The 115343-nt window shown below is 72.9% G+C and carries 81 protein-coding genes, 1 tRNA gene and 1 pseudogene (2 of these 83 running past the window's edge); 36 read left to right on the top strand and 47 right to left on the bottom strand.

Features of this window, described 5'->3' with window-relative positions; translation table 11 throughout:
* Positions 1–429: the 3' end of an L-erythro-3,5-diaminohexanoate dehydrogenase gene (locus WMF33_RS14360; RefSeq protein ID WP_437337664.1), read on the top strand. 636 nt of this gene lie to the left of the window's left edge; 429 of the gene's 1065 nt are visible here — the last part of the coding sequence; its start codon lies beyond the left edge, outside the window; the stop codon is at positions 427–429.
* A gap of 83 nt (positions 430–512) precedes the next feature.
* On the opposite strand, the gene WMF33_RS14355 is transcribed toward WMF33_RS14360, so the two are convergent.
* The 6 genes from WMF33_RS14355 to WMF33_RS14330 form a co-directional block, all read right to left on the bottom strand.
* Entirely contained in the window at positions 513–2735 is a 2223-nt protein-coding gene (locus tag WMF33_RS14355) for an ATP-binding protein (protein ID WP_437337663.1), read from the bottom strand.
* 115 nt (positions 2736–2850) lie between these two features.
* Positions 2851–3228 (bottom strand): hypothetical protein, encoded by a 378-nt coding sequence (locus WMF33_RS14350; protein WP_437337662.1) that lies wholly within the window; start codon positions 3226–3228, stop codon positions 2851–2853.
* A gap of 4 nt (positions 3229–3232) precedes the next feature.
* On the bottom strand, positions 3233–6718 hold the full coding sequence (locus WMF33_RS14345) for a sigma 54-interacting transcriptional regulator (protein WP_437337661.1): 3486 nt from the start codon (positions 6716–6718) through the stop codon (positions 3233–3235).
* Between the two features lie 273 nt (positions 6719–6991).
* Positions 6992–7867 carry a DUF2520 domain-containing protein gene (locus tag WMF33_RS14340; protein WP_437337660.1) on the bottom strand — a complete coding sequence of 292 codons (876 nt, stop codon included), beginning with the start codon at positions 7865–7867 and terminating at the stop codon, positions 6992–6994.
* A complete protein-coding gene (gene nadD, locus WMF33_RS14335; protein WP_437337659.1) occupies positions 7864–8535 on the bottom strand; it encodes a nicotinate (nicotinamide) nucleotide adenylyltransferase in 672 nt (223 codons plus the stop codon). The genes WMF33_RS14340 and nadD overlap by 4 nt, the downstream gene beginning before the upstream one ends.
* Complete coding sequence (locus WMF33_RS14330; protein WP_437337658.1) at positions 8519–9136, bottom strand: hypothetical protein; 618 nt, start codon at positions 9134–9136, stop codon at positions 8519–8521. The genes nadD and WMF33_RS14330 overlap by 17 nt, the downstream gene beginning before the upstream one ends.
* 220 nt (positions 9137–9356) lie before the next feature.
* Here WMF33_RS14330 and WMF33_RS14325 point away from each other — a divergent pair, with 220 nt between their 5' ends.
* Positions 9357–10631 carry a 2Fe-2S iron-sulfur cluster-binding protein gene (locus tag WMF33_RS14325; RefSeq protein WP_437337657.1) on the top strand — a complete coding sequence of 425 codons (1275 nt, stop codon included), beginning with the start codon at positions 9357–9359 and terminating at the stop codon, positions 10629–10631.
* A gap of 42 nt (positions 10632–10673) precedes the next feature.
* Here WMF33_RS14325 and WMF33_RS14320 read toward each other — a convergent pair whose 3' ends face one another.
* From WMF33_RS14320 to WMF33_RS14310, 3 genes are all read right to left on the bottom strand, one after another.
* A complete protein-coding gene (locus WMF33_RS14320; protein ID WP_437337656.1) occupies positions 10674–11405 on the bottom strand; it encodes a heme exporter protein CcmB in 732 nt (243 codons plus the stop codon).
* A gap of 8 nt (positions 11406–11413) precedes the next feature.
* Positions 11414–13345, bottom strand: coding sequence for a biosynthetic arginine decarboxylase (gene speA / locus WMF33_RS14315; RefSeq protein WP_437337655.1), 1932 nt, complete (start codon positions 13343–13345; stop codon positions 11414–11416).
* Between the two features lie 225 nt (positions 13346–13570).
* On the bottom strand, positions 13571–13948 hold the full coding sequence (locus tag WMF33_RS14310; RefSeq protein ID WP_020734915.1) for a hypothetical protein: 378 nt from the start codon (positions 13946–13948) through the stop codon (positions 13571–13573).
* Positions 13949–14198: 250 nt separating this feature from the next.
* Between WMF33_RS14310 and WMF33_RS14305 the strand changes: the two genes are divergently transcribed.
* On the top strand, positions 14199–15209 hold the full coding sequence (locus WMF33_RS14305; RefSeq protein WP_437337654.1) for a CPBP family glutamic-type intramembrane protease: 1011 nt from the start codon (positions 14199–14201) through the stop codon (positions 15207–15209).
* Between the two features lie 39 nt (positions 15210–15248).
* Here WMF33_RS14305 and WMF33_RS14300 read toward each other — a convergent pair whose 3' ends face one another.
* Entirely contained in the window at positions 15249–15734 is a 486-nt protein-coding gene (locus WMF33_RS14300; protein WP_437337653.1) for a hypothetical protein, read from the bottom strand.
* Positions 15735–15956: 222 nt separating this feature from the next.
* Between WMF33_RS14300 and WMF33_RS14295 the strand changes: the two genes are divergently transcribed.
* Positions 15957–16643: a transglycosylase SLT domain-containing protein gene (locus WMF33_RS14295; RefSeq protein WP_437337652.1), complete on the top strand. Its 687-nt coding sequence runs from the start codon at positions 15957–15959 to the stop codon at positions 16641–16643.
* Positions 16644–16857: 214 nt separating this feature from the next.
* Positions 16858–18243, top strand: a complete 1386-nt coding sequence (locus WMF33_RS14290; RefSeq protein ID WP_437337651.1) for a KamA family radical SAM protein — start codon at positions 16858–16860, stop codon at positions 18241–18243.
* A gap of 92 nt (positions 18244–18335) precedes the next feature.
* Here the strand turns inward: WMF33_RS14290 and WMF33_RS14285 are convergent, their stop codons facing one another.
* The 4 genes from WMF33_RS14285 to WMF33_RS14270 form a co-directional block, all read right to left on the bottom strand.
* Positions 18336–19799, bottom strand: a complete 1464-nt coding sequence (locus WMF33_RS14285; protein WP_437337650.1) for a helix-turn-helix transcriptional regulator — start codon at positions 19797–19799, stop codon at positions 18336–18338.
* Positions 19800–20151: 352 nt separating this feature from the next.
* Complete coding sequence (locus WMF33_RS14280; RefSeq protein ID WP_437337649.1) at positions 20152–20802, bottom strand: hypothetical protein; 651 nt, start codon at positions 20800–20802, stop codon at positions 20152–20154.
* 222 nt (positions 20803–21024) lie between these two features.
* Positions 21025–23073, bottom strand: coding sequence for a MopE-related protein (locus WMF33_RS14275; protein ID WP_437337648.1), 2049 nt, complete (start codon positions 23071–23073; stop codon positions 21025–21027).
* Between the two features lie 184 nt (positions 23074–23257).
* The gene (locus WMF33_RS14270) at positions 23258–24904 is read right to left on the bottom strand and encodes a hypothetical protein (RefSeq protein ID WP_437337647.1); all 1647 of its coding nucleotides are present in this window, start codon (positions 24902–24904) and stop codon (positions 23258–23260) included.
* A gap of 222 nt (positions 24905–25126) precedes the next feature.
* On the opposite strand from WMF33_RS14270, the gene WMF33_RS14265 reads away from it, so the two are divergent.
* Both WMF33_RS14265 and WMF33_RS14260 read left to right on the top strand, forming a co-directional pair.
* Positions 25127–26548, top strand: a complete 1422-nt coding sequence (locus WMF33_RS14265; protein WP_437337646.1) for a porin — start codon at positions 25127–25129, stop codon at positions 26546–26548.
* A gap of 11 nt (positions 26549–26559) precedes the next feature.
* Complete coding sequence (locus WMF33_RS14260; RefSeq protein ID WP_437337645.1) at positions 26560–30213, top strand: PHP domain-containing protein; 3654 nt, start codon at positions 26560–26562, stop codon at positions 30211–30213.
* 225 nt (positions 30214–30438) lie between these two features.
* Here the strand turns inward: WMF33_RS14260 and WMF33_RS14255 are convergent, their stop codons facing one another.
* Positions 30439–32175 carry an OmpA family protein gene (locus WMF33_RS14255; RefSeq protein WP_437339482.1) on the bottom strand — a complete coding sequence of 579 codons (1737 nt, stop codon included), beginning with the start codon at positions 32173–32175 and terminating at the stop codon, positions 30439–30441.
* Between the two features lie 1066 nt (positions 32176–33241).
* Between WMF33_RS14255 and WMF33_RS14250 the strand changes: the two genes are divergently transcribed.
* Complete coding sequence (locus WMF33_RS14250) at positions 33242–34042, top strand: formylglycine-generating enzyme family protein (protein ID WP_437339481.1); 801 nt, start codon at positions 33242–33244, stop codon at positions 34040–34042.
* 190 nt (positions 34043–34232) lie between these two features.
* On the opposite strand, the gene WMF33_RS14245 is transcribed toward WMF33_RS14250, so the two are convergent.
* From WMF33_RS14245 to WMF33_RS14235, 3 genes are all read right to left on the bottom strand, one after another.
* The gene (locus tag WMF33_RS14245; RefSeq protein ID WP_437337644.1) at positions 34233–36077 is read right to left on the bottom strand and encodes an IgGFc-binding protein; all 1845 of its coding nucleotides are present in this window, start codon (positions 36075–36077) and stop codon (positions 34233–34235) included.
* A gap of 307 nt (positions 36078–36384) precedes the next feature.
* Entirely contained in the window at positions 36385–37413 is a 1029-nt protein-coding gene (locus WMF33_RS14240) for a cytochrome d ubiquinol oxidase subunit II (protein WP_437337643.1), read from the bottom strand.
* Positions 37403–38887 carry a cytochrome ubiquinol oxidase subunit I gene (locus WMF33_RS14235; RefSeq protein ID WP_437337642.1) on the bottom strand — a complete coding sequence of 495 codons (1485 nt, stop codon included), beginning with the start codon at positions 38885–38887 and terminating at the stop codon, positions 37403–37405. The genes WMF33_RS14240 and WMF33_RS14235 overlap by 11 nt, the downstream gene beginning before the upstream one ends.
* A 146-nt stretch (positions 38888–39033) precedes the next feature.
* Here WMF33_RS14235 and WMF33_RS14230 point away from each other — a divergent pair, with 146 nt between their 5' ends.
* The 3 genes from WMF33_RS14230 to WMF33_RS14220 are packed head-to-tail and all read left to right on the top strand — an operon-like array spanning position 39034 to position 42150.
* The gene (locus tag WMF33_RS14230; RefSeq protein WP_437337641.1) at positions 39034–40344 is read left to right on the top strand and encodes a thymidine phosphorylase; all 1311 of its coding nucleotides are present in this window, start codon (positions 39034–39036) and stop codon (positions 40342–40344) included.
* Between the two features lie 40 nt (positions 40345–40384).
* The gene (locus WMF33_RS14225) at positions 40385–41395 is read left to right on the top strand and encodes a sensor histidine kinase (protein ID WP_437337640.1); all 1011 of its coding nucleotides are present in this window, start codon (positions 40385–40387) and stop codon (positions 41393–41395) included.
* Between the two features lie 50 nt (positions 41396–41445).
* On the top strand, positions 41446–42150 hold the full coding sequence (locus WMF33_RS14220) for a response regulator transcription factor (protein ID WP_044988231.1): 705 nt from the start codon (positions 41446–41448) through the stop codon (positions 42148–42150).
* Between the two features lie 97 nt (positions 42151–42247).
* On the opposite strand, the gene WMF33_RS14215 is transcribed toward WMF33_RS14220, so the two are convergent.
* Entirely contained in the window at positions 42248–42688 is a 441-nt protein-coding gene (locus tag WMF33_RS14215; protein ID WP_020734897.1) for a hypothetical protein, read from the bottom strand.
* A gap of 129 nt (positions 42689–42817) precedes the next feature.
* Complete coding sequence (locus tag WMF33_RS14210) at positions 42818–43285, bottom strand: DUF3293 domain-containing protein (RefSeq protein ID WP_020734896.1); 468 nt, start codon at positions 43283–43285, stop codon at positions 42818–42820.
* Positions 43286–43570: 285 nt separating this feature from the next.
* Between WMF33_RS14210 and WMF33_RS14205 the strand changes: the two genes are divergently transcribed.
* The 7 genes from WMF33_RS14205 (at position 43571) to WMF33_RS14175 (ending at position 51725) form a co-directional block, all read left to right on the top strand.
* A complete protein-coding gene (locus WMF33_RS14205; RefSeq protein ID WP_437337639.1) occupies positions 43571–44629 on the top strand; it encodes an ABC transporter ATP-binding protein in 1059 nt (352 codons plus the stop codon).
* Positions 44626–45372, top strand: a complete 747-nt coding sequence (locus WMF33_RS14200; protein WP_437337638.1) for an ABC transporter permease — start codon at positions 44626–44628, stop codon at positions 45370–45372. The genes WMF33_RS14205 and WMF33_RS14200 overlap by 4 nt, the downstream gene beginning before the upstream one ends.
* Positions 45373–45641: 269 nt before the next feature.
* A complete protein-coding gene (locus tag WMF33_RS14195; protein WP_437337637.1) occupies positions 45642–47237 on the top strand; it encodes a GldG family protein in 1596 nt (531 codons plus the stop codon).
* Positions 47237–49582, top strand: coding sequence for a DUF4340 domain-containing protein (locus WMF33_RS14190; protein WP_437337636.1), 2346 nt, complete (start codon positions 47237–47239; stop codon positions 49580–49582). The genes WMF33_RS14195 and WMF33_RS14190 overlap by 1 nt, the downstream gene beginning before the upstream one ends.
* Positions 49583–49660: 78 nt before the next feature.
* On the top strand, positions 49661–50572 hold the full coding sequence (locus tag WMF33_RS14185; RefSeq protein WP_437337635.1) for an SH3 domain-containing protein: 912 nt from the start codon (positions 49661–49663) through the stop codon (positions 50570–50572).
* 105 nt (positions 50573–50677) lie between these two features.
* Complete coding sequence (locus tag WMF33_RS14180) at positions 50678–51247, top strand: hypothetical protein (protein ID WP_437337634.1); 570 nt, start codon at positions 50678–50680, stop codon at positions 51245–51247.
* A gap of 139 nt (positions 51248–51386) precedes the next feature.
* On the top strand, positions 51387–51725 hold the full coding sequence (locus WMF33_RS14175) for a hypothetical protein (protein ID WP_437337633.1): 339 nt from the start codon (positions 51387–51389) through the stop codon (positions 51723–51725).
* Positions 51726–52007: 282 nt separating this feature from the next.
* On the opposite strand, the gene WMF33_RS14170 is transcribed toward WMF33_RS14175, so the two are convergent.
* From WMF33_RS14170 to WMF33_RS14125, 10 genes are all read right to left on the bottom strand, one after another.
* Positions 52008–52493 (bottom strand): response regulator, encoded by a 486-nt coding sequence (locus WMF33_RS14170; RefSeq protein ID WP_437319877.1) that lies wholly within the window; start codon positions 52491–52493, stop codon positions 52008–52010.
* Between the two features lie 359 nt (positions 52494–52852).
* Positions 52853–52925 (bottom strand) — tRNA-Phe (locus WMF33_RS14165).
* 169 nt (positions 52926–53094) lie between these two features.
* On the bottom strand, positions 53095–54054 hold the full coding sequence (locus WMF33_RS14160; protein ID WP_437337632.1) for a hypothetical protein: 960 nt from the start codon (positions 54052–54054) through the stop codon (positions 53095–53097).
* A complete protein-coding gene (locus tag WMF33_RS14155; protein ID WP_437337631.1) occupies positions 54051–56090 on the bottom strand; it encodes a M1 family metallopeptidase in 2040 nt (679 codons plus the stop codon). Before WMF33_RS14155 ends, WMF33_RS14160 begins: the two co-directional genes overlap by 4 nt.
* 96 nt (positions 56091–56186) lie before the next feature.
* Positions 56187–57518 carry a hypothetical protein gene (locus WMF33_RS14150; RefSeq protein WP_437337630.1) on the bottom strand — a complete coding sequence of 444 codons (1332 nt, stop codon included), beginning with the start codon at positions 57516–57518 and terminating at the stop codon, positions 56187–56189.
* Positions 57519–57552: 34 nt separating this feature from the next.
* The gene (gene dnaK / locus WMF33_RS14145; RefSeq protein WP_012235052.1) at positions 57553–59382 is read right to left on the bottom strand and encodes a molecular chaperone DnaK; all 1830 of its coding nucleotides are present in this window, start codon (positions 59380–59382) and stop codon (positions 57553–57555) included.
* Between the two features lie 168 nt (positions 59383–59550).
* Positions 59551–61329: a J domain-containing protein gene (locus WMF33_RS14140; RefSeq protein ID WP_437337629.1), complete on the bottom strand. Its 1779-nt coding sequence runs from the start codon at positions 61327–61329 to the stop codon at positions 59551–59553.
* An 83-nt stretch (positions 61330–61412) separates the two neighbouring features.
* On the bottom strand, positions 61413–62015 hold the full coding sequence (locus WMF33_RS14135; protein WP_437337628.1) for a hypothetical protein: 603 nt from the start codon (positions 62013–62015) through the stop codon (positions 61413–61415).
* Positions 62015–62893 (bottom strand): hypothetical protein, encoded by an 879-nt coding sequence (locus WMF33_RS14130; RefSeq protein ID WP_437337627.1) that lies wholly within the window; start codon positions 62891–62893, stop codon positions 62015–62017. The genes WMF33_RS14135 and WMF33_RS14130 overlap by 1 nt, the downstream gene beginning before the upstream one ends.
* On the bottom strand, positions 62890–63528 hold the full coding sequence (locus WMF33_RS14125; protein ID WP_437337626.1) for an RNA polymerase sigma factor: 639 nt from the start codon (positions 63526–63528) through the stop codon (positions 62890–62892). Before WMF33_RS14125 ends, WMF33_RS14130 begins: the two co-directional genes overlap by 4 nt.
* Positions 63529–63900: 372 nt before the next feature.
* Here WMF33_RS14125 and WMF33_RS14120 point away from each other — a divergent pair, with 372 nt between their 5' ends.
* The 3 genes from WMF33_RS14120 to WMF33_RS14110 all read left to right on the top strand — a co-directional run bounded on the left by WMF33_RS14120 (position 63901) and on the right by WMF33_RS14110 (position 67116).
* A complete protein-coding gene (locus tag WMF33_RS14120; protein WP_437337625.1) occupies positions 63901–64905 on the top strand; it encodes a rhomboid family intramembrane serine protease in 1005 nt (334 codons plus the stop codon).
* A gap of 93 nt (positions 64906–64998) precedes the next feature.
* Positions 64999–65703, top strand: coding sequence for a PA14 domain-containing protein (locus WMF33_RS14115; RefSeq protein ID WP_437337624.1), 705 nt, complete (start codon positions 64999–65001; stop codon positions 65701–65703).
* A 111-nt stretch (positions 65704–65814) separates the two neighbouring features.
* Positions 65815–67116: a GTP-binding protein gene (locus WMF33_RS14110; protein WP_437337623.1), complete on the top strand. Its 1302-nt coding sequence runs from the start codon at positions 65815–65817 to the stop codon at positions 67114–67116.
* A gap of 33 nt (positions 67117–67149) precedes the next feature.
* Here WMF33_RS14110 and rodA read toward each other — a convergent pair whose 3' ends face one another.
* From rodA to WMF33_RS14070, 8 genes are all read right to left on the bottom strand, one after another.
* Entirely contained in the window at positions 67150–68286 is a 1137-nt protein-coding gene (gene rodA / locus WMF33_RS14105; RefSeq protein WP_437337622.1) for a rod shape-determining protein RodA, read from the bottom strand.
* Positions 68283–70238 carry a penicillin-binding protein 2 gene (mrdA, locus tag WMF33_RS14100; RefSeq protein ID WP_437337621.1) on the bottom strand — a complete coding sequence of 652 codons (1956 nt, stop codon included), beginning with the start codon at positions 70236–70238 and terminating at the stop codon, positions 68283–68285. Before mrdA ends, rodA begins: the two co-directional genes overlap by 4 nt.
* A complete protein-coding gene (locus WMF33_RS14095; RefSeq protein ID WP_020734874.1) occupies positions 70235–70759 on the bottom strand; it encodes a hypothetical protein in 525 nt (174 codons plus the stop codon). Before WMF33_RS14095 ends, mrdA begins: the two co-directional genes overlap by 4 nt.
* A gap of 4 nt (positions 70760–70763) precedes the next feature.
* On the bottom strand, positions 70764–71621 hold the full coding sequence (mreC, locus tag WMF33_RS14090; RefSeq protein ID WP_148313566.1) for a rod shape-determining protein MreC: 858 nt from the start codon (positions 71619–71621) through the stop codon (positions 70764–70766).
* 140 nt (positions 71622–71761) lie between these two features.
* Entirely contained in the window at positions 71762–72796 is a 1035-nt protein-coding gene (locus tag WMF33_RS14085) for a rod shape-determining protein (protein WP_020734872.1), read from the bottom strand.
* Between the two features lie 119 nt (positions 72797–72915).
* The gene (gene rpmG, locus WMF33_RS14080; RefSeq protein ID WP_012235039.1) at positions 72916–73077 is read right to left on the bottom strand and encodes a 50S ribosomal protein L33; all 162 of its coding nucleotides are present in this window, start codon (positions 73075–73077) and stop codon (positions 72916–72918) included.
* Positions 73078–73270: 193 nt separating this feature from the next.
* Entirely contained in the window at positions 73271–74194 is a 924-nt protein-coding gene (locus tag WMF33_RS14075; RefSeq protein ID WP_437337620.1) for an RNA recognition motif domain-containing protein, read from the bottom strand.
* 531 nt (positions 74195–74725) lie between these two features.
* Entirely contained in the window at positions 74726–75694 is a 969-nt protein-coding gene (locus WMF33_RS14070) for a prolipoprotein diacylglyceryl transferase (protein ID WP_437337619.1), read from the bottom strand.
* A 300-nt stretch (positions 75695–75994) separates the two neighbouring features.
* On the opposite strand from WMF33_RS14070, the gene WMF33_RS14065 reads away from it, so the two are divergent.
* From WMF33_RS14065 to carB, 5 genes are all read left to right on the top strand, one after another.
* A complete protein-coding gene (locus WMF33_RS14065; RefSeq protein WP_437337618.1) occupies positions 75995–76543 on the top strand; it encodes a MogA/MoaB family molybdenum cofactor biosynthesis protein in 549 nt (182 codons plus the stop codon).
* On the top strand, positions 76540–77757 hold the full coding sequence (locus WMF33_RS14060; protein ID WP_437337617.1) for a molybdopterin molybdotransferase MoeA: 1218 nt from the start codon (positions 76540–76542) through the stop codon (positions 77755–77757). Before WMF33_RS14065 ends, WMF33_RS14060 begins: the two co-directional genes overlap by 4 nt.
* Positions 77758–77909: 152 nt before the next feature.
* The gene (locus WMF33_RS14055) at positions 77910–79628 is read left to right on the top strand and encodes a carbamoyltransferase family protein (protein WP_437337616.1); all 1719 of its coding nucleotides are present in this window, start codon (positions 77910–77912) and stop codon (positions 79626–79628) included.
* Positions 79629–79982: 354 nt separating this feature from the next.
* Positions 79983–81149 carry a glutamine-hydrolyzing carbamoyl-phosphate synthase small subunit gene (gene carA / locus WMF33_RS14050; RefSeq protein ID WP_437337615.1) on the top strand — a complete coding sequence of 389 codons (1167 nt, stop codon included), beginning with the start codon at positions 79983–79985 and terminating at the stop codon, positions 81147–81149.
* Positions 81150–81152: 3 nt separating this feature from the next.
* Complete coding sequence (gene carB / locus WMF33_RS14045) at positions 81153–84425, top strand: carbamoyl-phosphate synthase (glutamine-hydrolyzing) large subunit (RefSeq protein ID WP_437337614.1); 3273 nt, start codon at positions 81153–81155, stop codon at positions 84423–84425.
* 143 nt (positions 84426–84568) lie between these two features.
* Here carB and WMF33_RS14040 read toward each other — a convergent pair whose 3' ends face one another.
* Both WMF33_RS14040 and WMF33_RS14035 read right to left on the bottom strand, forming a co-directional pair.
* A complete protein-coding gene (locus WMF33_RS14040) occupies positions 84569–85699 on the bottom strand; it encodes a collagen-like protein (RefSeq protein WP_437337613.1) in 1131 nt (376 codons plus the stop codon).
* On the bottom strand, positions 85696–85914 hold the full coding sequence (locus WMF33_RS14035) for a hypothetical protein (protein WP_437319854.1): 219 nt from the start codon (positions 85912–85914) through the stop codon (positions 85696–85698). Before WMF33_RS14035 ends, WMF33_RS14040 begins: the two co-directional genes overlap by 4 nt.
* Before the next feature lie 370 nt (positions 85915–86284).
* Here WMF33_RS14035 and WMF33_RS14030 point away from each other — a divergent pair.
* Positions 86285–86491, top strand: a pseudogene (locus WMF33_RS14030) (TMEM165/GDT1 family protein); the annotation flags it as partial.
* A gap of 80 nt (positions 86492–86571) precedes the next feature.
* Here the strand turns inward: WMF33_RS14030 and WMF33_RS14025 are convergent.
* The 3 genes from WMF33_RS14025 to WMF33_RS14015 are packed head-to-tail and all read right to left on the bottom strand — an operon-like array spanning position 86572 to position 90664.
* On the bottom strand, positions 86572–87189 hold the full coding sequence (locus tag WMF33_RS14025; RefSeq protein ID WP_437337612.1) for an HMA2 domain-containing protein: 618 nt from the start codon (positions 87187–87189) through the stop codon (positions 86572–86574).
* Positions 87186–87470 carry a hypothetical protein gene (locus tag WMF33_RS14020; RefSeq protein ID WP_437337611.1) on the bottom strand — a complete coding sequence of 95 codons (285 nt, stop codon included), beginning with the start codon at positions 87468–87470 and terminating at the stop codon, positions 87186–87188. The genes WMF33_RS14025 and WMF33_RS14020 overlap by 4 nt, the downstream gene beginning before the upstream one ends.
* The gene (locus tag WMF33_RS14015) at positions 87467–90664 is read right to left on the bottom strand and encodes a cation-translocating P-type ATPase (protein ID WP_437337610.1); all 3198 of its coding nucleotides are present in this window, start codon (positions 90662–90664) and stop codon (positions 87467–87469) included. The genes WMF33_RS14020 and WMF33_RS14015 overlap by 4 nt, the downstream gene beginning before the upstream one ends.
* 156 nt (positions 90665–90820) lie before the next feature.
* Here WMF33_RS14015 and WMF33_RS14010 point away from each other — a divergent pair, with 156 nt between their 5' ends.
* The gene (locus tag WMF33_RS14010; protein WP_061626099.1) at positions 90821–91585 is read left to right on the top strand and encodes a glucose 1-dehydrogenase; all 765 of its coding nucleotides are present in this window, start codon (positions 90821–90823) and stop codon (positions 91583–91585) included.
* 33 nt (positions 91586–91618) lie between these two features.
* Here the strand turns inward: WMF33_RS14010 and WMF33_RS14005 are convergent, their stop codons facing one another.
* The 4 genes from WMF33_RS14005 to treY all read right to left on the bottom strand — a co-directional run bounded on the left by WMF33_RS14005 (position 91619) and on the right by treY (position 100898).
* The gene (locus WMF33_RS14005) at positions 91619–94714 is read right to left on the bottom strand and encodes a hybrid sensor histidine kinase/response regulator (protein ID WP_437337609.1); all 3096 of its coding nucleotides are present in this window, start codon (positions 94712–94714) and stop codon (positions 91619–91621) included.
* Positions 94715–95066: 352 nt separating this feature from the next.
* Positions 95067–95864: a tRNA (N6-threonylcarbamoyladenosine(37)-N6)-methyltransferase TrmO gene (gene tsaA, locus WMF33_RS14000; RefSeq protein WP_061626095.1), complete on the bottom strand. Its 798-nt coding sequence runs from the start codon at positions 95862–95864 to the stop codon at positions 95067–95069.
* Complete coding sequence (gene treZ / locus WMF33_RS13995; RefSeq protein WP_437337608.1) at positions 95861–97690, bottom strand: malto-oligosyltrehalose trehalohydrolase; 1830 nt, start codon at positions 97688–97690, stop codon at positions 95861–95863. The genes tsaA and treZ overlap by 4 nt, the downstream gene beginning before the upstream one ends.
* 1 nt (position 97691) lies before the next feature.
* Positions 97692–100898 carry a malto-oligosyltrehalose synthase gene (gene treY, locus WMF33_RS13990; RefSeq protein ID WP_437337607.1) on the bottom strand — a complete coding sequence of 1069 codons (3207 nt, stop codon included), beginning with the start codon at positions 100896–100898 and terminating at the stop codon, positions 97692–97694.
* Between the two features lie 423 nt (positions 100899–101321).
* On the opposite strand from treY, the gene WMF33_RS13985 reads away from it, so the two are divergent.
* The 8 genes from WMF33_RS13985 to WMF33_RS13950 form a co-directional block, all read left to right on the top strand.
* Entirely contained in the window at positions 101322–102866 is a 1545-nt protein-coding gene (locus WMF33_RS13985; RefSeq protein WP_437337606.1) for a RecQ family ATP-dependent DNA helicase, read from the top strand.
* A gap of 330 nt (positions 102867–103196) precedes the next feature.
* Positions 103197–104258: a sigma 54-interacting transcriptional regulator gene (locus tag WMF33_RS13980; protein ID WP_437337605.1), complete on the top strand. Its 1062-nt coding sequence runs from the start codon at positions 103197–103199 to the stop codon at positions 104256–104258.
* A gap of 128 nt (positions 104259–104386) precedes the next feature.
* A complete protein-coding gene (locus WMF33_RS13975; protein ID WP_437337604.1) occupies positions 104387–106360 on the top strand; it encodes a carbamoyltransferase N-terminal domain-containing protein in 1974 nt (657 codons plus the stop codon).
* 79 nt (positions 106361–106439) lie between these two features.
* Positions 106440–107702 carry an acyl-CoA dehydrogenase family protein gene (locus WMF33_RS13970; RefSeq protein WP_437337603.1) on the top strand — a complete coding sequence of 421 codons (1263 nt, stop codon included), beginning with the start codon at positions 106440–106442 and terminating at the stop codon, positions 107700–107702.
* On the top strand, positions 107696–109699 hold the full coding sequence (locus WMF33_RS13965) for a carbamoyltransferase family protein (RefSeq protein WP_437337602.1): 2004 nt from the start codon (positions 107696–107698) through the stop codon (positions 109697–109699). Before WMF33_RS13970 ends, WMF33_RS13965 begins: the two co-directional genes overlap by 7 nt.
* Positions 109700–109742: 43 nt before the next feature.
* Positions 109743–110708 carry a 2,3-diaminopropionate biosynthesis protein SbnA gene (sbnA, locus tag WMF33_RS13960; protein WP_437337601.1) on the top strand — a complete coding sequence of 322 codons (966 nt, stop codon included), beginning with the start codon at positions 109743–109745 and terminating at the stop codon, positions 110706–110708.
* Positions 110709–110711: 3 nt separating this feature from the next.
* Complete coding sequence (sbnB, locus tag WMF33_RS13955) at positions 110712–111713, top strand: 2,3-diaminopropionate biosynthesis protein SbnB (RefSeq protein ID WP_437337600.1); 1002 nt, start codon at positions 110712–110714, stop codon at positions 111711–111713.
* Positions 111714–111759: 46 nt separating this feature from the next.
* A protein-coding gene (locus tag WMF33_RS13950; RefSeq protein WP_437337599.1) for an amino acid adenylation domain-containing protein crosses the window boundary here: on the top strand, positions 111760–115343 show its beginning. 8932 nt of this gene lie beyond the right edge of the window; only the first 3584 of its 12516 coding nucleotides appear in the window; its start codon is at positions 111760–111762; its stop codon lies off the right edge, out of view.

Here is a 115343-nt window from a genome sequence, read left to right as displayed (position 1 = left end):
GAGGCGCGGCGGCGCGTCGGCCCCGGCGGGCGCGTGATCGGGATCGAGGCATCGGCCGAGTTCGCCGCCGACCTGCGCGCGCTCGGGCTCTGCGACCACGTCGCGGTCGCCGACGCGCGCGATCCCATCGCGGTGCGCGACGCCGTGCTCCCGCTCACGGGCGGCGCGGGCGCCGACCTCACGCTCTCGTGCGTGAACGTCCCCGGGGTGGAGCTCAGCGCGATCGTCGCCACGCGCGACCGCGGCAAGGCGTACTTCTTCGCGATGAGCACGAGCTTCACCGCCGCCGCCCTCGGGGCCGAGGGGATCGGCAAGGACGTGGACCTCTACATCGGCAACGGCTACGCGCACGGCCACGCCGACCACACGCTCGCGCTCGTGCGCGAGCGCCCCGCGCTCGCGGCGCTCATGACGTCGCGCTACGGCTGATCGCGCGGCGCGGCGCGGCGAGCGCGCGCGCCGAAGCGGCGCTCGTCGGGAGCGCCGCTGCGCCGCCGGCAGTCGCGGAGGCTTCAGCCAGGCCGATCCTGAGGCGCCGGCTCGGCCGCCGGGAGCGCCGCCGGCGACGGCGCGGACGGCGCCGCGCCCAGCTTGTCGACGGCGGCCGGGAGGATCACGGCGAAGGTGCTCCCCTTCCCTTCGTACGAGCGGACCTCGATGCGGCCGCCGGCGCTCTGCGCGATGCGCTGGCTGATCGACAGCCCGAGCCCCGTCCCCTTGTCCTTCGTGGTGAAGAACGGCAGGAAGATGTTCGCGAGCACCTTCTGCGAGATCCCCGGGCCGTTGTCGGTGACGTTGAGCTCGACGAACGGCTCGTCCGAGCCGGAGCCCGGCCGCGTGCCGCGGCCGAAGCGGACGCGCGTGGAGATCACCACCTTGCCCCGGCCTTTCATGGCCTGGACCGCGTTGCGGAACAGGTTCATCAGCACCTGCCGCAGCTGCTCGGGATCGATGGCGACCCGGGGTAAATCGGGGTCGAGCGTGACCTCGACCTCGAGCTGGTCGTTCCTGCGCTCGATCGAGAGCACCTGCAGCGTGCGGCGCACGATCGCGTTCACGTCGGTCGGGACCACCGAGCCCTGCGCCGGCCGCGCGAGATCGAGCACCGAGCCCACGACGCGGTCGAGCCGATCGACCTCCTCGAGGATGATCCCGATGAACTCGCGCGACGCCGGATCGAGCTGCGCCTCCGGCACGGGATCGGCGAGCAGCTGTGCCGCCCCCTTGATCGCGCCGAGCGGGTTCCGGATCTCGTGCGCGAGGCCGGCCGCCATCTGGCCGAGGAGCGCGAGCCGGTCTCGCTCCTTCATCTGCGCGTAGAGGCGCGAGTTCTCCAGGACGACGCCGATCTGCGCGGCGAGCGTCTCGAGCAGGGTGAGCTCCTCGGGCGAGAACGCGTCGCGCACGCGCGTGTCCGCCACGACGAGCAGCCCGATCGGCTCGCCTTGCTCGTCCCGCGCGCACAGCACCACGCCCGAGCAGAGGCTGCCGAGCACCTCGGCCGCCGCGAGCACCGCGTCCTCGGGGACCTGCGGCCGCACCTCCGTCCGCCGCGCGAAGTTGCCGTCGTCGCCCGCGTCGCTGCGGCTCCGGCGCGCCCGCCGCTCGCGCGCCTCGCGCTCGAGCTCCTCCATCGCGAGCGGCCCGCGATCGAGGCGATCGAGCAGCGCCCGCGCCGTCGCCACCTCGATCCGCTCGGGGACGCGCGGCCCGAGCGACGCGAGCCGATCGAAGCCGGTCCCGTCCTGATCGCGCAGGTAGAGCGCCGCTGCGGTGACCCGGCGCGACTGCTCGAGCGCGCTCATCACGATCGAGCCCATCTCCTCCACCTCGAGCGTGTGCACGAGGCGCCGCCGGGCGTCCGCGAGCGAGCGATCGAGATCGAACCGCTCCCGCAAGAAGAGGCGCTGGAGCTGCTCCTCGACGCGCTCCCGCAGCGGATCGAAGAGCACCAGGATCACGATCGCGGCGAGCACGGCGTTCAGGTACATCGTGTTGAAGCCGCCGATGAACGTGAGCAGGAGATAGAAGATCAGCGCGATGAGGAACGCGACCGCCGTGGCGACGAGCAGGCGCGCGAGCATCTCGTAGGCGTCGAGGAGGCGCTCGTGCCGCAGCGCCTGGGCGAGCACGAACAGGAACACGATCGAGAGCGCCGCGCCGACGGGCGGCGGCTCCGCGCCGAGGAACCAGGCGAAGTCGGCGACGCTGGCGAGCGCGGCGAGCGCGCCGATCACCACGAGGAACCGCACGCGCCGCTGCGTCGCGCGCGAGGAGCTCTGCTTGCCGCGCTGGCCGAGCGTGAACAGCCCCGCGGTGAGCAGCGCGAAGACGTAGAGGAAGATGCAGCCGCGCGTGAGCCAATCGAGCCACGAGCCCGGCTCCCGGCTCACCAGCACGAGGACGAACAGCGGGATGGCGAGCACCCCCGCGAACCGGAGCAGGCGCGAGCGGCGATCCCCGTCGTGGGGGATCATCGCCTCGAAGAGGTGCAGCGCGAACTGCGGGAGCAGCACGGCGAGGATGGCCGTGAAGCGCTCCCAGATGGAGGCCTGGAAGAAGCCGAAGAGCGACTGGGAGAGGTACCAGAGCCCGACGTCGGCGGCGAAGGCGGCGAAGAAGAGGTGCACGCGCCGGACGCGCCCCCGCAGCAGCGTCGAGGCCGCGATGGCGAGGGCCAGGGCCCCGCAGACCAGGGTCGTCCGTGTGCGGAGATCGATCCCGAGCGGCGCCACGCGCGAAGGCTACCGCAGCGAGCCGCGCGGCAACCCCAAAACGAGCCGGGGCGCTCGTGGACGAGCGCGCTAGGGCGCCGGGCGCGGCCGCACAGGGCCGGCGGTGGCCTGCAGCTCAGCGCGTCCCGTCGCCGTCGCTGCTGCCCTTAGGGTGCCACGGGAGCGGCTCCGGCATCTGCGTGTCCCGCGATCGCACGTACGTCCGCGTCCTCGATCCCTCGTCGCCGGCGGCCGGAGGCGAGGCCTCGCGCAGCCGGAGCCGCGGCAGCTCCGCGCGGTCGGCGGCGGGGGCGGCGACGTCGCGCTCGACGTCCTCGCCGCCTGTATCCGAGACGAGCGCCTCGTCGGAGCTCGTCGGCTCGAGCTCGCTCCACGCGTCGTCTGCCTGCTCGTCGCGCTCCCCGGGCGCGAACGCGCACCCCGTGAGCAGCGCAGGGACCGACAGCGCAAGCGCGAGGCCCCCGGACAGCCAACCCCTCCTGCAAGGTCGCATCACTTCAATCCTCCGACGTCCCGCCAAAGCCATACTGTTTCACAAGCTGCGAAAGACGTGGTCTCTTCATACCCAAGAGCACCGCGGCGCGCGTGATATTCCCGCGACTTTCGTCGAGCGCCCGGGCGATGCACTCGCGCTCGATCTCGCGCTTCATGTCGCTCAGGCTGACCCCTCCTCGGACATGCGCGTACGCGAGCTCCAGCGGCGTGCGGTCCACGGGCGCCGACGGGATCACGGGCGCCGACGGGGGGTGAGACTCAGGCTCCGCCCGCTCGGGCGCGGAGGAGCGAGGGCCGCTCGACGGCTCGACGGCAGGGATAGCAGGCAGCATGCCAGCCCTCGGTGTCATCGGAGCGCTCGCCGGTTCCAGGGCCTCGAGGTCCCGCAGCCCCTCGACGTTCGCCGTGAAGTCCTCGAGCTCGATCACCTCGCCGTCCGCGAAGATCGCCGCGGCGCGCAAGGCGTTCTCGAGCTCGCGCACGTTGCCCGGCCAGGCGTGCCGCGAGAGGGCCGAGATGGCCCTGCCGGAGAGGCGCTTCGGCGCCGTGCCGCGCTCGGCGGCGATCCTCTCCAGGATCGCGGCAGCGATCGCCGGCACGTCGCGCGGCCGCTGGCGGAGCGCCGGGACCTCCAGGACGACCTGCCGGAGGCGATAGTAGAGATCTTCCCGGAACTCGCCGCGCGCGACCATCGCGCGCAGATCGCGGTGGGTGGCGCAGAGGATCCGGACGTTGGCGCGCAGCGGGGTGACACCCCCGACCCGCTCGAAGGTCCTGTCCTGGAGGACGCGGAGCAGCGCGACCTGCGTGCGCGGCGAGATGTCGCCGATCTCGTCGAGGAAGAGCGTCCCCCCCTCGGCAAGCTCGAACCGCCCGCGACGGCGCGCCGCCGCCCCGGTGAACGCCCCCTTCTCGTGCCCGAACAGCTCCGAGAGCAGCAGCGTCTCGACCAGGGCGGCGCAGTTCACCTTGATCAGCGGCCCGCCCCGCCCGCTCGCCTCGTGGATCGCCTCGGCGACGAGCTCCTTCCCCGTGCCGCTCTCGCCGTGGATCAGCACGGTCGCGTCGCTCGCGCCGACCTTCTCGACCTGGTGGAGGAGGCTGAGCAGCGCCGGCGCCGTCCCCACCAGCCGCTTGATCGCGGGCACCACGGTGGACGGCCGGTGCGCGCGCGCCGCGATCCGGGCGCACCCGGCGCACGCGCTCGATCCGCACAGCTCGCAGCCCCTCGGCTCCGCCTCGGCGGCGACGCGCGCCGACGCCTCGAGCCGGCCGAGCGCCGCGAAGAGCCGGCGCGCGAGGAACCTGCGCGCGATGTCGGGAGGCAGCGACGCGGTGATGCGATCGCGGAGGTGGATCGCCGCCTCGAGGTGCGACCGCGTGGCCGCGGCGTCGTCGTCGGGCGCGCGCGGCGGCCGATCCCCGGACGCCGAGGCGTGGTGGAGCAGCACGTGCGCCTCCAGGGCGCGCTCGCGGCCGTGGTCCTTCCGCGAGAGCGCGAGCGCCTCGACGGCGAGCTGCCCGAACGGCTCGCCGGCGGCGCGCGCGCGGAGCGCCTCGAGGAGCGCGACCTCGGCGAGGTGCCGATCGGACCTCGCCTCGGCGCGCGCCGCCTTGATCATCTGCGCGGCGAGCAGGAGGTCGCCGTCGTCGAGCGCGATGCGCGCGGCCACGGCGTAGCACTCGCCGAGCTTCGGGCCGGCGCCGTACGTGAAGGCGGCGCGGAGCTCGTCCCCGGCCTCCTGGGTGCGGCCGCGCTCCAGGTGGATCTGCGCCGCGACGTAGGCCACGTGCGTGATCCACACGCCGGGGATGCCCGGGCCGGAGACCTTGCGCGCGAACGCGAGCGCCTGCTCGGCCTCCTCGAGGAGCCCGAGCTGGAGCCGGAGCTCCGCGAGGTTCGCGATGAGGTTCACGAGCGCGACCTTGTCGCCGATCTTGCGGAAGATGCCGATCGCGCGCTCGAAGAGGCGCAAGGCCTCCGGGTACTCGTGCTTCAGGTGGGCGATGACCGCGAGGTTCGTGAGCGCGTAGCCGGTCGCCGCGCGCTCGCCGCGCCGCTCGCCGTCGTCGAGCACCGCCGAGAGCATCGCGCGCGCCTCGTCGAGCCGGCCGCTGGAGAGCTGCGCGATGGCGCGGTTCAGCCGGGCGCGCAGCTCGCTCACGTGCTCGCCGGCGCGCGCCGCCTCCCACGCGTCGGCCGCGAAGTGCCGCTCCGCCTCGGACCAGGCCTGCTGCGTGAGGAGCAGCTTGCCGAGGATGTTGCGCGCCTGGAGGCGCGTCGCGATCTCGCCCGCGCCGGCGAGCCCCTCCTCCGCGTGCGCCTTGGCCGCCGCGAGGTCGCCCGTCTTGCAGCAGAGCTCCGCCACCTCCACGGCGCCGCGCGCCCGCTCCGCGGGCGTGGCCGCGGCGGCCGCCGCGCGCGAGAGCACCATCGCGGCGGTCGTCAGGTCGCCGCGCGCGCTCGTCGCGCGGCCGTGCACGAGCAGCGCCGCGAACGACTCCCCCTCCCCCAGGGCCGCCGAGGAGAAGTCGAGCGCGAACTCGACGTCGCCGAGCCGGAGCGCGAGCTCCGCGGCCCGGAGCAGCCGCTCGCCGGGCGGCGAGCCGGAGAGCGCGCGCATCGATCGCGCCCAGCGCTGCCAGAAATCGGCGCGCGCCGACGGCTCGCCGACCGAGCAGATGGCGAGCGTCGCCGCGGCCTCGGCGCGGTCGGCCCGGCCCAGCGAGGCGAGGAGCTCGCTCGCGCGCGAGAGGCTCCACGGGTCGGACGGCTGCTCCTCGAGCGCCTCCGCGACCGCGAGCACGTCCTCGGGATCGGCGCCGGCCGGATCGGCGGCCGCGCGCCGCGCCGTCACCCACCCGCGCTCGTCGGCCTCGATCAGCCCGAGGCCCGCGAGCTCGTCGCCGGCGAGGGGGCACGCGGCGGCCCCGGGCCCCGGCTCCGCGCGCCGGGGCGCGAGCCGGACGAGCTGCGCGGACGGCCAGGGCCGCTGGCTCAGCGCGAGCCGATCGAGCAGCCGCCTGGCCTCGAGGCTCGGCTGCTGCGGCAGGGGGCGCGGCTCGGCCGGCGCGGCCAGCACCGCGGAGCACCAGCCCTCGAGCGCGTCCAGCCGGTCGAGCTTCGCGACGACCCGGCGCTCCGCCTCCGCCGCGAACGCCTCCCAGAACCGGTGCAGGTCGTCGGGCGACGCGACGCCGTCGATCGCGATCGCGCTCGTCCACGGCCGCCTCGCCGCGTCGCTGCACACGATGACCAGCGCGGAGCTCGATCCTTCCGCGATGAGGCGGGAGACCTCCTCCAGCACGAGGCTCCCCCAGCTCGTGGGCTCCCCCTCGGAGACGAGGAGGATCGCGCCCTCCGCGGCGGCGCTGATGCCCTGCGCGACCGCGACCGGATCCGCGGAGGCGACGCCGCAGCGCAGCGCGAGATCGCGCCAGGGATCCCGACCCGCGGCGTGCGCGGCCGAGATCAGCGAGCGCCCCACGCCTCGAGCGCGACGCGCGAGGTGGGAGCAAACCGCATCCAGGATCGGCCGCTGTCCATGGACGTGGAGCACCCCACGCGACGCGGCTTCACGGACGCGCTCATCGAGCGCCCGGAAACCCCCGGCATCGCTCGTGGTGGCAGAAGGAACGCAGGCTGCGGCGACAGATCCCAAGGCAATGGAAGCGTACCTCTCGGCTGGAGCACGCATCAACGGATCCTGCCGTCGAGCATCAATAAGTAATTGCCGCACCAATAGAAAATTTCAGTGCGACTACCGGGTTCCGTCCAGGACCTGCTGGATCGCGTCGAACGCGTCCGGAGGCGCTTCGCCCAGGGCGCGGGCCAGCGGGAGCTGCGTGGCCGCGGCGGCGACGTAGAACGGGACGAGGTGCGGCGCGAGCCGGCGGAGCGTCTCGAGGTGCCGCGCGACGCCGGGCGCGTCGCCGCGCCGGACCGGCCCCGTGAGCGCCTCGGGTACGCCGAGCACCTCGACGTTGTCCGCGACCGTGCGGAGCAGCGGGCCGAGCATCTCGGCGGCGGTCTTTCGCTCGACGCCGGCGCGCTCGAGCAGGTCGACCCCGGCGGCGGCGAGCGCCGCGGCGCCGTTGGCCACGAGGCCCGCGGCGGCGTGGTAGGCGACACGGTCGAGGTCGGAGAACGTGCGCGGCGTCATCCCGAGGCGCACGCCGAGCGCGCGCGCGGCGCGCACGGCGGCGGGATCGCCGTCGATGTGGAGGTGGCCGCGCTCGAGGAAGGGCACGAACGCGGGCGAGGCGAACGAGATCATCGGGTGCATCTGCGCGACCGAGACGCGGCGGCCTCGCACCGCGGCGAGCGCCTCCGGGCCGAGCGCGCCGGCGCAGTGCACCACCGCGACGTCCCGGTGGCCGACGAGCCGCAGGTCGCGCATCGCCTCGGCCGCGGGCGCGATGGCCCCATCGCGCACGGCGAGGATCACGAGGTCCGCCTCGATGCGCTCCATCGGAAGCCCGTCCCGCGCGGGCCGCAGCGTGACCGACAGCCCCGCGTCGCGGCTCGCGCGCGCGAGCCCGCGGCCCACCTTGCCGGCGCCGTAGATGAACACCTCCGGGAGGGCGCTGTCGTCCCGGTGCATCGGCGACGGGCGTGTGCTGTCCATCTCGTTCATGCGCCGCTCCCGTATAGGCCGTGCGCGAGCGCGTAGTCGAGCACGGCGCGCGGCACGCGCTGGCGGACGGCCTCCAGATCGCCCGCGGCGAACGCCCGGCGGATCTCGCTGCTCGAGATCTGCGGGAGGAGCACGTCCGCGGGGCGCAGGAGCGGGCGCGGGTCCGCCGCCGCGTCGAGGGGCTCCGCGGCGGTCGCGGCGAAGCCGGAGCGGCCGAGGACGATCGGCGGGGCGAGCTGCTCGATGCGATCGAAGCGGTGCCAGCGCGGGAGATCCGGGAGCACGTCGGCCCCGACGAGCAGGCGCATCGCCCAGCCGGGGTGCGCCGCGGCGAGGTGCTCGAGCGTGCGCAGCGTGAGGCTCTCGCCGCCGAGATCGCGCTCGACCGCCGAGACCGACACGCGCGGGAGCCAGCCGAGCGCGAGCTGGCACATGGCCAGGCGATGCTCGAACGGCGCGAGCTCCTTGGAGAAGGGGTGGCGGTAGACGGGGACGACGAGCACCTCGTCGATCGGCGCGACGGAGATCGCGTAGGTCGCCGCGAGCACGTGCGCCACGTGGGGCGGGTTGAAGCTGCCGCCGAAGATCGCGACGCGGCGCGCTTCTGACGCTGACCCGCGCGCGCGCCCGCCCGTCGCGCCCGCTGCGCCCTCAGCCGTGCGAGCCACCTTGAACCCTCAGCTTGGGGCCGGCCGCGGGCGGGCCGACGATCTCGCGCGCGGTCACCGCGCCGCTCGCGTTGATCACCTCGATCCGCACCCCGCCCTGCCCGTCGTCGAGGAGCGCCCGGCCGCCCTCGGAGCCGATCGGCCCGGGAGAGAAGAACGTCCGCGGGCCGACCCTCTTGATGAGCGGCTCGGAGCTCTTGCCGAAGACGAGGAGCGACGCCGCGACGATGTCCTCCTCGTCGAGCGCCGCCTTGTCGAACACGAACAGCGCGACGCGCCCGTCCAGGATCTCGATCGTGCGCTGGCCCGGCGGGAGGCTCATCAGCACCTTGAGGCGCAGCCGCGCCCGCTCGGACGCCACGAACGCGTCGATCTGCTCCGGCGTCGCGGCGGCGCAGCGCGCGGCCCGATCGAAGAGGGCGCCCTCGGTCGGGTTCACGCCGACCAGGCTCTGCGCCCAGCCCTCGACGACCCGGTCGAGCGCGTCGTCCTCGGCGACGTAGATGACCCGCTCGGCGTGGCCTTCGTCGAGCAGGTGCTGCGCACCGCGAGCGAGCGCGGGCAGATCACCCTGTGCAGGGCCGAGGACGCCGAGGCGCATCGGCCACAGCATAGATCAGCGCGCGAAGCGGGGGGCACCTTCTCCGCGCCGCGCGCTCGCGCCGGCGACGCCGCGCGCTTTCCGTGCCGCTTCCCTGCCGCTTCCCTGCCGTTGCTTACCGTCTGCTTGCCGCTTCCCTGCCGCTCGCTTGCCGCTTCGTTCCCGCGTTTTCCCTGGCCCGCGGCGCGCGCGCCCGGCGCGCGTCTGCTAGCGTCCGCCCATGTTTCGGCGAGGTCGCGCGCTCCGGGATCCGGTCACCATCACCCTCGACGGAGCGGGCGTCCCGGCGGAGCGGGGAGAGCCCCTGGCCGTGGCGCTGCTCGCCTCCGGGCGCGTGACGCTCGCGCGGAGCCCGAAGCTGCACCGCCCGCGCGCGCCGACCTGCCTGCGCGGCGGCTGCGACGGCTGCCTGGCGCGGGTCGACGGGGTGCCGAACGTGATGACCTGCCTGCGGCCCGCCGCCGGCGGCGAGCGCATCGAGGTGCAGAACGTGGTCGGCTCGCGGGAGGCGGATCTGCTCCGGGTGACCGACTGGTTCTTCCCGCAGGGGATCGACCACCACCACCTGATGGCCGGCGTCCCCGGGCTGTCCGGGGTCATGCAGTCGATCGCGCGCAAGCTGGCGGGGCTCGGCCGGCTGCCGAGCGCGCCGCTCCCGCCGGAGCCCGCCGCGCGGCTCGAGCTGGACGCGGCGGTGATCGGCGCCGGGCCCGCCGGCGTCTCGGCGGCCTCGGCGCTCGCGGCGCGCGGCCTGCGCGTCGCGCTGATCGACGACGGCCTCGCCCCCGCCGGGTCGCTCGCCGGGGCGCCGCGCCGAGCGGCGGAGCTCCTCGCGCGGCACCCGCTCGACGGGGTGCGCGTGCTCTGCGAGCACGTGGCCGCCGGCGTCTACCTCGGCGAGCTCCTGGTCGCCGGCGACGCGGGCGCGACCGTGATCGAGGCGCCCGCGCTGGTCTTCGCCACCGGGGCGCACGACGGCGTCGCGGCGTTCCCGAACAACGATCTGCCCGGGGTCTTCTCGGCGCGCGCGCTCTGCCGGCTGCTCGCCTGCGGCGTCGAGCCGACCGGCCCCGTCGCGATCGCGGGCGAGGGCTTCTGGGCCGACGAGCTCGCGAGCGCCCTCGGCGACCGGATCGCGGCGCGGATCCCGCTCGCCGCGCTCGCCGCGGTGAACGGGATCTCGCAGGTGAAGAGCGTGACCGTGCGCGGCGCGCCCTCCGCCCAGGGCAGCCCGACGCGCGATCTCAAGGTGGTGGCGCTCGCCGTCGAGGCGCCGGCCGCGCCGTCGTTCGAGGTCGCCGCGCAGGCGGGCGCGCGCGTCGAGGTCGACCCGCGCGCGGGGTACGCCGTGCGGGTCGACGCGCGCGGCCGGGCCGGCGACGGCGTGTGGGCGATCGGCGAGTGCACCGGCGCCGCGCTCGATCTCGACGGCCTCGCGCGGGCGGCGGCGCTGCTCGCCGACGACGTGGTCGCGGCGCGCGGCGCGGCCGCGTGAGCCTGCGATCGCCGGCGCGCCGCGGCCCAGCTGCGCGGCGGGTCAGCCGTCGATGATCAGATCGAAGAGGCCGATCCCGCCCGCGATGAACACGACGTCGAACACGCCCATGAGCGCCACGTAATCGGTGAGCTCGCCGAGCGTCGCGCCGCCGAAGAGCTCCCGCGTCCCCGCGACGGCGGCGAGCAGGGTGGGCGCGAGCAGCGGGAAGAGGACGCTCGCGAGCACGAGGTCGCGGGCGCGCGTGCGCACGGTCATGGCCCCGAAGAGGGTGCCGCTCGCGGCGATGCCCGGCGTCGCCGCGAGGCAGAAGAGCGCGAGCCCCGCGCCCGTCTTCGCGAGATCCACCGCGAAGAGGAGCGCCGCGGCCGGGATGATGATCACCTCGACCGCGATCACGAAGACGCACAGCCCGAGCGCCTTGCCGGCGAACAGGGCGCTCCTCGCGATCGGCAGGACGAGCAGGCCCGAGAGCGCGCCGTCCTCGCGTTCCCGCTGCCACGTGCGGCTCAGCGCGAGCACCGACGCGAACGCCACGCTCACCCAGATCACGCCGGGCGCGACCCGCTCGGCCGCGTCCTGCCCGGCGTAGAACGCGAGCGACGCGATCACGGCGACGAGCACCGCGAAGAACCCGCTCGTCGTGACGATCTCGCCGGTGGCGAGCTCGATCGCGAGATCCTTCCGCGCGACGAGCATCGCCTGGCGCACCCACCCGGGCCGGCGCCTCGACAGGGACGCCGGGCCCGCAGGCGCCGTGGTCTCGGAGAGCACGGCGCCGCTCAGAGGCTCAGGTACGTCTGATCCTTGAGCCCCCGCTCGTAGTCGGCGAGCAGCCGCATGCCCTCGGTCGGCTTGAGGAGGTCCTGCTTGATCGCGCCGTCCACCTGGGCCTTCACCTTCCCGACGAGATCGCGGTTGTCGTACTGGGTCAGCGCCAGGACCTCGTGGATCTTGTTCCCGGCGATCGTCTCCTCGATGTAGTACCCGCTCTCCTCGTCGTCATCGAGGAAGACGTGCACCTCGTTGACCCGGCCGAAGAGGTTGTGGATGTCGCCCATGATGTCCTGGTACGCGCCGGTCAGGAAGATGCCGACGTAGTACGGCTGGTCGCCCACGATCGGGTGCAGCGGGAGCGTGTCCTTCACGTCGTTGAGATCGATGAACTTGCTCACCTTGCCGTCGGAGTCGCAGGTGATGTCGACGAGCGTGCTGTCCGCCGCGGGGCGCTCGTTCAGCCGGTGGATCGGCACGATCGGGAAGAGCGCGCCGAGCGCCCAGTGATCGAGCAGCGACTGGAACACCGAGAAGTTGCAGATGTACTGGTCGGCGAGCTGCTTGCGGAGCTCGCCGAGATCGTCCGGCACCTCCTCGGGGTCGAGCTCCGACGCGATCTTCTCCATCGCCTCGGCGATCTCCCAGAAGAGGATCTCGACCCGGGCCTTCACGTCGAGGTTGAGCAGGCCGAGTTCGAACATCTTCTGCGCCTCCTCCTTGATCTGGAGCAGGTCGTGCCACGACTCGCCGAGGTTCGGCCCGGAGAGGTTGTCCTTGATGTAGAGGAGGTTCTGGATGAGCTTGTGCTCCTCGGTCTGGATGTCGATCGGCGACATCGGCGTCTTCTCGATCGAGCCGAACGCCTGGACGACCAGCACCGAGTGGTGCGCGACGATCGCGCGGCCGGACTCCGAGACGATGTTCGGGTGAGGCACCCGCTCCTCGTCGCAGATGTCCGCGATGTTGTGCACGATGTCGCGCGCGTACTCCTCGACCGAGTAGTTCATCGAGGAGTGGAAGGTCGAGCGCGAGCCGTCGTAGTCGATGGCGAGTCCGCCGCCGACGTCGATGTACTCGATGCGCTGCCCCATCTTGCGGAGCTTCGCGTAGTAGCGCGTCGCCTCGCGCACGGCGCGCTTGATGATCAGGATGTCCGGCACCTGCGAGCCGATGTGGAAATGGAGGAGCTTGAACGAGGCGCTCATCCCGGCCTCGTCCATGATCCGGATCGCCGCGAGGATCTCGGCGGTGGAGAGCCCGAACTTCGCGTTCTCGCCGCCGGACGTCTTCCACTTGCCCGCGCCCTCGGTGAGCAGCCGCACCCGGAGGCCGATCATCGGCTCGACGTTCATGTCCTTGGCGACGCGGGTGATCATCCGCACCTCGGAGAGCTTCTCCGCGATGAGGATCACCTTCTTGCCGAGCTTGCGCCCGATCAGCGCCGTCCGGATGAAGTTCTCGTCCTTGTAGCCGTTGCAGACGATCAGCGACTCGGGGTCGTGGTGGACCGACAGGCCCGCGAAGACCTCGGGCTTGGAGCCGACCTCGACGCCGTAATGGTAGGTCTTGCCCGCGTCGAGGATCTCCTCCACGACCTCCCGGAGCTGGTTCACCTTGATCGGGAACACGCCGCGGTACGTCCCGCGGAACTTGCTCTCGGCGATCGCCTTGTTGAACGCCTCGTTGAGCGCGCGCACCCGGTGGTGGAGCAGGTCCTGAAAGCGGATCAGGAGCGGCGTGCGGAGCCCCTGCTCGAGCGCCGCGTCCACGACGTCGCGGATCGCGATCTTGCTGCCGCGCTCCTGGAGCGGGGCGACGGTGAGGTTGCCGTCCGGGCTCACGTCGAAATAGCCGCGACCCCAGCGGTCGATCATGTAGAGCGACTTGGCGTCTTCCGTCGTCCAGACGCCGGTCTCGGTCTCGTGCGCGCTGCTCACAGTCGTTCTCCTTGGCGGGGCTCGCGGCGGGCGACACCCACCTTTCTGGGAGGGCCCACGGGGGGCTTCAGGCTCATCAGGGGACGTCAGATCGTCGGTCCGACGCTGGACGGCTGGACGCCGCGCGCTGGCGACGCGGCTCAATTACGATAGGAACGCCGGACCTTCAAGGGCGGGCAGCCCGGTCCGGTCCGGCATGGACGGCGCGCTCGACGAGCGGGCGGCTCAGGCCTGAGCCTTCGGGGTGGCCGAGGCGGCCTTCGCCCGCTTCGAGGCCGACTGGTAGAGGTCGTAGAGGCGCGGCACCGGGTACGCCTCGAGGCGCTTCCTGTAGCCCTGGTCCTTCGACCGGTTCAGGACCGCCAGCGTCTCGTCGATGAGCTTCGCGCGCGTCCCGAACTTCTCCTTCACCGTGCTGAACGTCGCGTGCAGGCGGAGGAGCTTGGCGTTCGACACGTGCTCCAGGCCCTTGGAACCGCCCCGATCCGTGCTGACGCGCCCGAGCCAGAGGTCCTCGTTCGCGAGCCCTTTCAGGGCCTCGACGAGCTTCGCCTTGTCGCCGAAGCGCTCCTTCACGATCGCAAGCGGATTTTTGCTGGCCATTCTGAGACTCCCACGGGCAGGCGGGGCCTGCGCCGGAAATGCGCGAGATGACTCGCGCGGCATTGAAGAGGGAGCGCGATCTAGCAGAGCGGCCGGGGTCACCGCAAGGGCGCGCCGCGGAGGATCGCGCCGGCGGCGGAGGGACCGCGCCGGCGGCGGAGGGACCGCGCCGGCGGCGGAGGGCGCGAACGCGGCGGAGCCCGCGCGTCGGCGCTGTGCTGGGCCGCGGATCATGGTACAGGGCGCGCCGATGCTCAACCTGGGGAGCTGGCTCGTGGCGCACGTCGACCGGCTCCGGCCGCTCCGGCCCCCCTCGGACGCGAGCGCCCGCCTCGCCGAGCCCTCGTCGGCGCTGGCGAGCACCCTGCTGAAGGCGCTGTTCCCGGTCGCCGCGTTCATCGCGCTCGCGCCCCTCCTCTGGCTCTTCTTCCGGCGCACCTGGCGGGAGCTCGACGTCGAGGCCCACGAGCACCAGCGGCGCACCCTCGCCGCCGGGGGCTACGACCGCCGGCCCGCGGTCCTGTTCACGATCACCGCGGTCGTGCTCATGCTGCAGCAGTACTACGGCGGCCGGGCGGTCTACGACGAGCACATCCGGCCGTGGCTGCGCGAGCTCGAGCTCGCCCAGACGCTCTCGCCGGCCGGGGTGATCGTGCCGATCTCGCTCCGCCGCTACGACGAGCTCTACAGCTACGTGTGGTGGTCGTTCACCCGCGTCTTCGGCTACGTCGCCATCCCCATGGTCGGGTGGAAGCTCTGCTTCCCCAGGGACAGCCTGCTCGACATGGGGCTGCGCGTCCGGGGGCTCGCGCAGCACGCGTGGATTTACCTGCTCTGCCTCGCCGTCGTGGTCCCGGCGGTGTTCATCGTCGCGAGCGCGCCCGACTTCGGGAGCTACTACCCCTTCTACAAGCAGTCCTCCCGCTCCTGGTTCGACCTCATCGCCTGGGAGGCGATGTACTTCGCCCAGTTCTTCGCGCTGGAGATCTTCTTCCGCGGCTTCTGGCTCGCCGGCCTGCGCCACACCCTGGGCTCCGGCGCGATCTTCGCGATGGTCGTCCCCTACTGCATGATCCATTTCGGCAAGCCGTACCTGGAGGCGGCCGGCGCCGTGGTCGCCGGGATCGCGCTCGGCTCGCTGGCGATGCGCACGAAGAGCATCTACTCGGGCTTCCTGGTCCACGTCACGATCGCGCTGCTCATGGACCTCGTCGCGCTGTCGAACCGCGGCGCGCTGCCGCGATCGTTCTGGGGGACGTGACGCCGGCGAGGCCGGCGCCGCCGGCCCTCGCGCGGCGGCTCAGCCGAGCGTCCGGGTCAGCTTGCGCATGATCTCGGCGCGGCTCCGGTCCCGGATCTCGCGCCGGTACAGCGCCTCCAGCCCGACGGCGGCCGCGCGCGCCGCGTCGCGGTGCTCGCCTTCCCAGGGGAGCACCGCGAGCCGCCGCCAGAGGATCTTCTCCAGGAGCCGGGGCCTGCGCCTGGCCAGCGCGCCGCTCGCGAGCTCGATGACCCGGGCGGAGGCGGGGTCGGCCCGCATCGCGCGCACGAAGAAGCCCACGGCGGCCGTGACGCGGCGGCCGCCGCGCATCGCCTGCACGCCCGCGTCGCACAGCGCCTCGGCCCGCTCGCGCGGGGTCGCGGCGCGCCGCGCGCGCTCCCGCGCGGCCTGGACCTCGGCGCTCAGCGCGTCCCGGCGCCGCCGGGCAGGGCGCATCTTGATGACGAGGAACAGGACGAAGAGGGCCGCAACCCCCGCGAGCACGTGTCGCCAGCCGATCTCCATGGCGCCCGCCTTAGTACAGCGCCCGGGGCGTGCTCACCAGAGCGAGCTTCCGCGCGGACGCCCCCGCGGTGGACGGCCTCGCGCGGCCGTCCTCGGAATGGCGCCGCCCGCCGCGGCGTTCCACGACGTTCCTTTCCGCGACGTCCTTTCCACGACGTTCCTTTCCGCCGCCACGGTGCGGTTTGCGCGAGCAGGCGATCCCAACCTATGCTGAGCCGAGAAATGCCCGTCCCGTCGACCTCCGGCTCCTCCGTTCGCGTGCCCCTGCGGGCCCTCGTCGCCGCGCTCGGGCTGGCCGCCCTCGCGCTGCACCCGGGCAGCGCGCTCGCCGATATCTTCACGTACACCGACGCGGATGGAACGGTGCACTTCTCGAACCGCGCCGCCGGCGACGCGCGGTTCAAGGTGTACATCAAGGGCGACGGGCGCCGCCCCGGGGCCCGCCCCGGCGTGGCCCCGGTCGCCCCGAGCGACAAATCCCTCGAGCGCTTCAGCCGCTACGACACGTGGATCCGTCAGGCCGCGACGCTCTACCAGATCCCCGAGGAGCTCGTCCGCGCGGTCATCAAGTGCGAGAGCGACTACGATCCGCGCGCGGTCTCGCCGGTCGGCGCCCAGGGGCTGATGCAGCTGATGCCCGAGACCGCCCTCCGCATGCAGGTGCGCGACCCGTTCGACGCGCGGGAGAACATCTTCGGAGGAACGCGGTACCTGCGCATCCTGGCCAACCTCTTCAACGGAGATCTCGATCTCACCATCGCCGGGTACAACGCCGGCGAAGGGGCGGTGATGCGGTACGGCGGCATCCCGCCCTACGAGGAGACCCAGGCATACGTGACGCGCGTGCGGACCTACTACGCGCGCTACCGCACCACCCGGGACACCACGGTGGCCTCCATCGAGCCCTGATCGGCTCGCCCGCCGCGCCGCCCCTCCGCTCGCCAGCCGGAGGCGCGCTCGACCGCACGGCGTAGCGCACACCGCCCCCGACGGGGGTACCGCGATGCTACGATCCCAGGAACGGCTGCCGCAGCCGCCCCCGGGCAGGCCCCGGGAAGCGCAGGTGCGGACAGGCGGCCATCCATCACGCTCTCTTTGCTCCGCGCGGGCAAGGGTCCACGACATGACGACCACCTCGAGCCTCATCGAACTCACCAAGCGAAGCCCCGACATCGCGCCCCTCAAGCCGCCGGTGGATCCGGCGTCGCTCCAGCACACGAAGCTGCCCGAGGTGCCCGACTTCCGGAGGATCCCGGCCTACGCCGAGGTGACCGACGAGCAGTTCATGGATCACCGGTGGCAGGCGAAGAAGTCGATCACCCGCCCGGACAAGCTGCTCGACACGCTGCGCGGGATCGTGTCGGACGACTTCATCCGCGACGCGACCGAGGGCTTCGCGCACGCGCCCATGAGCGTCCGCGTCTCGCCGTACATGCTCTCGCTGATCGACTGGAACGATCCGTACGGCGATCCGCTCCGGACGCAGTTCATCCCGCTGGCCTCGCGCTTCCTGCCGGATCACCCGAAGCTCGGGCTCGACTCGCTGCACGAGCGCGCCGACGCGCCGGTCCCCGGGCTGACGCACCGGTACGCCGACAAGGCGCTGTTCCTCCCGCTCGACACCTGCCCCGTGTACTGCCGCTTCTGCACGCGCAGCTACGCGGTGGGCATCGACACGGAGGAGGTCGAGAAGACCCACTTCAAGGTCGACGAGGAGCGGTGGAAGCGCGCGTACGCGTACATCGCGTCGCGCCCGGAGCTGGAGGACATCGTCGTCTCCGGCGGCGACGCGTACAACCTGCGGCCGGAGCAGATCAGCGCGATCGGCGAGACGCTCCTCAGGATGCCGAACATCCAGCGCATCCGCCTCGCCACGAAGGGCCCGGCCGTGATGCCGCAGAAGATCCTCACCGACGACGAGTGGATCGACGCGGTGACGCGCACGGTGGAGCTCGGGCGGAAGCTGCACAAGGAGGTCGTGATCCACACGCACTTCAACCACCCGAACGAGATCACCGGCATCACCCGCGACGCGATGAACAAGCTGTTCGAGCGCGGGATCACGGTGAGGAACCAGTCGGTGCTGCAGCGCGGGGTGAACGACACGCCCGAGACGATGAAGCTGCTCGTGAAGCGCCTGGGGCACCTGCACGTGCACCCCTACTACGTCTACATCCACGATCTCGTCCGCGGCGTGGAGGACCTCCGGACCACGCTCGCGACCGGGCTCATGATCGAGAAGCACGTGCGCGGCTCGACCGCCGGGTTCAACACGCCGACGTTCGTCGTCGACGCGCCCGGCGGCGGCGGCAAGCGCGACGCGCACTCGTTCGAGCACTACGACCGCACGACCGGGATCTCGGTGTTCGAGGCGCCGAGCGTCAAGCCGGGGCAGCGGTACACGTACTTCGATCCGATCGATCAGCTCCCGGCCGAGGGGCGCGCCCGCTGGGCGGACCCGGCGGAGCACCAGAAGATGATCGACGAGGCGCTCCGCGCGTCGCGCTGAGGCGGCCCGCGCGCGGGCGGTCGAGGGGCCGCTCGCGGCGGCGGGCGAGCGCCCGCGCGTGAGCTCGCGGCGGCAGGCGCGCCCGCGAGGTCCTACTGGCCCTCGGCCTGCCCCGAGCCCTCGGCCGGCGGCGGCTCCGCGTAGCGGGCGAGCGCGCCGGCGAGCTCGCGCTTCACGCGGTCCACGAGGTCGGGCGGCTCGACCACGCGGGCGGTCTCGCCGAAGCCGAGCACCCACGTCGCGAGCTCGGTCATGTCGCCGATGTGCATCGTGAGCCGCACGCCGCCGCCGGGCAGCTGCGTGATCTCCTGGGAGGGGTGCACCTTGCGCGTCCGCACGAACTCGGTCACGCGCTCGTCGAAGTCGATCACGACGCGCCGGGGCTCACCGCCGCGCCAGATGCCGAACTGGCCCTGGAAGTAGTCGTCGATGGAGAAATCAGGGGGCAGCTCGAACCGCTCGGTGACCGCGCACTCCGTGTCGCGCATGCGATCGAGCAGGAACGTGCGCACCTCGCCGCGGCTCACGTGGAGGCCCACGCAGTAGATCGCGTCCTTGTAGAGGACGAGCGCGTACGGATGGATGAGCACCCGCTCCTCGCGCCCGTCCCGCGAGCGGCGGTAACGACACCGGAGCGGGCGCAGATCGGCGACGGACTGGAACAGGTCGTCGAGCTCCTCGGTCCGCGCGGCGTAGTCCTTCGGGGCGAACGGGAGGTAGAGGAAGCGCTCCTCCAGCCGCGCGTCGGCGACGCCAGCGTTCGGGCCGCGCCCTGGCCTGCGCGCGACGCCGAGCAGCCGCTGCGCGGCGAGGTCGATCTCCTCGAAGAGCGTCGAGCCGCGCATCGGCTCGAAGAGACGGCGGGCGGCGAGCAGGGCGTACGCCTGCGTCCGCCGCACCTCGACGCGCCGGGGCGCCTCGCTCGGCGAGAGGCGCCAGAGGCGAGGGCCGCCGGGGCGCGTGGCGACCGACACGAGATCGAGCTCGCGCTTGACCTCGACGAGGTAGCGCCGGAGCGAGCGCGGCGTGACGTTGAGCTCACGCGCGAGGTCGTAGATCGTCAGGCCGGCAGGGTGCTTCTGCAGCAGGCTGCGCAGCGAGTCGAGCCGCCGGTGCTGCGTGAACGGGCCACGCGGCCGGCCGCGCCGCGGGCCGCCCTTGGCGTCGTCCTCATCGTCCTCGTCCTCGTCGTCCTCCGGCGCAGGAGGCCTCCTCGAGGCGGCCGCCGGAGGGGGCGCGTCCGTCCGCGCCGGGGCCGCTGGAGGGCGCACGCTCGGCGGAGGGCGCACGCTCGGCGGAGGGCGCACGCTCGGCGGAGGCGGGGCCGCCGTGCTCGGCCTGACGTCGGGCGCCGCGTCCCCCGTGAGCCGCGGCGTCGCGCCGGCGCGCGGCTTCGAGGGCGGCAGCGCGCTGCTGGAGAACGGGTCGGCGGCCTGGCCGACGCGCCCGCGGGGCGCGCTCCCGGCCCCGCTCGAGCCGGCGGCCCCCCGCGCGCGACCGGGCGAGGTGGCCGGCGCGGGGGCGCCCCCAGGGCCTGTGCGAGCAGCGCGCGCCATCAGCTCAGCGCTCTATCGCATCACCCCTCCCCATCCAAGATGTTTGTCCCGCGCTCCTCCGGCCGGACGGCGACCGCGGCGCGGGCGCACGAGGACACGCGCGCCGCACGTCGTGCTCTGGCGCGGCTGCGCTCTGGCTGCGGCTGCGCTCTGGCTGCGGCTGCGGCGGCGCGGGCACACGAGGACACGCACATCGCGCGCCGCACGCCGGGCTCCGGCCACGGCGTGGGGGGCGCGCGCGGGCGCAGCGCGCCAGCAAATCCGTTAGTTAACCTAACTTATCGACACGTGAGCCGCAGAGACGCAGCGGCGCCGGCGCACGGGGGCGCCCCCGCCAGGCGCCGCGGGCGGCTCACCAGGGACGATCGCGCATCGTCTTCTTGTACTGCTCCTTGTAGAGGTCGTGGCACTGCTTGCAGCTCGCCTTCGCGGCGTCGATGTCGCCGGCCTTCGCCTTGGCGGCGCCGGCCTTGGAGATCGCCCCCCAGCTGCCCATGCCCGGCGGCGGCTTGCCGGCCACGTACAGGAGCGCCGCCGCGATCTTCTCGCCGTCGCCGCTCGAGGTCGCCGACGCCATCGTGCTCTTCATCCAGGCCTGCATCGGACAGAGCTTCTGGCCCTTCGATCCGCACTCGAACTTCTTCTCGCCCGCCTGGGCAGCGCCGGTCGCCGCCGGCGCTGCGGCCGCAGCGGCCGACGCCGCCGCGGTCGCCTTCGCGGCGGCCGCGGCCGTCTCCGCCTTCGCGTCCGCCGCGGCCGTCTCCGCCGGCGCGGCCGCCGCCGCAGCCGTCTCCGCCGGCGCGGCCGCCGAAGGCTCGGCCGTGGCCGCGGCCGGCGTCGCCGCCGGCGCGGCCGTCGTCGCCGCCGGGGCCGCGCTCTCGGTCGGCTTGCCCTCGGCCACCGCCCCCGGGGTCGTCGCGTCGTTCCCCTTGCTGTCGCAGCCGAGCGTGGCGAAGGACAGGCTCGCGAGCAACAGCGCGAGCGGGGTGATCGTTCTCCTCATGCAGTCTCCTTGGTGATGAACAGAAGCGCTCCTTCGAGCGCGACCGAGGGATGCGTGCCGCGGTCCCCGGCTCGACGCGCAGTGTAAACGGGTCGCCGTCCGTCCGCTGCGTTCGCGCGCCCCCTGGACGCCGCCACCCGAGGGCCCGACGCGAGGTGCCGCCTCCAGAGGCGACATCCGACGACATGGACCTCTCCGCCGGTCAGACCGCGCTCGCCCCCGTCAATCGCGCGTCCCCGGCGTCGCGGCGAACGCCGACCACCGGAAGTTGTCGAGGAGGGCGACGGAGTCGTTCCAGGGATCGTTGGTGTCCCAGATCACAAATCGCAGCTCCATGATCTCTCCGGGGACGACGTTGCCGTTCATGACCAGCCAGCCGGTCCCGCCGCCGGCGCGCTCGCTCGTGCCGCACCAGCCAGGTTCGCCCTCGATCTGCGCGGGCGGCCTCGTGATGTCGAACCCCGTGCCGAGGAGCTGGCCGACGCCCGTGCAGGTGGTCGTCGAGCCGGGCTTGGCGCCGCCGCCGCACCCGGTCGGCCCGTTGACGCACTGGGTGAAGAGCCCGGTATCGCCAAATGCGAGGTTCACGCCCAGCGGGTAGACCGAGCCGCCGGCGGGCGGGGGATCGTAGAACGCGAGGTTCTTGTCGTCGGGGTTCGCCGCCTCGCCCGGGAAGGGCTCGAACGTGGAGTCGAGGAGCGCGAGGAAGAAGTCGTTGAACCGACTGCACACCCACTCCGGGTATTCGGACGAGAGGAAGAACGTCGAGACGCTGAACGAGCTCGCGTTCGTCGGCACGCGCACGCGCAGCCGCAACATCACGGGATCGTGGGCCGTCGTGCCGCCCAGCGGCTCCGGACAGCCGGGCGTGTTCGGGAGGCGCTCGCCGTTCGCCTCGAGCCAGTCTGCGGGCATGCCGCTCGACGTCCCCATGTTCTGGCCGCCCTGGAACGGGGCGAAGCTCGGCCGCGTGTTGTTCGGCGACGCCTGGGCCGCGGCCACGCCCGTCGAGAGCACCGCGAGCCGCGCGCCCCGGAGCGGCAGGATGCCGGAGCCGAAGCCCCGGCGGATCGACCGCTGGGCCGCCACGGGCGTGCCGGCGCCGTCGGCGAGGCGGAAGCTCGCCGAGATGACGCCCCACGTGCGCCGCGACGCCGTCGTGGTGGCGCAGAGATCCATCGCCTTCGCGTAGTCGAGCGCGGTCGCCGAGTCGCTCGCGAGCCCCTCGTCGCAAGGCGAGGCGTTGTCGACCGCGCCGTCGCAGTCGTCGTCGATCCCGTTGTCCGCCACCTCGAAGGCGCCAGGGTTCATGAGGGACGCGGGGCCGCACGCGTCCAGCGAGGAGTCGCAGCAATCGCCCTCGCAGATCGTCCACCCGTCGCCGTCCTCATCGGGCGGGTTGTCGACCGTGCCGTCGCAGTCGTTGTCGATGCCGTCGGCGCACGCGTCGAGCTCCGGCAGCACCTGGCCGAGGCACGGCCCCCAACCGAGGCCGCTCGGCCTGCACGTGGAGACCCCGGGGGCGCAGGGGCCGGCGCCCTCGGTGCCAGGCGCCCCCTGGTAACACGCCCTCGCCTCGCCCGGCGTGCACGAGCAGGGCCCGCGCGCCCCCTCGTCGTGCTCGCACCCGTCCGCCGGGTCCTCGTTGCAGTCGAGGAAGCCGCCGTCGCAGGCGCTGAGCACGCAGCCGCCCGCGACGCAGGCGCTCTCGCCGTGCGCCAGATCCGGACACGCCCGACCGCACAGGCCGCAGCTCAGCGCGTCGGTCTGGAGATCCCGGCAGAGCCCGTCGCAGCACGAGGCGCCGCCGTCGCACGGGCGCGTCGGCGAGCAGCCCTGAGCGCACTCGCCCTCTCCGGTGCACAGCGTGCCAGGAGGGCAGTCGCCGTCCGCGACACAGGCAACACAGGTGTGCTCGGCGGGATCGCAGTGGAGCGGAGCAGGGCAGTCGGACTCGGATTCACATCCGGCCACGCAGCGCTTCGCCTCGGGATCGCACACCTGGCCGGCCGGACACGCGTCCGGGCCGGGGAGGCACGCGACGCAGCTGCCCGTCGCCCGGTCGCAGAGCGGAGCGCCCGGATCCGCGGAGCAGTCGGTCGGGCAATCGCCCCCGCCCTCCCCTCCGCCGCCCAGGGGAACGCCGGGAGATCCGGCGCCGGCGGCGCAGGACGGCGCCGCCGCGGACGCGAGCGCGAGCCCCGCCAGGGCGACGAGCCCTCCGGTCCAGGCCAGCGGGCGGCGACGGACAGCGCGGGTTCTGATCGACATCGGCGAGCTGCTCCCCTCCGCGGAGGCGGCGCACCCGAGCGGCGCCCGACCGCAAGGATCGTAGGATACCCCGCCGGCGCCGTGGACGACGGCGGATCCGCGGAGATCGGCTGCGCCCCTCGACGGGCGATGACGCGCGCGGCGCGATCGGCCGAGCTCGCCGGAGGTGCGACCGAGACGGCGATCAGCGCGTGCGCTCGTACAGCGTGAAGGCGCCCTCGCGCTCGATCCGGCGAAACGAGGTGTGCGCCGCGGTGAATACCGGCCTCTCCGGCCGCTCGTTGCGGAGGATCACGTAGTCGTACGCGACGCCGTGGACATCCGGCTTGAACCACTCACCGCGGTTCGACGGCGGCGCGGGGAGCCGGCGCTTCAGCTTGAAGGGGAAACCCACGTTGTGCCAGCCATCCGCGCTGAAGCCCCCGCGCATGACCTGCACCCACGAGGAGAAGTGGTTCGTGCCCTCGATGATCAAGGCCTCGTCGGTCCGCGGGGGCAGCGACACGAAGAGGACCTCGGCGCCCGGCGGGATGCGCGCCACCATGCGGGCAAACGGCTCGAGCCGCTCGTCGAAGCTCGCGTATTTCTCCGAGAGGTGGAGCGGCAGCACGAGCGCGACCGCCGCGGCAGGGGCCATCAGCAGGCGAGAGCGGCCCCGGAGCGGCGCCGGGATGGCCAGGAATCCGAAGAAGCAGATGAGCGGCGAGAAGCGCCCGCTCACGAACCACCAGTCGAACGGGCGAGCGAGGTGCAGCGGCACGAGGAAATAACAGGCCACCATCGCGGCGCAGAGGACGAGGGAGCGGTGGTGGTGCAGCCGGCCGAGCGGCGAGCTGGCGGGCGGGGCCGCGTCCCGCGCGGGGAGGAGCAGGCCGAAGCGCCGGGCCAAGCTCCAGAGCGAGAGCAGCGACGCCACCGCGAGCAGCACCCAGAAGAGCCGGGTGTCGAGCTCGCCAGACACCGAGTTGAGCGTGTACTCGGGGAACGAGCGGAGCATCTCGTGCCAGGGCACCCAGGCGCCCTGGAACCGCGGGCCGCTCCGCAGGTCGACCATGGGGCTCTCGAAGGCGACGAGCTGCCAGGCGAGGAGCGCGACGGCGGGCGCGAAGAGCGGCAGCGCGCGGGCGATGCGCGACCACCGGGGCAGATAGCAGAGCATCAGCGCGGCGACGCAGACGTAATAGCCAAAGAGGATGAGCGGATGGCTGAGGCCGCAACCGACGCTGAGCAGCGCGACGGCGGCGGCGCGCCCGGGGCTCGGCCGCTCGAGATGGGCGTCGAGCGCGACGACGCCGGCGAGCAGCAGCGAGATGCCGACGAGGAACGGCAGGAAGCCGCACGCCCACGAGAGGCTGAACGCCAGCGGGAAGGTGAGCAGCGAGAGCCAGGGGCTGCGCCGCGTCCGGTGCGCCCAGCCGAGCGCCGCCGCGGGGATCCCGAGCACGTACCCGGAGAGGACGATCCGGTTCGCGTCCTCGAGGTCGACGGCGTAGGCGAGGAGGTGCGTCAGGATGTGATAGGCGCCGTACGGGGCCGGACGGAGGCTGAGCTCGTAGAAGTCCCGGTAGCGAGTCCACGGCTCGTCGAAGTGGTGCCAGATATGAACGGCCGCGAGGTGGTTCGGCAGATCGAGCAGCGGCAGGAACCGCACGCGCCATATCGGTACGATGGCCGCGACGGCGAGGAGCGCGAAGGTCGCGACGAAGACGCGATCGCTCGCCCAGCCAGGCCACCGCCGCGACGCGGGGGGCTCGGCCGCGACGTCGCGCCGGGGTGGCGCCGCGGCGGGCGTGAGGGCGCTGTCGGGCGGGCTCGAACCGGGCATTTCCATGAGAACGGTGGCCCTCCCCTTCCCTGCGCGCGCGGCGCGAGGTGCGGAAAGGCCCGCGACGGGCTGCGAGCCTTAGCACAGGAGGCGGCGCCGATTGCAGCGCCGCGTGTCTTCCTCTAGTTTCCCGGCCACCTCGCAGGCAGACACGGCACGCGATGACACCCACCGGCCATCCGGAGCGGCACGGGGCGCTCCACGCAGCCCTCCAGGAGACCTGAAGCCATGAGGCACCTTGCTTGCGTCGCAGGCGGCGCCGCCGTCCTGCTCGCCCTCTCCTCGCCGCGCGCGCAGGAGCCCGCGGCCGGGGCGCCCGCGGCCGGGGCGCCCGCGGCCGGGGCGCCCGCGGCCGGGGCGCCCGCGGCCGGGGCGCCCGCGGCCGGGGCGCCCGCGGCCGGGGCGCCCGCGGCCGGGGCGCCCGCGGCCGAGGCGCCCGCCGAGGCGCAGGCGCCGAGCGGAGAGCCGGACGGTGAGCCGGAGCCCGCCGCGCCGCCCGCCGCCCGCCCGAGCGCGCCGGTGGGCCAGCCGCCGCGGCGGGAGGCGCCGGCGCAAGGCTCGCCGGCGCCCGCGCGCGGCGACCTCCTCTCGCCGGGCTTCCGGGAGCGGATGCGCGTCGCGCTCGGACCGCTGGAGGTCGCGCCGATCGCGCTGCTCGCGCTGCAGGCCGCGCCCTACGTGGGCGACGACGCGCTGAACCAGGCCGGGGACAGCGCCGAGCAGCCCGGCTTCCGGCTGCGCCGCGCCCGCGTCGGGCTTCGCGGCGACGTCGCGGGGCTCGTCCGGTTCGCCGTCTCGACGGAGCTCGCCGGGGGCGACGAGGGGACGGCGCGCATCCACGAGGCGTGGGCCGGCGTCACGGCGGAGCGCGCGCTCGAGGTCTACGCGGGCGCGCGGACCGTGCCCTTCTCGCGCTCGGCGATGCTCGGCGCCGGCGACGGCGCGCTCACCGAACGGCCGCTCGCCGTCCGCGCGATGGCGCCGTTCACGCAGGTCGGGATCCAGGCCGAGGGGCACTTCCAGGACCGCGCCTTCAGCTACCACGCGGGCGTCTACAACGCCTTCCAGCGCGCCGATCAGTTCTACGCAGGCCACTCCGAGAGCCTCGCCCCCCTCGGCAACCGCTTCGAGGGGATCGCCTTCGCCGGCAGGCTCGCCACCGAGCCGCGAGGCCCGCTCGGCCGCACCCTCCAGGACGTCGCCCACTCGCCCTTTCGATTCGGGGTCGGCGCCGACGGCTTCTTCAGCAACGGCGGCGCGCGCACGCTGTACGGCGCGAGCGCCGACGTCCTGCTTCACGCCGCGGGGCTGCACGCGCTCGGCGAGGTGCTCTGGACCGGGGCGAGCCCCAAATCGGTGCCCACCCAGCCGATCTCGCAGGTCACGTCGGTGTCGTCGCTCGCGCTCGTCTTCGAGGCAGGCACCATGATCGTCGCCCGGAAGCTCGGCGTCTCGGGGCGGGTCGAGTGGATCGACCCCAACATCGATGTCGACGACGAGGGGGACAACCTCGCGCTCACGGGCGGCGTGAGCTACCACGCGTACGACGATCTGCTGAGAGCGCAGCTCGATTACACGCATCGTGAAGAGCTCGGCGGGCTCTCGCTGGCGAACGACGCCGTCATCCTGCAACTCCAGCTCTCGCTGTAGGAGAGATCGCTGTGCGGCGAACACACCGCTGGTTCACGAGGGTCGCGCTCCTCCCGCTCGCCGCCGCCGCGCTCGCGGCCCCGGCGCTGCCGAGCTGCGGGGGCGACCGGCTGCTCCGCGCCAAGCGGATCGAGCACCGGGCCGAGCTCGTCGGCGGCCCGGTGGCGATGGCGGACGTCGGCGACTTCCTGCTCGAAAACGACCAGATCCGCGTGGCCATCCTGGGCGGGCGGGACTCGCCCGGGCCGGGGATCTTCGGCGGCGCCATCGTCGACGTCGATCGGCGCCGCGGCCGGATCGGCGAGGAGGGCGGACAGGGGCGAGATCGGTTCGCGGAGATGTTCTCGCTCGCCAACCTGATCGTGCCCGACCCGACGGCGACCGACGTCTCGGTGCTCGCCGACGGCTCGGACGGCGCCGAGGCCGGGATCCGCGTCGAGGGAGACGGGGAGTTCCTGTTCGAGGCGATAGGCCTGCTCCGGGCGCAGGAGGACCTGCTCGGCCTCTTCTTCCCCAACGTCCGCTCCAGGATCCGCTTCCGGACAGACTACCTCCTTCACCCGGGCGATCGGTTCGTGACGGTGCGCACGGTGCTCCTGCTCGACGACAAGCCGCCGCCCGGCTGCGAGGCCCCGAGGAGCTGCGAGCCGTGCCCGGACGGGTACCAGCAGGACCCGGGCGGCTGCCTGACCTGCGCGTGCAGCGACGTCCTGCCGCTCGACAACGCCACGGCCCCCGTCTCGGTGCTCGGCGGCGTCCTCGGGGATCCCGCGGACCAGGCGCAGGAGGAGGCGGCGCGCCGCGCCGGCATCGTCGCCGGAGACTTCGTGTTCTTCGGCAACCAGAACGACGTCTTCGCGCCCGGCGCCGGCTTCGACGAGGACACGGCGGTCCAGGACGCCTGGAACGCCGGGCGGAACTCGTTCTCGGAGCCGCTCACGTTCGATTTCGTGGCCGCGGCGGGCGGGGACGTCAGCTACGGCTACTTCACCAGGGCGCAGGAGGGCGCGGCGCCGTCCGTGGTCAACGTGCCCCTCTTCGCGAGCGCGGCGACGGCGTTCGTGTCCGCCAGCCGATCGTGCCTGTTCAGCGAGGGGGACGACGCGGCGTGCGACGCGCACCGCGCGTTCAGCTACGAGCGCTACCTCGCCGTGGGCGACGGCGACATCGCGAGCGTGACCGACGTGATGCACCGGCTCCGCGGGACCGAGACGGGCACGGTCCACGGCCACGTGCTGTGGGAGAGCACGCTGGAGGCCGCGCCGAACGCGCGGGTGTTCGTCTTCTCCGACCCGGATCCGTCGCGGCCCTTCGGCTCGCTCGACGAGCTCGTGGCGGCCAACCGGGAGGCGCGCGGCGACGTGGGCCTCATCAACGAGATCGACGCGGACGTCGGCCTCGATCCGTCCGAGGACGGCGATTTCCGCGGCGCCTTGCCGCCCGGCAGCTACGTGCTCGTCGCGCGGAACGCCGCGGGGACGGCGACGTCGGCGCCGGTCCGGGTGCGCCTCGGGGCCGGAGAGCAGGTCGCGGTGTCGCCGCGCCTGCCCACGCCGGCGACGGTGCGCTACCGCGTCGCGGACGAGGCCGGCCAGCGGATACCGGCCAAGCTCGCCTTCATCTCGCTCGACGACGCGGGGCGGCGGCTCCCGGGCGACGGCCGGCGCAGGGTCTACCTCGGCGACGGCCGGCTCGGGAACGGCAACCGCGCCATCGAGGTCACGGCCACGGGCGAAGGAGAGGTCGAGATCGAGCCGGGGCGATACCAGATCACGGTGTCGCGAGGCATCGAGTACGGGATCTACGTGGAGCGCGACGTGACGCTCGCGCCGGGGCGCGCGTTCCAGCTCGACGCCACGCTGGTGCGCGAGGTCGACACGAGCGGGTGGATGTCGGCCGACATGCACCTCCACTCCAGGCCGAGCTTCGACAGCGGCATGCCCGTGCCGCGGCGGGTCGCCATGGTGGCGGCCGAGGGCGTGGAGCTCGCGGTGTCGACCGACCACGACGTCGAGACGGACTACCAGCCGACCGCGCGCGCGCTCGGGCTCGCGCCCCACCTCGCCACCGCGATCGGGGCGGAGATCACGACGCTGGAGCAGGGGCATTTCATCGGCTTCCCGCTCAAGTACGACGAGCTCGACGTCCCGACCCACGGCGCGCACGACTGGACGTGCGAGCCCGGCGGGACGATCCTCGACGCCATCCGCGCCTCGGGCGACGGCACCGTGGAGCCGCTGACGATCGTCGCCCACCCGCGCGACGGCTTCTTCGGCTACATCGAGCAGCTCGGCGTCGACACCTACACGATGGACCGGACGCCGACGTTCCTCGAGGAGAACAACCCGGTGTTCCGGACGGCGAGCTGCGCGTTCGACGCGATGGAGGTCATCAACGGCAAGCGGTTCGATCTGGTGCGCACGCCGAGCGTGGCCGAGGTCGTCGACTGGAATCGCTGCCTCGCGCGGCTGAACGCCGCCCAGGGCGAAGGCGAGATCGAGGCGGCGTGCCCCGAGGTGGCGGGCTGGCTGCGCGCGCCTTGCGCGGCCCCCGGCGGGTCGGCGCCGGCGGCGGGCGGCGCCTCCGGCTCGCCCTCGGGCGCCGCGGTCGCGCTGGCCATCGCCGACTGCAAGCGCCGCGCGCGCACCGAGCTCGCGTGGGCGCTCACGAAGCGGATCCTCGCGCGAACGCCCGACGAGCAGGAGAAGAACTGGGGCTTCCCCGGCACGAGCCCCGACAGCCAGGAGCTCTGCGGGCCCGCCGCGCTCGGCGACGCGCCCGTCGCCGCGGAGGCGCGCGACGAGCCCTGCACGTTCCGGGCGGGCCAGGTGGACGACTACTTCCGTTACCTCGAGCGGGGGTTCTTGCCGGCGCAGATCGCCAGCAGCGACGGCCACGACGCCTCGAAGGAGCCGGGCTTCCCGCGGACCTATTTCCGCAGCGCGACCGACTCCCCGGCGGCGCTCGAGACGCCGGCCGCGGTCGAGAGCCTGCGGGGCGCGCACGCCTTCGCGACGTACGGCCCCTTCGTCCGGGCGACGATCGGCGGCAAGACCTACGGCGAGGTGGCGGGGGCGAGCGCCGGCAAGCCGCTCGAGCTCCTCTTCGATGTCCAGACGGCGAGCTGGTTCGGCGTCGATCGGGTGGAGATCTACCTGAACGGCAGGATGATCCGCCTGCTGGAGCCGGAGATGCCGCCGAGCGCGCTCGTGGACGTGCGCGGCAAGGTCACCTTCACGGTGCCGGAGCGCGACTCCTGGGTGGTGATCATCGCCATGGGCCTCGAGGACAGGAACCTCATGAGCCCTGTCTCCCTCGACGTCCCGTTCGGGGAGATCCAGCTCTCGCGGCTGGCGAGCGACGGGTTCGGGAGGATCCCCGCGATCAGCGCCCTGTTCGCGCCCACGCCGACGGTGCCCGACTGGTCGCCGGTCCCGCCTTATGCGGTGACCAACCCGATCTACATCGATGTCGACGGCAACGGCCGCTACGACGCTCCGCTGCCGAGGCCCGACTTCTGCTCTCGCCCGTGCGATCCGGCGGTCCTCGATCCGGAGCAGTGCCCGGCGGCGCAGGATTGCCTGCTCGAAGAGCAGGTCTGCGGCTTCCCGATCCCCGGCAAGTGCGACCATCGCCGCCCGGCGCTCGGGCATCACGACGACTGAGCGCCGCGGCGGGCTGCGCTCACCGCGCGCGAGCACAGCCGTCACGCGAGCGCGGCCGTCGCGCGAGCGCGGCCGGCCCGCGAGCGCAGCGCCCGGCGCGCGAACGCGCGGCCGGCGAGGCCCTTCGGATCGCGGAGAGGGCGCCGGCGCGCACGTGGCGAGGCACGCGCGCGCCGGCGGCGGCGGATCCCGGCGTCGATCCGGCCCGCCGCTCCAGGCGGGAGCCTACCGGCCCTCGATCGACTGTGACTTGATGTGGAACTCGACGCGCCGGTTGCGCTGCCGGCCTTCCGGCGTGTCGTTGGCCACGAGCGGCCGGCGGGAGCCGTAGCCCACGGAGGTGAGCCGCTCCGCCTGGATGCCCTTGTTGATCAGGTAGACCCTGACCGCGATGGCCCGGTTGTGCGCGAGCCGGTCGTTGTAGTCGATCGTGCCCTGGTTGTCGGTGTGCCCTTCGATGCTGAGCAGCTTGATCTCCGGGTTCGCCTTGAGCAGCCGCACGACCTCGTCGAGGATCGGATAGCTCTGCGGGAGGATCCTGGAGCTGTCGAACTCGAACTCGACCTGCTTCATGATCTCGATCTCGGCGGAGCCGGTGATCCTGCGGATGTAGTACGGGCAGCCGTTCTTCTCGGGCTCGTCGACGACGACCTGCCCCGGCTCCTTCGGGCACTTGTCCTCGGCGTCGGGGATGCCGTCCTGGTCCGCGTCCTCCTCGGGGCAGCCGTCGCGGTCGTCGATGCCGTCCTTGTCCTCGGGATCGTCGGGGCACTTGTCGACGACGTCGGGGATGCCGTCGCCGTCGCGATCGGGCATGTCCGGGCAGCCGTCGGCCGGCTTCGGCTGCTTGCCGTCCTCGGGGTCCTCCGGGCAGAGGTCGATGACGTCGGGGTAGCCGTCGCCGTCGGTGTCCTTCTCCTGCTCGATGACGTAGTTGAAGCCGGGCGACCGGGTGCCCGAGTCGGCGATGCTGAACGAGTAGCCGACGACGGCGACCCCCCGGAAATCCGGGGCGTAGCCGCCGCTCATCCGGGTGCCCACGCCGGCGCCCGCGTAGAGCGCCTTGTCCTTGGTGAGGGCCATCCGGCCGTTCAGCTGCCACTCGATGGGGGAAGCGTCGAGCTCGCCGAGCGTCTCCTCGCGGAGGCCGAACGAGCCGAAGATCTCGGCCCCGACGCGGACCGTGTCGTCGACCAGCGGGACGTAGCCGCCGACGCCGTAGGTGAGCTCGGTGCCGACGCGGAGCTCGTGGAGCCGCACGGGCGGCCGGATCGCGACGCCGGTGTTGAGGGTGACGAAGAAGTCCTTGAAGTCGTATTCGGCGCCGAGGCCGAACGCGCTGCTCACAGTCCGGTCGCCGCCGAAGGAGTAGACGTTGCCGACGGGCACGAAGACCGCGGCCGTGAGTCCCAGACGGAAGCGCCGCTCGTCGAGCTCCAGCGCGACGAGGCGTGCGTCGAGCCGGAGGTCCATCGGGGTGGCGGTCTTCAGGTTGACGCACTGGTCCAGGCCGAGGGTCCGGTCGGGGTGGCAGGTCTGGTTGCCGTCCTGGAACACGACGATCGGGAACGAGGCCTGGAGGGCGCCGCGGCCGAGGATCTCGACGCCGGCGCTCAGGTAGGTGATGAGCTGCGAGGTGACGGGCCCCTCGCCTTCGAGCTGCTCCTCGACGGCGAGGTCGTCAACGTAGTTGTCGTTGCGGAGCGGGTGGACCGAGGCGCCGAGCCCGAGCTGCCCGAAGAGGCGCGTCTTTTCCCCCATGTGGGGGCGCCAGACCCCGATCCCGTCGTCGGGGGCGCCGGCCATCCTGAGGCGATCGAGGTAGAAGGTCCGGTCCTGCGCGCGCGCGGTGGAGGGCGCAAGCGCGACGAGGGCCGGTGCGGCCAGGGCGGCTGCGGTCAGCGCGCAGCGAAGGCGCGACGGGCGTCGCGGCTTACCGCCCGGCAGGTTTCTTCGATCCATCACGGTGAGCTGTCCTCCAAGCAACGCTCGAAAAACGAGGTTGACGCGGGCGTTCCGCCGCATGCGGGCCGGCGTCCGGGCGGGAGATTACTCGGCCCGGAGGAGGATGTCTCCTGGGTCGAACCAGGAGGTGCGAGGAGCGCGGCGGGGGGCCGGGCGGCTGTGTCCGGGGCGCGTCCGGCGGGAGGCCGGGGCTTCCAGGCGTGTGGCTCCGGGCGTAGCGTGGTGATGGTGGCAAGGCTGAAAGCACGAGGCGCCGTCGCGCACAGCGTTCCTGACCGCGCTGCTGCGGGGGTGAGCTGCGGCGGGCCGGCGCCACTTGACGGGGTTCAGCGATGCGGCCGAGGTGGGCGGCGGAGGCGAACGGCGCGGCGCGGCGACGGCTGCAGGGTGCGCGCAGCGGCGTATGGTCCCCGCGCCGGTGCCGGCCGAAGCTGGCCGCCGAGGCGGAGCCGCCTGGCTCGAACGGGAACCGAAGCGCGGCGACCGCGCGGCACGGCGGGCCGCCGGTGAACGAGTATTCCACCACAGCGAGTCATCACCCGAACAGGCTGCACCAAGAGCGATGTTCACACGAGCACACACAAAGAACAGCGCACGCACGCGACTGCTGATTATTTTTGCATCAAGCCTGGCCACTGCGGGATGTGGCCTCGTCCTGGGGCTTGACGAGTTCGCCGACGCTCCCGCCTCCGGGGGCGGCGGCCCGAGCGCGAGCTCCGCGACCGGAGAAGCGCCGTGCAGCGATGGCGAGCGAGACTGCGTTGGCGACGCACCGCGGCAGTGCGCCTCGGGAGAATGGGTCACCCAGCGACTGTGCAGCGCAGAGCGGCCGGTATGTTCGCGAGGGCACTGCGTGGAGTGCCGCGAGGGAGAGCGAGATTGCAGCGGCCGTACGCCGCGCCAGTGCATCGACGGCGTCTGGGAAGACGAGACGCCGTGCCGGACGCCGTTCCCTGGATGCCGGCTCGGCACCTGCGTCGCGCCGAGCTGCCAGGGAGCGGGACCAGGTGCGGGAAGGGACTGTGGACCCAGTCCGGGCGCCGACTGCTGCGGCACGGCGAGCATCCCCGGAGGGACATTTGATCGGATCAACGCTCCGGAATACCCCGCGACCATCAGCGGGGTCCGCCTGGATATCTACGAGATCACCGTGGGGCGGTTCCGCGCGTTCGTGGAAGCGGGGAAAGGCACGCAAGCCGATCCGCCTCTCCGTGACGCAGGCGCGCATCCCAAGATTCGAGAAAGTGGATGGAATTCTGACTGGAACAGCGAGCTGACAGCCGACAAAGCGGCCATGAAGGTCGCGCTCCGCTGCCCCGATGCGTTCTGGACCGATTTTCCGGAGCAGAACGAGAACCATCCCATGACCTGCATGACATGGTTCGAAGCGTTCGCCTTTTGCATATGGGATGGTGGCCGCTTACCTACCGAGGCGGAGTGGAACTACGCGGCCGCAGGGGGCGCCGAGCAGAGGCTGTACCCGTGGGGAACGTCGATCGATCCTTCGAAAGCAGCTTACAGCTGTCATGGCAACGGGGACGGTGCGGAGAAGTGCGGGATGGACGACTTTCTACCGGTAGGATCAAAATCTCCGGACGGCGACGCCAGGTGGGGGATGGCTGACATGGCAGGGAATGCAGGAGAGTTGGTACTGGACGTCTTCGAACTCGGGTTCCCTACCCCGTGCCACGATTGTGCTCGGCTTGAAGCGAACACCGAGCGTCGTGTAGTTCGTGGAGGCACGGCATGGACCGATGCTCTTTATGTTGCCACCGATGCCCAGTCAGCGGAAAGCCCGCGCAACAGGAACTCCTTCGTCGGCGCTCGCTGCGCGAGGGACCTCGCGGCCAGCGTTGAACCATAGCACGTTACCGCCCATCCCATCCGGCGAGATCGACCGCGGGGCCGGGACAAGCTGAGCGCACACTCAGCCTGTTCGGTGCTCTGACTGACCGATGGCGATGTGTCCTAGGCGATGAAGGGCAATGAGGCCGGCGCTCGGCCTCCGGCCTCAATGAGACGGCAATCCAGCTCGGCGACTCGCCGGACAGAGCTCAATTGGCCGTAGGAGGGATCTCGACATCATTGATCGGCAGGAATCCAGCACCGGCAGGGTACGCGTAGGATACACGGTAGTTCTGCTGGATCGCTCCCCAACCCCAGACCGTGACACCGAACGGGAGATCGCTCCTCATCTCGTGTCGTCCGTTCGCGCAATCGCCCACCGACTCGAAATTCCCCGTGGTGAGGTCGACGATCGTGTACTCGTAATTACCGTCGCCGATAGGCTCCCACCCGTCGAGCTTGCCTGCACAATCCAGCTGCACGTCGGCGAACTCGTTGTTCAGCTTCGAGCGCGTGCGAACGACGACAAGGCTCGTCTCGGGGTATGTCGGATCCGTGAAGAACACGTAGTAATCGAGATACTGAGACGGAGGGATCACATTGACCCAATCCGGGTCTCCGATGGTGCTGTACTGATTGCCACCCGTCATATACTGGCCAACATAGAACGGATGACTACCATCTTGGCTCTTGACGACGAAAGGCCCCTCGGCCTCGAACTCGTACACCTTGCCCTGCTCGATGCTCTCCGGGGCGCCATCGGGCTTGGACGGCTCCCAGGTGAGCGACGTTCCGTCGACCATGCCCACGATGCGCCAGGGCGGTGATTCGTTGCTTCCCTCGATGCGGTCACGGTAGCGGACCGCCGCGTACTCGCTGCCGGTAGCCCTCACAGGCGCAATCTGCTGCTGACCCGAGTCGCAATCACCAACACCGCTCGGCACGAGCATGCAGGCATGGGCGCCAAAAACACCGACAGGCTTGGTCGACTGTATCGGGCTTCCAGTCAGCTCCGCCGGCTGCGTGATCTGCAGGAACTCGCCCGCGTTCAGCGTGTACGTCTTCGCCATGCCGCTCGTCGCAGGCTCCACACCTGTCCCACCGACAATGTCGACCCCCGGCCGGATCGTGACTTCGGTCTCGTTCTGATGGGCAACGACGGCCAGAGACGGATACGACCCAGGGTAATCGTCCGGCGACGCCGACTCCGACTCCGAGTAGCCGTTGATAGCTATGTAATTCGTGTCCCATGCGCTGGTCGGCAAGAGCAAGGTCGCTGACGTGAAGGCGGCCTTCCCACCACCATAGGGAAGCATCTGGTAGGCCACGACAGGATAATCGGTCGTGATGTGGAAAGCGGTTCCGCGACCAGTGCCCGAGACACCGGTCTCCAGATCGAGCGCGCCGACCGCAGGGCAGTCCTCGACGCTCGCCCCAGCAGACTTCCTTGAAAGGAACAGGATCGCGACCTGTCCAACAGCGAGCCCGGCGTTTGCATCATACTCCGCGTAATCCACTCTGCTCGTGGTCGGATTCCACGTCGGAATGTAGGCGAAGTTCTCGACCGGGAGATGCTCCCCACCGCGCTCCACGTTGATCTTCACAGGCAAGTCCCACGTGTTCGCGACCATCGCAGCGAAGCACGCGCCCTTGGTGGTCGGCATCAGCGCCGTCTTGAGCGCCCAGTAGTCGCACCCGTACGAGCTCTTCGACTTCTCCGCCGCCTCGCACGGGTTCGGCTCGCACTTCGCGTTGACGCACCCGAACTCGGGCCCGCACTCCTCGATCGTCACGCCGTTGCAGCTGATGACCTTCTTCAGATCATTGGAACACGTATACTCGCACTGCCCCCCCTGACCGAAGGTCCCCGTGCTCCCCCCCTCGCCGCCCTGGCCGCCCTGGCCGCCGGTGCCCGACCCGCCGGGCCCCGAGCCGCTGCCGGTGAGCTCTCCACGGTACGAGTCAGAGCACCCGGCGAACGAGCCCGTCACACCGGCTGTCGCTGCAAAAAAACCCACAATCGCGTGTCGACGGTATCTAGCTATGTTCGCCATCTCCACAGGGCTCCTTCCCCCACAAGCATCCTGAAAAACTTCGCGACTGCGAGCCTAACACGGTTCGCCCGCCCTGGGGAGGCCCGCGAAAGCGCAGGCGATTTTTCAGCGGCCTCATGAGAGAGGGCTCTGGCTTTCAGGAATGCAATGCGCGCCTGACCTCGCACCATCGCCCTCTAGCGCCAGGACGGACAGAGAGGCCCTGTTCCGCTCACCGACCTCCCACCTCTCCCCTCTCATGGGTGGGACGAGGTGGTCCGGCCAATTCGACTCCCGCGACTTCCGCGTACCTCGCTGCTACTCCCGCTCAATGAGCGTCATCGCTGTCCGACGCGGCCCCCGCCCGGCCGCTGCCGAAGACGCGGAAGAGCACGTACAGCGAGGGGAACAGCAGCACGAATCCGACGCCGAGGACCCAGACAAGCAATCGTAACGTCCTCGGGTTCGCCGCCGCCCCGGCGAGCGTCACGTCCGGCACCACCAGGTACGGGTACTGCGAGGCAGCCCAGCCCAGCAGGATCAGCGTGACCTGCGCCGCCGCCGCGAAGCGCGCCAGACGGAAGCGGCGCGTCCACAGCCCGAAGAACGCCGCCGTGGCCGCAATGCCCGTCGTGACGTGGAGCGGCCACGTGATCGGATGATCCGTCAGCCCCTCTCGGATGAGCGGGGCGCCCTCGAACGAGGCCCCGAAGGACGCGAGCGCGAGCGCCGCGACCACGCAGCCCGAGACGAGCGCGCGCAGACGGAAATCGTCGACGAGCGCGGGCTCCGTCGCCTCGTTGGTCAGGTAGACCGCCGCGAGGAACCCGAAGAGCGCGAGCGCGAACAGCCCGACCATGAACGGAAACAGCGAGAGCCACGGCGCGAAGAAGCCGCTCGTCACCACCCCGGACGCCACCCGGATCCGCCCCGACGCCACCGCGCCGACGATCATGCCGAGCAGCACCGGCGCGATCACGCTCGCCAGCGAGAAGAGCAGCCCCCAGCGCTTCTGCCGCTCATCGCGCCGCGAGTCGTAGCTGCGGAAGCTGAACGCCGAGCCGCGGAACACGACGCCGACGAGGAACAGCGTGAGGGGGACGTGCAGCGCGACCGAGATGGCCGCGAACGCCGGAGGAAACGCGGTGAAGAGCAGCACCACGACAAGGATGAGCCACACGTGGTTGGCCTCCCAGATCGGGCCCATGACCCGCTCGATGAGCGCGCGCTGCTCCTGCTTGCGCGGGCCGGAGGCGAGCAGATCCCAGACGCCGCCGCCGAAATCCGCCCCGCCGAGCAGCGCGTACAGCACGAGCGCCGCCACCATCACCCCGCCGAGGAGCCACTCAACGACCATCGGCCGCGCCTCCCCCGAGCGCGCGCATCCCGCCGCCGCCCGCCGCCCCGAGCGCGCGCGGCTCGCCGCCGCCCGCCGCCCCGCCCTCGTACGGCCCACCGCCGCCCGCCGCCCCGCCCTCGTACGGCCCACCGCCGCCCGCCGCCCCGCCCCCCGGCGGCGCGACGTCTCCCGTCACCGCCAGCGGCGCCGCGCGGAGCTGGCGGACGAGCAGGTAGGTCACCACGACGCCGAGGAAGACGTAGAGCGCCGTGAAGGTCCAGAAGGGCGCCTCAAGGTGCGGGAACGGGGTCACCGCGTCGCGCGTGCGCATCGCGCCCCGCACGATCCACGGCTGGCGGCCGAACTCCGTCACCAGCCAGCCGGCCTCCATCGCCACGATGCCGAGCGGGCTCGCGAGGACCACCGCCCAGAGGAACGGGCGCTGATCCGGGATCCCCCGGCGGCGCCACGCGAGCGCCGCCGCGACGAGCGCGAGCAGCGCCATCGCGGAGCCCGCGCCGACCATCACCTGGAACGAGAGGTGCGTCGCCGTCACCGGCGGCCACTCGTCGCGCGGGACCGCGTCGAGCCCCGGCACCACCGCGTCGGGATCGGCGTGCAGGAGCATCGACAGGCCCCCCGGGATCTCGAGCGCGTAGTCGACCTCGCCCCGCTCCACGTCGGGCAGGCCGCCGACGAGCAGCGGCGCGCGGGCCGAGGTCTCGAAGTGCGCCTCCATCGCCGCGAGCTTGGCGGGCTGGCCCTCGCCGACCTCGACCGCCGCGAAATGGCCGACGAACGGCTGCGCCAGCGCCGTCACCCCGGCGATCGCGAGCGTCACCGCGAACGCCTTGCGGAACAGCGGGCTCTTCGGGTGCCGCAGGAGCACGAGCGCGTGGATCCCCGTCATCACGAACGCCGTCGCCTGATAGCACGCGAGGATGCCGTGCAGCGTCTCGTGCTTCCACGGCGGGCTGAACATCGCCGCCACCGGGTCGATGTCGGCCGGGCGGCCCCCCACCATCGTGAACCCTGCGGGGTCGTTCATGCACGCGTTCACCAGGATCACGAAGAACGCCGAGAGCGCGCCGCTCAGCGCCACCAGCGCGCCCGAGAGCAGGTGCAGCTTCGGCGGGAGCTTGCCCCGGCCGTAGAGGTAGATGCCGAGGAAGATCGCCTCCGTGAAGAAGGCGAACCCCTCGAGCGAGAACGGCAGCCCGATCACCTCGCCGAACGTCCCCATGAAGCTCGGCCACAGGAGCCCGAGCTCGAACGAGAGCACCGTCCCCGAGACCGCGCCCACCGCGAAGAGGATCGCCGTCCCCTTCGCCATGCGCTTCGAGAACTCGAGGTAGTCCGGATCGCCCGTCCGGTGCCAGAGCGCGTCCGCGATGACCATGATCAGCGGCAGCGCCACCCCGGCGGCCGCGAAGATCATGTGAAATGCCAGCGAAAGGCCCATCTGGGCCCGTGCGTAGAGGAGGCTGTCCATGAGGCCCCGTACGGCTCCCTTCTCCGGTGCGACCGCGACCGGCGCCGCGTCCGCTCTCCCGCGGCGGCGGCCCGCGCGCTCCCGGCGACCATAGGGATGCGCGCGCCGGGGACAAATAGGGTCGAACGCGGCTAAGCTCCAAGGCGATGCAAACCCTTGTCGAGCTCGTCGCGAGGAAGCGCGACGGCGGGCGGCTGTCCGAGGACGAGATCGCGCGGCTCGTCCGCGCCCACGGCGACGGCGAGCTCGCCGACTACCAGATGAGCGCGCTGCTCATGGCCGTCTTCTTCCGCGGCATGGACGACGCGGAGACCGTCGCGCTCACCCGCGCGATGCTCCACTCGGGCGACGTCCTCGACCTGTCCGACGTGCCCGGACGGAAGGTCGACAAGCACTCCACCGGCGGCGTCGGCGACAAGGTCTCGATCTGCCTCGCCCCCCTCGTCGCCGCGTGCGGCGTCCCCGTGCCGATGGTGTCCGGCCGCGGCCTCGGCCACACGGGCGGCACGCTCGACAAGCTCGAGGCCATCCCGGGGTTCGACGTGGCGCTCGACGCGGCGACGTTCGCGCGCGTCGTCCGCGAGGTCGGGACGTGCATGATCGGGCAGACCGCGCGGATCGCGCCGGCGGACAAGCGCATCTACGCGCTGCGCGACGTGACGGCCACGGTCGAGTCGATCCCGCTCATCGTCGCGAGCATCCTCTCGAAGAAGCTCGCCGAGGGCATCGACGCGCTCGTGCTCGACGTCAAGGTCGGGCGGGGCGCGTTCATGAAGACCCTGGACGACGCCCGCGCGCTCGGGACCGCGCTCGTGCGCGTCGGGACCGCGGCCGGAAAGCGCGTCTCCGCGCTGCTCACCGACATGAGCGCCCCGCTCGGGCGCGCCGTCGGCAACGCCATCGAGACCCGCGAGGCGATCGAGGTGCTGCACGGCCGCGGGCCGGGCGACCTCGTCGCGTGCACGCTCGCCCTCGGGGAGGAGATGCTGATCGCCGGCGGCGCCGCGGCGAGCGCGGCCGAGGCGCGGCCGAAGCTCGAGGCCGCCATCGCGAGCGGCGCCGCGGCCGAGGTCCTCGCGCGGATGATCGCGGCGCAGAAGGGCGATCCGGCCGTGGTGAACGACCCCGGCCGGCTGCCCGGCGCGCCGGTCGTCGTCGACGTCGCGGCCGAGGGCGAGGGGTACGTCGTCGCCGTCGATCCGCTGGAGATCGGGCTCTCCGCGGTCGCGCTCGGCGCCGGGCGGACGCGCGCCGACCAGCGCGTGGACCCGGCCGTGGGCATCGAGCTCGCCGCCGCCCGCGGCGATCGCGTGGACCGCGGGGCGCCCCTCGCCCGCATCCACGCCCGCCGGGCCGACGACGCCCGCGCCGCGGCCGATCGCGTCCGCGCCGCCTTCCAGCTCGGCCCGGCGCCCGCCGAGGCGCCCGCGCTCGTGCTCGAGCGCATCGAAGCGTAGGCCGCTCGCGGCCGCGGCGCCGCCCCACTAAGCTCCCCGCATGCGGACCCCGCGGCGCGACCTCACCACGCTCGGCTACCGGCGGATCATCCAGCTCCTCGTCTACCTGGTCATCATCCCCGGCGTGCTCCTGTCGGGCGTCGGCTTCCTCCTCCTCGTGCTCGGCGAGGCCCAGTACAACCTCATCGTGGGGATCCTGGTCCTCACGTTCTGCGGGACGCTCGCGACCGGGGTCATCCTCGTCTGGGTCTTCCTCCGGCGCGAGCGCAACCTGTCCGAGCTCCAGGCCGATTTCGTGTCCAAGGTCTCGCACGAGCTGCGCACGCCGCTCACGTCGATCCGGATGTTCACCGAGACGCTCAAGCTCCGGCGCGGCGACACGCACAGCGAGGATCGCTGCATCGACGCCCTCACCAAGGAGAGCGCCCGGCTCCAGCAGCTCATCGACCGGCTGCTCGACTGGGGGCGGATGGAGAGCGGCCGGCGCGTCTACGAGCTCTCGGAGCAGGACCTCGGGGTGGTCATCCACGAGGCGATCCACGCCTTCGAGCCGACCCGCGAGAAGCGCAGCGTCGAGCTCGACGTCTCCGTCGACGCGAGCCTCCCGCCCGTGCTCTGCGATCGCAGCGCGCTCGTCGACGCGATCGTGAACCTGCTCTCGAACGCCTACAAGTACGGCGGTCAGCCGAGGAAGATCAGCGTCTCCGCCCATGGCAGCAGCCGGTCGGCGCTGATCACGGTCCGCGACAACGGCAAGGGCATCGCTCGCACGGAGCACAAGCGGATCTTCGAGAAGTTCTACCGGGTCGACGACCTCCTGGCCCGGCAGCAGGAAGGCTCCGGGCTCGGGCTGTCGATCGTCAAGCACGTCATCCGGGCGCACGGGGGCCGGATCCTCGTCGACAGCGAGCCCGGGAAGGGCAGCACCTTCACGCTCGTGCTCCCGCTCCGGGGCTCACCCAGGGCGACCGCCGCGGCGCGGCGTCCGGCGGGCGCCAAGGCGCCCCCCGAGGCGGCGGATCACGGCGTCAGGGCGGACGCGTCGCCGTAGACGCGGCCGCCTCCGGTCCGGACATGAACATGCTAGAGGACGTGCTCAGCATGACCCGGAACCCTCAGGCACCGGCCCGGACCGTCCTGCTCGTCGAGGACGATCCCAGCATCGCTATGGGTCTCGAGATGAACCTCACCGCCGAGGGCTACCGCGTCGAGGTGGCCGAGGACGGCGAGCGCGGGCTCGCGCTCGCCCGCGCGGGCGGGATCGACCTCATCATCATCGACGTGATGCTCCCGCGGCTGAACGGCTTCGAGCTCCTGCGCATCCTCCGGAACGAGCGGCGCACCCTGCCCGTGATCATGCTGTCCGCGCGCGGCGCCGAGATGGACAAGGTGATGGGCCTCGAGCTCGGCGCCGAGGACTACATCACGAAGCCGTTCAGCCTGGCCGAGCTGCTCGCCCGCGTGAAGGCGGTGCTCCGGCGCGACGCGATCGCGCGCGCGGACGGGGCGCAGCTGCGCGCCGGCGACATCGTGATCAACGCGGCGACGCGCGAGGTCCGCCGCGGCGAGGCGCTGATCGAGCTCACGGCGACCGAGTTCGACGTCCTGCTCTGCCTCGCGGAGGCCGGCGGCCGCGTGCTGTCCAGGGAGCAGATCCAGGCCAAGGTGTGGGGCCCGACGCACCACGGCACCCCGCGCACCATCGACAACTTCATCCTCCAGCTCCGCAACAAGCTGGAGGACAACGCGACCGCGCCGCGCCACATCCTGACCGTGCGCGGCGTCGGCTACCGCTTCGTCCCCTGATCGCAGGCCTCGCCGGCCGCATCGCGGCGACGAGGGCGCGCCCTCGTCGCCGCGCGCCCCCTCGTCGGCGCGAGCGCCCTTCCGGGCAGAGGGCCCGTCAGGGCGCCTGACAGAACTTGTTGATGTTGTCGACCAGCGGGTCTTCCTGCTTGATCGCCTTCTCGATCGCGGCCTGGGCGGTGTTGCTCTTCTCGGCGTCGTTCGCGTCCGCCGCGGTCGCGAGATCGCGCGCCGCCTTGGCGACGTCCTTCGCCATGGCCTGGTACTCGCCCGAGAACTTCTGCAGCTCCGGGGTGGTCAGCTTCACCTGCGCCGCGTCGGCCGCCACCTTGTCCATCGCATCGGCCATCGCCTTCAGCTCGCTCGACCCGCCCTGATCGGCGCCGGTCTTGGTGCCCTTCTCGATGCTCTGGACGCCCTTGTTGATGACCTCGATGAGCGCGTTGCACTCCGAGACCTTGTTCTGGCCGCAGCCGCCAGCGCCGGCGACGAGCCCGAGCGCGGCGACGAGCGCTGCGAGGGTGACCTGGGTGCGCATTCTGCTGTGTCTCCTCATGTGGTGAGCGAGGCCGGTCCGCCCATCCCTAAACGCCACGGCATGAACCCACATTTTGCGGGTATGTTTCAACATGGAATCGGCGTCCCGCGCCCTCGGGCGCCGCCCGGGTCACGCTCGAACCCGCCAGTTGCCCTGGAAAGTTCGGCCGATGTCGTCGGCTGTGGGATCCGTGATGATGAGCTCCGGCCGGCCGCCTTGCGCGAACACGATCGTGTTCTGCCGGAAGACGCGGCCGAAGGCGATCGCCTCGTCGCGGTCCATGCCGTGGACGAGCCAGGCCGGCTCGCGCCAGATGCCCTCCGGCTCCGCCTCGGATCCGACGCACGGCTCGACCCGGTAGCACCCGAGGATCAAGAGATCGCGGAGGACGTGGTGGCGCTGATCGTTGACCCGGCGGGGGATGAGCATCGAGCGCGGGTTGTAGGCGGTGAGCACGGCGAACTTGCGGGTCAGGAGCTCGGGGAGCCCGGCCTGATCCTGGACGATCTCGCCGTCGAGCGAGACGCGCAGCGTCCCCGCCGCCGTGGGGAACTCATAGATGGTCGAGAAGTACGACCGGAGGAGCGTCTGATCCATCGTGAAGCGGTGGGTGTGAGGGGGCCGCGGCGCTCGGCGCACCGGGTGCGTCGCCTTGCAGAGGGGCCCGTGGCGTGAGCGCCCGGGCCGCCGGGCGCGACGGCGGAGGGTTACCAGAGACGCGCGGCTCTGGCTACTCGCCGGCGTCCCGCGCCGCCGGCGGCGCGCGGGAGCCGGCGCGCGCTTCCCCTGCCCCGCCCGGTGCGCTAAGCGTTCCGCGCGATCGCCCGGCCCGCCCGCGCGCGCCGCGCCGGCCGCCCTGACCCCCTGCGCCCCGATGTCCCGATGATCGAGGTCGAGCACCTCTCCAAGTCCTACGGCGCCCACCTGGCGGTGAGCGACCTCTCTTTCCGGGTGAGCCAGGGCGAGATCGTCGGGTTCCTCGGGCCGAACGGGGCGGGCAAGAGCACGACCCTGCGCATCCTCGCGGGGTTCCTCGGCGCGACCTCCGGCCGGGTGCGGGTCGCCGGCCACGACCTCGCCGAGGAGCCGATGCGCGCGCGGGCGTCGCTCGGGTACATGCCCGAGACGTCGCCGCTCTACCCGGAGATGCGCGTCTCGGAGTACCTCGCGTTCCGCGCCGAGCTGAAGCTCGTGCCGCGACGCGCGCGCCGCGAGGCGGTCGCGCGCGCCCTGCGCGACGCGCGCGTCGAGGACGTCGCGAGCGTCATGATCGGCCACCTCTCGAAGGGCTACCGCCAGCGCGTCGGCCTCGCGGACGCGCTCGTCAGCGATCCGCCGCTGCTCATCCTGGACGAGCCGACGGCGGGCCTCGATCCGAACCAGATCCGCGAGGTGCGCGCGCTCGTCCGGAGGCTCGGCCGCGACCGCACGGTGCTCCTCTCGACGCACATCCTCTCCGAGGTCGAGGCGACGTGCACGCGCGCGATCGTGATCGCCCGCGGCAGGCTGGTCGCGGAGGGATCGATCGAGGAGCTCCGCGCGATGCGCCGTGCGTCCGGCGTGCGCGTCGCGGTGCGCGGCGCGGCGGACGCGGCGCTCGCGGCGGCGCGCGGCGCGGCGGGGGTGCGCTCGGCCGAGGCGGAGGCGGCCGGCGACGCGGCGTGGCTCACGGTCGAGTTCGACGCCGGCGCCGACCCGGGCGAGGCGACCGAACGCCTCGTGAGCGCGCTCGTCGGCGCGGGCCTCGGCGTGCGCGAGCTCGTGCCCCACGCTCCGTCCCTGGAGCAGGTCTTCTCCGAGCTGACCGCCGCCGATGACGCGCAGGGCGGCGCCGGCGAGCCGGGCGCGGCCGCGGCGGGCGACGCCGGCGCGCCCGCCGGACGAGCGGCCCGGAAAAAGGCGAGCGCGGCGCGGCGCGGCGCGGTGAAGGAGCGGCGGTGAGGGGCTTCTGGCCGATCTTCAAGCGGGAGCTCTTCTCGCTCTTCGTGACGCCGCTCGCGTGGGTGCTGATCACCACGTTCCTGCTCGTGCAGGGCGTGCACTTCTTCCTGATCGCGACCCAGTTCGCGGGCGAGGCGGAGCTCTCCGGCGACACGGGGCCCGTGCAGGTCTTCTTCGGCCAGACGATCCTGATCTACCTGCCGCTGCTCTTCGTGTGCCCGCTGCTCACGATGCGCCTCTTCGCGGAGGAGCGCCGGAGCGGCACGATCGAGGCGCTCCTCACGGCGCCGGTGGGCTCCGCGGGCGTCGTGCTGGCGAAGTACGCCGCGGCGCTCGTGACGTACGTCGCGATGTGGGCGCCGACGCTGCTCTACGTGGTGCTCATCGCCAGGACGGGCGAGCTCGACTGGCGGGTCGTGGGGTCGAGCTACCTCGCCGTCGTGGCGGTCGGCGCCGGCTACCTCGCGATCGGGACGATGACGAGCGCGCTCACGAAGAGCCAGCTCATGGCCGCGGTGCTCAGCACGATGGCGGTGATGGGCCTGTTCATCCTCGGCATCGGGGAGTTCATCTTCCCGGACGGCCCGGCGCACGACCTCTGCTCCTACGTCTCGGTCTGGACGCAGATGAACGATTTTTCTCGCGGGATCGTCGACCTGCGCCGGCTCGTGTTCGACGCGACGGTGGTCGCGCTGCCGCTGTTCGTGACCGTGCGCGCGGTGGACGCGTGGAGGTGGGGCTGATGGGCGACGAGCGGCCCGATCCTCCGTCGGCGCACGATGAGCGCCCGCCTGCGCGGGTCCCTTCGTCGACGCAGGTCGGGACCCCGCCTGCGCGGGTCCCTTCGTCGACGCAGGTCGGGACCCCGCCTGCGCGGGTCCCTTCGTCGACGCAGGTCGGGACCCCGCCTTCGCGGGTCCCTCCGCCTTCGCGGGTCCCTCCGCCTTCGCGGGTCCCTCCCGGCACCTCGCTCGGCGAGAAGCTCTCGACGAGCGTCGGGATCATCGCGGCGATGGTGCTCGCGGTGCTCGTCAACCTGCTCGTCGCCCGCCACTACAAGCGCTGGGACTGGACGCAGGGCGGCCTGTACACGCTGAGCGACGCGACCGTCTCGACGCTGCGCGCGCTCGAGGAGCCGATCCGCGTCTACGTCCTGCTCTCCGAGGCCGACCCGCTGACGCTCTCGGTGCGGCACCTGCTCGACGCGTACCGGGCCGAGACGACGCGGCTCGAGGTCGCGGTGACCGACCCCGACCGACGCCCGGCGGAGTTCCTCGCCGTGCAGCAGCGCTACGGGGTCGTCGCGGGCAAGACCGAGGACGGGCGGATCGTCACCGACGCGGCGATCATCGTCGCGCGCGGGGACCGGCCCCATTTCCTCACCGCGAGCGACCTCGTCGAGGTCGAGGACGAGGGCGACCTGCGGGCCCGCCCGCGGCTCGAGCAGGCGCTGACCGGCGCGATCCGGAGCGTCCTCCGCAGCGAGCGGCCGAGGGTCTGCTTCGCGAGCGGCCACGGCGAGAAGTCGATCGAGGTCGGCGGCGCCGGCGGGCTCGCGGCGCTCAAGGACCGGCTCAACAAGAACAACTACGAGGTCGTGGAGCTCGGCGGCGGCCGCGGCGGCCACGACCACGGCGACGACGAGGAGCCCGGCGCCGCGCCGGAGGCGCCGGCGCCCGAGGCCGTTCTCGGCCGCTGCCGCGTGCTCGTCCTCGCCGAGCCGAGCCAGCCGGTGCCCCCTGGCGACGTGGCCCGCTACCGCGCGTTCATCGAGGAGGGCGGCAGCGCGCTCCTCGCGATCGGCCCGGTGCCGGACGAGAGCGATCAGCGGTACGTCGACCTCGGGCTCGCGGGCCTGCTCGCCGTCGCGGGCGTCGAGCTCAGGTCCGACTTCGTGTTCGAGCTCGACCCGAAGCTCCGCTCGACGCAGGGCTTCGGCGAGACCTTCTCGCCCGTCGTGAGGCCGCACCCGATCACCGAGGGGCTCGTCAAGGCGGCCGACCAGGGGCTCGGCCCGGTGCTCACGGTGGCCAGCTCGCTCGCGCCCGCGGCGACCGGGCCCGTGGCCCCGGCGCCGCTGCTCGTCACGAGCGACAAGGCCTTCGGCATGGTCGACTTCTTCGGCTGGGCCCGGGACCCGTCCGAGCCGAAGCCGCGCGACGGCGATCACCCGGGGCCGCTCACGGTCGCCTACGCCGCGGAGCTGCCGAAGCCCGCGGGCTCCAGCGCCGCGCACGGGCCGCGCGTCGTCGTGGTCAGCTCGCCCAGCGCGCTCTACGCCGCGAACTGGCAGAGCCCCGAGCTCCGCGGGACGGCCGTGTTCGTCGAGAGCGCGCTCTCCTGGCTCGCCGCGAGCCCGCCCATGCTCGACATCCCCGACAAGCCCGCGGTCACCGCGGGCCTCCGGCTCAGCGAGGACGCGCTCGCCGGCGTCTTCCGCTACGTCGTCGTCTACATGCCGCTCGCCGCGGCGCTCCTGGGCCTCGCCGTGCACCTCTCGCGGCGCGGCTCCGAGCGCCGCCCCGGCGGCCCCGACGACAGGCGCGGCCCCGGGTCCCCAACCGGGCGCGGCGCGCCGGGCGGGGCCGAGCGCGAAGGGGCGCCGTGATGCGGCGCCTCCGCCGGCACGCGACGACGCTGATCCTCGTCGCGCTCGCCGCCGCGGCGGCCGTCGCGCTCTTCGTGCTCGACCGGGGCGCGGTGTCCACCGACGAGGCCGAGCGCCGCAAGAAGCACCTGTTCGAGGCGTGGCGCCCCGACGAGATCACCGAGCTCACCGTGACGGTGGCGCCGCCCGGCGCGCCGCCCGCCGCGCAGCAGACCGCGCGGCTCACCCGCGGCGACATCGACGACGCCGGCCAGCGCCCCTGGAGCGTCGAGATCGACGGCCAGCGCTACCCCGCCGACGAGCCCACGGTCGATCAGCTCCTCGGCACGCTCGAGTTCGCGACGGCGGAGCGCCGCGTCTCCGCGGAGGCGAGCGATCGCGCCGCCCTCGGCCTCACCGCGCCCCGGCTCACGATCGCGCTCGCGATGGGCCCGCGCCGCGAGCGCCTGCTGCTCGGCGGCGGCGCCCCGACGCCGCCCGGCGCGGTCTACGCCGAGGTCGCCGGCCGCGGCGTCTTCGTCATCACGAAGCAGCTCGCCGCCGCCCTCGACGTGTCGCCGGATCGCTTCCGTACCCGGAGCTTCGTCCCCTACCTCCCGTCGGAGCTCTCGGGGCTCGCGCTCGAGGGCGCGGGCGGCGCGCGGCGGTTCTCGCGGGCCCCGTGGGGCGGCGGCCGCGGCGCCGGCTTCCATTTCGCCGAGGGCTCGCCCGAGGGCAGCGGCGTCCGGGTCAGCGCGCCGGCGCTCGACCTCGTGCTCTCCGCGCTCGGCCGCATGCAGGCCGAGGCGTTCCTCTCCGACGAGGAGGCCGAGCAGGCCGCGGCCTCCGGCGGCCCCCGGGTCACGCTGACGCTCCTGCCGAGCGATCCCTCGGCGAAGCCCGGCGTGATCGACGTCGGCGGCGCCTGCCCCGACAGGCCCGACCACGTCGTCGCGGTGCGGCGCGAGCCCACGCGCGCGGCCGCCTGCGTGCCCGCGAGCGTGCTCGAGCCGCTCACCGAGGAGGCGTCGCGCTTCGTCGACCTCGCCCTCGTCGCCGCGCCGCTCGACGAGGTCGCCGAGGTGAAGCTGTCGGCCGGCGAGCCCGGCGCGCGCTCGCTGGAGCTCGCGCGCGCCGGCAGCGAGTGGCACCTGCGCGCCCCGGAGGACCGCCCCGTCCCGACCGAGACCGGCCGCGCCCTCGTGCAGGCGATCCTCGACGTGCGCGCGGCGCGCCTCCTCCCCACGGCGAGCGACCCGAAGGCGCTCGGCCTGGATCCGCCGCGGGCCACCCTCCGCGTCGTGTCGACGCCCGCGGCGGCCGGCGAGGGCGAGCCGCTGGAGCGGATCGAGACGCTCGAGATCGGCGCCGAGCAGGCCGGCGTTGTGCGCGTCCGGCGGCTCGAGGACGGCGCGATCGCCGAGCTCCCTGCCGCCGCCGCCGGCGCGCTCCTCCCGTCCGAGGTGTCGCTGCGCTCGATGGAGGTGTTCGATTTCGCGCCGGATCAGGTCAGCGCGCTGCGGATCGAGCGCCCTGGCCTGGTCCAGCGGCTCCGCCGGACGGGCGAGGGCGCGTGGCAGCTCGTCGAGCCGACCGGCGCGGGCCTTTCGGCCGACGGCGGGCTCGCGGACGAGCTCGCCGCGCAGCTCGCCGGCCTCAAGGCCGAGCGCTGGGTCGCCGTGGACGCCGCCCAGGGCTACGGGCTCGCCGCGCCCCGGCTCGTCGTCGAGGCCGAGCTCACCGCCGCGGAGGGCGGGGGCGCGTCCGGCGCGGCGTCGCGCGCGGCGCGGGTGGAGCTCGGCGCGCACGCCGGGGCGGGCTCGTTCGCGCGCGCCGACGGCGGCGCCGCCGTGTTCGTCGCGCCGCCGTCGATCGAGGCCGCGGCCGGGCGCCTGCTGCTCCGCCGCGACGTCTTCCTCGTCGCGCCCGAGGACGTCGCGCGGGTGACGCTGAGCCCACGGGACGGCAAGCCGGTCGTGCTCGAGGGCTCTCCGCACGGCTTCACCGTCGCGGGGGCGGCCGATCCGGCGAGCGCCACCGCGACCGCCGCGCGCGTCCGGGACGCGCTCGCCGATCTGCGCGCCGAGGGCGCGGTGGCCCTGGGCTCGCCGGAGCGGCACCACGGCCTGAGCCCGCCGCGGCTCCGGGTCGCCATCGAGCTGACCCGGCCGCAGCCCGCGCCGGCGGGCGCAGGCGCGCCGCGCTCGTCCGAGGGGTCGTTCACGATCGCGATCGGCGCGGGAGACGCTTTCCGTGGCACGAACGTCTTCTATGCCCGCCGCGACGGCGTGAGCGCGGTCTACGCCATCGCGCAATCCCGGGTGAGGCCGCTGCTCGAGGCGGCGGGCGTCGCGGGCGCCGACTGAGCGGCGCTGCTCGGCGGAGCGGACTGTTTCGTACTATTTCGTTCTGGCGACCCAGCTGTGCTAGGCGACGTGGTGGACATGGCGAAGGCGGACATGGCGAAGCGGCAGCGCCCGCTGACGGTCGACATCCCCCGTCCCGGCGACGAGCAGCCGGTCTGGTCGCGGGTCGGGGTGATCGCGCTCGTGGGGTTCGTCGTGGGCGTCGCCTGGCCCAGGCTCGCCGGGGTCCGCATCGGCCCGAGCGTCCCCGGCGACCTCAAGCCGACGGCCGAGACCGCGGCCGCGTCGGCGGCGCCCCCTCCCGCGGCGGCGCCGCCCGGGACCGCGGAGGCCGAGGCCAAGCCGCCGGAGCCCGCGAAGAACCAGCAGCAGGTCGTGGTCGGCCCCGGCCGGATCACGCGCTGCTCCGACAAGAAGAACAAGAAGATCGAGGACTGCGGAGAGCTCCAGTTCGACCCGATCGCGCTGCCCCGGCTGAAGGAGCTCGCCCAGTGTCCGGCGGCGCTTGGCGCCGACGGCAAGCTCCCGATCGGCTTCGAGCTGAACTTCGAGAAGAAGGAGGTCCAGGTCGTCAAGGGGAAGAAGACGAGCCTGCCCGCCTCGACGGTCAGCGGCATTCTCCAGTGCGCCGCGCGCGAGTTCTCGAACGTGTCGCTCGAGGAGGTCCCGCACAAGTACCGCCGCTACTCCCTCGTGTACACCGCCACGTTCCACCCGCCCGGCGCGGCCGCGGAGGCGGCGAAGGCGGAGGCCGGCGGCGAGGAGCAGGAGCAGGCCGCCGGCACGACCACGAGCGAGACCGCCGTGAGCGGCCTTGCCACGGTGAGCTGGGATACTGCGCTCGTCCGCGGGGCGCCCAAGGAGGGCGACGTGGTCATGCGCCTCGTGCGCGGGACGCGGGTCAAGCTCATTGGCCGGCAGAACGACTGGTACAAGGTCGAGCACCGGGGCAAGACGGGCTGGATGTACCGCGGCGCCATCGGCCTTTAGCGGCGCGGCGCGGGCGCTCCCCCGTGCGGGCGGCGTCGTCGGGCGCGGATTCCGGCCCCGCGGCCGGGCGAGCGCGCGTCGGTTCGCGTAGAATGGCCGGGTCCGATGACGCGCAAGCTGTCGCTCCCGCTGATTTCTCTGGGCCGCCCCGAGCGCGCCGCGTCCGCCGCCGCGAAGCCCACGGTCGACGCGGTGCGCGAGCGCCTCGGCGGGCGCGCGTCGAGCGAGCCAGGCGTGGGTGAGCTGGTCCTGCTGACCACCGCCGCCGGCAAGGCGCTGCCAGGGGTGGTCCTCTTCCGGCGCGGCGCCTTGGTCGATGTGTGGATCGACGCTCCCGAAGCAACCGTTTCCGCTCGGGACACAATCAACGGCGCCCTTCCTGGGCGTTCCGCGGCCCACCGGGGGCTGGTTCGCCGGGCCCGTCCATCGGACCTCGCGCCGTTGCGCGCCCCTTCCCCGGAGTCGCTCGTCGCCGTCGCAGCGGACGCGCGCGTCTTTGCCGCCCTGAGCGAGGGTCAGCGCATCCGGTTTCAGGACGGCGGCGATCTGTCCGAAGGCATGCTGGTCGAGAAATGCCGCTTCGGCGGGCTGGTGCAGCGCGACGACGGGATCATCGTCGGCGTCGGTTTCCGCCGTCTCTGGCCGGCGCAGGCCGAAGGCGCCCGGCGGAACTGACATGCTCCTGCGGGCTCGCCCGCTCCCTGGCGCGCCCGCGCACAACCACGTCCGGCTTGTACCTCCCCCGCGGACGCGATAAGAGGGGCGGCGTCATCGTAGCTCGCGCGCCGCGCGGCCAGGTTGGAGGAAACCGCCCTTGAAGCTCGCCCTCTCGTTCACGGTCGCCCTCGCGCTCGCCATGCTCGCGGGCTGTGGGGCCTCTCCCTCAGGTCTGTGCGAAGACAAGTGCGATTGCACCGGCTCGTGCAGCGAGAGAGACGAGGTGGAGTGTATCGATGCCCTCGAGGACGCCGAGCGGACCTCCGAGTACGAAGGCTGCGAGGACCAGTTCGACGAGGCGATCTCCTGCATCGACGACGAGTTCGTGTGCGACGGACGTGACGTCGATATCTCCGGATGCGCCCGGCCGCTGGAGAACCTCGGTGCGTGCGCCGGGCCGCTCGTATCCCTCGCGGTTTACGGCCAGTTCGAGTGATCGAGCGCGGGCGCCGCGCGCGCCGTACGCGGCGCGCATGGCCGCCCGTGTAGCCATTTGAGCCCGCCACGACACGGCCCCCTCGCCGGAGGTGGACCGTCCTGCCCGGCGCGCCCCCTGCCGGATGCGCCCTGCGCGTCGCTCGGCAACCGTCGATGCGCCCTCGCGACGACTGCGATGCTGTCTGTAGAGCCCCAGCGGGCGAGAGATCTGCTGTGGAGGTCCTCTCGGAGAGAGAGGCTCGCCGGAGCGCCCGGCGGCGCGCCGGGGACACGAGAGGGGCTATTCGCCGAGGTGGGTGCGGACCTTCATGAGCAGCGTATCGCTGTCAAAAGGCTTGATGAGGTAGTCGGTGCATCCGTTGGCGAAGCCGATCTTGATGCTCGTCTGATCGCTCCTCGTCGTCATCATGATGATCGGCACGGTCTTCGTGGCGTCGAACGCGCGAAGCCACCTGCAGGCCTGGAAGCCGTCCATCGCGGGCATCACGACGTCCATCAGGATGAGGTCGGGGCGCTCCGCCACGGCCTTCGCGATGGCCTCCTTGCCGTTGCGCGCGATGACGATGTCGTAGTCGTCCTCACCGAGCGTCAGCTGCTGTGACAGCAGTGAAGTCAGCGAGTCGTCGACGACGAGGATCTTCTTCTTCCGAGCGGTCGCGCTGGGTTCGCTACTTGGCGCGGACGGCCGGCTCCGCGGCGCCGAGTCGGAAGCGGAGGCCGTTTCCGGAGAGCTCTTTCGCGAGGAGTCGACACGACGATCGGCCATGAGGGAGCCTCCATGAGGAGGCGCCGTTCCCTAGGGCGCCTCCGGAGTGTTCAGGTTGCAACGAGTGGTCCCCCCGTCACCTTACCAGGATCGCTACCGCACAGGAACCAAGTTCCACTGTCACCTGATGTGGCCAAACCCGCGAAAGCACTCCTGAACCGTCCGCCGCGCGTTGCGTGGCGTGTGCCGGCGTGTGCGCGACGCGTCAGCCGTTGAGACCGCCTGGTCTCTCTGAACGAAAGGCCGAGTCGCTCAGGTGTCCACGATAACATCGACGCCGGGCGGCGCGGAGGCACACGCGGGGGCGCGAGGACAGGGCAGCGAGCGCCTCGCTCGCCGAAACAAGAAAGAAGGGGTAGTGCCCAGGGACGGAATCGAACCGCCCACACGAGGATTTTCAATCCTCTGCTCTACCAACTGAGCTACCTGGGCTTGCTGCGGGCCCCGCGCTTACGCCGAGGCGTCGGTCACGGGCGGGCTACGTTACGCGGATGTTGGCGTATGTCAAGGAATTCTTTGGGCCTCCCCCTTCCTGCCTGCGCGCGACTCGTCGGAGGCCGAGGGAGCGCGCTGGCAGCTGCTAGCTGCCGGGGCGGCGCGCTCACCCCTCGGCGTCTTCCGCCGCCGAGCGCGGCGCGGGCTCCTGCGCGGGCGCGGAGCGATCGACAAACCGGAGGGCGGCCGCGAGCCAGGAGGCGCGCAGGTACGCGGCAGCCGCGAGCGCCGCGAGCTGCGCGGCGAACGCGGCGGCGACGCGCGGGCCGGTGCCGGCGCCGGCGAGGTGCACGCCCCACGCCCCGCCGGCCAGCGCCGCGGCGGCGAGCGCGCCCCGGGAAGCGCAGGCCCAGGCGGCCGCGAGCGGCGCGGCGCGCAGCGCGTCGAGGCCCCGGGCGACGGCGGTGTAGAACCCCCGCTGCTCGGCGACGAGGGCGGCCCGCGCGAGGTCGTGGAGCAGGCCGATCGCCGCGGCGTGCGCCAGCGCGACCGCGGCGACGGCCGCCGCCGCGAGGTCGCGGCTGCGCGGCACGGAGAAGAGCGCGGCGCAGAGCTTCGTCCCGGGGAGCAGGACGAGCGCGGCGGCCGTGACCTGCGCCGCGAGCGCGACGCCCCAGAGCAGCGCGAGCGGCCCGAGGGCGCGCGCGGCGCGGCCGCCCACGGCCTGCGCGGAGAGCGGCCCCGCCTGGCTCAGCGCGACCAGGAGCACCGCGAGCGGGACCAGCCCAAGCGCGGCCGCGAGCAGGGCGCCCGCGCCGAGCTGCGCGGCGAGGGCCCCGGCGGCGGGCGCCCCGAGGCGCACGAGCTCGCTGAGCATGAGCCCTCCGGGATCGAACAGGATCGCGTCGCCGCGCGGGTGGTCGCCGACCGCCTGGGCCGCGAAGACGGACAGCGGCGCGGCGACGACCAGCGAGGCGAGCGCCCGGTAGCCGAAGTAGAGCCCGACCGCGCCGAGCCGCTCGTGCGCGGCTGGGCGCCGCGCGGCGGGCCGGGCGAGCGGCGGATCGGCGCCTGCAGCCGCCGCCCCGCTCGGAACCGTCTCGCCCTCCTCCGCCGGCTCGCTCATGGCCCGAGGAGCGTGAGCGCGAGCCCCACGGCGAAGCTCGCGCGCGCGAGCACGCTGGGCGCGAGGAGGTCCGGGTCCACCCGGAGCGCGTTGTTCGCGAGGTCCTCGTCGAGCAGCACCCGGCGATCGGGGTCGATCACCACGGCGACGAGCGGCGAGGCGCCGGCGTAGGGGATCCTGGCGGTGCTCTCGTGCGCCTGCCAGAGGACCCGCTGCACGACGCCGTCCGCGCCGTGCAGGGCGACGTCGACGGGGAGCGCGAGCGGGCCGCGGCGCCGCACCACGGCGTGGCCGCGGTAGGCCGCGCCCTCGTGGCCGCCCTCGCCCGGGGCGGGCTCCGCGGCGTCGGCGGGCCACGAGTGGAACGTCGCGACCGCGTAGTCGACCCACGCGCGGTCGAAGAGCCCGGCGCGGAGCGCGTCGGCCGCCGGGTCGCCCACCTCCCGCCGCACGGCGTCGAGCAGCGCCTCGGGGCCGGGGTGACGGAACCGGTTCTCGCGCGCGTAGCGGCCCACCGCCCGTCGGACGAGGTCCTCGCCGTAGACGCCGGCGAGGGTCGCGAGGAGGATCGCGGGCCGCCCGTACACGAGCCCGGCGTAGTCCGCCCCGTCGACGAAGCTCGTCGCCGGCTGCGCGACGGCGCCGCTCTGGCCGGACGCGAGCGCGTCGGCGCGGTACTGCGTCCGGAGGTCGATCTCGAGCCCCGGCAGCCGCGCCGCCGAGCTGTCGCCGTAGCGCGCGCGGAGCGCGTCGACCTCGGCGTAGGTGGTCAGGCCCTCGTCGAGGAACGGGTAGCGGTGCTCGTTCGTGGCGACGAGGCCGTAGAACCACTGGTGCGCGAGCTCGTGGATCGTGACCGCCTCGACGAAGCGCACGCCCGCCGCGGGCCAGAGCCAGCTGCCGCCGGTCGTGATCAGCGTCGGGTACTCCATCCCGCCGGCCTCCTCGGCGCCCTCCGGCGGGTGCACGATCGTGAGCGTGCCGTACGGGTAGCGGCCGAACGCCGCGCCGAGGTGCGCGAGGCCGAACCGGGCCAGGTCGATCTCGAGCGCCGCCTCGCGCTCGCTCCCCTCGGGGAAGAGGCACCGGATGGCGACGCCCTCGTCGGTCGTCGCGCCCATCTCGCGGAAGCGGTCCCACGCGGCGAAGGCGAAGTCGTGCACGTCCTCCTGCACGAACCTCCGGATCGCGCGGCCGTCCCGCCGCTGCTCCTCGACGAGCCGGCCGGTGGCGCCGACCGCGAACCCCTCCGGGACGTCGACGGTCACGTCGTAGGCCCCGAAATCGGCGTAGAACTCCGAGAGCCGGTGGAAGGCGAAGTGCGCCCAGGTCCCGTCGGGCTCGAGGCGCGCGATCTTCGGGAACCACTGCCCCACCATGTGAAAGCTCCCGTGGTGGCCCGTCCTGAGCGCGAGCGCCGGCAGGCGCGCGTCCCAGGCGAGATCGATCGTGATCGCATCGCCCGGAGCGACGGGCCGCGGCAGCGCCACGCGGATGTCGGTCTCGTCGTCGGGATCGCCGGGCGTCGTGGGGTTCCCCGGGGGCCAGACGTCCGCGCCGTCCATCTCGCGGACCGCGAACCGCGTCACCTGGATATGCCCGTAGTCGCTGAGGATTTCGTTACCTCGAAAGCCCCCGATGGCCGACCTCAGGAACACGGTGCGCTGGTCCTTGAAGCCGTTCAGGTAGAGGTGGACGAACAGCTCGCGCTGCGGCTCGCGCGATGCGTTCCGCCAGACCAGCGTGCCCTCGCCGCGCATCGTGTGCTGCGCCGGATCGAGGGTCGCGCGCAGCGTGTAGCTCGCGATCGGATCGGCGCGCGGCGCGAGCTCGGCGTCGGCAGGAGGCGCCGGCGTCGGCGTCGCGCGGTCGGCATCCGCGGCGCCCGCGCGGGCATCCGCGGCGCCTGCGTCGGCGGTGGGCGGCGGTGGCTGCGCCGGAGCGCCGAGCGCGACCACCGCGAGCAGGGACGCGCCCGTGCGGCCGGCGAGCAGCGCGAGGAGGAGACCGACGGCGGCCTGGAGAGCCGTACGCACCGGTGCACCCTAGCGAGCCAGCGTCATCGCGGAAAGGCGCGGCGGCCGGCGCGGCGCGGTTCGAGGCGAGGCAGGGACCTCAGGCGACGCCGGCGCCTACACGCCGCAGACGATCCCCTCCTGCACGAGCTCGTACAGGAGCCGCAAGGCCTCGAGCGTCTGCATGCCCGACACGTCGAGGATCTCGTCGATCGAGCTGTACCCGTCGATGCACGACAGCAAGAAGCCCGCGCGGTGATCGAGGTTCAGCGAGCGGAGCTGGTCAGGCGGCATCGCGAGGCGGAGCACGCGCGAGCCGTCGCCCAGGCGCGACTGGTACATCTGGCGCAGCATCTCGACGCAGCTGTCGGCGTACTGCCGCGCCATCCAGTCCTTCGGGTTCTCCTCGAGCAGCCCCTCCGCGAGGACGAGCGCGCCGCCGAAGTCGCCCTGATCGAAGCGGTGCTGCATCTGCTCCCGCGGCCCGGGGGCGCTCATCTGGGGCTCGGTCGCCCGGGAATGAACCCCCTTGTCCATCCGCGCGATCACCGCCGGCGCGCGATCCGTCTCGGTCCGGCGCGGCGAGCGCGCCCCGCCCTGCGCGTCGCCGGAGACGCGGTACGAGGTGGAGCCGGCGAGCGCGCCCGTCCCGCCGCGGAAGGCGGGCTCGTCGTCCTCCACGATCAGGCCGTAGCGGAGCGTGCCGGGCGGCGGCGTGACCGGCTGCTCGTCCGCGGCGGGGATCGGCTCCTCGAAGCCGAGATCGAGCCGGAAATCGATGCCCAGCGGGCCGCCCTCGTCGGCGCCGTACCCGCGGCCCCGCGCGCTCGGCGGGAGGTGGACGTCGCGCGCGTCGACCGGAGGGCCGCCGAAGACGTCGATCTCGCCGAAGCTGTGCGGGTACGGCTGGCTCGGCTCGCGCAGGAGGTCGTCGTCGAGGTCCGGCCCGATCTCGTGGTCGCCCTCGAGCGACCCGAAGCCCATCCGGCCGCCGGGCCGCGACGGGACCCCGGGCTCGTCGCACTCCAGCCCGAGCCGCCCGGCCTCGAGGCTGGGCGGGCCGTGCCTGCCCGAGAAGCTGCTGCCGGGCGGCGGCTCCCAGGGGATCGTCCTGCGCGGCGGCACCGGCGGGTACTCCTCCGGAGGGGGCTCGGGCGGGCGCGGCCGCTGGGCGGTGATCTCGGAGCTCGAATGAGAGCGGCGGGTCATCATCTTTGCCACGTACTCGCTGACGGGGATCGGCGGCGGAAGGGTGATCTTGCCCTCGGAGTCCGGCGGGAGGGGCGAGCCGGCGGGCGGGGTCGCCCCCAGGCGGGACGAGCCCGGCTCCCCGCGCGCGAGCGCGGTGAGCGCGAGGATCTCCTCCGAGGCGACCGGCTGGGTGTCCTCGAGCTCGTCCACCTCATCGTGCCCCCAGGAGGAGTCCAGGGTCTTGGAGTCAGGCGGCACCGACCGCATCGTCATCCCTCATCGCGGCCACCGTTCACCCCTGTGGCCTGGCTACGACACCCTTGAACATCCGGTGGGTGCGCGAGAGCGCCTCCATCTGCTCCTTGACCGCGGCCGCGTCGCGCCGGCCGATGGCCTGGCGCGAGCGCTCGACGATCCCGCGCGCCTTGCCGATGGCGTCGCGGCCGAAGTCGCTGGACGCCACGATCTGCTCGACCTGCGGGAACATCCGCTCGATCTCGGCGATGAGCTTCTCGGCCTCCTGCCGGACGCCCTCGAACTGGTCGCTCGCGCGGCGGTCGACGAGGTACTCCTTCGCGGCCTCCATCATCTCGCCGACCTCCTCCTTCGTGAGGCCGCTCGACGCGGTGACCTGGATCGACTGCTGCTGGCCGGTCTCGAGATCCTTCGCGCTCACGGAGACGATGCCGTCGCTGTTGATCTCGAACGTCACCTCGATCTCGACCTGGCCCTTCGGGGCGCGGCGCAGGCCCGTGAGGATGAACTCGCCGAGCAGCTCGTTGTCCGTCGCCTTCTGGTGCTCGCCCTGCATGACCAGGATCTTCACCGCGGTCTGGTTGTCGCGGCTCGTCGTGAAGATCTTCGACCGGCTCGTGGGGACGGTCGTGTTCTGCGGGATGAGCTCCTCGAAGTTCGACCCGAAGGTCATGATGCCGAGCGCGTGCGGCGTGACGTCGAGCAGGATCATCTGCTTCGTCTCGTCCACGAGGGCGGCGCCCTGCACCGCCGCGCCGAGCGCGACCACCTCGTCGGGGTGCACCCCCTTGCACGGCTCGCGCTCGAAGAAGTCGCGCACCGCCTCCTGCACCCGCGGCATGCGCGTCATGCCGCCGACGAGCACGACGTCCTCGATCTCGTCGCGATCGAGCCGCGCGTCCTCGAGCGTCTGGCTGCAGATCTCGATGCACCGCTCGACGAGGTCCTCGCACAGTTCCTGGAGCGTGGCCCGCGAGAGCGTGCGCTGGAGGTGGAGCGCCTCGTTCCGCGCGCTCGAGATGATGAACGGCAGGTTGATCTCGGTCTCGAGCACGCTGGACAGCTCGCACTTCGCCTTCTCGGCCGCGTCCTTGAGCCGCTGGAGCGCCATCCTGTCCTGCCGCAGGTCGACGTCGTGCTGCTCCTTGAAGCCCTGCACCAGCCAGTCGATGACCCGCGCGTCGAAATCCTCGCCGCCGAGGAACGTGTCGCCCGCGGTGGCGATGACCTTGAAGACCCCGCCCGCGCCGATCTCGAGCACGGAGATGTCGAACGTGCCGCCGCCGAGGTCGAAGACGGCGATCGTCTTCTCGACGTTCTTGCCGAACCCGTACGCGAGCGCCGCCGCCGTCGGCTCGTTGACGATGCGGATGACGTCGAGCCCCGCGATCTGACCCGCGTCCTTCGTCGCCTGCCGCTGGTTGTCGTTGAAGTAGGCGGGGACGGTGATCACCGCCTTCGAGACCGGCTCGTTGAGGTAGTCCTCGGCGAACAGCTTCATCTCCTGGAGGACCATCGCGCTGATCTCGGGGACCGAGTACGTCTTGTCGCGCAGCTGGATGCGGACGTCGCCGTGCGGGCCCTCGACGATCTTGTACGAGGCTGTCAGGATCGCGTTCTTCACCTGCGGGGACGACCACTTCCGGCCGATCAGCCGCTTCGCGGCGTAGACCGTGTTCTCGGCGTTGGTGATCGCCTGCCGCTTCGCGATGTGCCCGCAGAGCCGCTTGCCGGCCTCGGTGATCGCGACCATGGACGGCGTCGTCTTGTACCCACCGCGATTCGGGATGACGGTCGGGACGCCCTCCTCGACGATGGCAACGCACGAGTTCGTGGTGCCAAGGTCAATGCCGATGACACGCTCCATCGATGCCGCTGCTCCTCTTGTGATCTTCGGCTTGTGATCTTCGGCCCGAACGGCCGCCGAGGTCACGATGCTAGACCGTTTCGCGGAGCCGAGCGGGCCAATCGTGCGCGGCCCGCTTCGGAAAGGCGCCGCCGCCGGCCCGACCCAGCCCGGCGGCGCCCGGCGGCGCTAGACTTGCTTCCCGTACCTCTTGGCCTGGTCGCGCGTCTGGGCGATGAGGCCCCGCAGCCTGGCGTCGTTCCCCGCGAGCTCGGCAGCCCGGTCGAACTCGCCGTTCGCGCTCTTCGCGAGCCCCGCGGCCGCGTACGAGAGCGCGAGCGTCAGCCGGTATTCCACCGACGAGGGCACGAGCTCCACGGCCCGCCGCGCGAACTCCACCGCCCGCCGCGTGTTCTCCCCGGCCTGGAGCGTCGCATAGGCGACCCGCTCGTGCGCGCTGGCGTCGTCGGGGCGACCGTTGCACACCTTCGCATAGCTCAGCGCCGCCTCGACCCAGCGCCCGTTCTGTGCCTCGTACTGGGCCTGCTTGAGGTAACCGTCGGCCAGCGTCACCGCCGCGAGGCGCTGGACGTCGGCCGACGCCTTCTGGAGCGCGGCGTCCTCTGGCGCGAGCGACGCGGCGATCCGGTACGCGTTGGCCGCGCTCGCGTAGTCGTTCCGCTCGAGCGCGGCCCGGGCCGCCTCGGAGTACCGCGCGATCTGGTTGCGGACGGCCTCGTTCCGGGCGGAATCGTAGCGCGCCTTGAGCGCATCGACGGCCCGCATCGACTCGGGCGAGCGGACGCCGCCCGGGGGCCTCGACACCGCCCCCGCGGCAGGCGCCATGGCCACCGCCGCGGCGGGCGCCGTGACCGCCGCCGCAGACGCCGCCGCAGACGCCGCGGCGGGCGCGCCCGCCGGACCGCGCCGCAGGCCCCCGGTGAGCTTGCGCGCGAACATCTCGCGCCGATCCTTCGCGCTGGGCGCGGGCGCGACGGGCGTGGTCGCCGCCGCGCTCCGCGCCGGCGCGCCCCCGGGGTCCGGCGCGATCGCCGCCGCGCTCCGCGCCGACGCGCCCGCGCGGTCCGGCGCGATCGCCTCGGGGGACGGCTGCGCCGGCGCCGCTGCCCGGGCGAACGCCGCGGCGGGGGCCTGCTCCGCGGGGGTGCGCTCGGAGGAGTAACGCCCAGGCGATCCGACCAGGTCGCGCGGTTCGGCGAACGCGGCGCGCACCGAGGCGTCGACGGCGGTGGTGATCGTGGCGATGTCGCGGGGCGTCTGCTCGATCAGCGCCGCCATCGCCCGGTTCTTGTGGGTCTGCTCGAGGTACGCGTCGTACTCGGCGCGCCGCTGCTTCGACGTCAGCGTGTCGTGCGCCAGCGTGATGCGCGTGAAGATGGCCTCGATCTTCTGCTTGTACGAGCCGAGCTGCTTGCGGAAGTATGTGTCCGGATGGAACTCCGGCGCGAGCTGGTAATAGGCGCTCTTGATCTGCTTCTTGTCCGCCTGATCCGCGACGCCGAGCAGCGCGTAATGGCTGAGATCCTCGAGCCGATAGTAGAGGTCGAGGATCCGCCGCTTCCGCTCCGGGGCGAGCTCGACCGGCTCGTCGAGCTCGGCAGGATCGTAGAGCGGCGGGGAGTCCGCCTGCTGGAGCGCGTCGCGGCCGAGCGGGAACGGCTCGCCGCCGGACGCCATCGGCCGCTCCGTGTCCACCCCGCGCCGCGCACCGTCGGCCGCGCCCCGCTGCGGAGGCGGGCCCGACTCGCCGTCCAGGAGGATCGCGCCGAAATCGCGGAGGCGGCGCAGCGCATCGACGGTGTCGCCGTGCGACATGCCCGTGATCAGGGACAGATCCCGATCGGTCAGGACGCCGTCGATCCGCGACAGGAGGAACGCGTCTGCGGGTTTCAGCGGGAGCGATTTGACATCGTACCCGGGTTTCGGCCTTGGTACACGGAGCGTCATCGCGTCGGGCAGCGGCCCCCTCCGGTCGAGTCTAACGAGGAACGCTCGCCCGTCGCAATTGGAGACCACGGCGGTCGCGCGCTTCAGCGCGGGTTTTCCTGGGCGCCCTTCAGGGCCTCGGTGATAACGTGATCCTGGATCGAGATCGCCCGCTCCAGCAGGCCGACCGCCCGCGCGCGGGCCTGCGCCGCCGCCTCGCGCTCCCCCTTCTCGTCGAGCGCCTTCGCGCGGCGCTCCTCGACCACGCCCGCGACCTCGTAGAGGTGGCCCTCGTAATGAGAGGGCGCCGGCGCCAGCTTGAGGCCCGCGTCGACGTCGCGCGCCGCGGCGTCGAAGTCGCCGGCCTCGCTCCGGAGCTCCGCCAGCCGGGCGTAGGTGTCCGCGGTCACCTCGGCGACCTCCGGCGGCGCGCCGGGCGGCCGCGGCGCGGCGATGATCCCCTCGAGGGCGCGGATCGCGGCGGCGCGATCGCCCGCGCCGAGCGACACGTCGGCGGCGTGGTGCGCTGCGCGCGCCCTGGAGAGGAAGGCGAGGAGCGTGGGATCGACGATCTGCGCCGGGGCGCACGCGCACGCCGGATCATCCGGGGCCGCGCCGGCGCGCGCCGGGTCGTCGTCTCGGGCGCACCCGAGGTGCGCCGCCGTGAGGAGCCCCAGGCAGGCGGCGGCGAGGCGCGCGCTCCGCATCAGCGCACCCCCCACGCCGCATAGCGGTTCTGGCGCAGATCCGATGCGCGCGCGGCGGCGATGCGATCGATCCGCTCGGTCTGGCCGCCCTCCCTCGGGAACGGCGCGGCCGGATCGAAGAGCGCGGCGGTCGATCGCGCCTCGATGAGCGGGAGCCGAGGCGCGGCCGCCGCCCCGACCGGCGCGGCCGCCGCCCCGGGCGCGCGCGCCACCGAGGCGCGCTCTTCCCGGAGCTGGCCGAAGATCAGCGCCGCGGCGGCCGCCGCCGCGGCGAGGGTCGAGAGCGCCGCCATCGTGACCGGCGCGATGCGTCGGGCGCGAGGCGCGGGCGCGGGCGCGGCGCGGAGGGCCGCCTCGACGAGCGCGCGGTTCCGGAGCTCCGCGAGGGGCGCCGGGCGCCACGCGGCCCGGAGCGCGACGGCGAGCTCCGCGAGCTCGTCTTGCTCGCCGGGCGAGGCGAGCTCGCGGGAGCTGCCGCCCCGCTCGATGCCGGCGCCGCCGGCGGCGCCTGGATCGAGCGCCTGGCGCAGGCGCTCCGCGGCGCGCAGCTCGGCCTTGGTCGGCGGCGCGCCCTCGTCACCGAGCGCGCGCGCGAGCAGCGCCTCGTGGTCCGCCCGGTCGAGCCCGACGGGCCGGGCCGCGGCCCGGAGGGCCGCCGCGAGCGGGACCTCGCCGCGATCGAGCGCCTCCGCGAGATCGCGCGCGGCGCGTAGCTCGTCCTCGGACGCGGGCGCGAGCGGCTCCGCCTCGGGCGCGCGCGGCGCCGCCTCGGGCGCGACGAGCGCGAGCCGACGGCCGCGATCCGGGCCGCCGCGGCGCTCGGCGGGCCCGTCTCCGCTCTGCGGGGGGCGCGGATCCGAGGGCAGCCGCGGCTTCATCGCGCCCCTTCCTTAAGCGCCGCGCGCGGCGCGGCAACCCCCGCGGCGAGCGCCTTCTTCAGCGCGGTCATGGCGCGGTGCAGGACGACGTCGAACGTCGCCACGCTGACGCCGAGCGCGAGGGCCACCTCGTCGCGGGGCCGCTCCTCGAGCACCCGGAGCCGGATCGCCTCGGCGTAGCGCGGGTTGAGGCGCCCGAGCGCGTCCTCGACCCGCGCCCGCGCGTCGGCGAGGTCGCGCTTCTCGCAGAGCTCGACCTCGCCGCGGGCGGTGAGATCCGTCTCGGCGGCGTCGATCTCGCGCTGCAGATCCTCCGGCTCGAAGAGCGCCTCGCGGCGGCGCGCGCGGAGCATGTCGAGCGCGATGCGCAGCGCGATCACGCGGAGCCACGGGTAGATGCCGCAGCTCTGCCACTGGAACTGGGAGAACCGCTCGACCACGCGCGCGTACGTCTCGGCCAGAGCGTCCTGCGCGGCCGCGTCGGAGCCGAGGCGGGGCAGCAGCACCGCGCGGTAGAGCGAGGGGCCGTACTTGCGGAGCAGCTGGCCGAGCGCGGCGCGATCGCCCTGCGCCGCGCGCTCGCACTGCAGGCGCTCCGCCTCGAGATCGGGCCTCGCTGCTGCCGCCGCGGTCACGACGGCGACGATACCCGGACGTGGAGCGGTCCGCACCGGTGTCCACCTTGCGCCCGCGGCGGGACGGAGCGCCCCCCGCCCGAGGAGGAGCGCGGGCGCGCCGCCGGGCCGGCTCCCCGCGCCGCCGCGCGGGCGCCACGCGGCGGCGGGGGCCGAGCGCGGGAGGGGTGCCGCATTCACACCTCGACAACGGCCCAAAGGCGTGGACCTTACGGCCCGAAGACTCCACATTGTGCCGGCCTCGGCGCGGCGCGCCCGACCGTGCCGGCCTCGGCGCGGAGCGTCCGCCGTGAAAGGAGCCCTCGTGACCCTCGATACAACGTTCAGGTCTCGCGCACGCCTCCGGGTCGGGCGGCGGGTCGGGACCGGCCTGTGACGGCGGGGCCGTCCGGCGAGCGGCGGCGCTCGCTCCACTGCGCGCGCTGCGGCGCCCTCAACGGGAGCGACTTCAGCCGCTGCATCCGCTGCGGCGCGCCGCTGCTCGCGCCCGCCGTCCACGCCCCGCCGGCGCGGGGGCTCCTCGACGGGCGGGGCCTGCTGGCGACCAAGATCCTCGGCGCGCTCACGTCGTTCGTGTTCGTCGGGCAGCTCGTCGCCGCGCATTCCCGGGATCTCGGCCTGCTCTCGGCGTGGGACAGGTCGAACTATCTCCGCTTCGGCGCGCTCCTCATCGAGCCCGGCGCCCCGTTCGAGCCGTTCCGCCTGCTCTCCGCGGTGTTCGTCCACATGGGCGTCCTCCACTTCGGGATGAACATGATGACGCTGGTCATGCTCGCCCGCGCCGCGGAGCCCGCCGTCGGCTCGGCGCGGTTCGCGATCGCCTACGTCGTCACGGGCCTGGTCGGCTTCGCCGCGAGCGCAGCCTGGAACGTCTTCGTGCAGCCCGAGGTCGTGTGCACGGCGGGCGCGAGCGGCGCGGTGTTCGGCGTGATGGGCCTCCTGCTCGGCTGGCTGCTCCGTCGCCGCGACCCGCGCTGGAAGGACCTCGCGCTCCAGGCCGTGTTCTACATCGTCCTCTTCGGCTTCGTCGTGAACGCGTCGAACACGGGCATCCGCATCAACAACGCGGCGCACATCGGGGGCCTGGTCAGCGGCGCGCTGCTCGGGCTGAGCTACGCGGGCCCGACGCGGCGGAGGCTCGAGGGCGTGATGAACGCCGGCGCGCTCGCCGGCGTGCTCGCCTGCCTCGCCGCGCTCGGGCTCGCCCAGCGCTCGCCGCTCTGGCGTGCCGCGGCGCCGATCGACGGGCTCTCGCAGCTCGAGGCGCCAGGGCGCGAGGAGGGCGACGCGCCCGGGGCGCGGCCGCGGGGAGCGCTCCGGGCCCCGCGGCCGCGGTCGGCGGGGTCGCCCGCGTCGGGCGCTCCGGACGAGGCGTGACGCTGATTGCCGCGCCCTGCCCGAACGTCTAAGCGCCATCGTCGCATTCACGTGGGGGCGGGCGCGACCGTCCGTCCCCTCTCAGGAGACGTCATGGTCCGAACCTCATCGCGCATCGCCTCGTGCGTGCTCGCCGCGTCCCTCCTCTGCGGCTGCCATGTCACCATCCAGAGCGGCAGCAAGCCGGCAGAGACGTCGCCGCCACCCCCCCCTCCCCCCGCCAAGACGGCCTCCCGGTCGCGCAAGCCGGCCAAGCCCGATCCGGAGCCGGCGCGCCGCAAGACCGCGAAGTGGCGCCTGCCCACGCAGGGCGCCCCGCGCATCACCGCCCCGATCGCGTTCGGCAACGGCGAGGGCGGCGCCTTCCGGGGGCTCGCGTACGTGATCCCCGAGAAGAGCCAGAAGCTCCCGAGCTTCGACGGGCTCGTGCCGTTCGCGGTCCTGTACACCGACAAGTTCGAGGTGAAGTCGCAGGACTTCTCCGGCGGCTTCCCGGGCGCGCTCGCGCAGAACGAGTGGTTCGCGATCCGCTTCGAGGGCGAGTTCAAGGTGCCCGAGGAGGGCTTGTACCAGCTCCGGCTCACCTCGGACGACGGCGCCATCCTCTACATCGACGACAAGCGCGTGCTCGCCAACGACGGTGTCCACAGCGCGAAGACCGCGGACGGCGAGGCGCGGCTCGCCGAGGGGACGCACCGGCTGCGGCTCGACTACTTCCAGGCGCAGCGGGGCCAGGTCGCGCTCATGCTGCAGATCGGCCAGAAGGACAAGCTCGAGCCGCTCGTCGGGGTCCGATGACGCGGGGCCGCGCCGGCCGGCCAGCCGGGGCCCGGCCAGGGCCGCCCTGAAGCGCGCCCGCGCACGCCCCGGCGCCCTCGATCCCCTTTTCGTGTATCGTCGCCGCCGCCCATGGCGTCGGTGAACCCACTGTCGCGCGAGCTGGTCTTCAAGATCGTCTATTACGGCCCCGGCCTGGGCGGCAAGACGACCACCCTGGAGTACCTGCACGCCACGGCGAAGCCCGAGTACCGCGGCAAGCTCGTCTCGCTCGCGACGCCGGTCGACCGGACGCTCTACTTCGACTTCCTGCCGGTACGGCTCCCGCAGCTGCGCGGGATGAACGTGCGGCTCCAGCTCTTCACGGTGCCCGGGCAGGTCTACTTCAACGCGACCCGGAAGCTGGTGCTCACGGGCGCCGACGGCATCGTGTTCGTCAGCGACTCGCAGGCCGTCCGCGCCGACGCGAACGTGGAGAGCCTCGAGAACCTGCGCGAGAACCTGGCCGAGCAGGGGCGGGAGCTGCAGCATGTCCCGCTCGTCTTCCAGCACAACAAGCGCGATCTGCCGGACCTCCTCCCCCTGGAGGAGCTCGACGCGATGTTGAACCCGTTCCGCGCCGCCTCGCTGGCCACCTCGGCGAAGACGGGGCTCGGGCTCTACGAGGGGCTCGAGGAGATCAGCGCCACGGTGCTGCGCGCCTTCGAGAGCCGCCTGCCCGACGCGATGGGGAGCGGGCTCGGCGGGTTCGATGCGATCGAGGGCGGGCTCGTCACCGCCCTGCGCGACGCGTCGCCGCCGCCGTCGGCGCCGCTCGACGCGGTGATCTCGCGGCTCGCTCCGCCCAGCAGGCCGTGGTCGACGATGCCCCCGAACTCGACGATCGGCGACCCGAGCGAGGGCGAGGCCGCCCCCGGCGCGGCCGCCCCGCCGAGCGCCGGCGCCGCGCCGCGCAGCGCCGGCGTCCGGGATCCGGTGAGCCGCGGGATCCCGTCGTCGCTGCGGCTCGCCGCCCGGCGGCTCGCCGCGTCGGCGGAGGCCCCGGCGACGGCCCGCGCGGACGGGCCGTCCGCGGCGACGAGGCACCTCGCCCAGCCGGGCCTGTCGTTCGTCGCGCTGTGGCCGACCGCCGAGCGCGAGGCGGTCGCGGAGATCGAGGCGGCGATCGCCGCCGAGCGGTACGCCGTGGCGCTCGATCGCTGCGGCGCGCTCGTCGCGGGGATCCTCGCCAAGGCGGCGGAGCTCGCGGGCGCGACCGACGCGCCGCGCGACCCGGCGGCGGTGCCGGCGCTGCTCGGCCTGGACGGGCGCCGCTACCTCGGCTTCCGCGCCGCGCTGCGGAGGGCGCAGACCGGCGGCGAGGTCACCGAGCGCGACGCGCTCAAGGCGTTCGCGTTCGTGGTCGAGGCGCGGCTCGCGGAGAGCGCGATCTGACGCGGCGGCGGCGCGCGGGCGGCCCCGCCGCCGTCACAGCCGATCGAGCGAGGCGACGCCGGAGTAGCGGCGCATCGACACGCTCATGAGCAGCGCGATCGCGACCATCACCGTGGTCACGCTCGAGCCGCCGTACGAGAACAGGGGCAGCGTGACGCCGACGACCGGCAGCACGCCCGACGTCATGCCGAGGTTGATCACCGCGTGCCAGAAGATGATCGCCGCGCAGCCGACGCCGAGCACCGCGCCGAACCGATCCTTCGCCATCGACGCGATGCGGATCCCCCACACGACCAGGAACGCGTAGAGGCACACGAGCACCACGCACCCGACGAACCCCCACTCCTCGGCGAAGACCGGGAACGGGAAGTCGGTGAACTGATCCGGCAGGAAGAGGAACTGGTTCTGGGTGCCCCGGAGGTACCCGTTGCCGAACAGCCCGCCGTTGCCGATCGCGACCCGCGAGTGGTGGGCGTGCCAGCCGCGGTGCAGGAGGTCCTCCTCGGGGTGGAGGAACACGAGGACGCGCGCGCGCTGGTAGTCGAGCAGCACGTACTCCCAGACGATCGGCACCGCCACGAGGATGGACACGACGAACAGCGCGGCGCTCCTCCACCGCACGCGCGTGACCGCCGCGATCGTCAGGAAGACGAACACGAGGATGAGCGCCGTCCCGAGATCGGGCTGCTTCAGCACGAGCAGCGCCGGGACCGCGGTCAGCGCCGCCGGGATCGCCAGATCGCGCAGGGTGCGGCCCTCGTTGCGCGGGTCGTCGTGCAGGAACTTCGCCAGCGCGATGACCAGGAACACCTTCATGAACTCGCTGGGCTGGAAGCGGAACGCGCCGAACTCGATCCACCGCGCGGAGCCGCGCACGTCGCGCGCGAGCACGAAGACGAGCGCCAGCGAGAAGACGCCGAACGTGTAGAGCACGTAGCCGAGGCGCTCCAGGTGCCGGTAGTCGATCGCGATCAGGACGCCGCCGATGATGCCGCCCATGAACAGCCAGTAGACCTGGCTGATGTAGAGCTCCGCGCGCGCCCCGGAGTAGACGCTCGTGGCGCTGTAGAGGTTGACGACGCCCAGCACCGCGATGGAGACCGCGGCGATGAACAGCGGCCAGTCGAAGTGGTCGCGATCGCGAGCGGAGAGAGAGTCGCCCCGGATCATGGCGTGCGCCCCGACGCGGCGGGCGCGCGGCCCGCGCTGCTCTTGCCCGCGCGCGGCCCCTCGTTCGGGCCGCCGCGCCGCTCCTTCGCGAGCTCCTGGTAGGCGCGGACGACCTCGAAGGCGACCGGCGCCGCGTGCTTGCCGCCGGTGCCGCCGTGCTCGACCAGCACGACCACGGCCACCTCGGGCGCGCGCGCCGGCGCGTAGCCGGCGAACCAGGCGTGCTCGCGGTTGAAATACCAGACCCGCTCGGCCTCGACGCCGCGCGTGAGCCGGTGCGAGACCTGCGCGGTCCCGGTCTTGCCCGCCATCTCGACGCCGGCGACGCGCGCCTTGAAGGCCGTGCCGCCCTCCTCGTTCACGCCGGCGACCATCGCCCGGTGCACGAGGGTGAGGTTCTCCGGCCGGATGTCGATCTGGCGGCGCACGCGCGGCGTGAACTCCTGCACGACCGTGCCGGCGCTCGTCTCGACGGCCCGCACGATCTGCGGCTGGTAGAGCGTGCCGCCGTTCGCGAGCGCCGCGTACGCGAGCGCGAGCTGGAGCACGGTCACCGTCGTCGCGCCCTGGCCGATCGCCGCGTTCAGGCCGAAGCCGAGGCGGAACTGGCCCTTGTTCCGGAGCGTCATCCACGCCCGGGTCGGCATCCTGCCGCCCGCCTCGGCGTTGATGCCGAGCCCCGTCCGCGCGCCGAGCCCGTAGCGCTGGCCCATCTCGGCGATGACGTCCATGCCGACGCCGTACTCCGCCGCGAGCTTGTAGAAGTAGACGTTGCACGACTCGGCGATCGCCTTCTGCATCGCCACCGGCCCGTGCACGTGCGTGCACCGGAAGGTGCGCTTGCCGAACGTCAGCGCGCCACGGCACCGCGTGGACTGCCGGGGATCGATGAGCCCCTTCTCGAGCGCCGCCAGCGCGGTGAACGGCTTGAAGGTGGAGCCGGGCGGGTACGCGCCAGAGAGCGTCTTGTCGAGGGCGGGCTTCAGCGGATCCGAGTAGAGCCGCCGGAAGGCGTCGCGGATGACCTGCTTGCCCGAGCCGCCCGAGAGCGCGTTCGGGTTGTAGCCGGGCTTCGAGTAGAGCCCGAGGATCCTCCCGGTGCGCACGTCGACGACCGCGACGCCGCCGGCGAGCTCCCCGCGCATCGCCTTGTCGATCGCCTTCTGGATGTCGGCGTCGAGCGTCAGCCGGAGGTCGCGCCCGGGGATCGGGTCGACCCGCCGCGGCTCCTCGATGATCCCGTCGCCGCCCGTCCGGCGCCGCCCCTTCGCGTCGACGAGCACCTTCTCCCAGCCGCGCGTGCCGCGGAGGTAGCTCTCCCAGGCGCGCTCGATCCCGGTGACGCCGATGCGGTCGCCCTCGATGTAGCCGACGCTCCGGAGCGACGCGAGCCGCTCGGCGTCCACCTCGGCCATGTAGCCGAGCACGTGCGAGCCGACCTCCTCGTAGGGGTAGTAGCGCACCGGGACCGGCACCACGTCGACCCCTGGCAGCTCGGCGTCGTGCGTGGCCAGCGTCGCCACGGCGTCGCGCGAGATGTCCTCCTTCAGCAGGATCTGCTGGTTCTTGCGCGGGCCGTCGTCGGCGCGGATCGAGGTGATGAGCGCCTCGAGCCGCGCCCGCTCCTCGATGCCGACGCCGAGGTACTCGACGAGCTTCGGCCAGGTCGTCTCCATGTCGAGGCGCCGCGGGACGACGTACACGTTGTACGAGGGCCGGCTCGCCGCGAGCACCTTGCCGTTCTTGTCGCGGATGATGCCGCGCGTGGTCGCGAGCGTCACCCGCCGCACGATGTTCTCGCGGGCGATCGCCTTGTTCTCGTCGGCCTCGAGGATCTGGAGGTAGAAGAGGCGGCTGACGAGCACCATGAAGCCGACGACCATGCCGAGCGCGATCCACCGGAAGCGCCGGCGGAACTCGCTCACGTCGGAGCGCTGGACGAGGAGGCTCACCGCGGGCTCTCCCCCGGCCGCGGGACGTTGATCGTCGCCTGGTGCACGCGCTCGGCCAGCCGGAAGACGAACGGCGCGAAGAGCGCGGTCGAGACCGCGTGCGGCGCGACGAGCAAGGCGAGCGCGCGGGGGCGCGCCGCGTCGCCCCCGAAGATGGCGGTGAGGATCACGATGAGCACCCCCTCGACGAGCCCGAAGACGAAGGCCAGCGCGATCTTCGTGAGCAGCGTCTGCGCGGCGAGCCGCACGCCGGCCGCCCGCGACACGACGAAGGTCGCCACGGTGATGAAGGTGAACAGGCCGACGGGCGCGCCGGTGAAGAGATCGAGCAGGTAGCCGAGCAGGAACGCGAGCGCCGCGCCGCGCGCGATCGAGTACTCGTGCACCCCCATGAACACGACGAGCGGCAGGAGCAGGCTCGGCGTGGAGCCCGGGATGTTCAGCTTGCCGATGAGCCGGAAGAGGTTCGACTGAACGATCAGCAGGGCGGCCCCCATCGCCAGGAACGCGGAGTTTCTCATCGCGTCACCTCCGCTGCGCCTGCGGCGGCGCCTCCTCCGGAGGCGTCGTCGTCACGATGAGCACCTCCTCCAGCCGGGAGAAATCGACGGCCGGGGCGACGTAGACCTGCTGGTAGATGCCGAAATCGCGGCGGATCACCTGCGTGACGGTCCCGACCGGGATCCCCTTCGGGAAGCGCCGGCCGACGCCGCTCGTCACGAGGAGATCGCCGACCTCGATCTCGTCGGTGCGCTGCACGTACTCCACGCTGCAGGAGTACTTGCTCTCGTCGCCCGTGCCGCGGACGAATCCGCGCGCGCCGGTGCGCTCGACGACCACGTCGACGCCGCTGCCCCCGTCGACGACGAGCCGCACGTCGACGGTGTCGCCGGCGCTCTTCAGCGTCGTGCCGACCACGCCGTCCGCCGAGAGGACCGGCAGGTTCGAGCCGATGTCCCGCGCCTCGCGATCGAGCGTGACCCGCACCACGCGGAAGAAATCGTTGGTGCTCTTGCCGACGACCTGGGCGCTCACGACGTCGGTGCGGAGGCTCTGACGCAGGTCGAGCAGCCGGCGCAGGCGCCGGTTCTCCTCCTCGAGCGCCTCGAGCTTCCGCACCCGCTCGCGGAGGCGGGCGATCTGCGAGGCCTGCCTGGCGTTGTCCTCCTTGACGTCGACCAGGTAGATGTAGTCGCCCCAGAGGTTCGAGATGCCGCGCGCCAGGGTCGCGGCCGCGTACTGGATCGGCGCCGCGATGCTGATGATGATCCGGTCGGCCCCCGTGTTCTGCTTGGGGTCGCGCATGCTGGCGCGCAGGAACCAGAACGGCACCGCGAGCGCCAGCAGCACGATCACGAAGTCGCGGTAGCGTTTCAGGTTCACCGTGGCTCCCGGACCCAGGTAGTACGGGGCGCCCCGCGAGGCCACCCCTGTCGTCGCCGCGCGCGGCGCGCGCCGCCTCGGGGCGCGCGCCGCAAGAGAGCCCCGCCGGCAAGCTCACGGGCGGGGCGTGAGACCAACCTTCAGCTGATCGTGACCTCTTTCAAGAGCTCGAGGTGATCCAGCGCCTTGCCGCTGCCGAGCACCACGGCGCTGATGGGGTCGTCGCACACCATCACGGGCAGCCCCGTCTCCTCGCGGAGGAGCACGTCGAGGTTCTTGAGGAGCGAGCCGCCGCCGGTGAGCACGATGCCCTTGTCGACGATGTCGGCCGCGAGCTCCGGCGGCGTGCGCTCCAGCGCGATGAGCACGGCGTCCACGATGGCGTTCGTCGGCTCGCTCAGCGAGTCGCGGATCTCGTCGGAGTTGACGACGACCGTCTTGGGGATGCCCGCGACCATGTCGCGCCCCTTGACCTCCATCGTCAGCTGCTGCTCGAGCGGGTACGCGTTGCCGATCGTGATCTTGATGCGCTCCGCGGTCTGCTCGCCGATGGCCATGTTGTACTTGCGCTTCATGTAGGCCATGATCGACTCGTCCATCTTGTCGCCGCCGACGCGCACGCTCTGCGAGTAGACGATGCCGGCGAGGGAGATGACGGCGACCTCGGTCGTGCCGCCGCCGATGTCGACGACCATGTTGCCGCTCGGCTCGGTGATCGGCAGCCCGGCGCCGATCGCCGCCGCCATCGGCTCCTCGATCAGGAAGACCTCGCGCGCGCCGGCGCCCTCGGCGCTCTCCTTCACCGCGCGCTTCTCGACCTCGGTGATGCCGAACGGGACGCAGATGATGATGCGCGGCTTGACCAGCGTGCGGCGGTTGTGAGCGCGCGCGATGAAATACCGGAGCATCGCCTCGGTGATCTCGAAGTCGGCGATGACGCCGTCGCGCAGCGGCCTCACCGCCTGGATGTTGCCGGGGGTGCGCCCGAGCATCTCCTTCGCCTCGCGGCCGACGGCGAGCACCTTCTTGCCGCCGCGAGCATCGCGCTGGACGGCGACCACCGAGGGCTCGCAGGACACGATCCCCTTGCCCTTCACGTAGATGAGGGTGGTGGCGGTGCCGAGGTCGATCGCGAGATCGTTCGAGAACAGGCCGTAGAGCCAGTCGAAGATCATCGCTTCGCCCTAACAATGAACAAGGTTAAGCCGAGCACCGCGAGGGCGCAGAGCCTGACCCGAGGCCCGCGTGCGCGGGCCCCGGCGGCAACGGCCAGCTGCGCAGCGTGCAGCCTGGCCTAGCCCTTCGAGATCTTGCCTTCTTTGTGCTCGGTGTGCTTGCGCTCGGTCGGGCAGAACTTCTTGATGACGAACTTGTCCGTCATCGTCCGCTTGTTCTTCGTCGTGTGGTAGTTCGCGCGGCCGCAGTTGCCGCACGTCAGCTTGATGATGTCGCGCATCGGAGGTCTCCGAAGACAGGGCCGACCTGTGTCACAGGCGGCCCTGGTTGAACCTAGGCACGGGCAGCACGGGGGCGCTGACACCGCAACCGGCAGGGCACCAGGGGGGCGTGAGCGGGGTCAGCGACGCCCGACCGCCCGTCTGGAGGGCGCCTACCCTACGGGAAACGGTGCAGTTGTCAACCGGGAGAGCTCATTCGTCGTCCCAGTCGTCCCCAGTGCGGCCGCGATCCCAGTTCTTGTTGTTGGCGCGACGGCCGCCACCGCCGCCGCCACCACCGCCACCGCCGCCGGGAGGGCCGTCGCCGTCGTGACCGCCGCGCCGCCGGCGATCGTCGAACGTCTTGCGCGCGGGCGGCGGAGGCCCGCCGCCGAAGCCGCCGCCGCCGCCGCCGCCGCCGGCGAAGCCGCCGCCGCCGCCGGCGAAGCCGCCACCACCGCCGCCGAAGCCGCCGCCGCCGCCGCCGAAGCCGCCGGGGCGCTCCTCGCGCGCGGGCCGCTCGCCCTTCGGGTGAGCGAGGTTGACGACGAGCCGCCGACCGCGGACGTCCACGCCGCGCAGCGCATCGATCGCAGCGCGCGCCGCCTCGGCGCTGGCCATCGTCACGAAGCCGAACCCGCGCTTGCGACCGTCGGGATCCATGGGCAGGTGGACCCGCACCACCGGCCCCGCGCCCGTCGAGCCGATCAGCCCCTCGACCTCCTCGACGCTCGCGTCATAGGGGAGATTGCCGACGTAGAGGGTCCGATCGGGCGCCGCGGCCGGGCCGCCGCCCATGCCGCCGCCACCGCCGCCTGGGCCACCACCGGGACCGCCGCCGGGGCCGCCCATCGGGCGCCCCCCCTCGCGGCGCGGCGGCTCGGCCTGGAAGGGGCGGACCGAGATGGACTTGCCGCCCTGAAAGGACCCGTCGAGCGACTCGCGCGCGGCGTTGGCTTCGCCGGTCGTCGAGAGCGTGACGAAGCCGAACCCGCGCGGACGACCTGTCGCGCGATCTTTCGGAAGACTGACCTCGACGACGTTGCCGCCGGTGGCCTCGAAGAGCTGCCGCAAAACGTCTTCGGTGATGGAGTCGGGCAAGCCCGCCACGAACAACTTACGCGAATCTTCAGCCATTGTAGAAAAACCTGGGGTTGGCCCCTGCGTTCCCTCTTATTTGGTCCACTCGCTCCGTGATCGATGTCGATGATGCGGAGCCTTTCGCGAGCGCGCCTCGATCGACCCCCCCTTTCGGCGGAAGGGGCAACCGAGCTCAATCGAGCGAAGGTCGGCGGGCCGACCCTCTGGTGCAAACTCCACCCCACGATATCTAGCGCCCCAGGCGCGTCAAGGGACCCGCCACGGGCGAGCGAGCCAAAAGAAGCCCGTACGGAGCCGTCCTGACCCCCCGGCGCGAAAGGCGCAGCGCCGGCGGACCTGGAAGGCGGCGCCGCCCGCGCTGTGTCCGAGGCAGGCGGCGCCGGCCGAGGCAGGCGGCGCCGGACCGCCGTCAGGAAGCGCAGCGCCCGGGAGCCGCCGAGTCCGGCGCCGGCCGGATCGCGAGGGCGTCGCGCGGCGCGGATCTGTCCGACACGACCCCAAGGTGGTGCGCATGCCTCCGGAAATCCCGGGGATCCACGCGGGCGCCGCGCCGGCCCGCCCGGAGGATTACCGGCCCGCCCGAGCGCGGGAGGGGCGGGGCTCCTCGGCTTCATCGCCCTCGTCGTCGTCTTCGTCGTCGGACGCGTCGTCGTCCGCGACGCGCGGGGCGCCGTCGAGCGGGCCCACCCCGGCGCTCGACGGCTCGCCGCGCGCCGCCATGCGCAGGAAATAAAGGCCCAGCGCGAGCAGACCGAAGCAGGCCCACTGCGCGGGGGTGAGGCCGCCGTAGCGCGGATCGCCGCCGACGAGCGTCCCCTCCCGCTCGCGCAGGAAGTCGAGGCCGAACCGCACCGGCGCATACGCGGTGCACATGACCCCGGTATAGAACCCGAGCGGGCGATGAGGGTTCCGGCGCCAGAGCACCGCGAACGCGATCGCGAGCGGGATCGTGAGCACGCACTCGTAGAGGCCGAGATCGAACCGGCCGACGACGCCGGTCCCGAGCGGGTACTTGACCGCGAACCACGCGTCGGAGAGGCGGCCCGGATGATCGTGGACCGACGCACAGCCGGCGCGCCCGAAGACCCACGCGAGCGGAAACGCGCTGTTGACCACCTCGCAGTAGGGCAGGATCCTCTCGCGGCGGTAAAAGCGCCACGAGGCGGCGCCGATCAGCGCGCCGGTGAAGCCGCCGAAGCTCGACAGGCCGTCCCAGAGCGCGAAGAGGTAGAGCGGGTCACGGGCGACGCGCTGCGGGTGGTAGAAGATCGCGTCGAAGACGTGCCCGCCGATGAAGCCGGCCGCCACGACCCAGAAGATGAACTCGCTCATCTTCTTCTCGTCCAGCTTCCGCTCGCGCGCGTGCCGCGTGGCGACCACGGCGCCGATGTAGACGCCGAGCGCCACCAGCGTGCCGAAGGGCTTGATCGAGGGCGGCTTCGCCGGATCGATCAGCTGGCCCACGAGCGGGATGTGCTCCAGGAACGAGAGCGGGATCTCGGGGAGCTCGATGTAAGGGATCAGAGGGCCGGACACGCCGCTCCCCTAGCGCAGCGGCGATGCGAAAGCCATCCAACGTCAACGACATCACGATGGCGCCGGGCGACGTCGCGCGCGCCCGCGGCCTTCAGGGCCGATGCCCGATGGGACGGCGGCCGGCGGCGCGGGCGGACAGCAGGCGCGGCGCGGGCGGACATGAGGCGCGGCGCGGGCAGGCACGAGGCCCGAGCGCCGCCCGCGCCCGGGCGGCCGCCGCGTTCGCGCGGAGCCCCGCGACGATCGCGCCGGCGTCACCAAGAGGTCGCCATTCGCCGGCGAGAGGCGTAGATCTGCCGCATGAGCCGCTCCCCCGTGCGTGTCGCCACGCTGACGCTCAGTGACACCCGCACCCTCGAGGACGACGAGGGCGGACATCTCCTCGGCGAGCTCCTCAAGAACGCCGGCTTCACCGTGACGTCACACGCCGTCGTGCGCGAGGAGCCCGAGCTGCTGCGCGCGGCGATCGAGCAGATCGCGGGCGCGGGCTCCGCCGACGCGATCGTCACGACGGGCGGGACCGGGATCGCGCCGCGCGACCGGACCGTCGAGGCGCTCGCGCCGCTCTTCGAGAAGACGCTCGACGGCTTCGGCGAGGCGTTCCGGCGGCTGAGCTGGGACGCCATCGGGCCGAACGCCATCCTCTCGCGCGCCGCCGCGGGCGTCGTGCGCGGGCTCGTGGTGATCGCGCTGCCCGGCAGCCCGAAGGCGGTGGAGCTCGCCGTCACGCGGCTCATCGGCCCCGTGCTCGCGCACGCTGTCGCGCTCGCGTCCGGCAAGGGCGGCCACCACCACCGGCACGCGCAGCCGGCGAAGGACGGCGCGCGCGACGAGGAGCAGCGCGGATGATCCCCTTCGAAGAAGCGCTCGCGCGGCTGCTCTCGGCCGCGGTCCCGGTCGGCCCGGAGCGGGTGTCGCTCGACGACGCGGCCGGGCGCGTGCTCGCCGAGGACATCGCGGCGGCCGACGCGATGCCCGCCTTCGATTACAGCTCGATGGACGGCTACGCGGTCGCCTCGGCCGAGCTCGCGGGCAGCGGGCCCTGGACGCTCCCCGTGCGCGGCGAGAGCGCGGCCGGCCGCCCGCTGCCGACGCTCACGCCGGGCACCGCGTGCCGGATCTTCACCGGCGCGCGGCTGCCGCCCGGCTCCGACGCGATCGTGCCGCAGGAGGACGCGGCGCGGAGCAGCGACGAGATCACCCTGCGAGAGGCGCCGCGCGCCGGCGCCTGGGTGCGGCGCCGGGGCGCGGATCTCGCGGCGGGCGCCGTCGCGCTGCGGAGGGGCGCGCGCCTTGCGCCGGGGAAGGTGGCGCTCGCGGCGGCGCTCGACCGCCCGAGCGTCCTCGTCGCGCGCCGCCCCGTGGTCACGGTGCTGTGCTCCGGCGACGAGCTGCGCGGGCCCGGCTCGCCCGGCCCCGCCGGCACCGTCGCGGAGTCGAACAGCTACTTCATCGCCGCGACCGCGCGCGCCGCGGGCGCCGCGGTCCGCATCGCGCCGTTCGTCCCCGACGACGCGGCCCGCGCCGCCGAGGCCGTATCCACGGCGCTGCGCGGCTCGGATCTCGTGGTGACCGTCGGGGGCGTGAGCGTCGGCGACCACGACGTGGTCCGCCCCGCCCTCGAGGCCGCGGGTGTGACGCTCGACTTCTGGCGCGTCGCCATCAAGCCGGGCAAGCCGCTCGCCGTGGGGCGCGCCGAGCTCTCGCGCGGCGGCGCCGTGCACGTGATCGGGCTGCCGGGCAACCCGGCCTCCGCCTCGCTCACGTTCGTCCTCTTCGGCGTGCCGCTCCTGCGCGCGCTCCAGGGAGACGCCGCGCCGCTGCCGCCGCGCGTGATCGTCCGCGCGGCCGGCGCGCTGCGGCGCCAGACCGGGCGCGCCGAGTTCCTCCGCGCGCGCCTCGAGATCTCGGGCGGCGAGCTCGTCGCGCGCATCGCCTCGAACCAGGCCTCGGGCGCGGTCACGAGCTTCGCCGAGGCCGAGGCGCTCGTCCTCGTGGCGGCCGATCGGGAGCGCATCGACGAGGGCGATCGCCTCGAGGCCATCCGCCTCGCCGAGATCTGACCGCGCGCCTTCCTGCGAACGCGCCTTCGCATGGCGCGCGGCGGCCGTCTTTGCCCCGCGCGCCCGCGCGCCGGGCGCGCCTTGACCCCAGCGCGCCCGCGCGCCGGGCGCGCCTTGACCCTCGCGCGGGGGCGCCGGAAGATGGCCGAAACATGCTCATCCTCGGGATCAACGCCTATCACGGCGACGCGTCGGCCGCGCTGCTCGTCGACGGCCAGCTCGTCGCCGCGGCGGAGGAGGAGCGGTTCAGCAGGATCAAGCACTGCGCCGGCTTCCCGCGGCTCGCGGTCGAGTACTGCCTCGGCGCCGCCGGCGCGCGCGTCGAGGACATCGATCACATCGCGATCGGGCGCGACACGCGGGCGCACCTCGGCGACAAGCTCCTCTACGCGCTGACCCGGCGCTCGCCGGCGGGGCTCCTCAAGGGCGCGCTCGGCGCGAGCGCCCCGAAGGTGCACCTCGGCGCCGCGCTCGGCGTCGACCCGAAGCGCATCCGCGCCGAGTCGCACAACGTCGAGCACCACCGCGCGCACCTCGCCTCCGCGTTCTTCCCCTCGGGCTTCGACGAGGCGGCGGTCGTCTCGATCGACGGCTTCGGCGACTTCGTGAGCACGATGTGGGCGCGCGGCCGCGGCAACAAGCTGGAGATCCTCCGGCGCGTCGGCTTCCCCCACTCGCTCGGGCTGTTCTACTCGGCCATGACGCAGTACCTCGGCTTCCCCAAGTTCGGCGACGAGTACAAGGTCATGGGGCTGTCGGCCTACGGCCAGCCGGAGCTGCTCGACAAGCTCCGCCAGGTGGTGCGCGTCAAGGACGGGGCGTTCGAGCTCGGGCTCGAGTACTTCCAGCACCACACGAAGGGCATCTCCATGACGTGGGAGGGCGAGCCCCGCTACGGCACCATCCACGCCGAGCGCCTCGTCGAGCTGCTCGGCCCCGCGCGCAGCCCGAAGAGCGGGATGGAGGACCGCTTCAAGGCGGTCGCCGCCTCGACGCAGGCGGCGTTCGAGGAGGTCTACTTCGAGCTGCTCGCGACCGCGAAGCACCTCACCGGCTCGCCGCGCCTCGCCCTCGCGGGCGGCTGCGCGTACAACAGCGTGGCCGCAGGGAAGATCCGGCCGAAGGGGCTGTTCGATGACGTCTTCGTCCAGCCCGCGGCCGGCGACGCGGGCACGGCGCTCGGGGCGGCGCTCTACGTCCACCACCACAAGCTCGGCAACCCGCGCGCCTTCCACCAGACCCACAGCTACTTCGGCCCCGCGTTCTCGCAGGAGGCGATCGACGAGCTGCTCCGGAAGGAGCAGGTCGCGTTCGAGACGCTCCCCGACGAGGACCTGATCCCCCGCGTCGCCAGGGCGATCAGCGAGGGCAAGGTGGTCGGCTGGTTCCAGGGGCGGATGGAGTACGGCCCCCGCGCGCTCGGCAACCGCAGCATCCTCTGCGACCCGCGGCGGCCGGACGTGAAGGACCTCATGAACGAGCGGATCAAGCGCCGCGAGATGTTCCGCCCGTTCGCGCCGGCGCTCCCGCTCGAGCGCGTCGGCGACTACTTCGAGCAGACCTCGCCGGACCCGTTCATGGTCATGGTCTACAAGGTCAAGCCGGAGCGCCGCGACGAGATCCCCGCCGTGACCCACGTCGACGGCACGGGCCGCCCCCAGACGGTCACCGCCAAGGACAACCCGCGCTACCACGCGCTCCTCCTCGAGTTCGGCCGGCTGACCGGCACGCCGGTCCTCCTGAACACCTCGTTCAACGCGAGCGAGCCGATCGTTTGCACCCCCAAGGAGGCGCTCGACTGCTTCCTCCGGACGAAGATGGACGCGCTCGTCCTCGAGCAGGCCTACGTCGAGCGCGCGCAGACCCCCTAGCCGGAGCTGCACAGCCCGGCGGCCCGTCAAAAGAGCGCGGGAAGCGGCCGGGAAATCTCAGGCGAAAGTTCCTGGTTGACGTGGAGCGAGGGGACGGCAAATGGGCGTCCCCGGCATGTGGAAGAACGGGACGGCGGGCGCGATGCCCACCTCGACGGAATGCCGGAGCAGGCGGCTCCAGCGACCGGAGGTGCTTGGAAGCCCAGCCTCGATCATGATGCCGGCCCGCCGCGCAACGCGCGCGCGGACCGGGTACCCCACGGGCCTACGGCGCAGCACGCGCTCGCGGCCCCTCCTGCGTAAGGGTCCGCGCCGCGGCGGCCCAGGCGGTCAAAGAGGATGGATGCGAATCGGATGAAGCTCGTACTCGAAGACGGCACGACCATGACGGGCCGGTGCTTCGGCGCCCCGCGCGCGGTGAGCGGCGAGGTCGTCTTCAACACCGGCATGACGGGGTACGTCGAGACGCTCACGGATCCCTCATACAAAGGGCAGATCCTGACGATCACGTACCCGCTCGTGGGCAGCTACGGCGTGCCCGCGCCGCGGCAGGCAGGCAGCGTCGACGGGCCCTACGAGGCCGACCGCATCCAGGTGCAGGGGCTCGTCGTCCAGAACTACATCGAGCGCTACAGCCACCACGCCGCGGTCCGCTCGCTCGGCGCCTGGCTCGCGAGCGAGGGCATCCCGGCGATCACCGGGATCGACACGCGCACGCTGACGCGGCGGCTCCGGGAGGTCGGCACCATGAAGGGCTGGCTGTTCCCGGCCGAGATGGACCTGGATCGGGTGAAGCGCTCGGCCGAGGCCGTGGACATGCGCGAGGACGTGTTCCGCCTCGTGTCGCCCCGCGAGCCGATCACGTACGAGGGCGGCCCCCTGAAGGTGCTCCTCATCGACGCGGGCGCGAAGGACAACATCGTCCGCTCGCTCCTCCGGCGCGGGGTCACCGTCGTCCGCGCGCCCTTCCACGCGCCCATCGCCGAGCTCGCCGAGGCCGCCGACGGCGTCCTCATCGGCAACGGCCCCGGCGACCCGAAGGACCTCGGCCAGCTGGTCGCCGCGGTGCGCGGCCTGCTCGGGACGTACACGAAGCCGATCTTCGGCATCTGTCTCGGCAACCAGATCCTCGCGCTCGCCGCCGGCGGCGACACCTACAAGCTGCCGTACGGCCACCGCGGCGTGAACCAGCCGGTGCAGGACCTCCTGAGCCGCCGCTGCTACGTCACGAGCCAGAACCACGGCTACGCGGTGAAGCACGAGTCGCTCCCCGCCGAGTGGGAGCCCTGGTTCGTCAACATCAACGACGGCACGAACGAGGGCATCCGCTCGCGGCTGCGCCCGTTCTTCAGCGTCCAGTTCCACCCCGAGGCGACGCCCGGGCCCGAGGACGCCGGCTACCTCTTCGACGACTTCCTGCGCCTCTGCGGCGCGATGAAGGGGTCCGCCGATTCGCGACTCAAATCCGCAGGGACCGCTGGCGCGGATCCCCGCCCCACCTCCACCGCAGGAAGGAGCTGAGCCATGTACGGCGCCTATCTCCCCAAGAAACCCCGGCGCGTGCTCGTGCTCGGCTCCGGCGCGCTCCAGATCGGTCAGGCCGGCGAGTTCGACTACTCGGGGTCGCAGGCGATCAAGGCCCTCAAGGAAGAGGGGATCGCCACCGTCCTCGTGAACCCCAACATCGCCACCATCCAGACGAGCGAGGGGCTCGCCGACCGCATCCACCTCTGCGCGGTCACCCCGGAGTTCGTCGAGCGGATCATCGTCAAGGAGGAGGTCGACGCGATCGCCCTCTCCTTCGGCGGGCAGACCGCGCTCAACTGTGGGCTCGAGCTCCACGACGCCGGGATCCTCGACAAGTACGGCGTGCGGGTGCTCGGCACGCCGATCAAGGCCATCCGCGACACCGAGGACCGGCGGCTCTTCATCGACCGCCTCGACGAGATCGGCGTGAAGACGGCCCGGAGCCGCGCCTGCCGCACGGCGGCCGAGGCCATGGCCGCGGCGCGCGAGATCGGGTTCCCCGTGATGCTCCGCGGCGGCTACGCGCTCGGCGGCAAGGGCAGCGGCATCGTCGAGAGCGAGCGCGACCTCGACGACGCCGTGCGGCGCGGCTTCGCCGGCGGCGTGCCCCAAGTGCTCGTCGAGGAGTGCCTCCGCGGCTGGAAGGAGATCGAGTACGAGGTCGTCCGCGACGGCCGCGACAACTGCATCACCGTCTGCAACATGGAGAACCTCGATCCGATGGGGATCCATACCGGGGAGTCGATCGTCGTCGCCCCGTCGCAGACGCTGAACGACGAGGAGTACCAGCTCCTCCGCTCGGTCGCGCTGAAGACGATCCGCCACCTCGGCATCGTGGGCGAGTGCAACATCCAGTACGCGCTCGACCCGAACAAGGTCGATTACCGGGTCATCGAGGTGAACGCGCGCCTCTCCCGGTCGAGCGCGCTCGCCAGCAAGGCGACGGGCTACCCGCTCGCGTACGTCGCGGCGAAGATCGCCGTCGGCTACACGATGCCCGAGATCGCCAACGCGATCACCCGCAGGACGACCGCGTTCTTCGAGCCGGCGCTCGACTACCTCGTCTGCAAGGTCCCGCGCTGGGACCTCGGCAAGTTCCGCGGCGCCTCGATGCGGATCGGCAGCGAGATGAAGAGCGTCGGCGAGGTCATGGCCATCGGCAGGACGTTCCCCGAGGTCATCCAGAAGGCGCTCCGGATGCTCGACATCGGGGTGAAGGGGCTCGACCCCGACGCGTTCACCTTCCAGGACCTGCCCGACGCGCTGAAGAACGCGACGCCGCTCCGGATCTTCGCCGTCGCCCGCGCGCTGCAGGAGGGGATGTCGGTCGACGCGATCCACGATCTCACCAAGATCGACCGGTGGTTCCTGCACCAGATCGAGCCGATCGTGCGGATGCACCGGGACCTCAAGACGCTCCGGGTGCCCGTCCCGGCGCAGGCCGACAAGCCCGCGGCGGCGCAGGAGCCCGCGCTCGACGAGGCGACGCTCCGGGAGGCCAAGCAGCTCGGCTTCAGCGACCGGATGATCGGCACGCTGACGGGCGCGCCGCGGGGCTCGCTCCGGGAGCTCAGGAAGCGGCACGGGATCGTGCCGCACCTCGCGCAGATCGACACGCTCGCGGCCGAGTTCCCCGCCGAGACGAACTACCTCTATTCGAGCTACCACGCGTCGGCCACGGACGTCGCGCCGTCCTGGCGGAAGAAGATCATGGTGCTCGGGTCCGGCGCCTACCGCATCGGATCGAGCGTCGAGTTCGACTGGTGCTGCGTCAACGCGATCCGCGCGGCCTCGGAGCTCGGCTACGAGACCATGATGCTGAACTACAACCCGGAGACGGTCAGCACCGACTACGACACGTGCGACAAGCTGGTCTTCGACGAGATCAGCCTCGAGACGGTGCTCGACATCTACGAGCGGGAGCAGCCGTACGGCATCGTCGTCAGCATGGGCGGGCAGGTCCCGAACAACCTGGCGCTCCGGCTGCACCAGGCCGGGGCGCGCATCCTCGGCACGAGCCCGGGGAGCATCGACACGGCCGAGGACCGGAAGAAGTTCAGCGATCTGCTCGACCGGCTGGAGATCGATCAGCCGCGCTGGGCGCACGTCGTCGACGCGGCCCAGGCGGGCGAGATCGTGAACAAGCTCGGCGGCTTCCCGGTCCTCGTGCGCCCGAGCTACGTGCTGAGCGGCGCGGCCATGAGCGTGGCGCACGAGCCCAACGAGCTCGATCGCATCCTCGCCCGGGCCAAGGCGGTGTCCCCGGCCTACCCCGTGGTCGTCTCGAAGTTCGAGACCCACGCCCGCGAGGTGGAGATCGACGCGGTCGCCGACCGGGGGGAGATCATCCTCTGGGCGATCAGCGAGCACGTCGAGAACGCCGGCGTCCACAGCGGCGACGCGACGCTCGTCTTGCCCCCGCAGTCGCTCTACATCGCGACGATCCGCAGGATCAAGCAGATCGCCCAGCAGGTGGCGCGGTCGCTCTCGATCACCGGGCCGTTCAACATGCAGTTCCTGGCCAAGCACAACACGGTGAAGGTCATCGAGTGCAACCTGCGCGCGTCGCGGAGCTTCCCGTTCGTGTCCAAGGTGACGGGGAACAACTTCGTCCGGGAGGCGATGCGCCGGATGCTCGGCGTGTCGCAGCCGGTCGAGAACCGCGGGCTCGATCTCGATTACGTCGGCGTGAAGGCGCCGATGTTCTCGTTCTCGCGCCTCGTGGGGGCCGACCCGATGCTCGGCGTGGAGATGGCGAGCACCGGCGAGGTCGGCTGCTTCGGGGACGACGTGCACGAAGCGCTGCTGCACGCGCTGCTCGCGACCGGGTTCCGGTTCCCGAAGAAGGGCGTCCTCCTGTCGCTCGGGCCGCTCGAGGACAAGTACTGGTTCGCGGACGAGGCGCGCATCATCGCCGAGCACCTGAAGCTGCCCATCTACGCGACCCCGGGCACGGCGGAGGCGCTCCGGGCGCTCGGGCTCGAGTGCACGAGCCTCGCGAAGCAGCCGGACGAGGGGGAGACGGCGATGAGCGCGATCGAGCAGGGGAAGGTGGATCTCGTGATCAACATCCCCCGCGAGTACGACCAGCTCGGGCGTCCGGACGGATACCTGATCCGGCGGCGGGCGGTCGACGCGAACATCCCGCTCATCACCGATCTCCAGCTCGCGCGCGCGGTCATCGAGGCGATGCGCGCGAAGCGGATCGAGGACCTGCGGACGCTCGCCTACGACGAGTACATCGCGCGGAGCCCGGTGGCGCTGCGCTGACGTGCAGGCCCGCGCGCCCTCGGAGGGGGCGCGCGGGCGCCCCGCCGAGCTCGCCTGGGCCATCGCTCCTTCCTAGAGCTACGCGAGCCAGCTGCGTTGAGCGGGCTCATCGCTCGTGCGGATTCGAGCGCGAGGGCTCGCCCTCAGTCGTTCGTGACGATGAACCAGCCGTTCACCAGGCTGCCGGCGGTCGTCGAGCTCGCTCCAAGGATCGCGCTGCCCCCCTCATTGCGGAGGCACATGCCGACATTCCAGTTGCCCTCTGTCAACGAGGTCGTGCCAGAGACAGCGTAGGTGGCGCGCGTCGGCGTGAAATAGTGGCTCGCATAGGCGTTTCCGAAGAAGTTGACGAGATCGCCCCCGACGCCCGCCTCGTCGACCGGCTGGTAACAGAGGCCGACCATGGCGAGGAGCGGAGCGCTGGACGGGCCTAGACCAAGGGCCGCAGAGGCCGATCCCGTCACGCGCTTTGTCCCGGTGATGCTCACCAACCCCGGAGGACCGACGAAGACGTATTCGGGGCTGAAGCCAGAAAAAGAGGTGGCAACGTTGCCCGCAATCGCGATCGTCGCGAGCACCCCCGACGGACCGACCGGCCCCTGAGGGCCCTCCGGCCCCGGAGGCCCAGGAGGACCCTGCGGCCCCTCAGGACCCACCTCGCCAGGCAGCCCCTGAGGTCCCTGAGGGCCCTCGGGCCCAGGAGGCCCCTGCGGCCCCTCAGGACCCACCTCGCCAGGCAGCCCCTGAGGCCCCTCGGGCCCAGGAGGACCCTGCGGCCCCGCGACCCCGGTCGGATTGCCGACCCAGTTGCCGTTCTCGTCGATGACGACCTTGTCGCCGATCTTCACCAGCTTCGGCGTGATCTCACCAACTGCGTTGTTCGCGACCATCGCGTACGGAACGCTCCCGATCGCCGCGCGAGGCTCCATCTCCGGATCGTTCGCGACCGTGATTCCAAGGTAACGGACCGAGCCGTTGAAGACCTTCGCGGCCTGCTCCTCCGTGAAGTCGAGCGCCGTGGAGAAGTATCCGTCGTCGAACGAGATCGAGATCGTCTCGCTCCAGAGCGGCGCCTCGCCGTCCTCGGGCGCCTCGGCGGCGTACACCGCGAACGTCACCTGGAGCGCGTCGTTGACCGGCTCTCCGTTGGCCGTGAAGAGCCGGCCCTGGTGCGTGATCTGCGTCGGCACAGCGGCAGACGCGCCGCGCACGAGGCCGACCGAGGCGGCGAGGAGGACACAAATCGCGAGGACACGCCGTCCCATCCCGTTCATGGCAAGCTCCCATTCGCCCCGACGAGCCCGCCCTGCATGCGGTAGCTCGGCGAGGTCGTCTTTCCCTGATTCTGCGTCGGCTGACCGAGCGTGAAGACCATGCGGTAGCTCGGGCTGCTCACGACCTCGCCCGCGCTGACCACATCGCTCGCAGCGACGCCCCGGTCCGCAACCTCAGCCTTGCCCCCCTCACCGCCCCCGCCGTTCGACGCCACCGAAGGGCCAGCCCCCGCACCGCCAGCACCCCCGGCCCCACCGCCGCCCGACCCGGGCCCGGTCACCGTCAGCTCTTCACTGCCGCAGCTGCAGCCAGGAAACACGGCAAGTGATGCAACAAACAGGCCAAGCCAGGTAGAAAATCGCGGTCGCGCCATCAACGTGTTCCCCTCTGCTTCTGGGGCTTACGATCTGGGACAACAAGGTACGCGCGCCGCTACCAAGGTTCAATCGAATCCCGAACCGTTGTGAAGCGTCGCCGCTTTACGTCGCGGTCGACGGGAAGCAACGAGCACGACAGCGCGCCGGCACGCTCACGCCGCAAAAAGGTGTCCGCGCAGGTGCGTTACGAGAAACATCCGCTCTCCGGTGGAATGCTCTCGCTGCCTCTCTCCGCGCTTGCTCCTGCGCGCGGCGTGGAGCCGGTCCAGCCATGAGCGCCAGAGCCGCCTATCGGTGTTCATCGGCGCGTCCGCCGCCCTGTTGCTGAGCACGCCGATCGCCGTCGCGCTCGCCGAGGCGGTCAAAGCGCGCATCGACCCGCGCTGGACTCGAGGGCTCGCCCGGAGCCTGCTCGTCGTCATGGGCGGCATCCACCTGCTCGGCGCGCGCCGCACGGCCGCGCGATGGCCCGCGCCACGCGGCGATCCCCCGCCCTACAGCGCGCGACCGGGCGGGCCCGCGCCGCCGTTCCCGTCGGCCGCGTCGGCCGGCGGCGACGGCGCCCCGCCGGCGGCGGCGCGCAGCTCCTCCGCGACCGCCGCGGGGTTGAACGTCACGAACCAGCGGAGCGACCACCAGAGCAGGTTGAACCAGGCCGGCACAGGCAGCCGGCGCGTCACGCCGACCTCAGCGATCCCGGCCGCCGCGAAGAAGACCGGCAAGAGCGTGCCGAGATCCGCGCGGTAATCCATCGCCTCGCGCACGTCCGCGTTGATCCCGGCGACGGCGTGCGCGACGGCGCGCGCGACGCGCGTCGGGCCAGGGTGGCCCTCGGGCCGCGGGGCGGCGATCAGGCGGCCGTCGTCGTCGCGCGCCTCGCCGACCAGCTCGGCGAGCCGGGCGCGCAGCCGCTCCGCGTCGAGGCCGCCCTCGAGGCGCTCGACGATCACCGAGCCCGTGACCGGTCGGACCGTCACGACCTCGCAGGCGGGATCGGCCGCGAGCTGCTCCGCGACCCGCTCGCACGCGCGACGATGGCCGGTCAGCGCCGGGGCGCGCAGGCGGACGCGCCGCTCCAGCACGTGGGCGACGAGCACCGGCGGCAGCCTCATGACGACGGCTCCCCGTGGAGCTCGGAGGCGCCGTTGCTCCGGCGCGCCGCGCGCGCGCCCCGCTCCGCGCCCCCGGCCGTGCGCCGCGCGCGCTCCGCGATCTCGGCCCAGAGATCCTCGGCGTGCTCCCGCTGGCGCTCGACGAGGGCGAGGCCCAGCCGGCCCAGGTGGAGCCCGAGCGCCGCGATCTCGACGACCACCGGCCGGAGGTGCTGCTTCTTGCCCATCAGGAGGACGGCGCTGCCGACCCCGAGGGCGAACGACGGTGGATGAAACCTCATGATGCCGTATCCCCCTTTCGCGAACCGGCGGCGCGCGCGCCGCGCGCGCCGTCGTCGATGCGCTCGACGTCGAGGAGGTCGACGGAGTCGACCGGGCGGACGATCGAGATCTCGCGGCCGGCGCCCGCGGCGCGCGCCGGAGACCCGCGGACCAGCGAGGGCAGCGCGCCCGCGATCAGCGCGAGCGCGAGCTCGCCGGCGGCGAGGCGCGGCGCCCCGAGCAGGCGGCCGAGAGAGCGCGAGCCGAGCGCGAGCGCCTGGAGCGCGGAGGTCGCGGCGAGCGCGCGCGCGACGTGCGGGTTGTCCCGGCGCGCGAGCGGGCCCGGAGCGCCCTCCGGGGCGCCGGCGCGGCAGGCGAGGATGTGGAGCAGCTGCGCGGTCACGAGCGCGGTGAACGCCCTCGACCCCGCGGTCGCGCGGCCGCCGATCGCGTACGCCGCGAGCGAGGCCCCGGACATCGTGGCCGCGTCGAGCCCCAGCGCGCGGAGGTCGCGGCCGCCGAGCAGCGGCGCGGCCGGATCGCGCGGGGGGCGCCGCATGACGCCGGGCTCGGCCGGCTCCAGCGCGAGCGCGAGCGCGGGCGCGATGTCGGTGAGCAGGTTGATCCAGAGGAGCTGGAGCGGCGTGAGCGGCGAGGCGCCGACCAGGGCGCCGGCCAGCATCGCGAGCACCTCGCTCGCGTTCGTGGCGACGAAGTACGCGATCGCGCGGCGGACGTTGTCATGCAGCCGGCGGCCCTCGCGGACCGCCTCGGCGAGGCTCGGCAGGTCGTCCTCGGCGAGGACCACGTCGGCCACCGCCCGCGCGATGTCCGTGCCGCGCTTGCCCATGGCCACGCCGACGTCCGCGGCCTTGAGCGCGGGGCCGTCGTTCACGCCGTCGCCCGTCATGGCGACGATCGCGCCGCGCTGCTGGAGCGCCCGCACGATGTCGAGCTTGGCCTCGGGCGTGACCCGGCTGTGCACGGCGTCGGCGGGGATGCCGAGCTCGGCGCCGATCGCGCGCGCGGTCCGCTCCTGATCGCCCGTGAGCATCAGGGTGCGGATGCCCGCGCCGGAGAGGGTCGCGAGCGCCTCCCGCGCGCCCTCGCGCGCCGGATCGCGGAGCCCGACGAGGCCGGCGAGCTCGAGCGGGGCGTCGTCGTCCGGCCGGCCGTCCCGCCGCCACGCGAGGGCGAGCACGCGCAGGCCGCGCGAGGCCATCGCGTCGTTCTGCCGTAGCACCTCGTCGCGGCCCGCGCCGGGCGGGGCGTCGCAGCGCGCGACCACCTGCTCGGGCGCGCCCTTCACGAGCTCGATGTGCCCGAGCTCCGGGTGATCGTGGACCGTCACCATGAACGAGCGCTCGGCCGAGCGGCGCTCCTCGCTCACGCGCCGCGCCGCGAGGCGCCGCGCCGACACGGGGTAGCCGGCCGCGAGCGCGAACTCGACGAGCGCGCGCTCCGTGCCGCTGCCCTGGACGACCTTGCCGACGTCGCTCAGCTCGACGTCGGCGTTGAGCGCGGCGATGCGCGCGAGCGCGTGCACGCGCGGGGCGCTCACGGCGACCTCGCGCCCGTCCTCGCCGACGAGGGCGATCTCGCGCGGCGGCCCGGCGCCGTCGCGATCGCCGCCGCCGCGCTCGCCGCGCGTGGCGCGGGCGACCCGCAGGACGCCCTCGCCGGGGAGGAAGATCTCCGCGACCCGCATGCGGTTCTCGGTGAGCGTGCCGGTCTTGTCGGCGCAGACGACGCTCACCGCGCCGAGGGTCTCGGCCGCGGCGAGGCGGCGGATGACGATGCCGCGGCCGCGCAGGCGGCGGCTCGCCAGCGCGAGCGCGGTGGTGCCCACGGCAGGGAACCCTTCGGGGATGGCGGCGACGCCGAGGGCGACGGCGCTCCGCGCGAGCTCGCGGAGCGGCCGCCGCCGCGCGAGGCCGACGGTCACCACCGCCGACGAGCTCGCGAGCGCGAAGGCCGCGAGGCGCCGGCCGATCCAGGCGAGCTCCCGCTCGATCGGCGGGGTGCGCTCGCCCTCGCGGGAGAGCGCGCGCTGGATGTCCCCGAGCGCGGTCCGGCCGCCCGTCGCGACGACCACCGCCGCGCCCTCGCCCGAGGCGACCGTGGTGCCCGCGTACACCATGCCGCGGCGCTCGGCGAGCGGCGCGCCGGCGTCGACCTTCGCGGCGCCCTTCTCGACGGGCTCGCTCTCGCCGGTCAGCGTGCTCTCGTCGACGGCGAGGTCGCGCGCCGCGACGACGCGCGCGTCCGCGACGACCGGCTCGCCCGCGCGGAGCGCGAGCACGTCGCCCGGCACGATCTCCGACGCGGCGAGCCGCTGCTCGCGCCCGTCGCGCACGGCGCGCGCCCACCCGACCCGGAGAGCGCCCCAGGCGTGCAGGAGCTCCTCGGCGCGCGACTCGGTGTACGTGCCGATCGCCGCGTTCGCGCCGACGACGAGGAGGACGGCGCCCGCGTCGACCGTATCGCCGAGCGCGAGCGACAGGCCCGCCGCGCCGAGGAGCAGCGCGGTGGGCACGGTGAAGAGCTGCTCGGCGAGGATCTCGAGCGACGAGCGGGTCGCGACGCCCGCGAGCTCGTTGGGGCCGACCTCGCGGAGGCGGCGCAGCGCCTCGACGGCGCCGAGCCCCGCGGGCGGGTCGACGCCGAGCGCGCGGGCGACCTCGCTCGCGTCCTCCGCGTGGGCCCGGTCGACGGCGGCGGCGCCCTCGCCCCGCGCGGCCGGCGCGCGCTCGCCCCGCGCGGCCCAAGCCGCCCCGCCGCCGCGCTCGCGCTCGGCCGCGCCCTCGCGGCGGAGGCGGCGGCGCGCGCCGCGGACGAGCGCGCCCACGCCCTCGGCCAGGGCCAGCGCGGCGCGCCGCGCGGACGGCGGCGGCGGGGCGCCGGGCACGGCATAGGCGGCGAGCACGACGGCGGCCAGGTGGGCCGCGTCCTCCCGCACGCGCACGAGCACCCGCCCGGTCCTCGCGCTCGCCCGCGCGGACGCGACGCCGGGGACCGCGGCGAGGTCGCGCTCGATGCGCGCGGCGCGCGCACCGTCGCCGAACAGGCCGGCCACCTCCGCGCGCAGCCGCGCGATCCCGGCGCGCCCGTGCAGATCGCGCCCAGGCGAGCGGCGGAGCCGCCGCGCGCTGCCGCCGCCGCGGCTCCTCCCCGCGCCGGCGAGACCGATCCAGCCCGTCCCCGAACGCCCCATGATCCTCCGCGCTGGGCTCTGGGCCTCTTCAAAGGTCGAGCCAGCGCCGGTGTGCGGGCGGGCCACATCGCTCGGACGGGCCGGCGCGGCGGCGCCGAGGTGGTCGGCTTGTTGCGGTCTGGGCGCGGGGTTAGCGTGCGGACTAAGGAGGGCCGCATGACTACACGCTTTCTTGAGGACAAGATCATCGCCATCACGGGCGCGAGCTCGGGGATTGGACAGGCGTCCGCGTTCGTGTTCGCGGGTCACGGAGCGCGGCTCGTCCTCGCCGACATCGACGAGGATCACGGCGAGGCGACGGCGCGGAGGATCCAGGAGCGCGGCGGCGACGCCGTCTTCGTCCGGGCCGACGTGACGCGGGCGAGCGACGCCGAGGCGATCGTGGCGCGCGCGGTCGAGCGCCACGGCCGCCTCGACGGGGCCTTCAACAACGCGGGCATCGACGGGGCGATCGCGGCCACGGCCGACTGCACCGAGGAGAACTGGGATCGCACCCTCGCCGTGAACCTCAAGGGCCCGTTCCTCTGCATGAAATACGAGCTCGCCCAGATGCTGAAGCAGGGAGGCGGCGCCATCGTGAACAACGCGTCGGTCGCGGGCCTGGCCGGCGTCGGGTCGCTCCCGGCCTACGTGGCCTCGAAGCACGGCCTGGTCGGGCTGACCAAGACCACCGCGCTCGAGTACGCGAAGCGCGGCATCCGCGTGAACTCGGTGTGCCCGGGGCCCATCCGGACGCCGATGTACGACAGCGCGATCAAGAACAACCTGGTCGACGAGAAGGCCCTGCTCGCCCTGGAGCCCATGGATCGCCTGGGATCGCCCGACGAGGTGGCCGAGGCGGCCGCGTTCCTCCTCTCCGACCGCGCGACGTACATCAACGGGCACGCGATGGCCGTGGACGGCGGGTGGACCGCCTGGTGATCGATCGCCCGGGCGGCCCGCGCCCGCCTCCGCTCACCCCCGCGCCGCGATCGAGGCGAGGACGGTCTGCAGCGCGCTCGGCTCGATCGGCTTGACGAGGTGCATCGCGAAGCCGGCCTCCTGGGCCCGACGTCGATCTTCCTCCCGGCCATAGCCGGTCAGCGCGATCATGAGCGAGGGGGAGGTGCCCGGGCTGCCCTTCAGGGCGCGCGCCACGCCGTACCCATCCATCCCGCCGGGAAGGCCGATGTCGCACAGGACGACCTCCGGCAGGAACGCGCGGGCCGCGTCGACGCCCGCGGGCCCGGACAGGGCCACCTCGACCCGGTGGCCCTCCATGGCGAGCAGCGCTTGCAGGGTCTCCGCGGCGTCGACGTTGTCCTCGATGATCAGGATGCGCAGCGATCGCGCCGCGAGGTCCGAGCCCGGCGCGGCGCTCTCGGCCGACGGCGCGACCTCGCGCGAGAGCGGCAGGCGGAGGACCACCTCCGTCCCGCGGCCGATGCCCGCGCTCTCGGCCGAGACCGCGCCGCCGTGCAGCTCGACGAGCCCCTTGACCAGCGCGAGGCCGAGGCCGAGCCCGCCCCGGCTGCGGTCCAGGCTGCAGTCGGCCTGGCTGAACGGCTCGAACGCGCGCGCCAGCATCGCCGCCTCCATGCCGATGCCCGTGTCGCGGACGCGGATCGCGGCCGAGCTCTCCGGCGCCGCCGACAGGGCGACCGTCACCCGTCCGCCGGCCGGGGTGAACTTGCTCGCGTTGTGCAGCACGTTGCCGATGGCCTGCGACAGGCGCGTCCGGTCGCCGTGGACCCACAGCGGCTCGTCCGGGATCTCCAGCGCGAGCGCGAGGCCGCTCGCCTCCAGCGTGCTGCGGTAGTCCTCGGCGGTCTGCCGGAGCAGCTGCGCGAGGTCGCAGCGCTGCTTGCGCAGCTCGATCCGGCCGCGCGCCACGCGCGAGACGTCGAGGAGATCGTCCACCAGCCGGGCCATGTGCGAGACCTGCCGCTCGAGCACGCCGCACGCCCACGCCGTCGACGGCTGCTCGGGCCCGGACCGCCGCAGGAGCTCGGCGGCGTTGCGCAGGGGCCCGAGCGGGTTGCGCAGCTCGTGGGCGAGCATCGCCAGGAACTCGTTCTTGCGCTGGTCCGCTTCCCTCAGCGTGGCCTCGGCGCACTTCCGATCGTGGATGTCCGTGCAGGTGCCATACCACTTCACGATCTCGCCCGACGGCCCATGCACCGGCACCGCGCGGCCGAGGTACCAGCGGTGCTCGCGGGTAGTGAGGACCCAGAAGCGGTATTCGATGTCGAACGGCTCGCCGGACAGGACCGAGCGACGCCAGCTGTCCGTGCACCTCCGGCGATCGTCCGGGTGCACGAAGGAGACCCAGCTGTCGCCGGTCACCTCGCCCTCGCTCAGGCCGCAGATCTCGTACCACCTGCGGTTGTAGTAATCGACGCTGCCGTCCGGGCGCGCCGTCCAGGCGATCTGCGGCATGGCGTCGGCGAGCGTCCGGAACTTCGCCTCGCTCTTCCGGACCATGTCGTCGACCTGCTTCCTCTCGGTGATGTCGTGGGCGATGCTGATGACGAGCCGCCTGCCCGACGCGTCCCTGCCCAGCGGCGCCCCGCGGAAGAGCCACGTGCGCTGCTCGCCGCGCGCCGTGGTGACCGCGGCCTCGAGCTCGCCCGTGGAGGCGCCGTCCAGCGCGTGCAGGGCCTTGATCCTGGCGCGGACGACGTCCTTCTGGGCCGGGTGCGCCCGGTCGAGCCACGCGTCGATGGTGGGGATCTCCTCGCTGGCGTAGCCGGTGATGTCGGTCCACGCGGGGTTGACGCCGACGACCCGGCCGTCGTCGGCGTGAATCATGATGGGGAACGGGATCGCCATCACGGCGCGACGGAATCGCTCCTCGCTCTCCTGGAGCAGGAGCTCGGCCTGCTTGCGCTCGGTGATGTCGATGACCGAGCCGACGTAGCCGAGGAACTCGCCGTCCGGGCCGAGCCGCGGCGAGCCCGAGGCGATGCACCAGCGGTACTCGCCGTCGCGCCGGAGCAGGCGGTAATCCACCCGGAAGGGCTCGCGCCGCGCCTCGGCCCGCCGGAAGACCTCGAACGTGGCCGGGCGATCCTCGGGGTGGATCGCGTCGAGCCAGCCGAAGCCGAGGTAGGTCGCCTCGTCCTGGCCCGAGAACTCGGTCCACCACCGGTTGCCGTACGTGGCGCGGCCGTCGGAGCCCGTCATCCAGATCATCACGGGCGACTGATCGGCCATGTTGCGGAAGCGCTCCTCGCTCTCCCGGAGGGCCAGCTCCGAGAGCTTCCGGGGGGTGATGTCCCCGACCACGCCCACGAGCCGACGCGGGCGCGCATCGCGATCCCGCTGCACCAGCGCGCGGCTGTGCACCCAGCGCACCTGCCCGTCGGGATGGAGGATGCGGAACTCGGCGGAGCAGTGCGCCTCGCCGCGCAGCGCGCTGTCGAAGCGCGCCCAGACCTCGTCCCGGTCGTCGGGGTGCAGGAGCCGCGCGAAATCGTCGAGGGTGCCGCCGAACTGCGCCGCGTCGATGCCCGCGCACTCACACGCCTTTTCCGACCAGAAGAGGCCCCCGCTCGGCACATCCAGCTCCCAGACGCCGAGCTGGCCGCCCTCGAGGGCCAGCCGCAGTCGCTCCTCGCTCTCGCGCAGGCGCTCCTCGCCGGCCTGAGCCAAGAGGGTCGACCCGGGATGCAGCTCGGCCTCGCTCTGCCCGCGCGGCGCCCCCTCTCCTCGCGCCCGCTCGTCGATGTCGGCCGCCGTGCCGAGCCAGCGGCCCGCCCGGCCGCCCGCATCCTCGAGGACGGGCTCGGCTCGGCCGCGGAACCAGCGGTAGGCGCCGTCATGCCGCCGCACACGGAACTCCAGCTCGAGGGCCGCGCCCCGCTCGACGGCCGCCCGCCACGCCGCGGAGCAGCGCACCGCATCCTCCGGATGGATGACGGCGGCCAGGCCCAGGCGCGTCACCTGGTCCGCGGCCGGGCCGGCGTACTCGCGAAAGCGGCCGTTGACGTAATCGCACGAGCCGTCGCTGCCCGCGACCCAGACCAGCTGTGGGATGCTCTCGGCGAGCAGACGGAAGTGCAGATCCATCCCGCGCGGCTCGGCCCCCCGCGGCTCAGCCCTCCGCGGCTCAGCCCTGCGCCCCTGCTTCGTGGAGATCACACTCATTCGATTCGCGTCGCGCGATTCCACCGGGCATTGCCGGCGAAACGCCGTGGACGCTTTGTCTGCGCTCAGCTCGTTCCGCAAGGGCCGGAGACGCACCGCTGATGCGGAGTTCCCGGCATGCGATCCGGAGAGAGCCCAACGCAAAGACGCAAATGCGCAAAAAGAATAAATAGGATGTATTTTTGCGTTATTGCGTCTTTGCGCCTTTACGTTGAACTCTCTCTTCGCTCGCGAGGCAGATCCCTGGCGGGACTTCTGATCCGCGCCCGCGGGGCTAGCCGCGTCCGAACCGCTCCACGAACTGCCGGTGCGCGGCGAGCTCGGGCGCGTCTCCGCTCCAGAGCTCCTTCTCGCGGTAGCCGGTCGCCACGGACAGCACCTCGATCCGCCGCCCCTCGGCCCTGAACCGCACCCGCCACGAGGTCACCGCGAGCCGCATCGCGTCCCCGTCGGCGCGGATCCTCCGGTAAGGGTGCGGCTGCGGGCCGAGCGCGAGCGCGCGGTCCACCCGCTCCCGCAGCGCGACCCCGTGCGTCGCGTCGAGCCAGGCGGCCTGCTCGGCCGCCCGCTCGCTCCAGACCACCTCGAACCCCGGCTCCGGATCCGCCGGCGCCTCGCCCGGCGCGAGCGGCGCGACCCAGCCGGTGCGCGCGTGCGGGTAGGCGTCGGCGTAGGGCACGTACGGCTTCAGATCGAGCACCGGCGTGCCGTCGATCATGTCCACGCCGCTCACGCGCAAGGTGAGGCCGTCCACCCCGAGGAGCTTGACCACGCTGAGGCCGATCGGGTTCGGGCGGTGCGGCGAGCGCGTCGACAGCACGCCGCGCCGCTTGCCGGCGCTCCGCGGCGGCAGGACCTTCGGGCGCCAGCCCTCGTTGAGGTGGAACCAGAAGACCACCCAGAGGTAGTCCCACCCCTCGATGTCGCAGAGCGCGTGCTCCAGGCCGCGGCCGGGCACGAGCTCGATCGTGCCCTCCGCCCCGGCCGCGGCGTGCGGCTGCCGCGGCGCGCTCACGCGGTCGGGGAACGGGGTGCGCACCACGCCGATGGGCGTGAACGTGACGGGCGTCACCGGAGCGGCACCTCGACGAGCAGGACCGCCGGGCCCTCGAACGCCGCCCGGCCGCGCTCGAGCGGCGCCCGCTGCGCCGCGCCGCCGAACCGCGGCTCCTCGCTGAACGCGAGCGCCCGCGCCTCCGGGCGGCCGAGGTCCAGCGCGAGCGCGCCGCGGAGCGCGACGAGCGCGACCACGGCGGTCTCGCCGCCCCGGCGCTCGATCCGGACCGCGTCCGGGGAGAGCGCCTCGGCCGAGAACGCGTCGCGCGCGCGGCTCCGCAGCGCGGGGTGCGACGCGCGCAGGCCGAGGAGCTCGCGGTACCAGGCGAGCACGCCGGCGTGCTCCGGCCGCTGCCGCTCGCTCCAGTCGAGCTTCGAGCGCTGGAACGTGCGCGGATCCTGCGGATCCGGCACCTCCGCGCCGCCGAACGACGTGAAGTACTGGAACTCGCGCCGGCGGCCCTCGGTGACGAGCCGGCCGAGCTCGGCGTTGTGATCCGTGAAGTACTGGAACGGCGTCCGCGCGTTCCATTCCTGGCCCATGAACAGGAGCGGCGTGTACGGCGTGAGCAGGAGCAGCGCCGACATCGTCCGGAAGGCCGCCGGGCTCACCTTGTCCCCGAGCCGGTCGCCGACCGCGCGGTTGCCGATCTGATCGTGGTTCTGGATGCAGTGCACGAACCGCGGCGGCGGCACCGGCGCGGCGGGCGTCCCGCGCGGCTTGCCCGAGTGCTTCGAGACCTGCCCCTCGTAGAGCCACCCCTTGCGGATCGTCGCGGCGATGTCCTCGGCCGTGCCCCGGTGATCCTCGAAATAGCCGTCGCGATCGCCGGCGAAGAGCACGCGGAGCTCGTGGTGGAAGTCGTCGGCCCACACGCCGTCGAGGCCGTACCCGCCCTGCTCGACGGGCGTCACGAGGCGCGTGTCGTTGGTGCTGTCCTCGGCGATCACGACGACGCGCCGCCCCGCGCCGGCCGCCCGCGCGCGCTCGGCGATCTCCCGGAGGATGTGGGGCTCGGTGTCGTCCAGGATCGCGTGCGTCGCGTCGAGGCGGAGGCCGTCGATGTGGAAGTCGCGGATCCACATCTCGGCGTTCGCGATGGCGAGCGCGCGCACCTGCTCGGCGCCCTCGCCGTCGTAGTTCACCGCGTCGCCCCAGGGCGTCTTGTGGCGATCGGTGAAGTAGCGCTTCGCGTAGGCGCGGAGGTAGTTCCCGTCGGGGCCGAAGTGGTTGTAGACGCAGTCGAGGACCACCCCGAGCCCAGCGGCGTGGGCCGCGTCGACGAGGCGGCGGAGGCCCCCCGGGCCGCCGTAGGCCGCGGCCGGGGCGAAGAGATCGACCCCGTCGTACCCCCACCCGCGCTCGCCCGGGAAGCTCGCGACCGGCATGAGCTCGATGGCGGTGATCCCGAGCGCCCGCAGGTCGGCGAGCCGCCCGATGAGCGCGTCGAACGTGCCCTCCGGCGTCGCCGTGCCGACGTGCACCTCGTAGAGGACGAGATCCTCGAGCGCGACGCCCTTCCACCCCGCGTCGGTCCACGCGAACGAGGGGTCGTCGACCGCCGACGGGCCGTGCACGCCGAACGGCTGCGCGCGGGAGTAGGGGTCCGGGAACGGCCCCTCCCCGTCGATGCGCACCTTGTAGAGCGCGCCCGCCCCGAGGCCCGGCGCCGTCGCCTCGAAGTAGCCGCCGCCGGTGGGGGCCGCGGGCAGCGCGCCCGTGATCTCCTCGCCGTCCTTGCCGTAGGTGACGATCTCGATCCGATCGTGGTCGGGCGCCCAGACCCGGAAGCGGACGGCGCCGCCCTCGAGCCATGCGCCCATCGTGCGAATCGCCTTCATGTCACTCACCTCGCTGGGTCGCCCGCACGAGCAGGGCGACAGGAAAATCGGAGAGCACGCGGTCGAGCGGGAGCGCCGCGCCGTCCTTTGGCTCGGACGTCGCGACGGCATCGCGCGGCAAGGAAGCGGAAGGCGACGCCTCGATCTCGGCGCCGGTGAAGAGATCCGTGTAGAGGCCGGGCTCCACGTCGACGAAGGTCCCCGCCCACACCTTCCCGGTCGGCGGGGCAGAGGCGCCGCCGAGCAGCCGCGCGCTGAACCGGGGCGCGATCACGACGGCCGAGCGCCCGTCCTTCGGGTCGCGGCGCGCGAAGGCGACGACGTGCGTCTCGCGCTCGCCGATCACGGCGCGCGGGGCGTAGGCCCCGTCGGCCCCGAAGAGCGCCGGGTGCCGCCGGCGCAGCTCGAGCGCCACGTGCGTGACGAAGAGCTTGATGCGGCCGTCGCGCGCCTCGGCGCAGAGCTCGCGCGCGAGGGTGAGGTCGCCGCCGTTCCACCGCGCGCGGATCTCCGCGAGCGCCTCCTCGCGCGACGCGTAGTCGACCGCGCGCCGGTTGTCGGGGTCGACCAGGCTGAAGTCCCACACCTCGTTGCCCTGGTAGATGTCCGGCACGCCCGGCGACGTGAGCTTCAGGAGCGTCTGCGAGAGCGATCCCCACATGCCGTGGTAGGCGACCACGCGCGCGAGCGGCAGGAGCGCGCCCATGACGTCCGCGGACGCGATCGCCTTGCGCACGAACGCCTCGACGGCGGCGTCGTACTCGGGCTGCGCGTCGATCCAGGACGTGTTGACCTTCGCCTCCTTCGTGGCCTTGCGCATGTAGTCCACGAGGCGACCCGCGTAGGCCGAGAGCGCGTCGCCCTCGGGCGCCCGCGGGCCGCTGGAGGCGCCGAGGAGCGGCTCGATCGGCAGGCTCCCCAGGAGCGTCTGGTAGAAGAGGTACTCCTCGTTGCTGTCCGGCGCGAGGCGGCCCTCGATCTCGGCCTTGAGCGGCGCGGCCGCGGCGGCGGCGCGCTGGAGCGCCTCCTCCCAGGCGGACGGGATCTCCGAGAGCGCGCTGATGCGCGCGCGGACGTCCTCGCTCCGCTTCGTGTCGTGCGTCGACGTCGCGAGCATCGAGTACGGCCACGTCTTCTGCCGCTGCACGTTGGCGCGGTGGAACGCGAGCACGCTCGCGCCGTAGCGCTCGGGCTCGCCGCCGACCTCGTTGAGCGACACGAGCCGGTTGTAGATGTAGAACGACGTGTCCTCGAGCCCCTTGGCCATCACCGGCCCGGTGAGCTGCTGGAACTTCATCACGAACTCGCAGAAGTGGCGCCGGTCCTCCTCGCGGAAGAGATCCGGATCGAGCATCAGGACCGAGCGCACGAACGTGAAGATCGTGGCCTCCATCGTCGGGTTGCGCCGGCGCGCGAGGGCGATCGCGCGGCCGATCGCGACCCGGTCGTGGTCCGAGATCGTCGGCGTCCGCTCGTTGACGTACGTGCGGTAGACCGGGAAGCACGCGATCACCTCGCGCAGGGCGTCGTTGAGCGATCCCAGGGTGAAGTCGCGGAAGCGGCGGTCGCGCTCGGTGAGCCGGTTCAGCGCGTGCGTGAGCACGTTGAGCTCGCTCGCCAGCGCCGTCCGCAGGATCACCTTCTTCTTCTCGTAGACGAGCGTGTCGAACTCCAGCTGATCGCCGATGAACCGCTCGTAGATCGCGGTCATCGACGCCTCGCTCGAGGAGTCGACGAAGAGCTCGCCCACCGCCGCGGTGAAGTCGTAGCCGCTCGTCCCGTGGATCGGCCACGCCTCGGGCAGCGTCTCGCCGCGGGCGAGGATCTTCTCGACGACGACGTACATCGGCCGCTCGATCGACGAGCCTCGCGCGCCGTGCGCCCCCCCGGCGCCCACGCGCTCCTCGATGGCCGCGCGGATCGCCGGCTCCAGCCTGGCGAAGCGGGCGGCGGCGGGCGGCCTCCGGCGCGCGTCGTCGAGGCTCCGCGGCTCGGGCTCGCCCGCGGCCTCGGCGAGGAAGCGGCGGCGGCAGCGCTCGACCAGGTAGCCCCGCTGCAGGTCCTCGAAGTAGCCGATCGGGTCCCACAGGCCGTCGGGGTGATCGATGCGCAGGCCGGTGACCTGGCCGCGCTCGCAGAGCTCGAAGACGAGCCGGTGCGCCTCGGTGAAGACCGGCCGGTGCTCCATCTTGATCGCCGCGAGCTCGTTGATGTCGAAGAACCGGCGGTAGTTGATCTCCTCGGCGGCGGTGCGCCAGAAGCTCAGCCGGTAGGCCTGCTCCTCGAGCATCGCCTCGAGCGCGTCGAAGCTCCGCGGCTCGCCCGCCTTGCCGTTGATGCGCTCGACGCCCTCCGCCACCGCCGCCGCGACGTCGGGCGAGTCCGCGACGAGCGTCGCGAGCCGCCGCTTGAGGACCACCTTCTCGCGCCGCCGCTCGATCACCTTGGCCCGCTGCGTCTCCGTCCGCGGCGGCAGGTTGCGGAGCCCGGTCAGGATGCTCTGGAGCTCGAGGAGCGCGTCGTGCTCCTCGCCGAGCGCGGCGGTCAGGCCGGGCACGAGCGGCCCGATGACCATCCCGAACGTCCGCGGGTTCACCGGGAACACGTGATCGAAGTACCGGAGGACGAACGCGCCGCTCTCGAACTCGATCTTGAGCTCGCCGCGCTCGAGCACGCGCCCGTAGTGGTCGCCGAGCACGGGGAGCAGCACCTTGTGCTTGAGCTCCGTCTTGAGCGGCGCCCAGTCGATGTCGAAGAACGGCGCGTAGAGCGAGCTCGGGCCGTTCTCGAGGACGTCGTTCCACCAGGCGTTGTCGGAGGTGCCGACGCCCATGTGGTTGGGCACGAAGTCGAGCAGGAGGCCCATGCCGTGCGCCGCGAGCTCGCCCGTGAGCCGGTCGAGGTCGTCGCGGCCGCCGATCGCGGGGTTCAGCGCGTTGTGATCGACGAGGTCGTAGCCGTGCAGGCTCTCCGGGCGCGCCTTGAAGAAGGGCGACGAGTAGAGATCGCTGACGCCGAGCGCGTCGAGGTAGGCGACCACGCGCCGCGCCTGCTCGAAGGTGAAGTCCTTGTTGAGCTGGACGCGGTACGTGGCGCGCGGCAGGCGCGGCGTCACGCCGTCGCACGCCGCCTCGACCAGCCGCGCCGCCTCTCGCGCCGCGCTGTCTGCCTGGCTGCTCATCTTCTGATCGTCCGACGCTTCCGTCATTCGTCGTGTGCCTCCGGCGCAGAATCTACTTCGAACAAGGCTTCGTGCAGGGTGCGATCTGTCAGGGTCGCCGCGCGATCCCGCGGCTCCGGATCGTCGATGAAGGAATAACCTGAGGCAACTAGGGAATGGCAGCAGAGCGCGCTCGTGGTCGCCCGGACCTGCGCTGAGCCCAAGCGCCATTCGCCGGCGCGCCGCCCGTGCGGCGCGGCCGTCCTCGAGCTCGATTCGCGTCCGCTCCTCTTCGTCATGACAGGTCTTCATTCCGGTGTGCCTGCGCAGAGCGCTCCAGCCGATGTGTGGCTTTTCGTCTCAGTGACGTTTTGCCCCAAGGGCCGCCCTCACTGGCCATCGCCGCGTCGAGCGGCAATCGAAGGCGCGCGAGCATGGCGCGCCCTTCGCGAGCGCGCCATGCTCGCGCGAATGGAACAACGGCGTGGCGCGCCGAGCTGGCAAGAGATCCGGCACATGGCGCGCGAGCGGTTCGGCGTGAAGACCTTCCGGCCGGGCCAGCGTGAGCTCATCGAGGCGGTGCTCGCCGGGCGAGACGCCCTGGGGCTCCTGCCGACGGGGGCGGGCAAATCGCTCTGCTATCAGCTGCCAGCGCTCCTCCTGCCGCGCCCGGCCGTGGTCGTCTCGCCGCTCATCTCGCTGATGCAGGATCAGCAGGAGAAGCTGGCGCAGGCGGACATCCCTGCTGCAAAGCTCAACTCCACGCTGACCACGGCCGAGGAGCGGGAGGCGGCCCAGGGGATCCAGAGCGGCGAGCTCCCGCTCGTCTACGTGACGCCGGAGCGGCTCGAGAACCCGGAGTACATCGACCTGCTCCGGCGCTCGGGCGTGTCGCTCTTCGTGGTCGACGAGGCGCACTGCGTCTCGCAGTGGGGCCACGACTTCCGGCCTGCGTACCTCGGGCTCCGCGACGCGATCGCCGCGCTCGGGCGGCCGCCGGTGCTGGCCCTCACGGCGACGGCGACGCCCGAGGTGGCGAGCGACATCGTGGAGCAGCTCGGCATGCGGGCCGCGGCGGTCGTGAACACCGGCATCGACCGCCCGCAGCTGTCGCTCGAGGTGATCCGCACGCCGAACGAGGAGAAGAAGCGCGAGCGGCTCCTGCGCGTCCTCGAGGAGGAGCGCGGCGTCGGGATCGCGTACACGGCGACGGTCCGGACCGCGAACGATCTCCACCGGTGGCTCGCGGATCAAGGGATCTCGGTGGGCCGCTACCACGGGCAGATGCGCCCGAGGGAGCGGGAGGAGGCCCAGCAGCGGTTCATGGGCGACGAGTACCGCCTCATCGTCGCCACGAAGGCGTTCGGCCTCGGCATCGACAAGCCCGATATCCGCTACGTCGTCCACTACCACTTCCCCGACTCGCTGGAGAGCTATTACCAGGAGGCCGGGCGCGCCGGGCGCGACGGCCGCCCGGCCCGCGGCGTCCTGCTGTACCGCGTGGAGGACCGGCGCATTCAGGCGTTCTTCCTCGGGGGCAAGTACCCGCGCCCCGACGAGAGCTACCGAGTCTACGAGACCCTGGGCCGCCTCGAGGCGCAGCGGGCCGAGGGCAAGCGGCGGGCGGGGGTGGCGGTGAAGGCGCTGGCGGAGGTCGCGGACCTGCCCGAGCGCAAGGTGAAGGTCGTGGTGGCGCTGCTCGAGGCCGCCGGCATCGTCGACCGGAGCCGCGGCGTGCGCCGGCTGCGCGACTTCGCCGACGAGGCGGAGCTCGACGCGTTCCTCAAGGCCTATGAAGAGCGGCGCGCGGGCGACCGCGAGCGGCTCGAGGCGGTGATGCGCTACGCCGAGAGCCCGTCGTGCCGGATGGCGGCCCTGAAGGCCTATTTCGAGGAGCCCGGCGAGGCCGCGGCCGGAGAGGGCGCGCCCGACTGCGGCCGCTGCGACAACTGCCGGCACACGGACGACTCGAACCGCGCCGTGGTCGACCGCCTGACGGCCGCCGCCGCGCCCTGAGCCCTCCGCCGCCGCGGCGCCGCGGGGGGTGCTCGCGGCGCCGCGCGCGGGGCCTCCTCCCCGCTCGGGTCTCCTCTCTCGGGCCTCCTCCCCTCCGGGCCTCCTCCCCTCTCCCCTCCTCCAGATGCGATGACGCGCCGCTCGGCGCCCCGGCGCCGGCGCCCGCGACTTCCGTGTCGAGAAGTTTCCTGTATCGGTGTCCGGCCGCGCCCCCTCGCCCGGTGAGAGGCCGAGGGCGCTAGGCGAGCTGCGATATGTTTGCAATGGCCCCGCCCGTGCGGGCGGCGCCAGACAAGCAGCGTTCGTCCTACAGGATCAGGAGATGCATTGATGACCAGCTCTTGGAGATTCGTCGCGCACTCAGACGCGCGGCGCAGGGCCCTTCAGTACGCGAAGCAGGCCGCGTCCGCAGACTGCTCGGTCCTCATCGTCGGGCCGACCGGAGCGGGGAAGGACATCCTCGCGCGCGACATCCACCAGCACAGCAGGCGCTCGAAGCACCGGCTCATCACGGTCAACTGCGCAGCGCTGACGCAGACGCTCTTCGAGAGCGAGCTGTTCGGCCACGTGCGCGGCGCCTACACGGGGGCGACGGCCTCGAAGCGCGGCGTCGTCGAGCTCGCCTCCGGGGGCAGCCTGTTCCTCGACGAGATCGGCGAGCTGCCGACGGAGGCGCAGGCGAAGCTCCTCCGCTTCCTCGCGGACGGCTCGTTCTGGCCCGTGGGCGGCTGCGAGGAGAAGAGCGTGGACGTCCGCATCCTCGCGGCCACGAACCGCGATCTCGCCGCCGGGCTCGACACGACGTTCCGGTCCGACCTGTTCTTCCGGCTCAGCGTGTTCACGATCGTCGTGCCGCCGCCGAGCAGGGACGATCTGCGCGGCCTCACGCGGGTGCTCGCCGCGGAGATGAGCGAGCGCTACCGCGCGGCCGCCTCGGCGCGCGAGGTGAGCGCCCTCGGCGAGCTCGCGAGCAGCGGTGTTTACAGGGGCAATGTCCGGGAGCTCCGCAACGCCGTCGAGCGGTATTTCCTCGTGCGAGACCCGGAGCGGACCGTCGAGGAGAACTGGCGGGCCGCGTGCGCGCTCGACCTCCTGGCCCAGCAGGGCGAGCTCGCGGACGACGCCGCCACGGCCCCGCAGATTCAACCGCAAGAGATCGAGAAGCTCGACGATCTCCTGTTCTTGAAGTGCGCGAGGGAGACGAGGAGCGCGCGCGAGCTGTCGCGGAGGATGAACCGCTCGTTACCGTACGTTTACAGCCGCCTGGCAAAGCTCGGCATCAAGCCGAAGGATCTCCAGAGCGCCGACAGCCTCGAGCGCACCTCGGAGAAGATCCGCGCCTCGCTCGCCCCCTATCGCTCCACGTTTCTCCGGCTTCTTAAAGAGTTCTAACAAAACGATCGCGCCCGCCCGATGCCATCCGCCGGAATGTCCGCACGGCTCGCTGGTACAGCGTTTGCCGTAGGGACGAACAAGACGAACAGGACGGCGAACGTCCCAACCGAAGGATGGAGGAGCGCATGCTGACTCTGGGCCTCGCCGGAGGCTTGGATCCCGTCTACGACTGCCGTTACGACGCGCCGCAGTACTTCACGTACGACGCGGCGGCCGTGCTGGTCGAGGACGGGCAGGTGGTGGCCGCGATCGAGGAAGAGCGGCTGAACCGCGTCCGCCGGACGAACAAGTTCCCGTTCGACGCGCTGCGGGCCTGCCTGCGGCAGCGGGGCGTCGCCCTCCAGGACGTGGACCGGATCGCGTATTACTCGAGCGAGGAGACGGCCAATTTCCTCGTCGGGCGCCTGCGCGCGGCGTTCCCCGAGCTCGCCGGCGTCCCCGACGCGCGCGGCCTGCTCCAGGCGGCCATCCAGCGAGAGATGAAGTGCGCGATCGATCCGGAGCGGATCGTCTTCGTGCCGCACCGGCTGACGCACGCGGTGAGCGCGGCGGCGATGTCGGGCTTCGAGCGGTCGCTCGTCTACGTCATCGACAACGAGGGCGGGGTCTTCACCGGGACATCGACGCGCGGCGCCCGGTCGTGCCTCACGGAGCTCGCGGCCTTCTCGCCGCAGAAGTCGCTCGGCGAGCTGTGCCACCGCACGATCCGAGCGCTCGGGTACAGCCCCTTCGAGGAGGCCGAGGCGATGGAGCTCGCCCCGCACGGCGACCCGGCCGTGCACCGCGCCGCGATGCGCGAGGTGTACACGCTCCTGCCGGACGGCGACTACGACCTCGCGTTCCAGCGCCTCGCCGCCGTGGTCTCGAAGGCGCCGGGCAGGCTGCGCGGCGAGCCGGTCGAGCAGGCGCACAAGGACGTGATCGCCGCGCTCGAAGAGGCGCTCTCCGAGATCGTGCTCCACGTGCTGCGCCACCACCGGACCGCGAGCGGCGTCCGGCGGCTGTGCCTGGCCGGGGGGGGCGCGCAGATCTGCGCCGTCAACTCCCGCGTCCTCGCGAGCGGCCTGTTCGACGAGGTGTTCGTCCAGCCCGCCGCGCACGACGCCGGCTGCGCCCTCGGGGCCGCGCTCTACGCGGCCGACGCGCCGCCGCGCCGCGCCGCGCTCGATCACGTGGCCTGGGGGACGGACCTCGGCACCGCCGACGCGGCGCTCCCCGCGCTGCGCCGCTGGGGCGCCTTCGTGACGGCGGAGCGCAGCGCCGCGCCGGCCCGCGAGGCCGCCGCGCTCATCGACGGCGGCGCCGCCGTCGGGTGGGCCAACGGCCGCTCGGAGATGGGGCTCGTGGCGCTCGGGCGCCGCGTGATCGTCGCGGATCCGCGGGACGAGCGGCGGCGGGCGGCGCTGAACGCGATGAAGCGGCGCGCGCCGCACCGGCCGATCTCGGTCGCGATGCTCGCCGAGGACGCGGCCGAGTGCCTGATGCTGCCGTGCGCGGCGGAGCAGCTCTGTTGGAAGAGCTTCGCCCTCCGCGTCCGGCACGAGCGCAAGGCGGCGCTCGCCGCGGCGCTGCACGAAGGCGGCACCGTCCGCGCGCGGGTGGTCCTCGAGGCGGCGGATCCCCGGCTGTTCGCGCTGCTCGGCGCGTTCAAGGAGCGCTCCGGGGTCGGCGCGCTGCTCGTGACGTCGCTCGACGACGGCGCGGAGCCGCCGGCCGAGACCGTCGACGACGTCGTCGCGCTGCTCCTCACGAGCGGCCTCGAGGCCGCCTTCGTGGACGACGTGCTCGTCCGCAAGAAGAGCGCGTCGGTCGAGGACAGGCTCGGCATGGCCGTGTCGCTCCCGCGCTCGACCCAGGTGGTCCGCACGCGCGGGTGGCACGACGGCGCGCGCCCGGGCGACGCGTGGGAGCTGCGGACGAGCTACGACCGCGGGCTCCGCCGCAAGATCTCGCGATCCGCGTACGACGTGCTGGCGAAGGCCGACGGGAGCCGGCCCGTCGCGGCGCTGCCGGGCGGCGCGGGGGCCGAGGTCGCGGGCGAGCTCTGGGCCCTCTGGACGGAGCGGCTCATCCGGCTCGCGCCGGCCGAGCGCGCGTGAGGCGCGCGTGGCGCACGTGAGCGCGCGCGAGGGCGACGGGATCGCGGGTTGGGACACGACGGATGCAAGGAGAAGAGCGGTGAGCTCGAATGACATGATCATGGGCGCCGGGCGCCGGGCGCGCCCGCGGATCGACCTCGCGCGGCAAACGGAGCTCGCGGAGGACGCGCTGAAGAAGGCGCTCGCCGACAGGGATCTCCCGGCCTTCTACCGGGTGTTCCGGTCGACGGATCTGCCGTTCTTGGGGCTCGTCTACGAGGGGGACGCGGCGGGCCTGTTCCGCGCGTGCGCGCACGTGCTGCACCGGCTCGGGGGCGTCTCCCCGGCGGTCGCGCTCGCGGTGGAGAACCACTTTTACGTGAGCTCCGCGATAGCCACCTTCCCCATCGGCGACGACGAGCGGCTCGACGCGCGGCGGCGCGCGCTGCTCGCCGAGATCGTCGAGGAGCGCCGGCTCGTCGCCAACACGAACTCGCGGGTGCACGGAGACCGCGTGGGCGCGGTGGGGACGCGGGCCCGGAAGGTCGACGGCGGATACGTGGTGAGCGGCGCAGCGTCGTACACGTCGCTCGCGACCGAGGGGGATCTCCTCATCTTCACGACCGCGCTCGAGGAGGGCTTCCCCGCGGTCCTGATGACGCGGCCGCGCGGCAACGCGGCCGTGGAGATCGGCCCTTACCTGTTCCCGGACGCCATGATCGACTCCGACACGCGCCGGATCGTCTTTCACGACCTCTTCGTGCCCGAGGAAGACTTCCTGCTCGGCGGCCAGGCGCCGGAGGTGATTCAGCTCCTCCTGTTCGAGATGGTCTGGCACCAGGCGCTGATTCCATCGCTCTACCTCGGCGCCGCGGCCCGGGCGATCGAGGAGTCGCGCCGGTTCCTCCGGACGGTCCGCGCCCGGGAGGGCGCGCCGCTCGCCGAGCTGGACGGCATGGTCGTCGACGTCGGGCGCCTCGTGATCCGCTACCGCGCCGCGTGCGCGGCGGTCCGCGAGGCGGGCGAGGCGATGGGCGCCATCCGCGGCGCGCGGGACCGCGCCGAGCGGCTCCCGGGGCTCTACGAGCTCGCCGGGGCGGCGAAGTACGGCGGGACGAGGTGCGCCGAGGAGATCGTCGCGGCGGCGCGCGGCATCGTCGGCGCGCGCGCGTACGCCGGGGACAGCGTCCTCGAGCGGCTGAGCAAGGAGGTCGTCTTCGGCCCGCTCGGACCGGAGGTGAACGCCGTCATCGAGCGCGCCCACGGGCGGCGCGCGCTCGGAGAGGGCGAGTTCGACGGCGCGGCGTCGTCGCCGTGGCTCGATGGCGCGATGAGCGCGAGCGGCAAGGAGGAGACATGCTGACGCTGGGGCTCTCAGGCGGGCTGAGCTTCGCCCACGAGGAGATGTACGACATCCCGCAGAGCTTCACGCACGACGGCGCGGCCGTGCTGGTGGAGGGCGGAGAGGTCGTCGCGGGGATCGAGGAGGAGCGGCTCAACCGCATCAAGCACTCCAACAAGTTCCCGATGGAGGCGATCCGCTTCTGCCTCGCCCGGCGCGGCGTCGACATCGACCGGGTGGACCGGATCGCGTTCTACGCGAGCGAGGAGTACTGCAACGCGCTCCTCGCGCGGGTGCGCCTCCTGACCGGCGGCGCGCTGCCGCGCATCGACGCGCGCACGCTGCTCGCGGCGAAGCTCGGCCAGGGCTTCGGGCGCCCGATCGACCGGGACAAGATCGTCTTCGTCCCGCACCACCAGGCGCACGCGGCGAGCACCTACCTCCTGTCGGGCTTCGACGACAGCCTGATCGTGGCGATCGACGGATCGGGAGACTTCCTGTCCGGGCTCGTGGCCGTGGGCTCGGGCGACCGGATCGACGTCCTGTCGACGATGCCAGAGTCGAAGTCGCTCGGGAACTTCTACGTCGCGGTGATCAACCTCCTCGGCTACGGCGTGTTCGACGAGTACAAGGTGATGGGCCTCGCGCCGTACGGCGATCCCGCGCGGTACCGCGCGCAGATGAGCGCGCTCTACACGCTCTTGCCGGGCGGCGATTACGAGGTGTACCGCGACCGCGTGGGAGCGCTCGCGCAGGTGATCGAGGTGCGCCAGAAGGGCGGCCCGTTCACGCAGCAGCACCGCGACGTCGCGGCGTCGCTCCAGGAGGCGCTGGAGGCGATCGCGCTGCACGTGCTCCGCCACCAGCGCGAGGCGACGGGCAAGACGCGGCTGTGCCTGGCCGGCGGCGTCGCGCACAACTGCACGATGAACGGGAAAGTCCTGTATTCGGGCCTGTTCGAGCGCGTCTTCGTGCAGCCGGCGGCGCACGACGCGGGCTGCGCGCTCGGGGCCGCGCTGTACACGAACCTCGCCGCGGGGGCCCTCACGTCGCGGCGGCGGCTCGAGCACGTGTTCTGGGGCAGCGACGTCGGCGGAGAGGCGGAGATCGGCCGCGAGCTCGCCGGCTGGTCCCGCTTCGTCCGGAGCGAGCGCGCCGCGGATCTGCCGGGGCGCGTCGCCGACGTGATCGCCGGCGGTGCCGCCGTGGGCTGGGCGCAGGGCGGGTCCGAGTTCGGGCCCCGGGCGCTCGGACACCGCAGCATCCTGGCCGACCCGAGGCCGGCCGCGAACAAGGACCTCGTGAACGCGATGGTCAAGAAGCGCGAGGCCTACCGCCCGTTCGCGCCCGCCGTGCTGGCGGAGGACGCGCGCGAGTTCTTCGAGCTCCCGGCCGGAGAGGGCGAGTTCCCCTTCATGATCTTCGTGCTCAAGGTCCGGGAGGACAAGCGGAGCGTCCTCGGGGCGACGACGCACGTGGACGGCACGGCGCGCGTCCAGACGGTGTCGCAGCGGTCGAACCCGCGCTTTTACGGCCTCCTCAAGGCGTTCAAGGACCGGACCGGCGTGCCGGTGCTGCTCAACACCTCGTTCAACAACAACGTGGAGCCGATCGTCGACTCCGCGCACGACGTGGTGACGAGCTTCTTGACGACCGGGCTCCATTACCTCGCGATCGGCGACTACTTCGTCGAGAAGCGGCCGTGGACGTGGGAGGACCTCGCGACGCTCGCGCTCGAGATCCCGAGGCACGTCCGCGTGGACCAGATCCACAGGTTCGTCGCGATGGATCGCGCGACCTCGGTCTTCGAGCTGCGGAACACGTACGACGCCGGCGCGCGGGCGAGCGTGTCGCCCGATGTGGGCGAGGCGCTGATGCGCGCGGACGGCGCGCGCTCGATCGGCGAGCTGCTCGCGGAGGCCGGCGCCGGCGAGCCCGCGCGCATGCAGAAGGCGGTCCTAGAGATCGAGGGGCTCTGGTCGCAGCGGCTCGTGTCGCTGCGCCCGAGAGAGGCCTAGTTCGTGGGTGCCTGTCCAGCGCCTTGAGGGTGGTAAAGCCTGCATGCTTCATCAAGAACAACTCCTCTCGCGGGCGGCCACGCTCGTCAGCATGCTCCGCGAGACGCCGGTCGTGCGGCTCGACCACGAGCGCCTCGAGCTCTTCGTCAAGCTCGAGTACTGCAGCGCGGTCGGGAGCATCAAGGACCGCCCCGCGCTCTGGATCCTGAAGTCGGCGATCGAGCGCGGCGAGATCGACCCGCGGACGACGGTGGTGGAGTCGTCGTCCGGCAACTTCGCCATCGCGCTCGCCGCGTACGCGCAGCTCCTCGGGCTCGACTACATCCCCGTGATCGATCCCCACATCTCCGCGGTGAACGAGCACGTGCTCCGCTCGCTCTGCGCGCGGGTCGTGAAGGTCGAGGAGCGGGACGACACGGGGGGCTTCCTCAAGACGCGGCTCGCCCGCGTGCAGTCGCTCTGCGCCTCGCTCCCGAAGGCCTACTGGCCCAACCAGTACAAGAACCCCGACGGGATGATGGCCCATTTCCACACGACGGGCCGGGAGATCTGCGAGGCGTTCACGGAGCTCGATTTCGTGTTCGTCGCCGTGAGCTCGGCGGGGACGGTCGCCGGGCTGTCGCGGCGCCTGAAGGAGCACTTCCGCGGGGTGAAGATCGTCGCGGTGGACGCCGAGGGGTCGGTGATCTTCGGCGGCCCGCCGCGGCCGCGCCGCATCCCGGGGATCGGCGCGGGGGTCGTGCCCGATCTCCTGCGAGAGGCGCTGATCGACGACGTCGTGATCGTCCCAGAGGTGGAGTCGATCGCCGCGTGCCGGACGATGCTCGACCGCCACCGGCTGCTCGTCGGCGGCTCGACGGGGACGGTCTACGCGGCGATCCAGCGCTATTTCGGCCGGGCGACCGGCCTCACGAGGCCGAGGGTCCTGTTCCTCTGCGCGGACCGCGGCGTGCCTTATCTCGACACCGTTTACAACCCTGCGTGGGCGTCGCGATACGCCGAGGGATGATCGATGCGCTTTGGTGTGGTCTCTGGCAATGTCATCCGTCGCCTCATCGAGGAGAGCCCCGAGGAGTGCGTCGAGGCGGTCGAGGGCGCGTACCTCGCCGGCCACCGCGGTGAGGTGGTCTGTCCGAACAGCTATTTCCTCCGCTTCCCCGACCGGCCGGACGCGCGGATCATCGCGCTCCCGGCCCACCTCGGCGGCGGAGAGCCCGTGTCGGGGATCAAGTGGATCGCCAGCTATCCGGCGAACGTCCGGCAAGGCATCCCCCGGGCGTCGGCGGTGATCGTCCTGAACCGCGCGGACAACGGGTATCCGTTCGCGTGCCTCGAGGGCTCGATCATCTCGGCGGCGCGCACCGCGGCGTCCGCGGTCTCCGCGGCGGCGGCGCTGTCCGGGGGGCGGCGCGCGCGCTCGCTCGGAATCGTCGGAACCGGGCTCATCGCCCGGTACGTGGTCTCGTTCCTGTCGCGCCTCGGCTGGGAGATCCCCGAGGTGCTCCTGTTCGACACGAACCCCGCCGAGCCCGAGCGGTTCCGCGCGGCCGCCTTCGACCCCGAAGATCGCCGCGAGATCCGCGTCGCGAAGGACCTTGAGACCGTGGTGCGGCGGAGCGATCTGCTCGTCTTCACGACCTCGGCGGCGACGCCGCACGTCCACGACGCGGGCTGGTTCTCCCACAACCCGGTCGTGCTGCACCTGTCGCTGCGCGACCTGTCGCCGAGCATCGTCCGCTCCTCGTTCAACGTGGTCGACAGCGTCGAGCACGTGCTGAGCGCCGGCACCTCGCTCCACCTGGCAGAGCAGGAGTCCGGCCGGCGCGACTTCGTCACGGGGACGATCGCCGAGGTGCTCCTCGGGCGGTGCGCGGCACCGCGGACGAGGCCGATCGTGTTCTCGCCGTTCGGGATGGGGATCCTCGATCTCGCGGTGGCGCGGTGGGCCTACGCCCGCGCCGAGGCCGCGGGCGACGTGACGTGGATCGACGACTTCTTCGACATGACGCGCTGACGCCGGGCGGGCTTCGCAGAGGGCGAGAGAGCGCGGGAGCTTTTCGATGAGCGGTGTTTTGGTGGGTGATCTGGATCGCTGCGCGACCCTGGTGGATCTCCTTCGGCTGCGCGCCGAGGCCCAGGGCGATGCCCTGGTCTTCCGGTTCCTGACGACCGGAGACGTGGACGGCGGCGCCGAGGCGTGGACGTACCGCGATCTCCACGTCCGCGCGATGGGCATCGCGGCGTCGCTCCAGGCGGCCGGGGGCGCCGGAGAGCGCGCGCTGCTCCTCTACGCGCCGGGGCTCGACTTCATCGCGGCGTTCATGGGCTGCGTCTACGCCGGCGTCATCGCAGTCCCCACGTACCCGCCGAACCCCGCGCAGATGGATCGCACCCTGCCGCGGCTCCGCGCGATCGCCCGCGACGCGGGGGCGAGGTTCGTGCTCTCGACCGCGATGATCGCCTCCATGGCGGAGGCCCTCGGGCAGCAGGCGCCGGAGCTCGGACAGCTCCGCTGGATCGCCACCGACGCGCTCGAGCCCGGCGCGGCCTCGGCGTGGCGGCCGCCGGCGATCTCCGGGGAGACGCTCGCGTTCCTCCAGTACACGTCCGGCTCCACCGGGCACCCGAAGGGCGTGATGGTGAGCCACGCGAACGTGATGGCCAACGAGCGCGCCATCCTCGCCGGCTTCGAGCACGACGCGGGCTCGTCGGGCGTCGGGTGGCTGCCGCTCTTCCACGACATGGGGCTGATCGGCAAGGTGCTGCAGCCGATCTTCGTCGGCTTCCCGTGCACGCTGATGTCGCCGCTCGCGTTCCTGGAGCGGCCGATGCGGTGGCTCAAGGCGATCTCGCGCTTCCGCGCCACGACGAGCGGCGGGCCGAACTTCGCCTACGACCTCTGCGCTCGCAAGGCGACGCCCGAGGATCTGGCGGCGCTCGACCTCCGCTCCTGGACGGTGGCGTTCAACGGCGCGGAGCCGATCCGCGCCGAGACCCTGGACCGGTTCGCGGCCACGTTCGCGCCGTGCGGCTTCCGCCGGGAGGCGTTCTACCCGTGCTACGGGCTCGCCGAGGCGACGCTGTTCGTCTCCGGGGGCCTCCGCGCCGCGCCGCCCGCGTGCGTGAGCGTCGACGCCGGCGCGCTCGCGCGCGGGGTCTCGCTCGAGGTGGACCCGGCGTCGGCGGGCGCAGGCGCGCGGCGGCTCGTGTCGTCGGGGGCGCCCCGGGCGCGCGTGGCCGTCGTGTCGCCGGAGGGCGGCGAGCGCCTCGCGGACGGGCACATCGGCGAGATCTGGGTCGCCGGCCCGAGCGTCGCCGGCGGGTACTGGGGCCGCGCCGAGGAGACGGCGCGCACGTTCGGCGCGCGCCTCGCGGACGACGACGCCACGCCGTACCTGCGCACCGGGGATCTCGGGTTCCTCGCGGGCGGAGAGCTGTTCGTCACCGGGCGCATCAAGGACCTCATCGTCATCCGCGGGCGGAACCTGTACCCCGACGACATCGAGCGCACGGTGGAGGCGGCGCACCCGCGCGTTCGCCCCGGCTGCTGCGCGGCGTTCTCGATCGAGGTCGGCGGGGAAGAGCGGCTCGGGATCGCGGCCGAGATCGACGCGCGAGGCGGGGGCGAGCCGCCGCCGGACGCGGTGGAGGCGGTGCGGTCCGCCGTCGCCAGGGAGCACGACGTGCAGCCGCACGCGGTGCTGCTGCTCCGGCCGCGCACGATCCCGAAGACGTCGAGCGGCAAGATCCAGCGGCACGCGTGCGCCCAGGGGTTCCGCGACGGGACGCTCGAGGCGCTGGTCGCGTCGCTGTCCCCGGAGGCGCCGGCCGGCGCGGCGGCGGAGCCGGCGCGGCCGGCGGCAGATCCGGCGCGGATGCTGCGGCTCGCGCTGCGCGCGGTGCCCGCCGCGGGGAGGGCGGCCCTGCTCGTCGAGGCGGCGCGCGAGGAGCTCGCCCGGCTCGCGCGGGTGGACGCCGGGAGCATCGCGCCGACCTCGAAGCTCATGGCGCTCGGGCTCGACTCGCTGGCGAGCATCGAGCTGCAGGCGCGCTTCGAGGAGCTGCTCGGCGTCCCGGTGCCGGCGCAGCTGCTCTGGCAGGCGGCCACGGTCGAGGAGCTCGCGGCGGCGCTCGCGGGGGCGCTCGAGGCGCCGGCGCGGGCCGAGTCGCCCGCCGCGCCGCCCGCGGCGGCGGGGGAGCCGGTCGAGCTCTCGTCCCACCAGCTCCGCCTCTGGTTCTTCTGCAAATTCGCGCCGGAGAGCCCGCTCTATCACGTGGTGTTCGGCGCGCGGATCGTCGGCGCGCTCGACGAGGCGAAGCTCGAGGAGAGCCTCGCGGCCGTGGTCCACCGGCACCCGGCGCTGCGCACGGTGTTCCGCGAGATCGGCGGGGAGCCGCGGCAGATCGTGCTCCCCGAGGTGGCGGTGCCCCTCGCCCGCGCGCGCGTCGAGGCGGCGGGGGGCGAGGAGCGCGAGGAGCGCCTGCGCGCGCTGGCCGCCGAATGGGGGCAGCGGCCGTTCGCGCTCGAGGACGGGCCGCTGACGCGGGTGTGCCTGGTCTCGCTCGGCGAGCGCCACCACGTGCTGCTCTTCGCGCAGCACCACCTCGTGACCGACGGCCGATCGATCGAGGTGCTCGTGCGCGACCTCGCGGCGGCCTACGCCGCGCGCGCGGCCGGCCGCGCCGGAGCGGCGCTGGGGCCGGCCCCCGGGTACGACGGCTACGCGCGCGCGCAGCGGGCCGCGCTCGCGCGCATGGACGCGGAGCGGGCGCACTGGAAGGCGAAGCTCGAGGGGCTGCCGCGGCTCGACCTCGGCGCCGAGCGACGGCGCCCGGCGGCGTCGCCCTTCGCCGGCGGGACGGTCCGGTTCTCGCTGTCCGCGCCGCACGTCGAGGCGGCGCTCGCCGCCGCGCGGGCGGAGAACGCGACGCTCTTCGTCGCCCTCGCCGCCGTGTACGCGGCGCTGCTCCACCGCACGACCGGGCAGGAGGACTTCGGGATCGGCGTCGTCGTCGCCAACCGGAGCCGCCCCGAGCACCAGGAGATCGTCGGCTTCTTCGCGAACACGGTCGTCCTGCGCGTCGATCTCTCCGGCAGACCGACGTACCGCGAGCTCGTCCGCCGCGTGCGCCGGACCATGGCCGAGGCGATGGACCACGCCGAGCTGCCGTTCGACGAGGTCGCGCGCGCCGCCGGCGCCGGGCGCCCTGGCGAGCGGGACGCGCTGGTCCAGGCGAGCTTCGTGCTGGAGAGCGTCTCGGAGCCGCCCGCGGGCGCCGAGGGGGCGCTGTGGCGTCCCGTGCTCTGGTCCCCGGACGGGGCCGTGGAGGGCACCGCGAAGTTCGACCTGGGGCTCAGCGTGGCCCGCTTCGATGGCGAGCGCGGCGAGCTCGCGGCCGCGCTCGAGTACCGCGAGGACCGCTTCGCGCGCGACGAGATCGAGCGCATGGCCGGCCACCTGGAGGTGCTCCTCCGCTCCGCCGCCGAGGATCCGGACCGGCCGATCGACGAGCTCGCGCTGCTCCCGCCGGACGAGGAGCGGTACCTGATCGCGGGCTGCAACGACACCGCGGCGCCCGTCCCGGAAGGCGTCTGCTTCCACGACCTCTTCCGGCAGCAGGCCGCCCGCACGCCCGACCGGCT

It is taken from the genome of Sorangium sp. So ce394 (genome assembly GCF_051474665.1).
Taxonomy (GTDB): Bacteria; Myxococcota_A; Polyangia; order Polyangiales; family Polyangiaceae; genus Sorangium; species Sorangium cellulosum_D.
This window is presented reverse-complemented; position numbering and strand designations above follow the sequence as displayed.

What these genes read in the sequence shown, in the direction of transcription:
- WMF33_RS14350 (WP_437337662.1), bottom strand. Translation starts at nt 3,228, where the DNA reads ATGCGACCTTGCAGGAGGGGTTGGCTGTCCGGGGGCCTCGCGCTTGCG.
- WMF33_RS14340 (WP_437337660.1), bottom strand. Translation starts at nt 7,867, where the DNA reads ATGAACGAGATGGACAGCACACGCCCGTCGCCGATGCACCGGGACGAC.
- WMF33_RS14330 (WP_437337658.1), bottom strand. Translation starts at nt 9,136, where the DNA reads ATGCGCCTCGGCGTCCTCGGCCCTGCACAGGGTGATCTGCCCGCGCTC.
- WMF33_RS14325 (WP_437337657.1), top strand. Translation starts at nt 9,357, where the DNA reads ATGTTTCGGCGAGGTCGCGCGCTCCGGGATCCGGTCACCATCACCCTC.
- WMF33_RS14310 (WP_020734915.1), bottom strand. Translation starts at nt 13,948, where the DNA reads ATGGCCAGCAAAAATCCGCTTGCGATCGTGAAGGAGCGCTTCGGCGAC.
- WMF33_RS14305 (WP_437337654.1), top strand. Translation starts at nt 14,199, where the DNA reads ATGCTCAACCTGGGGAGCTGGCTCGTGGCGCACGTCGACCGGCTCCGG.
- WMF33_RS14300 (WP_437337653.1), bottom strand. Translation starts at nt 15,734, where the DNA reads ATGGAGATCGGCTGGCGACACGTGCTCGCGGGGGTTGCGGCCCTCTTC.
- WMF33_RS14295 (WP_437337652.1), top strand. Translation starts at nt 15,957, where the DNA reads ATGCCCGTCCCGTCGACCTCCGGCTCCTCCGTTCGCGTGCCCCTGCGG.
- WMF33_RS14290 (WP_437337651.1), top strand. Translation starts at nt 16,858, where the DNA reads ATGACGACCACCTCGAGCCTCATCGAACTCACCAAGCGAAGCCCCGAC.
- WMF33_RS14285 (WP_437337650.1), bottom strand. Translation starts at nt 19,799, where the DNA reads ATGGCGCGCGCTGCTCGCACAGGCCCTGGGGGCGCCCCCGCGCCGGCC.
- WMF33_RS14280 (WP_437337649.1), bottom strand. Translation starts at nt 20,802, where the DNA reads ATGAGGAGAACGATCACCCCGCTCGCGCTGTTGCTCGCGAGCCTGTCC.
- WMF33_RS14275 (WP_437337648.1), bottom strand. Translation starts at nt 23,073, where the DNA reads ATGTCGATCAGAACCCGCGCTGTCCGTCGCCGCCCGCTGGCCTGGACC.
- WMF33_RS14270 (WP_437337647.1), bottom strand. Translation starts at nt 24,904, where the DNA reads ATGGAAATGCCCGGTTCGAGCCCGCCCGACAGCGCCCTCACGCCCGCC.
- WMF33_RS14265 (WP_437337646.1), top strand. Translation starts at nt 25,127, where the DNA reads ATGAGGCACCTTGCTTGCGTCGCAGGCGGCGCCGCCGTCCTGCTCGCC.
- WMF33_RS14255 (WP_437339482.1), bottom strand. Translation starts at nt 32,175, where the DNA reads ATGGATCGAAGAAACCTGCCGGGCGGTAAGCCGCGACGCCCGTCGCGC.
- WMF33_RS14245 (WP_437337644.1), bottom strand. Translation starts at nt 36,077, where the DNA reads ATGGCGAACATAGCTAGATACCGTCGACACGCGATTGTGGGTTTTTTT.
- WMF33_RS14240 (WP_437337643.1), bottom strand. Translation starts at nt 37,413, where the DNA reads ATGGTCGTTGAGTGGCTCCTCGGCGGGGTGATGGTGGCGGCGCTCGTG.
- WMF33_RS14235 (WP_437337642.1), bottom strand. Translation starts at nt 38,887, where the DNA reads ATGGACAGCCTCCTCTACGCACGGGCCCAGATGGGCCTTTCGCTGGCA.
- WMF33_RS14230 (WP_437337641.1), top strand. Translation starts at nt 39,034, where the DNA reads ATGCAAACCCTTGTCGAGCTCGTCGCGAGGAAGCGCGACGGCGGGCGG.
- WMF33_RS14225 (WP_437337640.1), top strand. Translation starts at nt 40,385, where the DNA reads ATGCGGACCCCGCGGCGCGACCTCACCACGCTCGGCTACCGGCGGATC.
- WMF33_RS14220 (WP_044988231.1), top strand. Translation starts at nt 41,446, where the DNA reads ATGACCCGGAACCCTCAGGCACCGGCCCGGACCGTCCTGCTCGTCGAG.
- WMF33_RS14215 (WP_020734897.1), bottom strand. Translation starts at nt 42,688, where the DNA reads ATGCGCACCCAGGTCACCCTCGCAGCGCTCGTCGCCGCGCTCGGGCTC.
- WMF33_RS14210 (WP_020734896.1), bottom strand. Translation starts at nt 43,285, where the DNA reads ATGGATCAGACGCTCCTCCGGTCGTACTTCTCGACCATCTATGAGTTC.
- WMF33_RS14205 (WP_437337639.1), top strand. Translation starts at nt 43,571, where the DNA reads ATGATCGAGGTCGAGCACCTCTCCAAGTCCTACGGCGCCCACCTGGCG.
- WMF33_RS14195 (WP_437337637.1), top strand. Translation starts at nt 45,642, where the DNA reads ATGGTGCTCGCGGTGCTCGTCAACCTGCTCGTCGCCCGCCACTACAAG.
- WMF33_RS14190 (WP_437337636.1), top strand. Translation starts at nt 47,237, where the DNA reads ATGCGGCGCCTCCGCCGGCACGCGACGACGCTGATCCTCGTCGCGCTC.
- WMF33_RS14185 (WP_437337635.1), top strand. Translation starts at nt 49,661, where the DNA reads ATGGCGAAGGCGGACATGGCGAAGCGGCAGCGCCCGCTGACGGTCGAC.
- WMF33_RS14180 (WP_437337634.1), top strand. Translation starts at nt 50,678, where the DNA reads ATGACGCGCAAGCTGTCGCTCCCGCTGATTTCTCTGGGCCGCCCCGAG.
- WMF33_RS14170 (WP_437319877.1), bottom strand. Translation starts at nt 52,493, where the DNA reads ATGGCCGATCGTCGTGTCGACTCCTCGCGAAAGAGCTCTCCGGAAACG.
- WMF33_RS14160 (WP_437337632.1), bottom strand. Translation starts at nt 54,054, where the DNA reads ATGAGCGAGCCGGCGGAGGAGGGCGAGACGGTTCCGAGCGGGGCGGCG.
- dnaK (WP_012235052.1), bottom strand. Translation starts at nt 59,382, where the DNA reads ATGGAGCGTGTCATCGGCATTGACCTTGGCACCACGAACTCGTGCGTT.
- WMF33_RS14140 (WP_437337629.1), bottom strand. Translation starts at nt 61,329, where the DNA reads ATGACGCTCCGTGTACCAAGGCCGAAACCCGGGTACGATGTCAAATCG.
- WMF33_RS14135 (WP_437337628.1), bottom strand. Translation starts at nt 62,015, where the DNA reads ATGCGGAGCGCGCGCCTCGCCGCCGCCTGCCTGGGGCTCCTCACGGCG.
- WMF33_RS14130 (WP_437337627.1), bottom strand. Translation starts at nt 62,893, where the DNA reads ATGAAGCCGCGGCTGCCCTCGGATCCGCGCCCCCCGCAGAGCGGAGAC.
- WMF33_RS14115 (WP_437337624.1), top strand. Translation starts at nt 64,999, where the DNA reads ATGGTCCGAACCTCATCGCGCATCGCCTCGTGCGTGCTCGCCGCGTCC.
- WMF33_RS14110 (WP_437337623.1), top strand. Translation starts at nt 65,815, where the DNA reads ATGGCGTCGGTGAACCCACTGTCGCGCGAGCTGGTCTTCAAGATCGTC.
- rodA (WP_437337622.1), bottom strand. Translation starts at nt 68,286, where the DNA reads ATGATCCGGGGCGACTCTCTCTCCGCTCGCGATCGCGACCACTTCGAC.
- WMF33_RS14095 (WP_020734874.1), bottom strand. Translation starts at nt 70,759, where the DNA reads ATGAGAAACTCCGCGTTCCTGGCGATGGGGGCCGCCCTGCTGATCGTT.
- WMF33_RS14085 (WP_020734872.1), bottom strand. Translation starts at nt 72,796, where the DNA reads ATGATCTTCGACTGGCTCTACGGCCTGTTCTCGAACGATCTCGCGATC.
- rpmG (WP_012235039.1), bottom strand. Translation starts at nt 73,077, where the DNA reads ATGCGCGACATCATCAAGCTGACGTGCGGCAACTGCGGCCGCGCGAAC.
- WMF33_RS14075 (WP_437337620.1), bottom strand. Translation starts at nt 74,194, where the DNA reads ATGGCTGAAGATTCGCGTAAGTTGTTCGTGGCGGGCTTGCCCGACTCC.
- WMF33_RS14065 (WP_437337618.1), top strand. Translation starts at nt 75,995, where the DNA reads ATGAGCCGCTCCCCCGTGCGTGTCGCCACGCTGACGCTCAGTGACACC.
- WMF33_RS14060 (WP_437337617.1), top strand. Translation starts at nt 76,540, where the DNA reads ATGATCCCCTTCGAAGAAGCGCTCGCGCGGCTGCTCTCGGCCGCGGTC.
- WMF33_RS14055 (WP_437337616.1), top strand. Translation starts at nt 77,910, where the DNA reads ATGCTCATCCTCGGGATCAACGCCTATCACGGCGACGCGTCGGCCGCG.
- carA (WP_437337615.1), top strand. Translation starts at nt 79,983, where the DNA reads ATGAAGCTCGTACTCGAAGACGGCACGACCATGACGGGCCGGTGCTTC.
- carB (WP_437337614.1), top strand. Translation starts at nt 81,153, where the DNA reads ATGTACGGCGCCTATCTCCCCAAGAAACCCCGGCGCGTGCTCGTGCTC.
- WMF33_RS14040 (WP_437337613.1), bottom strand. Translation starts at nt 85,699, where the DNA reads ATGAACGGGATGGGACGGCGTGTCCTCGCGATTTGTGTCCTCCTCGCC.
- WMF33_RS14025 (WP_437337612.1), bottom strand. Translation starts at nt 87,189, where the DNA reads ATGAGGCTGCCGCCGGTGCTCGTCGCCCACGTGCTGGAGCGGCGCGTC.
- WMF33_RS14020 (WP_437337611.1), bottom strand. Translation starts at nt 87,470, where the DNA reads ATGAGGTTTCATCCACCGTCGTTCGCCCTCGGGGTCGGCAGCGCCGTC.
- WMF33_RS14015 (WP_437337610.1), bottom strand. Translation starts at nt 90,664, where the DNA reads ATGGGGCGTTCGGGGACGGGCTGGATCGGTCTCGCCGGCGCGGGGAGG.
- WMF33_RS14010 (WP_061626099.1), top strand. Translation starts at nt 90,821, where the DNA reads ATGACTACACGCTTTCTTGAGGACAAGATCATCGCCATCACGGGCGCG.
- WMF33_RS14005 (WP_437337609.1), bottom strand. Translation starts at nt 94,714, where the DNA reads ATGGATCTGCACTTCCGTCTGCTCGCCGAGAGCATCCCACAGCTGGTC.
- treZ (WP_437337608.1), bottom strand. Translation starts at nt 97,690, where the DNA reads ATGAAGGCGATTCGCACGATGGGCGCATGGCTCGAGGGCGGCGCCGTC.
- treY (WP_437337607.1), bottom strand. Translation starts at nt 100,898, where the DNA reads ATGACGGAAGCGTCGGACGATCAGAAGATGAGCAGCCAGGCAGACAGC.
- WMF33_RS13985 (WP_437337606.1), top strand. Translation starts at nt 101,322, where the DNA reads ATGGAACAACGGCGTGGCGCGCCGAGCTGGCAAGAGATCCGGCACATG.
- WMF33_RS13980 (WP_437337605.1), top strand. Translation starts at nt 103,197, where the DNA reads ATGACCAGCTCTTGGAGATTCGTCGCGCACTCAGACGCGCGGCGCAGG.
- WMF33_RS13975 (WP_437337604.1), top strand. Translation starts at nt 104,387, where the DNA reads ATGCTGACTCTGGGCCTCGCCGGAGGCTTGGATCCCGTCTACGACTGC.
- WMF33_RS13965 (WP_437337602.1), top strand. Translation starts at nt 107,696, where the DNA reads ATGCTGACGCTGGGGCTCTCAGGCGGGCTGAGCTTCGCCCACGAGGAG.
- sbnA (WP_437337601.1), top strand. Translation starts at nt 109,743, where the DNA reads ATGCTTCATCAAGAACAACTCCTCTCGCGGGCGGCCACGCTCGTCAGC.
- sbnB (WP_437337600.1), top strand. Translation starts at nt 110,712, where the DNA reads ATGCGCTTTGGTGTGGTCTCTGGCAATGTCATCCGTCGCCTCATCGAG.